Raw genomic sequence first — 95,587 nt, forward strand, 5'->3', positions numbered from 1 at the left:
CGGAGCCGTGGTTCGCAGGGTGTGGCGGCGGGCACCGGTCCGGCGGCCACCCCGGCGCGAACAGCCGCTCGGCTCACCGCCAGAAGCGGACCAGGTAGTCGCCGTAGGCCGCCCACAGCGACGGTACCCCGGACAGCTCGAACAGGTGGTCCACGATGCCGAAGAACACCGAGTTCAGCTGCGGAATCCACAGGATCGCGAGCAACAGCAGCAATCCGTACGGCTTGATCTGATCCAGCGAGCGCCGGGTCTGATAGCTCAGCGACGGCTCGAGGATCCCGTACCCGTCGGTGCCCGGCACCGGCAGCAGGTTCAGCAGGGTGGCCGTCACCTGCAGGAAGGCCAGGAAACTGAGCCCGAACCAGAAGGCGGCATGGCTGTGTGTGGATCCGAACAGCCGCACGATCACCAGCAGCACCACCGCCAGCGCCGCGTTGGAGGCCGGGCCGGCCGCGCTGATCATCCGTTTGGTGCGGTCGGAGAAGCTGCCGGACTGCAGGTAGACCGCGCCGCCGGGCAGCGCGAACCCGCCGAGCGCGATGAACAGGATGGGCAGCCCGATCGACAGCAGCGGATGGCTGTAGCGCAGCGGGTTGAGCGTCAGGTACCCGCGCATCTCCACCTCGCGGTCGCCGGCCCGCCAGGCGGTGTAGGCATGCCCGAACTCGTGCAGACACACGCTCACGATCCAGCCGAACACCACGAACACGAACACGCCGAGTTTGGCCAGGTTGGACGTGAGGTCGGCGTTCCACGCGACCACGCCGCCGGCGGCGGTCAGCGCCACCAGCAGCAGGAAGATCGGACTGGGCCGCACCGCGCCGGTGGCGCGTCTGGCCCCGAAGGTACTGCTCACGTGCTCGGACCCCCTCTGTACATCATCGAACCGGCAGGCTCATCGAACCGGCGGCCACCGCGTCATCGAACCAGCAGCCACGGCTCATTGTGCCGGTAGAACACCGAGCGTGGCACGGTGCGTTCGGCGACGATGCCGTCGCGGACCACCAGCGCACCGGGGGTGCCCAACTGCACCGCGCGCCCGGCGATCCAGCGCCGCTTGCGGAATCCGCGCTGCACCGCGGCGCGCACGCCGGGGAGTTCGAGGGTGGGCGAGATGTGCAGTGCCGCGACCTTGCCGGTGAACAACCGGACGTCGTCGACGTAGGCCTCGCCGGTCAGCTTGGCGCCGCCGGCCCCGGTCACGGCGGCCCGGCCGACCAGCACCGTGCCGGTGTCGTCGCGGATCAGCGGGGTCGGCGCGGCCTTGCCCTCCACCGCGCGCTTGGCTGCGGCGGATCCGGTGCCGGTCTCGTACGCGCGGGAGCCGTAGGTGCGATCCACCGGCACGTAGCCGATCTCCACGCTGAGTCGTTCCAGCCGCAGCAGGTGCGTGAGCACGGCGGCCAGTCCGGCGTCCTCACCGAGCACGATCAACCGGGGCTGACTGCCGTCCGCGCCCAGGATGGGCAGCAGTTCGTCGAGATCGGAGGTGTCCGGGATCGCGGAGGTCTGCGTGATCGGCAGCGGCGCGAGCGTGATCGGCACCGGCGCCCCGTTGCAGCGGAGAACGTGAGTACTCACCAGCGATACATCCCCTCGCCGACCGGCACCCCGCCGTCCATCCCCAACGGACCTGACAACACCATCGCCCTCGCTGCGCCGGGCGGACCCCGAGCAGTCCGCCGTTCGCAGTCACCATAGCCGCGACGTCCCGGATTCGCTGGTGTGAAACGACGAGCCGGGGTTGTGTCCTTTCGGCCCGACGAGGGAGCTGTGCGGTGCACGAACGGGCCGGTTTCGGCCATCCATTAGACTGTCCACCCGGCCACCGCCTCGGAAACGGCAGGTAGCTGCAGCATCCGCGATGTTGCGCGTCTAACCGTAGGAGACTCCACATGCCGGCAATCGTCCTGATCGGCGCCCAATGGGGCGACGAGGGTAAGGGCAAGGCTACCGACCTGCTCGGCGGTCGGGTCCAGTGGGTCGTCCGCTACCAGGGCGGCAACAATGCCGGGCACACCGTGGTGCTGCCCAACGGTGACAACTTCGCGCTGCATCTGATCCCGTCCGGCATCCTCACGCCCTCGGTGACCAATGTCATCGGCAACGGCGTGGTCGTGGACCCGGGCGTGCTGCTCGCCGAACTGTCCGGGCTGGAGGAGCGCGGCGTCGACACCGGCAAGCTGCTGCTGTCGGCCGACGCGCACCTGATCATGCCGTACCACGTGGCCATCGATAAGGTCACCGAGCGCTTCCTCGGCAACAAGAAGATCGGCACCACCGGCCGCGGCATCGGCCCCTGCTACCAGGACAAGGTGGCCCGCGTGGGCGTGCGGGTCGCCGATCTGCTGGACGAGAAGATCCTCACCCAGAAGGTCGAGGCCGCCCTGGAGTTCAAGAACCAGGTGCTGGTGAAGATCTACAACCGGCGCGCGCTGGACCCGCAGCAGGTGGTCGACGAGGTGCTGACCAAGGCCGAGGGCTTCGCGCACCGGATCAGCGACACCCGCCTGCTGCTCAACCAGGCGCTGGAACGCGACGAGACCGTCCTGCTGGAGGGCTCCCAGGGCACCCTGCTGGACGTCGACCACGGCACCTATCCGTATGTGACCTCCTCGAATCCGACCGCGGGCGGCGCCGCGGTGGGTTCCGGCATCGGCCCGAACCGGATCGGCACGGTGCTCGGCATCCTGAAGGCGTACACCACCCGCGTCGGCTCCGGCCCGTTCCCGACCGAATTGTTCGACGAGTCCGGTGCCTACCTCGCCAAGACCGGCGGCGAGGTCGGCGTGACCACCGGCCGTGCCCGCCGGACCGGCTGGTTCGACGCGGTCATCGCGCGCTACGCCACCCGGGTGAACGGCATCACCGACTACTTCCTCACCAAGCTGGACGTGCTGTCGAGCCTGGACCGGGTGCCGATCTGCGTCGCCTACGAGATCGATGGCGAGCGGGTCGAGCAGATGCCGACCACCCAGACCGAATTCCACCACGCCAAGCCGATCTACGAGGAGATGCCGGGCTGGTGGGAGGACATCTCCGGGGCGCGCAGTTTCGAGGAGTTGCCCGCCGCCGCCCGCGCCTACGTGCTGCGCCTGGAGGAGCTGTCCGGTGCGCGGATCTCCTGCATCGGCGTCGGTCCGGGCCGCGATCAGACCATTGTCCGGCACGACGTTCTGGCCTGATGGGCGGTGCCACATTTCGGCCGTCGCGCCGGTGCGACGCGAACCGCGCCGAGGTAACAATTCAGGCGCGAAATGTCGGACCGGCCTGGCACCATGGAGCCATGACTTCGCGGAGCGAGGATGCGCCGGCGTCGCATCCGCAGCCGCGGCGCGCCCGGCCACCCGCCGACCGCGCGATCGAGCCGACCGCGGCAGCGTGGGCGGAGCGAGCGAACATGGCCGAATCCGCGGTGCTGTCCCGGCATCTGCGGACGCTGTGGGGGATTCCGGGGGCCGAGTTGGCCGTGGTGGGCTGGCCTGCCACCCGTCGTGAACGGATCTTCGCGACCTGGGACTACTGGTGGCAGGCCCACCTGCTGGACTGCGTGATCGATGCCGCCAACCGGGAGGCCACCCCGGCCCGCACGCGGCGCATCGCGGCGATCGCGCACGGTCACCGGGTTCGCAACATCACCGGCTGGACCAACGACTACTACGACGACATGGCCTGGCTGGCCCTGGCGCTGGAGCGGGCCGACCGCACCCGCGGCCTCACCGACCTGCGCGGCGGGCTGGCCGCCCTGGAGAAGGAGATCGTCGAGGGCTGGCAGTCGCCGGCCGGGGCGATGCCGTGGCGTAAGGGCGCGGACTATTTCAACGCGCCCGCCAACGGTCCGGTGGGCATTCTGCTGGCCCGCCTCGGCCGACACGCCCGAGCGCGGGAGGTAGCCGATTGGCTGCACGAGACGCTGCGCGATCCGGAGACCGGGCTGATCCTCGACGGTATCCACCTGCCGTCGGGCGAGTTGGAGCGGCCGGTCTTCACCTACTGCCAGGGCACGGTGCTCGGCCTGGAAACCGAATTGGCCGTTCGCACCGGCGAATTCGAGCATGTCGACCGGGTACAGCAGTTGCTGTGCGCGGTCGAGGAGCATCTCACCGCCGATGCGGTGGTCACCGGCGGTGGTGGCGGCGACGGCGGCCTGTTCAACGGCATCCTGGCCCGGTACCTGGCCGTGGTCGCGGTGATGCTGCCGGGCGAGGGCGCCGCGCAGGTGGCCGCGCGGCGGACGGCGGCGCGGATCGTGACATGTTCGGCGCGCGCGGCCTGGGATCACCGCCTGGAGGTGGAGGGCGAGCCGCTGTTCGGCCACGACTGGTCCCGACCGGCTCGGATGCCCACCGGCACGTTCGGCGCGGGTTATGTCAGCGTGGGCGGATCGGTGGTGGCGTCCCGCAATCCGGAGCGTGACCTGTCGGTGCAACTGTCCGGCTGGCTGCTCATGGAGGCCGCCCACCTGGTCACCGCGGCAGGCTTCTGAACCTCGGTCCGTGTCCGGGTGCCGACCTGGCGGTCCCGGCTCAGCGGCTGCGCGGCGTGACCCGGACCGCGTTCATCGTTCCTGCGCGCGGAGCCGCCTACATCTCGGTCGCGCGTCTGGGCCGGTTGCCGACGGCGCGACCGGGAAGCGTGGCGGGCGGGCGGTAGTAGGTGGGCTCGACCGCACGCGGAAGCGGCACCGTATCCGGGGCCGACCGGTGGTAGGCGGGCCCGACGGCACGCGGAAGGGGCATCGTGTCGAGGGCCGCGGTCTCGTCGTGCGCCGCCTCGTCGATGTCGAAATCCACTGTCGGCCGGGCCATCTCGATCCGATACTGCCGGATCCCGACGGCGGTGCCCAGCACCAGGCCGAGCACGAGTGTTCCGCTCACGGCCGGCATCAGCCACGGCACCCGGTCCAGGTACCCGCCGGCGTAGAAACCCACCAGCAGCAGTACCGGCGCCCACAGCACCGCGCCGATCGTGCTGGCGACGGTGTAGCGGCGATGGTTCATCCGGGCCGCGCCGGCGACCAGCGGGCACAGCGTCCGCACCCACGGCACCCAGCGCGCGACCAGCACCGCGAGGAAACCGTGCCGATGCAGCAGGTCGGTCACCCGGCCCAGATTGCGCGCGTTGATGTAGCGCCCGTTCTTGCGGGCGATCAGGCGATGCCCGGCACGGTGCCCGACCAGATAGCCGATCTGATTACCGCCGATCGCCGACACCATGGTGCCGACCACCAGCCCCCACACCTGGATGTGACCGGATTCGTGCGAGGCCAGCACCACACCCGCGGTGAGCAGCATCGAATCACCGGGCAGGAACAGGCCGATGATGAAGGCGCACTCGAGGAAGACGAAGACCAGGACGACGGTCCACACGAGCGCCGGGCCGGCGGAATGCAGGGCGCCCGTGCCGACCAGCGCGTGGGATAGCGGAGCGGTGGGCAAGGCCGTCTCTCAGCGGGTGGGCTCGTCGACGTGCACGTCGGCACGGGCCGCGGCAGGAGCCGGGGTCGCGCCGCGGTTCAACAGCCGCTTGCCGATCGAAATGATGCCCGGCAGCACCGAGATCAGCACGATGAGCAGGAAGATCGCCTCGACATGGTCGCGGATGAAGGACACGTTGCCCAGGAAGTATCCGAGGATGGTGACGCCGCCGCCCCACAGCACGCCGCCGACGATGTCGAAGGTGACGAAGGTGCGGTAGTCCATCTTCGACACGCCGGCCAGCACCGGCATGAAGGTCCGGACGATCGGGACGAACCGGCCCAGGATGATCGTCTTCGGCCCGTGCTTCTCGAAGAACTCGTGCGTCTCGGTGACGTAGCTCTGCTTGAAGAAGCGCCCGTCCTCCCGCTGGAACAGGGCGGGACCGATCGACCGGCCGATCCAGTACCCGCTCTGGTCGCCCAGGAAGGCCACGATCGCGACCGCGGGCACGAGCAGCCAGATGGAGACCGGCGGATGCGCCGTCGCCGCGAGCAGGCCGCCGGTGAACAGCAGCGAATCGCCCGGCAGGATCGGGAACAGCAGACCGGTCTCGATGAAGACCATGATCAGGATCGCCGGCAGTACCGCATTCTTCAGCCAGGTCTCCGTCAGCAGATGCATCGGGTCCAGCAGCCCCTTGATACCGGAGCTGCTGGCGAGGACGTCGGAAACTGCCAGCAAGGTCACGGCCCCCACAGTACCGGTCGAACCCGAATAGCACCGAACGTCTCGGCAACCTCTCAGGGGCCCCGAGTCGGGTTCTCCGGTGCGGGGCGGGTTTCGCCGGAATCACACAGGATCTTAATCTGTGTGTCGACAGATTTTCCGCGCCGCATCCGGCGGCCGCACAGACGGAGGTCACTCGAGATGCCCATCGCGACTCCGGAGGTCTACGCCGAAATGCTCGGCCGGGCCAAAGAGAATTCCTTCGCCTTCCCCGCGATCAACTGCACGTCGTCGGAGACCATCAACGCCGCGATCCGCGGTTTCGCCGAGGCGGGCAGTGACGGCATCATCCAGTTCTCCACCGGCGGCGCCGAGTTCGGCTCGGGCCAGGGTGTGAAGGACATGGTCGTCGGCGCGGTCGCGCTGGCGGAGTTCGCGCACGTCATCGCGGCTCGGTACGACGTCACGATCGCGCTGCACACCGATCACTGCCCCAAGGACAAGCTGGACACCTTCGTCCGGCCGCTGCTGGCCATCTCCCAGGAGCGGGTCAGGTCCGGGCAGAACCCGCTGTTCCAGTCCCACATGTGGGACGGTTCCGCCGTGCCGATCGACGAGAATCTCGACATCGCGAAGGAACTGCTGAAGCAGGCCGCCGCCGCGAACATCATCCTCGAGGTCGAGATCGGCGTCGTCGGCGGCGAGGAGGACGGCGTCGAGGCGGAGATCAACGAGAAGCTGTACACCTCCTCGGACGACTTCGCGAAGACGATCGACGCGCTCGGCGCCGGGGAGAACGGCAAGTACCTGCTGGCCGCGACCTTCGGCAACGTGCACGGCGTGTACAAGCCGGGCAATGTGGTGCTCAAGCCCGAGGTGCTGGCCGAGGGCCAGCGGGTCGCCACCGCCAAGCTGGGCCTGCCGGAGGGCTCGAAGCCGTTCGACTTCGTGTTCCACGGCGGTTCGGGCTCGCTGAAGTCCGAGATCGACGCTTCGCTGCAGTACGGCGTGGTGAAGATGAACGTCGACACCGACACCCAGTACGCGTTCACCCGCCCGATCGCGGGCCACATGCTCGCCAACTACGACGGTGTGCTGAAGATCGACGGCGAGGTCGGCAACAAGAAGGTCTACGACCCGCGCAGCTACCTGAAGAAGGCCGAGACGTCGATGGCGCAGCGCGTGATCGAGGCGTGCAACGACCTGCGCTCGGCCGGGAAGTCGGTCAGCGCGTAGCGATCCGGTGTGCCGCCCGGCCGGATCCGGGGATCCGGCCGGGTCTTGCCGGGCGTGTCGGCCGACCACCGATGTGGTGCGCCCGGCGGCCCGGACTCCCCGGAAGCTTTCGCCCGAGCGGCAATTCGAGTGAGCCCGCGAACCGAACCTGATGAGGCGTCAACGTGTACGGCCAAGAACACGCCGGGACGGACCACCGTCCGTCGGTCGACGTGCGGATCCTCGGTCCCGTCCGGCTGCTGATCGACGGCGTGCCGCTGCCCGTGGGCGGGCCGAAGCCGCGGGCCCTGCTGGCCGCGCTCACGGTGAACCGGCGGCGCGCGGTGAATTCGCAGGCGCTCGGCGACATGGTGTGGAACGAGCAGCCGCCGGACGCCTACCAGGCCAGCCTGCAGGTGTTCGTCTCGAACATCCGGAAGGCGCTGCGGACCGCGGGCGTCGATCCGGCGGCGGTGCTGCGCACCGAATCGGCCGGATATCGGCTGGAGATCGCCGACGAGGACTGTGATCTGGGCCGTTTCGAGACCGCCCGGCGGGCGGGGACCGAGGCCGCCGACGCGGGCCGCCCCGAACGCGCGGCCAGGTTGTTCGCCGACGCGCTGGCACAGTGGAGCGGCGCCGCCCTCGACGATCTGCCCGGTCTGGTGTTCGCCGAACGCTTCGCCGTCGCGATGCACGAGGAGCGCCTGCTGGTCACCTCGGCCCGGATCGATGCCGACATCGCCTGCGGCCGGTCGGCCGCCGTGGTCGGCGAGCTGGTGGCCATGACCACCGCGCATCCGCTGCGGGAACCGTTGTGGGTGCAGCTGATCAGCGCCCTGTACCTGTCCGGCCGGCAGGCCGACGCGCTGGAGGCGTGCCGCCGGGTGCGCGCGGTACTCGCCGACGAGCTCGGCATCGATCCGGGCCCGGCCCTGCTGGAACTGGAACAGCGCGTGCTGCGCCAGCAGCCGCTGGACACCGAGGCCATCGCCCGCGCCGAACGCATGGCCAAGGCGATGACGGAGACCGTGACGGAACGCCCGCGGGCCCGGCGCGGCCGGTTGCGGCTGCCGGACGGGTCGATCGTGCCGATCGAATCCGGCGGCCTGAAGATCGGCCGGATGACCGACAACGATCTGGTGCTGGAGGATCCGAAGGTCAGCCGGTATCACGCGCAGATCCAGACCGCGCGAACCGGTTTGGTGATCCGTGATCTGCATTCGGCGAACGGCGTCTACGTCAACGACGAACCGATCGAGGAGGCCGGCGTGCTCGCTGACGGCGACGAACTGCTGATCGGCGGGACGGTTCTACGTTTCGAGGCACAGTCCTGACGAACCCGACCGGCGCGGCGTCCCCTTGCGAGCGCGCACCGGGCGCGGCATCGGGTAGTCCGGCGGATGCCGTCGCGCCCGGAACGACGCCCTGCTCAGTGCGCGCAGGCGACGCCGGTGCCCTGGGGATCCAGCAACACGCTGTAACCGGGCTGACCGGGATAGATCGGACCGCCACCGTCGGCCCAGACCTGCTCGCAGTTCAGGTAGTGCTTCTTGTCCTTGTCGCTGGTCTTACCGGGCCCGGGCACCAGCTGGCCACGCGGGCCGACCACCAGATTCGAGCCGTCGGCCCCGGAATTGCCGGAGGCGGCCGGGGCCGGGGTCGCCGTGGCGGCGCCACCGATGAGCAGGGCGGCGGCGACCGCGGGGAGTAATGCGCTGAGGAACGAAAGCTTCACGATGACAATCCTGTTCGGAGGTTGCCCTCCACTGTAGGGCGATTCCGCGGACCGGCGTGGGATGGCCCGATTGTGCTGTTCATCCCAGTAGAGTCTGCGTTCGGCGAAACGGTGTGGCGCACGGACTTCCGGGCCACACCCGGGAAACGCATTCCTCGAGGGGTTGGTTCAGTGTTCATTGCGCGGCTCGTCACGGGTCTCGTCACTCCGATCGCGCGGTCCGCCGCGGCTGCGGCGGACCGTCCTGTCCCGGCCCGGTCCGGCACTGCTTCACCTCCGTCCGCCACAGCGCAGGTCAGCCCACCCGCCGGTGCGGCACACCCCCGAACCGCCGCAGTGCGTGTCACCGGTCCCGTCGCGGAGCTTGACGCGAGGCCCGTGCCGAGGGTGCTCGCGCAGGTCGCGCCGTCACCTCGCGTAGGTGGCCGGCGGCCGGTGGCGACCACCGGCGTGCGTGCCGTGGCCTCCTCGGCGCGATTACTGGCGGTCGCCGCCGCCGCGCTGACCTGGGCCGCGGTGACCGCGGTACCCGCCGCAGCCGACAGCGAGAACGATTCCACCACAACGACTTCGGGCCTATCCGCGCCGGGCGTCGGCCCGTGCGCCGCCGATCCGGCGCCGGTGCACAATTCGCTGATCCCGAAGACGCTGGAGGTACCGGTGCCGTACCCGGTGCCGACGATCGATCCCGGGCCACCGAAACCGACCGTGCCGCAACGCATCCGGATGGACCTACCGTCGGATCCGTGCACGAACCCGTGCCCGGATCTCACCGACGTCCCGGAGCCGGAGAGCCTGCTGAGCAGGCTGGGACTACCCGAACTACGGATCAACCCGCAGCCGTTCTATTTCGCGATACCCGGCGGCCCGCCACCGCAGCCCGCGCAACCGGCCCCGCCGAACCTCCGGCCGCCGACCGATCCCGCACCGCGCGTGGCGGCCCGGCCCGCCCCGCACGTGAGCGACGTCCACGAGGTGGCCAAGGAGACCGGCGCCGATTCGATCAACCGCACCGACAAGCGCTGGCAGGTGTACGGCACCGACCTCGGCATCATGTGGGAGAGCGCCCCCGGCGAGATCGCGATGGCCTTCGGCGACACCGTCGGCCGCGGTTTCCACCCGCCCGGCGGCATGGGCGGCGACTGGCGCAGCAATCTGATCGCCTTCTCCAGCAACCGAGACCTCCAGCGCGGCATGGTGATCGACCGGATGGTCACCGACACCCGTTGCCACGCAGCCGAAGTGCTGGACAGCCGCAAGGCCGACAACATCGAGATCACCACCATCCCGACTTCCGGTTTCGCCCTGGGGAATCGGCAATACCTGAGCTACATGTCGATCCGTACCTGGAACAGCATCCCGGGCACCTTCTACACCAACTACGGCGGCATCGCCTACTCCGACGACCACGGCGAGACCTGGACCAAGGATCCGTACGCGCACTGGGACAACATCTTCGGTCTCGCGAATTTCCAAGTGGGCGCGATGGTTCCGCACGGTGACCACGTCTACCTGTTCGGCACCCCCAACACCCGCCTGGGTGCGGTCGGCCTGGCCCGGGTGCCCACGGATCAGATCCTGAATCCGACCGCCTACCAGTACTGGAGCAACGGCAGCTGGACCCCCGTCGGCGGCGCGGCGGCGGCCACCCCGATCGTGGACGCACCCGCCGGCGAACTGTCGGTGCGCTTCGACGCCTCGCGCGATGTGTGGCAGATGAGTTACCTCGACACCGGACAGGCCGCGATCGTGGTCCGTGAGTCGGACACCCCGCAGGGCGAATGGTCGGCGGGCGCCCCGACGGTGACCGTCGCCGACTTCCCGGAGCTCTACGGCGGTTTCATCCACCCGTGGTCCACCGGCTCCGACCTGTACTTCACCATCAGTACTTGGAGCGACTACAACGTCTACCTGATGCACGCCACCGTTCAGTAGCAGGGCGCCGGGGCCAGCGGTTCGGTGGTGTGCGGGGTGAGCGCCGCGAAGGCCGCGGCGATCCCCTTCACCGCCACCCGCAGGTCCGATTCCTCCTGGGTGAACGGGAGCCGGACGAAGCGCTCGAACGCGCCCTGCACCCCGAACCGCGGCCCCGCCGCCAGCAGCACCCCGTGATTCGGCGCGGTCGCGGCGAGCGCGGTGGACACCGGCGCGGGCAGTTGCACCCACAGCGACATGCCGCCCGAGCCGGGCACCACCCGCCAGTCCGGCAGCTCCTCGGCGAGCGCCGCCAGCAGCGCCGCGCGGCGGCCACGCAACTGCTCGCACCGCCGCGCGCGGATGACGTCGGCGCGTTCCAGCAGATGCACGGTGGCCAGCTGATCCATCACCGGCGTGCCGAGGTCGACCGTCGAACGGGTGCCCAGCAGTTTGGTGATCAGCGCCTGACCGGCCCGGACCCAGCCGACCCGCAGACCGCCCCAGAACGATTTGGACGCCGAGCCGATCGTCACGATCTCCGAACCCCGGGCGAACGCGGCGACCGGCGGCGGCGTCGCCCCATCGAGCTGCTGATCGACCATCGACTCGTCGATGATCACCGTCATCCGGGTCTCCCGCGCGATCGCGGCCAGCTCGGCACGCCCCTCGGCGTTCATCAACATCCCGGTGGGATTGTGGAAATCCGGCACCAGATACGCGGTACTCGCCGCGGTCTGCCGTGCCGCGCTGCGGATACCGTCCAGATCCCAAGCGGCGTCGGGATATTCGGGACACAGCGGCACCGGTACCGGCCGGGCCCCGACATCGCGGATCGCCTCGATGGCGTTGGGATAACTGGGATGGTCGATGAGCACCCGCTCGGCCGGCGCGGTCAGCACATTGAGCAACAGCCGCAGCCCGTGCTGCGCGCCGAGGGTGACCAGGATCTGGTCGGGCCCGGTGGGCAGACCGCGCTCGGTGTAGCGGCGCGCGATCGCCTCCCGCAGCGCCGGCACGCCCACCGGATCCATCCCGTGCGTGCCGAGGAAGATCGGAAGTCCTTGCAGCGCAGCGGCATACGCATCGCCCATCTCCGGCGGCGCGGACATCGCGGCATAGGTGAGATCGATGGCGGGTTGTTCGGCCGCATCCATCGACACCAGAATGCTCCGCGCCGGCTTGCTGCCGTCGTGCGTCACGGTGGGCGGCAGCGCGACCGTGCTGCGCGACCCCTGGCGGCTGATCAGGTACCCGTGCTCGCGCAACAAGGTGTACGCGGAGGTGACGGTGGTCCGGCTGACCTCGAGCGCGGCGGTCAGATCACGCTCGCTGGGCAGGGCCACCCCCAGCGGCGCCCGCCCGTCGTGGATGAGCAGCCGGATGCTCTCGGCGAGCGCCAGATAGGCGGGCCGGGAGGGCCGTCGCGCCCCCGCGGTGCGAGCGGAGCCGCCCTCGTCGTACCGCCAGCGACCGAGGTCGCGGGTCAAGGTCGCAGCGCTGATCACCCGATGTGCCATGCGGTCCAGTATCGGTCCGGTGGATCTTTTGTACAAGTCCACTTCCGGCGCACCCTGAGGCAATGATCAGCTCCCTCGCCGCCGCGGCCGTGGTCGCCCTGTACGCCTGGATCATCTACCGCTGCGCCCCCAAACCGGGCGAACGCAACCACAACCTGCTGGAACGCTATCGCCCGCACGCGCCGGCGGCCGACTGGTCGATCCCGCCGGACCATTACGACCGACTGCGGCAGTACGCCGACCTCCGCGCACTGCCGGCCAACGGTGAACAGTCCAGTCCCGACTGACTGGCCTGCTGTATGCGAGAAATGTCGGTGCCGCAGGGCACACTGGTCACATGGCCGAATCCGATGACGGTGCCCACGCCGCGGTGTTGTTCGATACACCGATCGGGGTCTGCGCCCTCGCGTGGACCGATCGGGGCATCGTGCGGTTCCGGTTACCGGAGTCCACCCCGGACGAGGCGACGATGCGCGCGAGATTCGCCCGCGCGCGGCTACGCGAGGCCGAGCCCACCGACCTGGCCCGCACCGTGATCGAGGCCGTCCGCCGGCACCTGACCGGCCGGTTCGACGATTTCCGCTGGATCCCCTTGGACCACACCGGCATTCCCGAATTCCACCGAGCGGTCTACCGGGTGACCAGATCGATCGACCCGGGCCACACCCTCGGCTACGGTCAGGTCGCCGCGCGCGCCGGACGGCCGCACGGCGCGCAGGCGGTCGGTCAGGCCATGGGCCGCAACCCGATTCCGCTGATCGTCCCCTGCCATCGCGTGCTGGCCGCCGACCACGCGCTGCACGGCTTCTCGGCCCCCGGCGGCCTCGAGACCAAACAGCGCCTGCTGGAGATCGAGCAGACCCCCGGCTTCGGCGAGCCCACGCTGTTCTGACCGGACTACGGCTGCTGCCCCTGGCTACCCGGATTGAGCGCGTTCTGCAGTCCCTGCACGACCTGATCGGGTACCGCATCGGGCATCTGGACATCGTTGCCACCGACCCGCACCGTGCGCGGCGCCGGCTCGGGCGAGGGCGCCGGGGTCGGGGTGCTCGGCCGCGGCCGGCTGTAACCCGGTGCGGGCGCCTCGGTCTGCGGCGAAGCCTGCCGCAGTTCCACCGGCTGATCCGAGTCCGGAGCGGGTGCGGGCGGCGGCGCGGCGTCCGCGGCCCCCGGCGCGGGCGCACTGGGTGTGGTCACACCCGGCTGCACCGGCCCCGGCGCGGAGTGCGCCGCGGCGGCGCAGGCGATCCCGACAACGACCGATCCCGAGGCCAGCGCGGCCCGAACTCCCGCCTTCACAAACCGAATTCGACGCGCCACGTCGAGACACCGCCTTGTCGAGATATGGTGTTGACCCTGTGGGCGACCCGATGGTTCACCCGTCTGCATCGTAGCCGCAGCCAAGGCCCCTAGCTATCCGGCCGAACGACTCCGGCGGAACTCCGGCGCTACCTACACTGCCCCAATGGATCTGCTGTTCTCGGCGATCGGTTTCCTGGTTTTCCTGGCGATGCTCCGGACGCTGTGGATGGCGTTGCGCGAATTGGCGAGTCATCGCTGAACGAACCGAGACCGTCAGCCGATCCACGATCTGCCGATCGGACAACGCCGCCGCGACCACCCGTCGATGCGCCCGGTCGGTTCGGTGAGCCGCCTCGCTGCACCGTGATCAAGCTTCTCCTCGCGTATTCCCTCGATCGGTCGAGATGAATTCGTATCGAAGCGCTTTCGAATATCCACCGAAACGAATCCGCGAAAAGTGAATATGCGCAAGGTATTTCGATTGCGCTGTTTGTAAATTTGTTGAGCTGTAGAGGTAGAGTCACCGACGCCTCCCGTCCCGAACGGGGGCGGCCCGAACCCATGGCCGCCCTCGTCAGGGAAAGGAGGTGAATGGGAGATGGTCGGTAAACACCGTAAGACGGTGGGTAAACACCGGAAAGGTGAGCCGGCGAACCGCGCAGCCCAGATCTTTGCAATCGCTGCAGCGGCCGCCGCACTCATCTACATGCTGATTCGTATCAAGCGGATCAGCTAACCCATTCCGGGCCGGGTGTCGTTCACAGCGGCACTCGGTCCGACGTCACATGGTGACGCTCGAAGTATACCCGGCACTCGCTCGATCGAGCGACTTTATCCAACAGGATGGTGCCGTACCGGAATTCAGTCCGCCCACACCTGTTCGATCGGCGTCGCCTCGCTCGGCGGCGGGGTGGGAATGCCGTTCGGGGTCCGGGAGAATCGCGGCGCCGGCGCGTGCTGCACGACGCCTTCGATTTCGATCAGGCTGCCGCGCGCGGTGAGGTGCTCGTTCTCCTCCGCCTCGGTGAAGGTGAGGATCGGGGTGACGCAGGCGTCGGTGCCCGCGAAGACCTCGGTCCATTCGTCACGGGTGCGGCTCTTGAACTTCTCCGTGAACAGTTTCTTCAGCTGGTCCTGGGACGCGGGGTCGAGTTGGTGGGGCAGGCCCTCGGGGTCGATCTCCAAGCCGCGCAACAGTTCCGCGTAGAACTGGCCCTCGATCGGGCCGACCGCCATATAGCCGCCGTCGGAGGTCTCATAGGTGTCGTAGAAGGACATGCCCGTGTCGAGCAGGTTGGTGCCGCGCTCGTCGGACCACAGGCCCATGCCGCGCATACCCCAGATCATGTGCGAAAGGGCAAGGGCGCCATCGACCATCGCGGCGTCGATCACCTGGCCGCGGCCGGACTTCGCGCGCTCGACCAGGGCCGCCAGGATGCCCGTCACCAGGAACATCGATCCACCGCCGAAGTCTCCCACCATGTTCAGCGGGGGCACGGGGCGTTCGCCCTTGCGGCCGATGGCATTCAGGACGCCGGTCAGCGAGATGTAGTTGATGTCGTGGCCCGCGCGGTCGGCCAGCGGGCCGAACTGGCCCCAGCCGGTCATCCGGCCGTACACCAGGCCGGGATTGCGCGCCTGGGTCGCCTCCGGGCCGAGGCCCATCCGCTCGGTGACACCGGGGCGGAAGCCCTCGATCAGCACATCGGCCTTGTCGATGAGTTTCAGTACCTTCTCGATCTCGGCCGGATCCTTCAGGTTGGCCTCGACGATGGTGCGGCCACGCCACTGCGGCCGGTCCATGACGCCCGGCAGCATCCCGGGGCGCTGGACCCGCACCACGTCGGCGCCCAGATCGCCCAGCAGCAGCGCCGCGTGCGGTCCGGGGCCGATCCCGGCCAGTTCGACAATCCTGATGCCCGCCAGCGGTCCCTGTTTCGCGGTGGATGGAGTGCTCACGACCTACCTCGGTTCGTCCTCGATGCCTACGTCCGGACCATAACGGACTATTGGCATCCGGACAACAAGCCGGCTCCACCGGCGGGGGACCGACGTTACGCGCCCGGCCGGGGGTCGCCGCCGCCGACTACTCGATGATCGGCAGCGGCCGGGTGTCGTCACCGGAGGGCAGATCGTCGCGGTGCAGGCGGAGGGTGGACGGGCCGGTGGTGGGCAGTGGTCGGGTGGTCGCGGCGTCGGTGTGGACCGCTTTCACCGGGAGGCCGTAGAAGGCGCGCGCGTTGTCGTCCAGGACCCGGTACATATCGGCGCCGATGGCGTCGGCGATCACGCCGATGTCCGAGTCGCGGAAGGCGCGGCCGGTGCGGATGCCGGGCAGGTCGGTGCCGAACATCAGGGCCTGCGGGTTGACCGCGTGGATGCGGCGCAGCGCGCGCGGCACGTTCATCGTCACCCGGCCGAAGCCGGACGCCTTCACCTTCGCGCCGCGATCGACGAGGTTCAGCAGGTACGGCAGGCATTCGTCGGACATGCCGAGATGGTCGACCGACAGCGCGGGCAGCTTGCTGATCACCGGTTGCAGCGAGCCCAGGGTGGAACCGTCGATATACAGCTCGACGTGCCAGCGGGCCAGGTCCCAGGCGCGGCGCGCCTGCTGGGTCAGGGTGACGATGTCACCGGCGGCCCGCTTGAGATTGAATCGCAGCGCCCGCACGCCGTGGCGGTGCAGTTCCAGGATCTGCTCGTCGGTGGTGTCGGGGTGCAGATTGGTCACCCCGACCCAGCCGGGACCGAGCTCGGTCAGGGCCGCCCGCAGGAAGCTCTGATCGGTGCCCTGGAACGAACCGCTGACCACCGCACCACCGTCGACGTCGAAGCGCGCCATCCGCTTTCGATAGTCGGCGATGGTGTAGGGCGGCGGCAGGTAGCCCTCGTTCTCGACCAACGGGAACCGTGGGTCGACGATGTGAAAATGGGCATCGAACACGTGATCAGCATGCCTCGAGACGGGGACGGATGGGGATCCGGACGGCTCGCCGGGCGGATGCCGGATGGCTACCGATATCCGGTGATCAGCGCTTGTGCGGTTCGCTCGCCGCGAGCATTTCGTCGCGCTCGACGACCTTCACCCGCTCGCGGCCCTGCGGTTCGCCGAGAGCCCGTTCGTGGGCGTCGAGGCGGTACCAGCCGGCCCAGGTGGTGAACGGGATGCCCTTGCTCTCCAGCCAGCCGGTGACGGCGTCGGGTTCCGGTTCCGGGGCGGGAGTGAATGTCGGGGCGTCGTCGAGCAGGCAGGCGATGGTCTCGTTGGCGTCGCCCTTGGTGTGGCCGATCAGGCCGACCGGGCCGCGCTTGATCCAGCCGGTGACGTAGGTGCCGGGCAGGTAGCGGCCGTCGCCGTCGGCGTGCTCGTCGGCGAGGACGCGCCCGGCCTCGTTGGGGACGGTACCGGCCTGCTCGTCGAACGGTAGTTGGGCGATGTTCTGCGACAGGTAGCCGACGGCCCGGTAGACCGCCTGCACGTCCCAGGTGTTGAACTCGCCGGTGCCCTTCACGTTGCCGGTGCCGTCGAGTGCGGTGCGCTCGGTGCGCAGGCCGGCGACCTTGCCGTGTTCGTCGCCCAGGATTTCGGCGGGGCTTTCGAAGAAGTGCAGGAACAGCTTGTGCGGGCGGGCGCCGACATCACGGATGGCCCACTGCTCGAGGGTGTTGCAGACCATGTCGGCCTGCTTCGAATGCCGGCGGGTGGCTTCCGAACCCTCGTCGTAGTCGATGTCCTCCGGATCGACGATGACCTCGATGTTGGGGGAGTGGTCCAGTTCCCGCAGTTCCAGCGGGGTGAACTTCGCCTGCGCGGGCCCGCGACGGCCGAAGACGTGGACCTCGAGGGCCTTGTTGGCGCGCAGGCCCGCGTAGACGTTCGGCGGGATCTCGGTCGGCAGCAGTTCGTCGCCGGTCTTGGCGAGCACGCGGGCCACGTCGAGGGCGACGTTGCCGACGCCGAGCACGGCGACCTTCTCGGCCTCCAGCGGCCAGGTCCGGGGCACGTCGGGGTGCCCGTCGTACCAGGAGACGAAGTCCGCGGCGCCGTACGAGCCGTCGAGGTCGATGCCCTGGATCGGCAGCGCGCGGTCGGCGTTGGCGCCGGTGGAGAAGATGACCGCGTCGTAGAACCGGCGCAGCTCCTCGAGGGTGATGTCGGTGCCGTAGTCGATATTGCCGAGCAGCCGGACCTGCGGCTTGTCGAGGACCTTGTGCAGAGCGGTGACGATGCCCTTGATCCGCGGATGATCCGGTGCGACACCGTAGCGGATCAGGCCGAACGGGGCCGGCATCCGCTCGTACAGGTCGATGCTCACCTCGGCATCGGACTTCATCAAGGCGTCGGCGGCGTAGATACCCGCCGGTCCGGCGCCCACGATGGCGATGCGCAACGGGCGATCCGCACTCTGTCGATCGGCGCTGTGTTCGGTCATTCTCAGGCGCACCCTCTGGTCGGAAACTCTGGTCTCAGCCGTCGCTACTTAGCTTAGGCTAAGTTGACGCTCGGGCGGGCTCCCCCCGGCGACCCCGACATCCCATCGATGCTGCATCGTTGCTGCAAGGATCCGGTTGGCGCCGCGGCGGCCGCCAGTTCCCGAAGATTCTATCGGTGACGGCTATCGCCTCCTTTCCCCCGCCCCCGGCGGGAAATGCCGGGCGTGACTCCCGACACAACAGGCGACCAGGGATGATCAGTGGCATGACCACCCCCGACGAGGAACCCGTCGTCATCGATCAGCGGGAAAAGACCCGGTCCGCACTGCCTTTCCTGGCGGCCTTCGCGGTCGCTCTCGTGGTGCTCGTGGCCGTGGTGGTCCTCAAGGCGACTCGGCCCGCCGAGAGAAACGTCACAGATTCCGACAAGATGGCCACCGCGGTGCGTCTCTATGCGGACGCCTGGAACTCCGCCGACCCGGCGAAGCTGGCCGCGGCGACCTGTGCCGGCTTCGATCCGGCCCGCTCGCCGCTCGCCGCCGTGGCGGGCAATCCGGCGCAGCCGGCGGCGGCCGGGAAGAAGATCGATCTCGTGCGGCTCGCCGACCCGAGCATCGACGGCGATCGCGGCAAGGTGACCGTGACCGAATCGGTCGACGGCAAGGAGACCACCGGCACCTGGGCGCTGACCCGCTCCGACGGGGTCTGGCGCGTCTGCGATTGAGGTCGCCGGAGTTTGACAGGCAACCCGATCACCGGGCAATCTCTTTGCAGGTCATGAGTGCCAGCGCCAAGCCCCGGCTCGCTGGTCGGCAACCCTCTTTCGCGGCGGGGTGCTCCGGGTGACGACCTGGCCGCGCACCGGCTCCCGGTGCGGCAAGTGCGGATTCTCGAGGAGGTTCGACAAGTGAGCTACGCAGGCGACATCACGCCGGTGCAGGCGTGGGAACTGTTGCGGGACAACCCGGATGCGGTGCTGGTGGATGTGCGCACCGAGGCCGAGTGGCGGTTCGTCGGGGTGCCCGACACCGCCCCGATCGACCGGCCGACGGCGCTGATCGAATGGGTCGATGTCGGGGGCGCGCGCAACGAGGCCTTCGTCGATCAGCTGAAGCAGGCCCTCGCCGGGCGGCCGGCGGGCAGCGATGCCCCGGTCGTCTTCCTCTGCCGGTCCGGGCAACGGTCGATCGGCGCGGCGACGGCGGCCACCGCGGCCGGATTCGCCCCCTCCTACAACGTGCTCGAGGGTTTCGAGGGCGCACTGGACGAGCGCGCCCATCGCGGCGGCGCCGGCTGGCGGGCCCACGGGCTGCCGTGGCGGCAGTCGTGATCGGCGCGGTGAGAACCGAAGGGAGACAGGCATGATCACCGGTGGCGCATTCGAGAAGCCACTGCCCTCGGGGGTGGGCCCCGCGACCCTGGGGGTTCGCGGGGGACTGCGGCGTTCCGGTTTCGAGGAGACCTCCGAGGCCCTGTATCTCTCGTCCGGATTCGTGTACGAGAGCGCCGAGGCGGCCGAGGCCGCGTTCACCGGCGACGTCGAGCACTTCGTCTACTCCCGCTACGGCAATCCGACGGTTGCGATGTTCGAGGAGCGGCTGCGGCTGCTCGAGGGCGCCGAGGCGTGTTTCGCCACCGCCAGCGGCATGTCGGCGGTGTTCACCGCGCTGGCCGCGCTGCTCGCGACCGGTGATCGGCTGGTGGCCGCCCGCAGCCTGTTCGGCTCCTGTTTCGTGGTGTGCAACGAGATCCTGCCGCGCTGGGGTGTGGAGACCGTCTTCGTCGACGGCGAGGATCTCGGGCAGTGGGAGCAGGCGCTGTCGGTGCCGACCACGGCGGTGTTCTTCGAGACCCCGTCCAACCCGATGCAGACCCTGGTGGACGTCCGCCGGGTGACCGAGCTGGCGCACGCCGCCGGCGCGAAGGTGGTGCTGGACAACGTCTTCGCCACGCCGCTGCTGCAGCGCAGCCTGCCGCTGGGCGCCGATGTGGTGGTGTACTCCGGTACGAAGCACATCGACGGTCAGGGCCGGGTGCTCGGCGGGGCGATCCTCGGTACGAAGGACTACATCGACGGCCCGGTGAAGAACCTGATGCGGCACACCGGTCCCGCCCTGAGCCCGTTCAACGCGTGGACGCTGCTCAAGGGCCTGGAGACCATGCCGCTGCGGGTGATGCAGTCGGCCACCTCGGCGCTGCGGATCGGGGAGTTCCTGGAACAGCATCCGGCGGTGTCCTGGACGAAATACCCGTTCCTGCAGTCGCATCCGCAGTACGACCTGGCCCGTAGTCAGATGAGCGGCGGCGGCACGGTCGTCACCTTCGAACTGGCGGCCAATGCGGACGAAGGCAAGAAGCGCGCCTTCGAGGTGCTCAATCGCCTTCGCATCGTGGACATCTCGAACAACCTCGGTGATTCCAAGACGCTGATCACCCACCCGGCGACCACCACGCACCGCGCGATGGGCCCGGAAGGCCGTGCGGCCGTGGGCATCACGGACGGCGTGCTGCGAATCTCGGTGGGCCTGGAGGACATCGACGATCTGCTCGGCGATCTCGACCACGCCCTGAGCTGAGCCGATCGACCGGAGTGGGGCGGCTCGGCGGCGAGCCGGGCCGCCCAGCCTGGAGGACGAGCCGATCGTGCTCCCGGCCTGCCCGGCCTGCCCGGCCTGCCCGGCCTGCTTGGCGCGTCGAACGCGGCGTCCGACGTCCGGCGGCCGAATTCCTCAGTCGGCGAACGGGTTCGAGGTGCGGCCCACCAGATCCGCCACCGAATCCAGTACCAGGGTCGGGCGGTAGGGGAACTGTTCGAACGAGGCGCGGGTGGAGATGCCGGACGTCACCAGGATCGTCCGCATGCCCGCCTCCAGGCCGGCGATCACATCGGTGTCCATCCGGTCGCCGATCATCACCGTGGACTGGGAATGAGCGCCGATGCGGCGCAACGCCGATCGCATCATCAGCGGATTCGGCTTGCCGACGTAGTACGGTTCGCGCCCGGTGGCCCGGGTGATCAGCGCCGCCACCGAACCGGTCGCGGGCAGCAGCCCCTCGCGCGACGGTCCGGTCGCGTCCGGATTGGTGGCGATGAAGCGGGCGCCGCGGTCGACCAGGCGGATGGCCGTGGTGATCGCCTCGAAGGAGTAGGTGCGGGTCTCGCCGAGCACCACGTAGTCCGGATCGCTGTCGGTCAGCACGTAGCCGATCTCGTGCAGCGCGGTGGTGAGGCCGGATTCGCCGACCACGTACGCGGTGCCGCCGGGCCGTTGGTCGTCGAGGAAGGTGGCGGTCGCCAGCGCGGAGGTCCAGATCGCCTCCTGTGGGATGTCGAGGCCGGAGTGCCGCAACCTGGCCTGCAGGTCGCGCGGGGTGCGGATCGAGTTGTTGGTGAGCACCAGGAACGGGATGCCGGCGGCCTGCAGTTCGGACAGGAACTTGTCGGCCCCCGGAATCGGATGGTCCTCGTGCACCAGCACGCCGTCCATGTCGGTCAGGTAGGACAGGATCGGTTCGTCGTCTGCCGTCACCGTTCAATTCTGGGCCCGCGGCGATGATCGCGCGCGGGCGGGGGTAGCGGGTCTCGGCGCGGCGTCGGCCGTCGCGGACGCGCTGCGTGGATCGTCGCGGACGCGCGGCGTCGGTGTCGCGGACGCGCGGCGTCGGTGTCTCGGACCGACCATCCGCGCATAACGGTCAGGTCGCTGGTTATGGTCGAGGTTGAACCCCGTGCGCGGCGGAATGCGGTGTGACACCGCGACGCTGCATCCGGGTGGGGTTGCGCCCCGCACAACGACATCGAACAGGAGTCCCGCGTGACTGAACTCAAGCTCGGCTACAAGGCGTCGGCGGAACAATTCGGCCCCCGGGAGCTCGTCGAGCTCGGTGTGGCCGCTGAGGAGCACGGTCTCGACAGCGCCACGGTCAGCGACCACTTCCAGCCGTGGCGGCACAACGGCGGGCACGCGCCCTTCTCGCTGGCCTGGATGACGGCGGTGGGCGAGCGGACGCAGCGGATCCAGCTGGGCACCTCGGTACTCACCCCGACCTTCCGGTACAACCCGGCGGTGATCGCGCAGGCGTTCGCCACCATGGGCTGCCTCTACCCGGAGCGCATCATGCTGGGCGTCGGCACCGGTGAGGCGCTCAACGAGATCGCGACCGGGTACAAGGGCGACTGGCCGGAGTTCAAGGAGCGGTTCGCCCGGCTGCGGGAATCCGTCGACCTGATGCGGGCGCTGTGGACCGGTGACCGGGTCGACTTCGACGGCGAGTACTACCACACCGTCGGCGCCTCGATCTACGACGTCCCGAAGGACGGCATCCCGATCTACGTCGCCGCCGGCGGTCCGCTGGTGGCGAAGTACGCCGGTCGTGCCGGCGACGGATTCATCTGCACCTCGGGCAAGGGCATGGACCTGTACACCGAGAAGCTGATGCCGGGTGTCCAGGAGGGCGCGGCGAAGGCCGGTCGCACCCTCGACGACATCGACCGGATGATCGAGATCAAGATCTCCTACGACACCGATCCCGATCTGGCGCTGGAGAACACGCGCTTCTGGGCGCCGCTGTCGCTGACCCCCGAGCAGAAGCACAGCATCACCGACCCGATCGAGATGGAGGCCGCGGCCGACGCGCTGCCGATCGAGCAGATCGCCAAGCGGTGGATCGTCGCCAGCGATCCGGATCAGACGGTCGATTTGATCAAGCCGTACGTGGACGCGGGCCTCAACCACCTGGTGTTCCACGCCCCCGGCCACGACCAGCGCCGCTTCCTGGACCTGTTCGCCCGCGACCTCGCCCCGCGGCTGCGCAACCTGTAGCCGCCGACGGTTGGGCAGCCGGTGGCCTCTGGCGGTCGCGCAACCTGTGGCCGCTGGGGGCTGCGCGACCTGTGCCCGCTGGCGGTTGCGCGACCTTGGTACCGCGGCGGCGCAACCCCTGGTTGCGCCGCCGCTATGTGATCGGAGGCGCGCCGCGCTGCGGCTCGACCCGTTGCGATCCTCCCGCCGGCCCGGTTGCCCGCCGGATGGGCTCGCGTCAGAGCTGTCGCAGCGCGAACATCCGCATGGTGCGGTCGGTGCGCCCGCGGTAGGCGTCGTAGGCGTCGCTGATTTCGATGAAGCGGTCGAAGACCTCCTCGCGCTCGGTCTCGTCGGTGACGGGATCGGCGTGGACCGCGAGGTAGTCCCCGGAAATCGTGACGGTCGCGATCGGATAGGACAGCAGGTTCGCGGTCCAGTCGGGGTGCCGATCGCCGCCGAAATTGCTGCCGACCACGTAGAGCACATCGCCGTCGTGCACGAACAACAGCGGGGTGGTGTGCTGCTGTCCCGAGTTGCGGCCGGTGGTGGTGAGCAGCAGGATCGGCGCGCCGATCGGACCCAGCAGGGTGTAGCGTCCGGCGCTGCGCTCCAGCACTTTCCGGTCGAGCGGGGTGAGGACCCGAATGGCCGCGGACCCGGCCTTGGTCGCCGCGATCGGACTCGCCAGCCGGGCCAGCACATTCGTACGCGAGCCCCACGTCCGGTCGGGAAATTGTCCTGCCATGTGCACCGATCCTAGCGCCACCTCCGGACCCGGCTCACATCAGCGTCCGGCGGCCGCCTTCGCCTCGGCGATGAATTCGTATGCGGCACGCCAATTTCCGTCCGGGGGCAGGACCAGGACGCGCTCGGCGCCGAGTTCGGCCAGGGCGGCGAGCCGGTCGGCGAGCGCGGTGACGGTGTCCGGCGCTACCTGCATCACGGTCAGGCCGGGCGCCGGGCGGCCGCGTTCCGCGGCCAGTTCGGCCAGCCGGTCCCGGGCGGCGGTCAGTTCGGCGTCGGAGTTGCCGAGCGAGATCCAGCCGTCGCCGTAGGTCGCGGTGCGGCGAAGCGCGCGAGTTCCGTTGCCCGCGATCAGGATCGGCGGCACGGTGGCGCCGGGGGACAGGGCCGCGACGGTGCCGTCGGGCAGGGTGGTGGTCCGGCCGGCGATCAGGTCGGGCAGCAGTCGCAGCGCCTCGTCGGTGCGGTCACCACGGTCGGCGAAGGAGACTCCGGCCGCCCGCCAGCCGATGTCACCGTGCGCGGGATTGCCGGTGCCGACGCCCAGCCGCAGCCGGTCGCCGGACACGTGCTGCAGGCCGGCGGCCTGCTTGGCGGCCCAGGCCACCGGGCGCAGGGCCGCGAGCAGCACGCGGTACCCGATGCCGATCCGCTCGGTGACCGCGGCGGCCGCCGCGAGCGCCACAGTGCTGTCCAGGATCGGGGCGGTCGGGAGCAGATGATCGGCTACCCAGATCGAATCGAGTCCCGCCGTCTCGGCGAACCGCGCGGCGGCGGGAATATCGCCCAGGACGGGCCGGGCCGGGTCGGGGCTCGAGGTGGGCAGGAAGGTGCCGATTTCCGGGAGGCCGGAGCTGGATGCCATTGCAATCCTGTCGCAGATGGTTTCGTTGCATACGATTTGTATGCGTACGAATAATATGTTTGTGCAATCGATATGGCAATCCCGCGCGCCGTCCACGATGATCATTAAGCTCGGGCGCATGGCCGACCGCGCACCGTCCACTGTGTACATCGCCTCGCTCGAGGGCGACACCGGCAAATCGACGGTGGCGCTGGGTGTCCTGCAACTCCTGTCCGCCACCACGCCCCGGGTCGGGGTGTTCCGGCCCATCACGCGTTCGGCGCACGAACCGGACTACATCGTCGAACTGCTGCTCGAGTACAGCACCGCCGATATCGGGTACGAACAGGCCGTCGGCGTCTCCTACGAGCAGATGCACGCCGATCCGGACGCCGCGATCGGCGAGATCGTCGCCCGGTTCCACGCGGTCGCCGATCAGTGCGACGCGGTGGTCGTGGTCGGCACCGACTACACCGATGTCGCCGCCCCCAGCGAACTCCGCTACAACGCGCGCATCGCCGCGAACCTCGGCGCGCCGATCCTGCTGGTGCTGCGCGGTTCCGGCCGCAGCCCGGCCGAGATCGAACAGGTCGCCGAGCTGTGCCGGGGCGAACTCGCGGCCGAGCACGCCCACCTGTCGGCCGTCGTGGTCAACCGGTGCGCTCCGAAGCGGCTCGACGACGTGGCCGCCGCGGTGGCCCCGATCGGCGTCCCGGTCTGGACCCTGCCCGAGGTGCCGCTGCTGACCGCGCCGACGATGGCCGAGCTGTGCCGGGCGATCGACGGCACCCTCTACTCCGGCGATCCCGAACTGCTGCAACGGGAGGCGCTGAGCGTCATGGTCGGCGGCATGACCGCCGAGCACATCCTGGAACGGCTGACCGACTCGGTGGCCGTCATCGTCCCCGGCGACCGGTCCGACGCGCTGCTCGCGCTGGTGAACGCCCATGAGGCGGAAGGCTTTCCGTCGCTGGCCGGGATCATCATGAACGGCGGCCTGGCGCCCGATCCGGCGATCGCGCGGCTGATCCGGGGGCTGAGACCGAAACTGCCGATCCTCGAGACCGAACTCGGCACCTACGACACCGCCGCCGCGGCCGCCCGCACCCGCGGCCGGGTGTCGCTGTCCAGCGTCCGCAAGGTCGACACCGCGCTGGCGCTGATGGAAGAACGGGTGGACGGCCGGAAACTGGTGGAGCTCATCGCCGTTCCCGTACAGTCCGCGGTCACCACGCCGCAGATGTTCGAATACCGGCTGGTGGAATGGGCGCGGGCGGACCGGCGCCGGATCGTGCTGCCGGAGGGCGACGACGATCGGATCCTGCGGGCGGCCGGGCGGGTGCTGCAGCGCGGCATCGCCGATCTGCTGATCCTCGGCGACGAGGCCGCCGTCCGGGGCCGGGCCGCCGAACTCGGCGTCGACATCGCGGCCGCCTCGGTCCTGGACCCGCGCACCTCGGAGCTGCGCGAACGGTTCGCCGAGGAGTACACGAAACTGCGCGAGCACAAGGGCATGACGCCGGACCGGGCCCGCGAGATCGTCGCGGACATCTCCTTCTTCGGCACCATGATGGTGCAGGACGGGCTGGCCGACGGCATGGTGTCCGGGGCCGCGCACACCACCGCGCACACCATCCGGCCGGCGTTGCAGATCATCAAGACCCAGCCCGGGGTGTCGACGGTGTCCAGCGTGTTCCTGATGTGCCTGGCCGATCGGGTACTCGCCTACGGCGACTGCGCGGTGGTGCCGGATCCCACCGACACCCAGCTCGCCGACATCGCGATCTCGTCCGCGCACACCGCCGCCCGGTTCGGCATCGAGCCGCGGGTCGCGATGTTGTCCTACTCCACCGGCGACTCGGGTAGCGGCGCCGATGTCGACCGGGTGCGCAGCGCGACCCGGCTGGTGCACGAGCGGGCCCCGGAACTGCTGGTGGAGGGCCCGATCCAGTACGACGCCGCGATCGACCCGGTCGTCGCCCGGCAGAAGTTACCGGATTCCCAGGTGGCCGGGCACGCCACGGTCTTCGTGTTCCCGGATCTGAACACCGGCAACAACACCTACAAAGCGGTGCAGCGCAGCGCCGGGGCGGTGGCGGTCGGGCCGGTGCTGCAGGGCCTGCGCAAACCCGTCAACGATCTCTCCCGTGGCGCACTGGTCACCGATATCGTGAACACCATCGCCATCACCGCCATCCAGGCCGGATCGGAGCAGCTGGTATGAATGCGGCGCAGGACGTCCGACCCGGCGCCGCGCACTGCGTGCTGGTGATCAACACCGGCTCGTCCTCGATCAAATATCAGCTGCTGGAACCGGATTCGGCCGACGTGCGCGCGTCCGGCCAAGTGTCGCGGATCGGCGAGCCGGTCGGCGACGACACCGTCACCATCGAACACCACGGCGCCCACGGCACCTCGGAGCACCGCGGCGCGATCCCGGACCACGGCACCGGGTTACGGCTGGCGTTCGAGCTGTTCGCCCGCGACGGAACGGATCTCGTGACCGCCGGGCTGCGCGCCGTCGGCCACCGCGTCGTGCACGGCGGGGAGATCTTCTACCGGCCGACCGTCATCACCGACGCGGTGGTCGCGACCATCGACGAACTGTCCACCCTGGCGCCCCTGCACAATCCACCGAACGTCGCCGGTATCCGGTACGCCCGCGCGCTGCTGCCGGACGTCCCGCAGGTGGCCGTCTTCGACACCGCGTTCTTCCACGGCCTGCCGGACGCGGCCAAGACCTACGCCATCGACGCGCATATCGCAGCCGCTCACGGTATCCGGCGCTACGGCTTCCACGGCACCTCGCACGAGTACGTGTCCGGCCGGGTGGCCGAGGTACTCGGCCGCGACCCGGCCGCGCTGCGCCAGATCGTGCTGCATCTGGGCAACGGCGCCTCGGCGTCGGCGATCCGCGGCGGCCGCGCGGTGGACACCAGCATGGGACTGACCCCGCTGGAGGGACTGGTGATGGGCACCCGGTCCGGCGACATCGATCCGGGGATCATCGCGCATCTGGCCCGCACCGCCGATATGGACGTCGAGGCCAGTTACGAGATGCTGAACCGGAATTCGGGCCTGGAGGGGCTGGCCGGGGTGAACGACTTCCGGGCGCTGCAGGCCGCGATCGAGGCCGGCGACCGCCGCGCGCGACTGGCCTACGACGTCTACGTGCACCGGCTGCGCCGCTACATCGGCGCCTATCTGATTGAACTCGGTGGCGCCGACGCCATCACCTTCACCGCCGGCGTCGGCGAGAACAGTCCCGCCCTGCGCGCGGACGCACTGCGCGGGCTCGAAAGCTTCGGCATCGCCGTCGATTCCCTGCGCAACACCGCGAAGAGCCGTGCCGCCCGGCTCATCTCGCCCGAGGGCGCCGCGGTGTCGGTGCTCGTGGTCCCCACCGACGAGGAGCTGGCGATCGCCCGTGCGGCGGCCGTGCTGGTGGGTTGAATCAGAACCAGGACTTGGCGCGCGTCAGATTCGCCAGGTCGACCAGCGCGTAGCGATGGGCTCGGATCGGCGCGGAGCGGGCCAGCTCGCGCAGTCCGGCCTCGGTGCTCTGCCGGATACCGCGCTCGGTGAAGGGTGCGCCGAACAGGGTGGCGTTGGCCTCGCGTGGGGTCCGGCCCGCCTGTAGCCAGGCCAGGGCGGCGCCGAGCACCAGCAGCCGCATCTGACCGGCGCGTGGTTCGCCGGTGGGCAGCGCGCGGATCCGGGCGGCGGCCACCCGCAGCGTGTACTCGTCCATCTCGGCCGGAGCCGCCCCGGCGAGCATCATCAGCACTCCGGTCATCCGTGCCTCGGTGTAGTGCCGGGAGGCGAGCGGAACCTCGTCGAGCGCGGCCACCCCCTCCGCGACCCGGTTGGCCGCGGCCAGCCGCCGGGCCAGGCCGAAGGCGGCGCTGATGATGCCGCGATCGGTGCGCCGGACGGTGGCGTAATACTTCTCGGCGATCTCGCCCCACCGCTCGGGCTGCTCCGGATCCCCGTGCAGCAGAACGAGTTCGGCGGTCGCGGCGAGTGCCAGCCGGGGCGCGATCTCGCCGGGCAGCGCGCCGAGGACCTCGTCGAAACGGGCGTAGGCGCCCTCGTAGTCCTGCTCCAGCAGGTCCGCCACACCGCGATACCAGGCCACCCGCCAGTCGCCGGAATCCAAGCGGCTCAACAGCTCCCGGGCGAGCGTCGGCCGATCCAGGGCGAGTTCGATGCGGGCCTCGGCGAGCGTGCTCTCGGTGGCGAAGGTGCTCGGCACCCCGCCGGGCAGATCCGCGGATCGCCGGCGCGCGATCCGCACCGCGTCCAGCGCCTGCTCCGGCTCCGGATGGGCGGTGCCGGCCAGCAGCGCCGCCGACGGATCGGATCCGTCGAGCAGCGGCACCGGCAGCGCGGCCGCGACCTCGTGCCTGCCCAGCGTGGTTTCGCGCGCGATGCCGTCCCGGTAGGAGTCGGTCTGCCCGACCAGCTCCAGGGTGCCGAAGCTGCTGCGCATCGGGCTGAATACGGTGGACAGCTGGGGATGTTCGACCCCGGTGTCGGCGGCCAGCACCTCGCGCAGCACCCCCTCCAACTGGCCGGCCATCGCCCGCGCGGACGGGAAGCGGCGCTTCGGATCCGGGTCGGTGGCCCGCAGCAGCAGCCGGCGGAAGAACTCGTACCGGGCCAGCGTCGGCTCGTCGGCCGGATCGGGCAGCCCCTCCAGATAACGGCCCTTGTCGGCGGGCAGATCGATCGTCAGGGCCGCCAGCGTGCGGCCCGCGGTGTAGATGTCCGTCGCCACCGTGGGCCCGGTTCGCGAGATCTCCGGCGCCTGAAATCCTCTGGTGCCGTACAGATTTCCGTACGATTCGAACGGCGAGGTGGCGCCCAGGTCGATCAGCTTCACCTGGTCCTCGGTGACCATGATGTTGTCCGGCTTGAGGTCGTTGTACGCCAGTCCCAGCGAATGCAGATAGTCCAGCGCGGGCAGGATCTCCAGCAGGTAGGCGATCGCCTGCGCGACCGGCATCCGCTCCGGTTTCCGGTACCCGTCGAGCAGTTCGCGTAGCGAGCGGCCGCCCACGTATTCCATGACCAGATAACCGATCACGGCCCCCTCGGGATTGGGGTACTCGACGAAGTTGTAGATCTTGACGATGCTGGGATGGGCCAGCTCCGCCAGGTACCGGCGCTCGGCCACGGCGACCGCCTGCGCGGCCGTGTCACCACTGTGCAGCAGCCCCTTGAGCACCACCCAGCGGTTGTCGACGTTGCGATCGATGGCCAGGTAGATCCACCCCAGCCCGCCGTGCGCAATACACCCCTGCACCTCGTACTGGTTCGCGACCATATCGCCGGGTCGCAGATAGGGCCGGAAATCGTAAGGCGCGCCGCAGGTCCCGCACACGCCGACACCGGCGGCGGGATGGTCGGCGGTGGCCCGCCCGACGGGTTTGCCGCAGCGCCAGCAGAATCGGCGCCGCTCCGCCACGCTCGGTTCGGTCAGGACGGCACTCGGCGGATCCACCGGCGGCACGACCGGGATCTCCACCATGCCCGCACCCAACCGCAACATGGTCGGCCGCGACCGCGTGACCCAGCCGCGCCCCGACCCGAGGCCGCCCGAATCCGTCTGTGGCGCAGCACGACCCGATGTCGTCGCCGGTCCGGTGTCGACAGGCCCAGGACCGCGCCCGGTGTCGGCGTGCCCGGCCCGGGTCGCGGGCAATCCGGCACTGTCCGTACCGGACTCGCCCCCACCCTCCCGCCGGGATGCCACCCCCGTCGGCGGCAGCGCCGCCGCAGTGCCCTCCGCGGCGGCGTGCTGCGCCGCCGCCGGCCTGTCGGCTGTCCCGGTGTCGGCTGCCGGTGCGGTGGCCCGAGCGGGTTCGGTGGGTGGTTGCCCGGTGGAGGCGGGTTCCGGTGTGGGCGAGCCGGTTTCCCGGTCGCGGTATCCCGCCTCGGTGGCGGGCAGCTCCGGTTCGGGGGTGGGCCGGTCGTCCGGCCGGTTGGGGGGCATGTGTCTCAGTCCCGGTAGGTGGGTGTCGGCGGGCCGGGGGAGGGGCCGAGGGAGGCGAGCCAGCGCTGGTACAGCCGCTCCCAGGTGCCGTCGATCCGGATCCGTTCCAGCGTGTGGTTCACGAATCGCACCAGATCGTCGGCGCCCGAGGGGATTCCGACGCCGTACGGCTCATCGCTGAGAGTGCCGCCGACCATCCGGGTGAACGGGTCCTGCACCGCCAGGCCGGCCAGCAGCACGTTGTCGGTGGTCACCGCGTCGACCTGACCCTGTTGCAGGACCACCAGGCAGTCGGACAGGGTGGGCACGCTGAGCATCGTGGCGGCGGGCTGTTCGCGGTGCATCCGGTCTATCGAGGTGGTGCCCTCCACGACGCAGACCCGCTTGCCCGCCAGCTCGGCGAGTCCGGTGATCCGGGACGGCCGCAGCGCCAGGATCCGCTGATGCGCCAGCAGGTAGGGCGACGAGAAGCTGGCGTAGCGGCGGCGTTCACAGGTGATGGTCATGGTCTTCACCACCACGTCGACGGTGTGCTGTCGCAGCGCGGACTCCCGGTCGCCGGCGCCGAGGATCCGGAATTCGATCCGGTCGGTGCTGCCGAACAGGTCGCGCGCGATCTCCCGCGCGATGTCGACGTCGAAACCCGCGAGTGCGCCGGTCAGCGGATCCCGGAAACTGAACAGATTGCTGCCGATGTCCAGTCCCACCACCAGCCGACCGCGAGTGCGGATGGTGGTCAGGGTGGGCCCGGAGACGTCGGTGCTGGGCCGCAGGCTCGCGGTGACGTCCCCGCACCGCTGCGGCGGCGCGGCGGGCGCCCGGCTCTGTTCCGATCGCGCGCGGGCCGGCAACGGCGGTTCGACATAGCTGTCGGTCCGGGTCGGCGGCATGACCTCCGGCTCCGCGCGGCATCCGCCGGCCAGCGCCGCCGCGACCAGCAGGACCGGCAGGACCGCGCGACGGCCCGGCCTCACCGGTACTCCCGCAGCCGCGGCCACAACCCGATCACGATCAGTGCCGCGGCCAGCGTGGTCGACGCCGCCGCGCCCGCCGCCAGCAGGTTCAAAGCGCGCGCGGCATCGGCGATCCCGGACCGCAGCGCCTGCCGGGTATGGCCGATCCCGCTGGTCAGCGCCCGGTCCAGGTCGTCCACCTCGGCGGCGGCCTCGTCGGGTCCCGGGCCGATCGCGACGGAACTGGCACCGGGGAAGTCGCCGCGGGCGAGCGCGTCGGTCATCCGCTGATGCGACTCCAGCCATCGCTGCAGATGGGTGCGGGCCGCGGCGACATCCTCGCGCGCGGGGGCGTCGGCCGGATATTCGCTCAATATGGTGCTCAGGCGCGAGGTCGTCTCGTCGAAGATGCGGTCCTCGTCGCCACCGGCGTCGCGGCGCAGCAACTTCAGGGTCTCCGCCGACCGGGCCTGCTGGCTGAGGATGTGACCGATCGTGAGCGTCTCGGTCGGTACCGCGCCGTCGTCGCGGGCCCGGGTGGCGGTGGCGGCCGAGATCGTCCCCGCCGCCACGATCCAGGCCAGCAGCATCACCAGCACGATGGTCGCGGGCAACAGGCCCGGATTGAGAATCCGCCGGGTGCGCCGGGCCAGGAACACCTGCGCGCCGACCAGCGCCGACACCGTCAGCACGGGCAGCGCGATCGCCCCCCACGGCGGCCGTACCAGCCGGTACTGCGCGTCCGCGATCGCGGACGCGCGATGCTCCTGCAGCTGCTGGGCCATCGGCAGCAGCGTGGACTGCATCATGTTGGAGGCCTCACCGAAGTATGCCGTGCCGACCGGATGCCCCTGCCGGTTGTTCGCCCGCGCGGTCTCGATCAACCCGGTGTAGACCGGCAACTCGGTCGCGATCCCGAGGAGCAACTGGGCATCCGGATCCTCGGTACCGGCATCGAGGGTCCGGTTCGACTGCACGACCAGTTCCACCGCGGCCTCACCGATCGACTGGTTGTACCGGTCCCGCATCTGCTGGGGCTCCAGGCCGCCGGAGATGAAGGAGGTGCCGGCCGCGGCATCGGCCGTCGACAACGCCGAGTACAGGTGCTGTGCCGAGTTGGCATCGGGTTCGGTGCTGTCGAGCACGTTCTGCAGGGTGTGCCGGCGATTGTCGACCGCGGTCGCGATCAGGATGCCGGTGGTCATGCACAACACCAGCAGCACCAGTCCGGCCGCGATCAGCTTGGCCGGCGAGGAACGAAGCAGGTCGCGCAGGTCGGTCGCGCCGAACTGCTGCCGGACGGCGACGGCCTCCTCCAGGAACGACCGGGACCGCGGCATCGCGCCGTCCGGCTCCGGCCGGTCGCCGTCGCGCCGGCGTCCCGGCATCACCGGCCCGTCCCCGGCCCGTGCGCACGAGTGCCCGGGATCGCCCGCACACCCGAGATCGGGCGTCCGCTCAGCTTATTGTGGTCGTATCGACACCGTCCGCGGACGGCCCGGCCCGCCGGCGCCGGCCGGTGCGCGGAGGGAGCCGATATCGGTGGCAAGGATGGGACGGGACGAGCATGCGTGGTGACGGGGACGGTTTCCTGTTCAGTCCGGATGGAAGCCGGCAATGGGGCCTGTATGGGGCTGCTGGATTGTTGCTGAGGGCGCCACGAGCGCCTCGGATGGGCGGCGGAGCCATGGTATTGCTGCAACACCGCGCACCCTGGAGCCACCAGGGTGGCACCTGGGCACTGCCCGGCGGAGCCCGTGACAGCCATGAGTCCAGTGTGCACGCTGCTGTTCGGGAGGCCGAAGAGGAGGCCGGTATCACTCCGGCGGCGGTTCGCGTCCGGGGCAGCCGGGTGACTGCGAGCGCACCCTCCGGCTGGACTTACACCACCGTGGTAGCCGATGTAGCCGAACAATTGCCAACTGTCATCAACATCGAGAGCGCCGATATGGCCTGGGTGCCCGAGGAGGAGGTCGCCGACCGTCCCCTGCACCCGGGGTTCGCGGCCGCGTGGCCGACCCTGCGCGCCGAATCGGCCCGCCTGAACCTCACCGGCCTACCCGATCCCGACGCGGTGGCCGCCGCCCTGCCCCGCACGATCGATCTCGCCGACCGGGGCTTCCTCTGGCTGCACGCCGAGGGTGACGACAGCCGCCAGGCCCGGATCGGCACCGCCGACCCCGCCACGACCGACGAACTCCTGCTGACGCTCGATCAGCTGCTGGCGCCCCCGCCGAATTAGCGGCCCGCTGTGCCGCACTCGCCCGCCGGTGGGAGTGACGCGCGATCCGCGCCGGCGGAAACCGTTCCAGCTCGGGTCGCAGCTCCGGCCAGCACCGGACCTCGAGGCGGCGGCGCGGCCTCAGCGTCCGGCCGGCAGATTGGCGAGCAGCCGCTCCTTGAGCACGCGCGCGGCGGCCTCGGGATCGGCGGCGGCCGTGATCGCGCGCACGACCACGATGCGGGTGGCCCCCGCGTCGAGCACCTCCGGCAGGTTGTCGGCATCGACGCCGCCGATGGCGAACCACGGCCGCACCGGCTCGCTGCCGGCGGTGTCCCGGACCAGATCCAGCCCGGCGGCGGAGCGCCCCGGCTTGGTCGGGGTGGCCCAGACCGGCCCGGTGCAGAAGTAGTCGATGTGTTCCTCGAGGGCGGCCTGTCCGGCCTGCGCGCGGTCGTGGGTGGACCGCCCGAGCACCACATCCGGCCCGAGGATCCGGCGCGCGTACCAGGGCGGCAGATCGTCCTGCCCCAGATGCAGCACATCGGCGCCCGCGGCCAGCGCGATATCGGCGCGATCGTTGACCGCGAACAGTGCGCCGTGCCGGCGAGCGGCCGCCTTCAACTCGGCCAGCGCGCCGAGTTCCGCACGGGCCTCGAGCGGCCCGAACTCGGCCTCTCCCCGTGAACCCTTGTCGCGGAGCTGGATGATGTCCACCCCGCCGGCGAGCGCCGCCTCGGCGAAATCGGCCAGGTCGCCGGTGTCGCGCCGGGCATCCGTGCACAGATAGAGCCTGGCCGTGGCCAGACGCTCGCGAGGGGTGGGGGCGCGGTTGGGGAGGGACGGCTGCACGCCCTCGACCGTAACCGCGCTACCGTAAGGAGTCGAAACTTGGTGGGTATCCCCGCTGCGATGGCGGCCGCGCGGAGGTACCCGACGTCCCTGTCCGTGAATCCGGCGTGGCCGGTGGCGAGAGCCATCGCCCCGCACGGATCGGCGTGGGGACCGAGACGAGGTGTGGAAGGTTATGCGAACTCTGGCCGTCGTGGGCGGGGGTGTCATCGGCTCCGCGGTGGCGTGGCGGGCCGCCGAGGCCGGCTGGTCGGTCACCGTCTTCGATCCCGCCCCCGGAACCGGTTCCTCCTGGGTCGCCGGTGGCATGCTGGCCCCCCTGTCCGAGGGCTGGCCGGGCGAGACCGAGGCCCTCCGGTTCGGCGCGGCCTCCCTGTCCCGCTGGCCGGCCTTCGCCCAGGCACTGCACCGGACCACCGGCATCGACGTCCTCGTGGCCACCGCCACCCTGACCGTAGCCCTGGACGCCGCCGACGCCGCCGACCTCCGCACGATCGCCGAGTTCGCCGGAACCCAGGGCCACCCCATGCGACTCCTGGACCGCGCAGATGTGCGAAACACGGAATCGGCCCTGGCCCGCACCGTCCGAGCCGGCCTCCTGGCCCCGGAACCCGCCGCGGACAACCGCCTCCTCCTGCAGGCCCTGGCCGACGCGGGCGCCGCGACCGGCGTACGAGTGCGCCCCGAACCAGTGACCACCCTCGACGACCTGAACCACGACCACGTGGTCCTGTCCCCCGGCGCGGCGGCGGCAACCCTGTGGCCCCAACTCCCGATCCGTCCCGTCAAAGGCGAGATCCTCCGCCTCCGCCACCGCCCCGGCACCCCCCCGCCCCCCGCTCACGTGGTCCGAGCCCGAGTACACGGCCGCTCCCTCTACCTGGTCCCCCGAGCGAACGGCCTGGTGGTCGGCGCCACCCAGTACGAGGCCGGTTTCGACACCACGGTCACCGTGGCCGGAGTCCGCGACCTGATCGCCGACGCCGAAGCGGTCCTCCCCGGCATCGGCGAATACGAACTGGCGGAGGCCGCCGCGGGCTCCCGTCCCACCACCCCCGACAACCTCCCGCTGATCGGCCCCCTCACCGACCGCGTGATCGTGGCCGCCGGCCACGGCCGCAACGGCATCCTGGGCGTCCCGCTCACCGCGGACGCAGTCCTGGCCCTGCTGGCGGGCGACACCCTCCCCGAGGCGAAAGCCGCAGACCCCCACCGTTTTCCGCAGATATCAGGAGGTACCCGATGACGGCGACCCCGACACCCGTCGGCGTGACCGTGAACGGCGAGGACCACATGTTCGCCGAGCCGATCACCGTCCGAGAACTGCTGGAGCGACTCGACCTGCCGGATCGCGGGATAGCGATAGCCGTCGACGGCGTGGTCTTCCCGAAGTCCCGCTGGGACGAGCAACTCGGCCGCGGCTGGGAGATCGAGGTCCTGACGGCGGTGCAGGGTGGTTAGCACCGAACAGGCGACCGAACCCCTCCGAATCGCCGACCGCACCTTCGGCTCCCGCCTGATCATGGGCACCGGCGGCGCGGAGAACCTGGCCGTCCTGGAGGAAGCGCTCCTGGCCTCCGGCACCGAACTGACCACGGTGGCGATGCGCCGAGTGGACGCGGTAGGCGGCACCGGCGTCCTGGACCTGTTGCGCCGCTTGCACATAGCCCCCCTCCCCAACACCGCAGGCTGCCGAACCGCCGAAGAGGCCGTCCTCACAGCACAACTGGCCCGAGAAGCCCTGGAAACCCACTGGGTAAAGCTGGAGGTAGTCGCCGACGACCGAACCCTGCTCCCCGATGCCATCGAATTGGTAAGCGCCGCAGAACAACTGGTGGACGAAGGCTTCACCGTCCTCCCCTACACCACCGACGACCCCGCCCTGGCCCGCCGCCTGGAAGACGTAGGCTGCGCCGCAGTGATGCCCCTGGGCTCCCCCATAGGAACCGGCCTGGGCATAAGCAACCCCCACAACATAGAGATGATCGTGGCGACAGCAACGGTCCCGGTGATCCTCGACGCCGGCATAGGCACCGCCAGCGACGCCGCCCTCGCCATGGAATTGGGCTGCTCCGCAGTCCTGTTGGCCACCGCCGTAACCCGAGCCCGCGACCCCCGCCGCATGGCCGCAGCCATGGCAGCAGCAGTAGAGGCGGGCCACCTGGCCCGCCGAGCCGGCCGAATCCCGAAACGCTTCTGGGCCCAAGCCTCCTCCCCCGCCCGCTAGCCCCCGCCACACCCCCAGCAACCGATATCCCGGCGACCAAGGTGCACAGATCTGCCGACACACCCGGCCGATCTGCCCATCCCAAAGCTCACCCGCCACCCAGCCCGCACAGCCGCCCGCGATCACACCGACACCCCACCGCTACCCGCCTTCCGACAACCCCTCCGCCGAGTCCCGAACAGCCCCAACCATTTCACCGCTGTCCACACACCCGCCCCCGGCAAGCCCTAGGCTACTGACCGACCGAGCCCCCGAGAGATCGCGTCCGACCATGCCGCTGATCCCTGTGCAGCGAAAGGGTATACCCGAGGTGTTTTCGGCCCGCCTCGATTCTGGACTGACGGAGCGAGGGAGCGCAGCGACTGAGCGGAGGAGGGAAGAATCGAGGCCCGAAGGGCCGAAAACCCGCCGGAGCGAAGCGGAGGCCAAAAACACAGCCCCCACCAAAACGAAAACCCGAACATCGAGTCAGGAGCGAAGGGGAAGCGAGCGAACGTGATCGAAGTTGTAGGCCTGACAAAGAAATTCGGTCAGACAACAGCCGTCGACAACCTGACCTTCACGGTCCAGCCAGGCCAGGTAACCGGCTTCCTGGGCCCGAACGGCGCAGGCAAAACCACCACCATGAGAACCATCCTGGCCCTGGACACCCCCACCCAAGGCCAAGCCCTCATCCAAGGTAAACCGTACAGCGCCCTCAAACACCCCCTGAGCACAGTAGGCGCCCTCCTGGACGCGAAATGGGTCCACCCCAACAGATCCGCCCGCTCCCACCTACGCTGGCTGGCAGCCTCCAACAATATTCCCCCCACCCGCGTAGACGAGGTCCTCCGCATGGTCGGCCTGACCGAAGTAGCGGGCAAACCCGCAGGCGGCTTCTCCCTGGGCATGTCCCAGCGACTGGGCCTGGCAGGCGCCCTACTCGGCGACCCCCCCGTCCTCCTCTTCGACGAACCCCTGAACGGTCTGGACCCCGAGGGTATCCACTGGATGCGCCGCTTCATGCAGGCCCTGGCCGCGGAAGGCCGCACGATCCTGGTCTCCAGCCACCTCCTCTCGGAGATGGAACACACCGCCGAACGCCTGATAGTGATCGGCCAGGGCAGACTGATAGCCGACACCAGCACCCAGGATTTCATCGAGCGCTCCTCGGAATCCACTGTGCGAGTACGCAGCCCGCACCTGGAAAAATTCAGGACAATCCTGTCCGAAAAGTACACGGTCCGAGCCGAAGCCGACGCAATTCTGATAACCGGCGCCACCGCCGAGGCCATCGGCGAACTGGCCGCCGAACACAGCATCACCCTGTACGAGCTTGCCCCGCAACGAGCTTCACTGGAGGAGGCCTTCATGCGGATGACCGGCGGCACGGTCCAGTATCACGCCTCATCCTTCACCTCGGTCATGGGAGGCGCACTGTGACAAGCATTCTCACCGCGGAGCGCATCAAACTCACCTCGACCCGCTCCCCGCTGTGGTGCGCGATCCTGATGGTGGTGACCGCCCTGGGCCTGACCGCCCTGTTCGGCCTCCTGGCCAATTTCGCGTTCCGCACCTACACGACCAACGCGACTCACGGCCACGTCGACGCCGAGCCGCCCTATCTGCACAACGACGCGGCCGTACTCGGAATCATGGGCGCCCCCCCGATCTTCCCCGGGTTCGGCTACATCCTGGTGATGATCGTCGCCGCCCTGGCAGTCACCAGCGAATACCGCTTCGGCACGATCAAGGCCACCTTCCTGGCCACCCCGAACCGCGCACTGGTCCTCACCGCGAAGGCCGCGGTGGTAGCGCTGGGCGCCGCCGTACTGTCCGCACTCCTGGCCTTCGTCAGTCTCGGGATCCTGCTCGCGATCGTCGACCACGAACCCGCCCGCGACCTCGGCCTGGGCCATGATCTCCGAGTGTTCTACGGCGTGCCGATCTTCGTGGCCCTGGTCGTGTTCCTGTCGGTGGCGGTGGGCACACTGCTGCGCCAGTCGGCCGGCGCGATCTCCCTGCTGATCGTCTGGCCACTCCTGCTGGAGCCGATCGTGCAGGCTTTCGGCACCTGGGGCCGCCGGGTCGAGGTGTTCATGCCGTTCGAGAATGCCCTGCGATTCCTGGGTCTCGCCGACCGGAATCTGCCGTGGCACTGGAACCAGTGGTGGTGCCTCGTCTATTTCGCCGCATTCGTCGCAATAGTCTGGGCCGCAGCGATGTACGTGGTCCGCCGGCGTGACGCATGACACGGCGGTGATCTCGAACCGGAAACCGCGAGGTTAACTCTGGCCGTGCGCCTCGATTCGGCACCGACCCGTCGGTAACGTCGACGAGTACCAACACTCGTCCATCGGCGGACCCACTGCTGTGCCCGCTCCGTCCGATAGAGAGGTGGTGGCATGACGACCATCGACCGGGCGACCCCGCCCTCCCTGCTGGGATACCCTCGAGGCGTGAGCGAGACACCCGCCGACGCCCCTGAGCCCTCGGACGTCGTGATACCGCTCACGCCCGCCGACCCCGAGGCCGAAGCCGCACTGCCCGAGAACCTTTCGCCCCCCGAAGCGTCGGGCACGACCACCGTCGCCCCGGAGCCGAACAGCGCCGACCCCGAGTCGGCCACCGCCGCCCCGGAAACGGCCGGCCGCCCGAAACGCCCGGTCCGCCTGGGCGCCGGCCAGTTGTCGGCCCTGATGTCGGCGGCCACCCAGCTGTCCGCGGCCAATCAACGCCCCGGTGTGATCGGCGCCATCCGCAAGGCGCGCGAAAGCCTGCCCGGCGATCCGGCCTTCGGCGATCCGCTGTCGGTCTCCGGCCCCGGCGGCCCGCGCGCGGTCGCCCGCGCCGCCGACCGCCTGACGGGCGACACCCCGAGCGCGGCCCGCGAGATCGGCCTCGGCGCCCTCCAGGTCTGGCAGGCGATGCTCGAACGAACCGGTCGCGGCCGCGGCACCCGCCCGATCACCGTCCTGTTCACCGATCTCGTCGCCTTCTCCCGCTGGTCGCTGACCGCCGGCGACGAAACCACCCTGATCCTGCTGCGCGAGGTGGCGAAGGCCATCGAACCGCCCATCGTGGAGCGCGGCGGCCAGGTGGTGAAGCGGATGGGCGACGGCGTGATGGCGGTGTTCGCCTCGCCGGACCGGGCCGTGGACGCGGTGGTGACGGCTCGCCGGAACCTCGCCCGGGTTCGGGTCCAGGGCTACCGCCCGCAGATGCGAGCCGGCCTGCACACCGGCACCCCGCGCGAGATCGGCGGCGACTGGCTCGGTGTCGACGTGACGGTCGCGGCCCGCGTGATGGAGGCCGGCGGCAACGGCAACACCATGCTGTCCTCGGCGACGCTGGAGGCACTGCAACCGGAAACCCTGGAACGCCTCGGTCTGGCCGTGAAGCCGTACCGTCGAAGCATTTTCGCCGCCCCACTGTCCGGCGTACCGGAGGATCTGCGCATCTACCGGCTGGACGGGACGCACGAGGACCGATAGTCCGCCGCACAGCCGGCTCACCGTCGCTCGTGGCCCGGACATGTTGCGCGGCAACCTGACTCGGGCGGCGCGTCGAGCACTTCACGCGGCCGAGCGTGGCAGTCCACCCGGCCGGGCGCGCCGCACGCGGTGCTTCCGTCAGCCGCGCTGCACCCGACGCAGGGCCTCGATCACGCTCACCAGGTGCGCTTGGGCGGCCAGGCGCGCGGCCTCGGGATCGTGCCCGCACACGGCGTCGATGATCGCCAGATGTTCCGGCAGCGACACCGACGGCCGCCCCGGTTGCAGCGCGAGCCGGAACTGGTGCCGGACCAGTTGCGCGCGCAGCCGCTCCAGCACGCGCGCGGCGGTACCCTGCCCGCTGATCTCGCGGATCCGGCGATGCAACCGCTGGTTGAGTTCGGAGTATCCGGTGAGGTCGCCCGCCGCGACGGCGGTACGCATGGCCTGCCCGAGTTCCCGCAGCTCGCCGGCCTGTTCCGGGCCGATCCGCTCGGCCGCCTTCGCGGCGCACAGCGCCTCCAGCGCCATCCGCACCTCGTAGATCTCGACGGCCTCGTCCAGCGATACCGCCCGCACCCGAGCGCCACGGTTCGCGACGCGCTCCACCAGCCCCTCGTTGGTGAGTTCCAGCAGCGCGGCCCGTACCGCCGCGCGCCCGGCGTCGAACCGCTCGGACAGATCCGCCTCGACCAGCCGCTGATCGGCGACGAACTCGCCGCGCAGGATCGTCTCCCGAATGGCGTCGACCAGACTCTCATGGCTGGTCTGCGGGGTCGCCGCCCGAACCGATGTTGCCGGATCCACAGTCATCCTGCCGCCCGTGTGCTCGCCGATGGTGGTGCCGGGCCGCCGGGGCCCGCTCCGCGATGGTAGCGCCGGGCCGCGGCCCGGCGCCGTTGCGACGTCAGCCTTGCGTCAGCCAGATGACACCGCCGACTGCGGCGAGCACCGCGCAGGCGCCGAGTGCGACGGCGAGCGGCCGTGTGGTCTTCCACAGCGTGTAGGTGCCGCCGAGCAGGAAGCCGGCCAGGGCGATGAGCAGCAGGGCGATCACGGAGTGGGACACGCCGCCATTCTGCCCGGCCGGTCGCGGCCGCGACGCCGAGGCCCCCATCAGGCAATACCGCGAATAAAAATCACGCAGGCTTGCTTTTTTAGGGGGAGAATGTGAGGCTGGTCGAGCGTGGCGGCGAGGCCGCGCGAGCGGACTAGGGAAGGCGTGCTGATGAGCGATGCGGCCGTCGAAGGGGCGTCGCCCCCGGCAGCGGTGCCGACCCCGGCGGGGGAGGTGCTCCGGATCGGCAACTGTTCCGGTTTCTACGGCGATCGCTTCGCGGCGATGCGGGAGATGCTCACCGGTGGGCCGCTGGACGTGCTCACCGGCGACTACCTCGCCGAGCTGACGATGCTGATCCTGGGCCGCGACCGCATGAAGGACGCCTCCCTCGGCTACGCGAAGACCTTCGTCCGGCAGCTGGAACAGTGCCTGGCGCTGGCGCTGGAGCGCGGCGTGCGGATCGTGACCAACGCCGGCGGCCTGAACCCGGCCGGCCTGGCGCAGCGGATCCGCGAGGTCGCCGCGGCGGCCGGGCTGGAGGTGCGGGTCGCGCACGTCGAGGGCGACGACCTGCTGCCGCGGGCCGCGGAACTGGGCCTCGGTGCCCCGCTCACCGCCAACGCCTATCTCGGCGCCTGGGGTATCGCCGAATGTCTCACCGCCGGAGCCGATGTGGTGGTCACCGGCCGGGTCACCGACGCCTCGCTGGTCGTCGGTCCTGCCGCCGCCCACTTCGGCTGGGGCCGTGCGGATTTCGACGCGCTCGCCGGCGCGGTGGTGGCCGGGCACGTGATCGAGTGCGGAACCCAGGCCACCGGCGGCAATTTCGCGTTCTTCACCGAGGTCGCCGACCTCGGCCGCCCCGGCTTCCCCATCGCGGAACTGCGACCCGACGGCAGCTCCGTGATCACCAAACATCCGGGCTCCGGCGGCACGGTCACCGTCGATACCGTCGCGGCCCAGCTGATGTACGAGATCCAGGGCGCGCGCTACGCCGGCCCGGACGTCACCACCCGGCTCGACAGCGTCCACCTGACCCGACAGGGCCCGGATCGCGTGCTGATCAGCGGCGTCACCGGCGAGGCCCCGCCGCCGCGGCTGAAGGTGTCGCTCAACACCCTCGGCGGCTTCCGCAACGAGATGACCTTCGTCCTCACCGGACTCGACATCGAGGCGAAAGCGCAACTGGCGCAACGGCAACTGGAGTCCGAACTGCCGGCCCGCCCCGCCGAACTGGAATGGACGCTCAGCCGCCTGGACCGTCCCGACGCCGACACCGAGGAGCGGGCCAGCGCGCTGCTGCGCTGCGTCGCGCGCGATCCGGATCCGAAGGTGGTCGGCCGCAAGTTCTCCAATACCGCGGTCGAATTGGCGCTGGGCAGCTACCCCGGCTGCACCCTCACCTCGCCTCCCGGTGACGGCTCGCCCTACGGGGTGTTCACCGCCGGTTACGTCGACGCCGCCGAGGTGCCGCACACCGCGGTCCTGCCGGACGGCTCCCGCATCCCGATCGCCCCGGCGGCGGCCACTCTGGAGCTCGCCGAGGTCGCCGAACCCGCGCTGCCGCAACCACTTCCGCCCGGACCCACGCGGCGGGCGCCACTGGGCGCGATCGCGCTGGCGCGCAGCGGCGACAAGGGCGGCAACGCCAACATCGGCGTCTGGGTACGCACCGACGAGCAGTGGCGCTGGCTGGTGCACGCGCTCACCGTCGACGAGGTGCGGGTGCTGCTGCCGGAGGCCGCGAAACTGCCGATCACCCGGCACGTCCTGCCGGAACTGCGGGCCCTGAACTTCGTGATCGAGGGCCTGCTCGGACAGGGCGTCGCCTACAACGCCCGGTTCGATCCCCAGGCCAAGGGCCTCGGTGAATGGCTGCGCTCGCGGCACGTGGACGTGCCGACCGGCCTGCTCGGCACCGGACGGGAGCGGTCATGACCGTGTGGGACACCCCCGAACGGCGCGAGTTGCGCGCCACGGTACGAGGTTTCGTCGAACGCGAGATCCTCCCCGACCTGGACGACTGGGAGCGCGCCGGTGCCATCCCGCGCGAAGTGCACCGCGCGGCGGGCGAACTCGGCCTGCTCGGCATCGGCTTCCCGGAATCCGCCGGCGGTTCCGGCGGCGACCCGATCGACGCCACGGTGGTGTGCGAGGAGATGCACTACGCCGGTGTCTCCGGCGGCCTGTGGGCCTCGCTGTTCACCTGCGGCATCGCGGTCCCGCACCTGATCCGCGCCGGCGATCCGGATCAGATCGAGCGGTGGGTGCGGCCGACGCTGGCGGGCGAGAAGATCGGCTCGCTGGCCATCACCGAGCCCGGTGGCGGTTCCGACGTCGGCCACCTCACCACCAGCGCGGTGCGCGACGGCGACCACTTCGTCGTGAACGGCGCCAAGACCTTCATCACCTCCGGCACCCGCGCCGATTTCGTGGTCACCGCGGTGCGCACCGGCGGTCCGGGCGCGGCCGGGGTGTCGTTACTGGTGGTGGAGGCGGGCACGCCGGGTTTCACGGTCGGCCGCAAGCTGGAGAAGATGGGCTGGCTGGCCTCCGACACCGCGGAACTGTCCTATGTGGACGTCCGGGTGCCCGCCGCCAACCTGGTCGGGCCGGAGAACAGCGGATTCGCCCAGATAGCAACGGCTTTCGTCAGCGAGCGGGTGGGACTGGCCGCCCAGGCCTACGCCCAGGCGCAGCGCTGCCTCGACCTGACCGCGCGCTGGTGCCGCGAGCGCGTGACCTTCGGCCGCCCCCTGATCGCCCGGCAATCGGTGCAGAACACGCTGGCCGAGATGGCCCGCCGCGTCGACGTCGCCCGGGTCTACACCCGGCACGTGGCCGAACGCGCCGCCGCCGGCGAGACCGATCTGATCGCCGAGGTCTGCTTCGCCAAGAACACCGCGGTGGAGGCGGGTGAATGGGTCGCCAACCAGGCCGTACAACTGTTCGGCGGCCTCGGATACATGCGCGAGTCCGAGGTGGAGCGGCAGTACCGCGACATGCGCATCCTCGGCATCGGCGGTGGGACGACGGAGATTCTGACCGCCCTGGCGGCAAAACGATTGGGGTTCACGGTATGAGCGTTCAGGGCCGGAGGCGGCAGCGAAGCGTTACCACGGAGGCCCCAGTTCATACCGAAAAGGAGCTGCTGTGAGCATCTTGCGGACATCGGTCGACCCGGCGTCGGCCGGCTACGACGCGGCGGCGACGGCCATGCAGGCCAAGCTGACCGAGATCGAGGGCGAATTCGCCAAGGCCGTCGCCGGTGGCGGCGCGGACAAGCTCGCGCGGCACCGCAAGCGCGGCAAGCTGACCGCCCGCGAGCGGATCGAGCTGCTGCTCGACGAGGATTCGCCGTTCCTGGAGCTGTGCCCGCTCGCGGCCTGGGGCAGCGAATTCCAGGTGGGCGCCAGCGTGATCGCCGGTATCGGCATCGTGGAGGGCGTCGAGTGCATGGTGATCGCCTCCGACCCGACCGTGCGCGGCGGCACCACGAACCCATGGTCCCTGCGGAAGACGCTGCGCTGCAACGATATCGCCCTGGAGAACCGGCTGCCGATCATCGGCCTGGTGGAATCCGGTGGCGCGGATCTGCCCACCCAGAAGGAGGTCTTCGTGCCGGGCGGCCGCGGCTTCCGCGACCTCACCCGCGCCTCGGCGGCCGGAATCCCCACCATCGCACTGGTTTTCGGTAACTCGACGGCCGGCGGCGCCTACATCCCCGGCATGTCCGACTACACGGTGATGATCAAGGACCGCTCCAAGGTGTTCCTCGGTGGCCCGCCGCTGGTGAAGATGGCCACCGGTGAGGAGTCCGACGACGAATCCCTCGGCGGCGCCGAGATGCACGCCCGCACATCCGGTCTGGCCGACTATCTGGCGGCCGACGAGCAGGACGCGATCCGGCTCGGCCGCTCCATCGTGCGCCGGCTGAACTGGCGCAAGGCCGGCCCCGCGCCGCGGGCGCAGATCCGCGAGCCGCGCTACGACCAGGAGGAACTGCTCGGCATCGTGCCCGGCGATCTGAAGATCCCGTTCGATCCGCGGGAGGTGATCGGCCGCGTCGTCGACGATTCCGATTTCGACGAGTTCAAACCGCTCTACGGGTCCAGCCTGGTCACCGGCTGGGCGGAGCTGCACGGCTATCCGGTCGGCATCCTGGCGAACGCGCGGGGTGTGCTGTTCTCGGAGGAGGCACAGAAGGCCGCCCAGTTCATCCAGCTGGCCAACCGGTCGAACACGCCACTGCTGTTCCTGCACAACACCACCGGCTACATGGTCGGCAAGGAGTACGAGCAGAAGGGCATCATCAAGCACGGCGCGATGATGATCAACGCGGTGTCCAACTCCAAGGTGCCGCACATCTCGGTGCTGATGGGCGCCTCCTACGGCGCCGGGCACTACGGCATGTGCGGCCGCGCCTACGATCCACGCTTCGTGTTCGCCTGGCCCAGCGCGAAATCCGCCGTGATGGGCGGAGCCCAGCTGGCGGGCGTGATCTCGATCGTCGGCCGGGCCGCCAACGAGGCGCGCGGCATCCCGTTCGACGAGGCCGCCGACGCGCAGCTGCGCGCCGCGATCGAGGCGCAGATCGAGGCCGAATCGCTGCCGATGTTCATGTCGGGCCGCCTCTACGACGATGGCGTCATCGACCCGCGCGATACCCGCACGGTATTGGGAATGGCGTTGTCCGCCATCCACAATGCCCCGATCGAGGGCGCCGCAGGCTTCGGCGTCTTCCGGATGTGAGGCCCCCGATGAGCGAGTCCGAAAGCGCGGCAACGATTTCCGGCGCGGCGACGATCACGTCCGTCCTGGTCGCCAATCGCGGCGAGATCGCCCGGCGAGTCTTCGCCACCTGCCGCCGGATGGGCTTGGGCACCGTGGCGGTGTACTCCGACGCCGATGCCGCGTCCCCGCACGTCGCCGAGGCCGACGCCGCGATCCGGCTACCCGGCAACACCCCCGCCGAGACCTACCTGCGCGGTGACCTGATCGTCGCGGCCGCCCTTGCCGCAGGTGCCGACGCCATCCACCCCGGCTACGGATTCCTGTCCGAGAACGCCGAATTCGCTCGCTCGGTGCTCGACGCCGGGCTGGTGTGGATCGGGCCGCCGGTGGCCGCGATCGAGCAGATGGGCTCCAAGGTGGAGTCCAAGAAGATGATGGACGCCGCCGGTGTCCCGGTGCTTCGCGAACTGGATCCGGCCGAGGTCACCGCGGCCGAACTGCCCGTGCTGATCAAGGCATCCGCTGGTGGTGGTGGCCGCGGCATGCGCGTGGTCCGCGAACTCGCGGAACTGCCCGCCCAGCTGGAAGCCGCGCGGCGCGAAGCGGAATCCGCCTTCGGCGACCCCACCGTCTTCTGCGAGCGTTACCTCGAGACCGGCCGCCACATCGAGGTACAGGTGATGGCCGACGCCCACGGCACCGTCTGGGCCGTCGGCGAGCGCGAATGCTCCATCCAGCGCAGGCACCAGAAAGTGGTGGAGGAGGCTCCTTCCCCACTGGTGGAGCGGATCGACGGCGCACGCGATTCGGGTTCGCGCACATCGAGCGGGCAGAGCGCGGGCGAGCGCGGTCGGCCGACCATGCGGGAGCGGCTGTTCCATGCCGCGCGGCTCGCCACCGAGGCGATCGGCTACCGCGGCGCGGGCACCGTCGAATTCCTCGCCGACGAGCAGGGCGACTTCTTCTTCCTGGAGATGAACACCCGTCTGCAGGTGGAGCATCCGGTCACCGAATGCACCACCGGCCTGGACCTGGTCCGGACCCAGATCCGGGTGGCGCAGGGTCATCGGCTGCCCGCCGAGCCGCCGCCGCTGCGCGGGCATTCGATCGAGGTGCGCCTGTACGCGGAGGATCCGGCGCAGGACTGGCAGCCGCAGAGCGGCTCCGTCCACCACATCGACTTCGGCCCGGGGACAACCGAGTTCGCCGTGCTGTCCGAGGCCGGTGTGCGCGTCGACTCGGGGGTCGTCCCCGGCTCGGTGGTCGGCGTGCACTACGACCCGATGCTGGCGAAGGTCATCTCCTACGCCGACACCCGCGACGAGGCCGCGCATCTGCTAGCGACCACGTTGCGGCGGGCCCGGATCCACGGCCTGGTCACCAATCGCGATCTGCTGGTGCGGGTGCTGCGGCATCCGGCCTTCCTCGCGGGGGACACCGACACCGCCTTCTTCGCCACGCACGGCCTGGAAACGCTTGCGGCGCCGCTGGTCTCGGAGTCCGGCGAGGCGCTGTCGGCCGTGGCGGCCGCCCTCGCCGACGCGGCCGCCAACCGCGCCGCCGCCGGTATCGGCGGCGGATTGCCCAGCGGCTGGCGCAATCTCCCGTCCGATCCGCAGCGCAAGTCCTACGAGAGCCGCACCACCGGCACCCACGAGATCCGGTACCGCTTCACCCGCACGGATGTCGCGGTGGACGGGCACGAGGGCCTGACCGCGGCCGAGGTCACCCCGGCGTCGGTCACCCTGCTGGTCCCCGGCGACCGCGGTCCCGTGCGCCGCCGGTTCGAGGTGGCCCGCTACGGCGACGCGATCGCGGTGGACTCGCCGCTGGGCCCGGTCGCGCTGCGCCGCGTGCCCCGCTTCACGGACCCCGCCGACCAGGTGGCGGCCGGATCGCTGCTGGCGCCCATGCCCGGCACCGTGATTCGGCTCGGCGCCGAACCGGGCAGCACGGTCGTGAAGGGTCAGCCGCTGCTGTGGCTGGAGGCGATGAAGATGGAGCACACCATCGCCGCCCCCGCCGACGGCGTGCTCACCGAACTGAACGTGATCGTGGGACAGCAGGTCGAGGTCGGCGCCGTGCTGGCCGTCGTCAGCGATGATTCCGACACCACCACCGAAACGCAGGAGTAGCGCGATGAGCTTCCTCGAGACCGATGAACAGAAACAGCTGCGCGCCGCCGTCACCGGGCTCGCCACCAAGTACAACTACCGCGACTACGCCGCCGCGAAATCCCGCGCCAACCAGCCGTTGGACGAATTGTGGTCGGCGGCGGGCGAACTCGGCTTCATCGGAGTGAACCTGCCGGAGGAATACGGCGGTGGCGGGGCCGGCATCTACGAACTGGCGCTGGTGCAGGAGGAGCTGTCGGCCCAGGGCAGCGGCCTGCTGCTGCTGGTGGTGTCCCCGGCCATCTGCGGCACCATCATCGCCAAGTACGGCACCGACGAGCAGAAGCGATCGTGGCTGCCGCGCATCGCCGACGGCAGCGCGAAGATGGCCTTCGGCATCACCGAACCCGACGCCGGATCCAACTCGCACCAGATCACCACCACCGCGCGCCGCGACGGTGACGACTGGATCCTCAACGGCCGCAAGGTGTTCATCTCCGGAGTGGACCAGGCGGCGGCGGTGCTGATCGTCGCCCGCACGGAGGACGCGAAGACCGGCAAGCTGCAGCCGGCGCTGTTCATCGTGCCCACCGACACCCCCGGATTCGAGAAGACCCGGCAGGAGATGGACATCATCGAGCCGGACAACCAGTTCACGCTGTTCCTCGACGATGTCCGGGTGCCCGGCACCGCGCTGGTCGGTCGCGAGGACGCGGCCCTGGCCCAGCTGTTCGCGGGCCTCAACCCGGAGCGGATCATGGGCGCCGCCATGGCGATCGGCATCGGCCGGTACGCGCTGGACCGGGCAGTCGAGTACGCCCGGGAACGACAGGTGTGGAAGTCGCCGATCGGTGCGCACCAGGGCATCGCGCATCCGCTGGCCCAGGTGAAGATCGAACTGGAACTGGCCAAGGTGATGATGCAGAAGGCCGCCGTGCTCTACGACGCGGGCGACGACTTCGGCGCCGCCGAGGCCGCGAACATGGCGAAATACGCTGCGGCGGAAGCCAGTATCAAGGCACTGGACCAGGCCATCCAGACCCACGGCGGCTCCGGCCTGACCCGGGACGTCGGCCTGGCCGCGATGCTCGCCGCCGCGCGGATCGCCCGGGTGGCCCCGGTCAGCCGCGAGATGATCCTCAACTTCGTCGCCCAGCACTCGCTGGGCCTGCCCCGGTCCTACTAGGAGCGCGCGATGAGCGAAACCGACAGCGGCGCAACGCCGGTCGTGCGCTACGAGGTGCGGGACGGATTCGCCGAACTGACCCTGGATTCCCCGCGCAACCGCAACGCGCTGTCGTCGCGGCTGGTGACCGAGCTGCTCGACGGGCTGGCGCGGGCCGGTGCCGACCCGGCGGTGCGCGGGGTGGTGCTGACCCACACCGGCAACACCTTCTGCGCCGGCGCGGATCTGAAGGAGGCGCTGGACGCCGATCCGGCGGCGGCCGCCGACGTGCGCACCCGCTGGGGCGTGGCGATCCTGCGCGCGGTCCTGGAACTGCCGAAACCCGTTGTCGCGCAGGTGAACGGCCACGTGCGCGCGGGCGGCATGGGTATCGTCGCCGCCTGCGACATCGTGGTCGCGGGCCCGGACAGCACCTTCGCGCTCACCGAGGCGCGACTGGGCCTGGCGCCGTTCGTCATCTCGCTGACCCTGCTGCCGCGGCTGACCCCGCGCGCGGCGGCCCGGTACTTCCAGACCGGCGAGACCTTCGACGCCGCCGCCGCCGAACGGGCCGGCCTGATCACGATCGCCGCGGCCGATCCCGCCGCCGAGGTGGCGGCGCTGCGGGCGCAGCTGCGGCTGTCCGCACCGCAGGGCCTCGCCGAGAGCAAGCGGCTCGTCACCGCGCCGCTGCTGGCCGAATTCGACAGGTCGGCCGACGAACTGGCGAAACGGTCCGGCGCCTGCTTCGGCACCCCGGACGTGATCGAGGGTATGACGGCCTTCCTGCAGCGCCGTCCCCCGAACTGGGCAGAATAGTTCGCCATGGTCGCGCCCCGGGAACCCCACGAACCCAAACAGGACCGCAGCCGGGCCACCCGGCAGCGGCTGCTGGAGGCGACCATCGACTGCCTGGCCGAGCTGGGCTGGGCGGCGGCGACCGTCGCCGTGGTCGCCGAACGGGCCGGGGTGTCGCGGGGCGCGGCGCAGCATCACTTCCCGACCCGGGAGGACCTCATCACCGCGGCGCTCGAGTACATGTTCGACACCCGCACGATGCAGTCCCGGACCGAATCGGCGATGCTGAGCGCGATCGCCGAGGGCGCCGACCGCACCCGGGCGGTGGTGATCTCGCTGGTCGAGTCGTACACCAGCACGATTTTCAAAGCGGCCCTTCAGGTGTGGACGCACGCCGCCGCCGACCCGGCGCTGCGGGAGCGCATCGTGCCGCTGGAGGCGCACTTCGGCCGGGTCTCGCACCGGATGGCGGTCGAGGCGCTCGGCGTCGACGACTCCGACCCGGTCACCCATCACCTGGTCCAGGCCACCCTGGACATGGCGCGCGGGCTCGGCCTCGCCGACGTCCTGACCGACGATTCCGCCCGCCGCAAGACCATCGTCGCGCAGTGGGCCGCCACGCTGCACGAGGCGCTACAGGGCCGGCCCGGCCGTTGACCGAGTGACCCTGATTACCCGATTTGGTTCCCCGGGGGCCCGGCCGTTAAGCTGGCCGGGCGGTTCATGGTCCCGTCGTCTAGCGGCCTAGGACGCCGCCCTCTCAAGGCGGTAGCGCGGGTTCAAATCCCGTCGGGACTACTCACACAGGGCTTTTCGAGCCCTGCACCGCATTCCGGAAGACCCAGCGCAGCCCGATGAATCGGGTCAGGGTCGCCACCAGGTTGGCCGCCACCAGCACGAACAGTTCCAGATGTACGTCGGCGTCCGGTGCCCAGCGGTGCAGCGTGAACAGCGAGCCACTGGTCACCACCCAGGCGAACACGAACAGCAGCAGGCCCTGGAAGTGCTGCGACACCAGCCGCGAGGAACCCCGCACCCCGAACGTGAACGCGCGATTGGCGGCGGTATTGCCGACCGCCGTGATCAGCAGCGCCAGGAAGTTCGCGATCTGCGCGCCGAGCAACGCCTGGAACAGCACATACAGCAGCGCGTAGGCGACCGTCGAGACCACGCCGATGATGCCGAATCGCACCAGTTGCCCGACCATGCCCAGCGGCACCCCGTCGACCAGCGGCTCCCGCCCGATCGCCGCGCGTAACTCGTTGATGGGCAGTGTGCCCGTGGTCAGCCCCCGGCCGACCCGCCACACGCCGAGCAGATCCTTGCGCGCGGTATCGACGATATCCACCCGCGAATCCGGATCATCGATCCAATCCACCGGCACCTCGTGGATCCGCAACCCCGACCGCTCCGCCAGCACCAGCAACTCCGTATCGAAGAACCACTCCCCGTCCTCCACCAACGGCAACAACTTCCGCGCCACCTCCGCCCGCATCGCCTTGAACCCGCACTGCGCATCCGAGAACCGCGCCCGCAACGACGCCTTCAGAATCAGGTTGTAACACCGCGAAATCAACTCCCGCTTCGGCCCCCGCACCACCCGCGACGACCGCGACAACCGCGTCCCGATCGCCAGATCCGAATGCCCCGACACCAACGGCGCCACCAACGGCAGCAACGCGTTCAGATCCGTCGACAGATCCACATCCATATACGCCACCACCTGCGCATCCGACGCCTCCCACACCGCACGCAACGCCCGCCCCCGGCCCTTACGATCCAGATGCACCACCCGCACCCCGTCGAGCTCCACCGCCAGCCGCCGGGCCACTTCCAGGGTGGCGTCGGTCGACGCGTTGTCGGCGATCGTGATCCGGGCCGTGAAGGGGAACCCGCCACGTAGGTGGGCGTGCAACCGCCGCACACAGTCGTCCAGCGTGTGTTCCTCGTTGTAGACGGGGATCACCACGTCCAGGACCGGAATCCGCACCGGCTCGGGCGTGGTGGTGGCCTGCACCGCTGTGGCTGTGTCGGTCATGCCACCTACGTTCGATCGTGTGACTGAACCAGCGCTGCGGCAGAGCTGGGAGTTTCCTGGGAAACGTGCTGGTCACCACGCCGAAACGGTCCCAGCTGCGCGGGTGTGCCGTGCGCGTGCTACCCGATCACGACACGTGCTGTCGCGCAGTCGGATCCGTGTGCAGCCGCCACAGCGGCGACACCGGCCCGTGCCCCGCGCCGAGGTCGTACGAGGCCTTCAGGCAGTGGGTGGTCCACTCCTTCGCGAAGGCCACCGCGTCCGGCACCTCGTACCCGTGCGCGAGCGCGCAGGCCGTGGCCGCGGCGAGGGTGTCGCCGCCGCCGTGGTCGTTGCGGGTCTCGATGCGCGACGCCGACAGTTCGTGGAAATGCTCACCGTCGTAGAGCAGATCGGTGCTGAAATCCGAGGTGCGCAGGTGACCGCCCTTGACGATCGCCCAGCGCGGGCCCAGCGCGTGCAGCGCCACGGCCGCGTCGCGCGCGGAGATATCGTCGGTGACCTCGATGCCGGTGAGCAGGCGCACCTCGTCCAGATTCGGCGTGATCACCGTCGCCAGCGGAATCAGCGTGTGCCGCAACGCATCCAGTGCCTCGGCGTGCAGCAGCGGATCGCCGTGCATCGAGGCCGCGACCGGATCCACCACCAGCGGGACGTGCCCGGCCTGCCCGATGCCCAGCTCCCGGCAGACGCCGGCCACCGCCTCGATGATCGCCGTCGAGGCCAGCATGCCCGTCTTCGCCGCGCCGATGCCGATATCGCTGACCACCGAGCGCACCTGCCCGGCCACCGTCTCCGGCGGGATCTCGTGAAAACCGCTCACGCCGACCGTGTTCTGCACGGTCACGGCGGCCACCGCGACGCAGGCATGCACCCCCAGCAGCGCCATCGTGCGGGAGTCGGCCTGAATTCCGGCGCCCCCACCGGAATCGGTCCCGGCGATGGTGAGTACACGGACCGGGGTCTGTCCGTCGGGCGTCAGCGGCAACAATTTCACGGTACGACCCTAGCGATCAGCTCCGCGCCGGGAGCCGGGTCGGTGGTAACCGGACGCGGGGGCCGTCCGGTCGGGCCGGACGGTCGCGGCCGGACCCCGGGGGTGGCGTACGGCCCGGACCCGGGCAACGGTTGCGTGACGTCCTCCGGACGCGCGGCCCGGCCGCCGTCGCGCCGGGCTAGCGTCACCGGCATGGAGATCCTCGCGTTCGGCGTGCAGGCCGACGAGCAGCCGCTGCTGGTCGCCGCGTTCGGCGATCGGCACCGGGTCCACAGCCTGACCGAATTCCTGACCGCCGACACCGCCCCGCTCGCGGCGGGCCACGAAGTGATCAGCACCGGGGTGAACGCCCGCCTCGACGCCACAGCGCTGGGGATCCTCGCCGCCGGCGGCACCCGGATGATCGCGCAGCGGTCCACCGGCTTCAACAACATCGACCTCGGCGCCGCCGCCGAACTCGGCTTCACCGTCGCCCGCGTCTCCTACTACTCGCCGTATTCCGTCGCGGAATTCGCCTGGACCCTCGCGACGGCGGTCAACCGGCGGCTCGTGCGCGCGGTCAACCGCAGCCGGGAATTCGACTTCCGGCTGGACGGCCTGATCGGCCGCGACGTCCACGGCAGTGTGGTGGGCGTCGTCGGCACCGGGAAGATCGGCGCCGCCTTCGCCCGGATCGGTCATGGGTTCGGCGCCCGGCTGCTGGGCTGGGACGTCGCCGAGAACCCGTTCTGCCGGGACGAACTCGGCATGGAGTACGTGGCGCTGGACCGGCTGCTCACCGAATCCGACTGGGTGTCGCTGCACGTGCCGCTGGTCGCGGACACCCATCACCTGATCGACGCGACCGCGCTGAGCCGGATGCGCGACGACGCGATCCTGGTCAACTCCAGTCGCGGCGGGCTGGTCGACGCGAACGCGCTGGTGGAAACGCTGCGGGCGGGCCGGCTGCGCGGGGTGGGCCTGGACGTGTACGAGGAGGAGACGGGCCTGTTCTTCACCGACCGATCCCTGGCGGGGATCGCCGACGACACCCTCGCCCGCCTGATGACCTTCCCGAACGTCCTGGTCACCTCGCATCAGGCGTATTTCACCGCGACCGCGGTCGGCCAGATCGTCGCGACCACGGCCGCGAACGTCGAGGACTATCTGGCCGGGCGCCGATCCGCGAACACCCTGGTCCCCGCCGCGAGCTGAACGCGACGCGGCGATTCAGCCCAGGTCACCGAAGAATTCGCGGATGTCGCCGACGAGGACATCGGGCGCCTCGTGCGCGGCGTAGTGCCCGGCGGCGTCGTTCGCGCCCCCGGCAGCGATGCCGGTGTCGTAGAAGTTCCAGCGGACCAGTCCGGCGTGGTCCCGCTCGGCGAAGCGCCGGATCGACCGGAAATCGCCCGCGAACATGGCGAGAGCGGTCGGCGCGGTGGTCGGTCCCTGCGGATGTTCGGTGGTGTGCGCATCCTCGTAGTAGAAGCGGATCGCCGAGCCCGCGGTGCCGGTGAGCCAGTAGATCGCGACGTTGCCGATCACGAATTCCGGGTCCAGTGATTCGCCGAACAGCTGGGCGTTCCAGCCCAGCAGGCCGGCCGGGGAATCCGCCAGCGCGTACGCCAGTGTCTGCGGCTGCTGGCTGTGCAGGGTGTTGAACGCCATCTTGTTGTCCAGGAACCATTGCAGATGCGCCAGCGCCTCGTGATCCTCGGCCGGCAGACCCTCGAACTCGGCCGGATCGCCGGAGGGGAACGAGAACAGCTGGGTGACATGCACACCGATCACCCGCTCCGGCGCCAGCCGGCCGATCTCGGGGGAGACCATCGAACCGCCGTCGTTGCCGATCGCGCCGAAACGCCGGTAACCGAGCCGGTCCATCAACTCCAGCCACGCCCGGGCGGTGCGGTACCGGTTCCAGCCGGTGCTGCGGGTCGGGCCCGAGAATCCGAAGCCGGGCAGCGACGGGAGAACCACGTGGAAGGCCGGCGCGGCCGGGTCCGCCGGCTCGGTCAGCGCCGTGACGACGTCCAGGTACTCCAGGATCGAGCCCGGCCAGCCGTGCGTGAGGATCACCGGGGTCGCGTCCGCCCGGCTCGACCGGACGTGCAGGAAGTGGATGTCCTCGCCGTCGATCTCGGTGGTGAACTGCGGGTGCTCGTTCAGCCGCGATTCCGTTGCCCGCCAGTCGAATTCCTCCAGCCAGTACTTCGCCAGCCCGCGTACCCGGTCGCCGGGGACGCCGTACCCGTCGCCGACGCCCGGCAGCTCGTCGGGCCACAGCGTCCGGCGGAGCCGGTCGGCCAGGTCGTCGAGGCGGGACTGCGGGATGTCGATGCGGAAAGGGTGGATCGCGGTCATCGTCTTCTCGTTTTGGAACGGAATACTTTGTTCTGTTTCGACCATAACAGAACGGATCATTCCGTTTCAACCGTTAGACTGGGACCCATGTCCGAGACTGCGAAACCCCCGGTCCGCAAGGGTCTGCCCGGCCGCAGGGCCGAGGCCGCCCGCAACGACGGGATCATCCTGGCCGCGGCGCGCGAGGTCTTCCTCGCCGATCCGGGCGCGCCGATCGCCGCGGTCGCCGAGCGCGCCGGCGTCGGCATCGGCGCGCTCTATCGCCGCTATGCCTCGAAAGAAGTCCTGCTGCGCACTCTCTGTCTCGACGGGCTGCGCCGCTACAACACGGAAGCCGAAGCGGCCCTGAACAATCCGGACGACTGGCAGGCGCTGGTGGAATTCCTGTACCGGGTGGTGGACGCCGACGTGCACTCGCTGACGGTCCGGCTCGCCGGAACCTTCACGCCCAGCGATGAATTCGCACCGGAGGTACGCCGCTCGGGCGAGCTGAACGAGCGGATCCTCTCCCGCGCAAAGCAATCCGGCCGCTTGCGCGAGGGCGTCACGATCGCCGACCTGGGGCTGATCCTGGAGTCGTGCGCCGCCGTGAACCTGCCCGACGCCGAGCGGACCTCGGTCCTGCGGCACCGGGTGCTGGCGCTGGTGATCGACGGGCTCGCCACCACGGGCGAATTACCCGGTCCGCCACCACAACCGGGGGAGTTCGCCCATCGGTGGCGCGCTGCGAGCCGTACCTGAGAGACGTGTAACCGGTCGCGGTCCTCAGGCTCGGGTCGCCGGGCCGGTTCCGTCCGCCGAGGTCGATCGCCCGGCCGGGAGCCGTCCGCCGGGTCGGTACCTTCCGCCGGGTCAGGCGGCTTGGGGGTCCGTCCGCCGGGGCGGCCGGCCGGGAGCCGTCCGCCAGGGGGCGGGCAGCTGGGCCGGACCTTCCGCCGGGGTCAGGCGCCTGGGCGCGGGTCCCTTCCGCCCGGGGCAGTGGAGAGGGCCGCCGTGCCCGTCCCAGGGCGGAAGCCGGGGCCTGGCGGCGGCCCCGGCTTCCGCGGTGGGACGGGCACTCGCGGAGCATTCGCGCAGCCGCTGTCGTGAGGCGAAGTGACTGCGCCGCAGTGCGTTCCGGCGACGATCAGGAAACGACCGGCAGGTACACCTTGCCACCGGCTTCCGCGAATTCCGCGGACTTCTCCGACATTCCGGCGTCCAGCGCCTGTTCGCCGGTGAGCCCGTGCTTCTCGGCGTACTCCCGGACATCCGCGGAGATGCGCATGGAACAGAACTTCGGCCCGCACATGGAACAGAAGTGCGCGGTCTTGGCCGGTTCGGCGGGCAGGGTCTCGTCGTGGAAGTCGCGGGCGGTGTCGGGGTCCAGCGACAGCGCGAACTGGTCGCGCCACCGGAACTCGAAGCGCGCCTTGGACAGTGCGTCGTCGCGGTCCTGCGCCAGCGGGTGGCCCTTGGCCAGATCGGCGGCGTGCGCGGCGATCTTGTAGGTGATCACGCCGGTCTTCACGTCGTCGCGATCGGGCAGGCCCAGATGCTCCTTCGGCGTCACGTAGCACAACATCGCGGTACCGGCCTGCGCGATGATCGACGCGCCGATGGCCGAGGTGATGTGGTCGTAGCCGGGGGCGATATCGGTCGCCAGCGGGCCGAGCGTGTAGAACGGCGCCTCCTCGCACCATTCCTCCTCGAGCCGGACGTTCTCCACGATCTTGTGCATCGGCACGTGACCGGGACCCTCGATCATCACCTGTACGCCGTGCGATTTCGCGATCCCGGTCAGCTCGCCCAGGGTCCGCAGCTCGGCGAACTGCGCCTCGTCGTTGGCGTCGGCGATCGAACCGGGCCGCAAACCGTCGCCGAGGGAGAACGTGACGTCGTAACGCGCCAGGATCTCGCACAGCTCGTCGAAATTCGTGTACAGGAACGATTCGGTGTGATGGGCCAGGCACCAGGCCGCCATGATCGACCCGCCACGCGAGACGATGCCGGTGACCCGCTTCGCGGTCAGCGGCACGTAGCGCAGCAGCACGCCCGCGTGCACGGTCATGTAGTCCACACCCTGCTCGCACTGCTCGATCACGGTGTCGCGGTACGACTCCCAGCTCAGCTTCGTCGGATCGCCGCCGACCTTCTCCAGGGCCTGATAGATCGGCACGGTGCCGACCGGGACCGGCGAATTGCGCAGGATCCACTCGCGGGTCTCGTGGATGTTGCGGCCGGTCGACAGGTCCATGATGGTGTCCGCACCCCAGCGGGTGGCCCACACCATCTTCTCCACCTCCTCGCCGATCGAGGAGGTGACGGCGGAATTGCCGATGTTCGCGTTGATCTTCACGGCGAACTTCTTGCCGATGATCATCGGCTCGGATTCGGGATGGCGATGGTTCGCCGGAACGACCGCGCGACCCGCGGCCACCTCCGCGCGCACCAGCTCGGGCGACACGCCCTCGCGCTCGGCGATATAGCGCATCTCGGTGGTGACGATGCCCGCTCGCGCCCAGGCCAGCTGCGTCCGCGGGCCGGGGACATCCGGTTTCGCCCAGGAATCCCGGAGTTTCGGCAACCCGGCCTCGACGTCGATGACCGCGGTGTGGTCGGTGTACGGACCGGAGGTGTCGTACACGTCGAAGTGGTCGCCTGTGCTCAATCCGATCCGCCGCACGGGAATGCGCAAGGCGGTGCCGTCGGCTTCGATCTCCCGATAGTGCTTGACGCTGCCCTGGATGGGACCGGTGGTGACGGAGTCCACCCGGTCGGCCGCGACACGATTCGATGACATTCGAAATCCTCCCTACGCCGGCATTACCCGGTCAGGTTCGTACGGTCGACGGCCCTGATCCGCCCGTAGATGGGCTAGCCGTCCTCTCAGCCCGCTGGTGCGAGCCCCCGTTGGCAGATATGCGGTTGTGGTCGTACCCGGGGGTACGACCACCGACGATACCCGGCCGCCCTCGCGCGCCGCGACCGATTCGGATCCCCGATGCGGCCGCCGACCGGCGGTACCCTGTCGGGCACTGCGGGCTGTCCGGGAAAACACGAGCGAAGGCGGCGGAGATGTCAGCTGGCGACGAGTGGGGTGTGGTCTTTCCGGAGGTGGACGGTTCCCGGTCCTCCACCGCGACCGGTGCGGCGATCCTGGCGGCGGCGGTGCGGCGCTGGGACCCGTATCAGGCCGATCGGATCGCGGCGGCGGGCAGCTGGCGCACGGAGTACATCGATCACTACGTCGCGGTCACCGCCGCCGGTGCGCGCGGCGGGGCCCCGGTGCTCGGCATCGCCGCCGACGGCCTGGCCGCGATGCGCCGGATGTTGCACCACCGCAACGCATCCGATGAGGTGCCACTGGACGAATTGGCCTGGTCGGACGAGCTCACCGCCAAAGTCGTGACGGTGCACGGCGAATCGCGCCCGTCCCGGGAACTGTCGGTGCCGTATCGGGGAACTCGGCTGTCCGGAGGCGCGCTGCGGCATCGGCTGTACCGGTGGCGGGATCTGGGCGTGGTGGAACCCGATTTCGTCGCCGCGCTGGAGCGGGTGATCGACGACCCGTCGCTGCTGGCGCTGCCGGGCCGGCAGCTCGTGCTGATCGGCGCGGGCGCGGAGATGGGCCCGCTGGAGCCGTTGAGCGAATGGGGCGCGGACGTGCTCGCCCTGGATGTGCCGGTGCCCGCGGTGGCCGATCGGATCGCCGGTATCGCCCGTCGCGGCGCGGGTTCGGTGACTGTGCCGCAACGGGATTCGGACGGGGTGGCCGGGCTGGACGTCGCCGTGGCGGTCCGCGAGGCCGGTGCCTGGATCCAGGCGGCCGCCGCCGGCGACCGGCAGTTGGTGCTGGGTATGTACGGCTATGCCGACGGCCCGCGGCATGTCGCCGTGACCGCGGCCGCAGATCTGCTCGCCACCCGGCTGCTGCGGCAGCGTCCCGGCACCGCGCTGGCCTATCTCGGCACGCCGACCGATGCCTACCTGGTGCCCGGCTCGATCGTCGACGGGGTGCGGCGGACGCCGGGACGGCTGGCGGCCGTCACCTGCGACGGGCTGCGCACGGTCAGCCGGGGCCGGGTCGGCCGGCGTGCGTACGCGGTCACCCACGCCGGGCCGGGCGGCTCGCGCTGGGGCGTCGCCGACATGCTGCTGCCGATGCAGGGCCCGAACTACGCGCTGGCCAAGCGGTTGCAACGCTGGCGGGCGCTGACCGCCGCCGCGGCCGGCCATCCGGTCTCGTTCAACGTCGCCCCGGCCGCCTGGACCCGCTCGGTGACGAAGAACCCGGTATTCGAGACCGCCTACTCCGGCGCCGAATTCTTCGGGGTTCAGGTCTTCCCGGCCGACACCGCGCGCTACCTGATGGCCGCGAAGCTGGTCGCGGACCTCGCCGCGCCGGTACCCGACCGCGACGGTCAGCCGGAGGCGCTGCTGTACGCGGACGCCGCGCACGGCGGTTTCTGGCGGCAGCCGTACGACCCGAAATCGGTGCTGCCGATCGTCGCCCTGCTCGGCGTCGGCGCCCGCACCACCCGAGCGGTGCGAAACCGATTCGGGCGCAACTGATCCGGGGACATTCGGCCCGGTGCGGCCGGAAGCCGGTCGCGGGAGCGCGGCCCCGGCCGGGCGTCTGCGCGGACGCTTGTGGCCCGCGCGCCCGACGCCTGCGCGCCCGACGCCCGACGCCCAACGTCCGCGTGCCCGACGGCCGACGTCCGCGTGCCGGGCGCCCGCGAGCCGGGGCCCGCGCCGCACCGCCGGATCAGGCGTGCCGCAGCGCGCGGTACACCGCGGTGCCCACCAGCGCGCCCAATTCCGTTGTGTTCCACTCGTTGTCGCCGGCGAGCAGGGTGCGGACGGCGCCCTCGCCGGCGGACACCCACAGTTCGACCAGGGCGGGCAGTTTGCGCTCGGCGTCGGCGGTGCCCCAGGCGCGCAGCGTGGGCCGCAGCCGCCGGGTGCAGCGCTCGATCGCCAGCCGGCGGCCCCGGCCGAACGAGCCCGCGACGGCCGGATCCGGGTTGCCGTACAACAGTTTCCAGGTGTCGGGCCGCGCCGACACGGTGTCCAGCAGCGCGCGGAACCCCTCGACGAACACCGTCTCGTCGGCCTCCACCCGGCGCCGCGGCAGCGCGTCGGTGATACCGCGCGCGAGATACCGTTCCTCGCGCTGGATCAGCGCGTCGATCAACTCCACCCGATCGGCGAAACAGGCGTACACCACGGGCCGGGTGACGCGCATCCGTTCCGCGACGGCGGCGATGGTCACCGCCGCGATCCCCTCGGACACCGCGATCTGCAGCGCGGTGTCGAGCACGTGCGGGCGCCGGCGTTCCGGGCCCAGATGTTGTGCTCGTGCCCGCGGTCGTGCCACCGCGTCCGAACCCGTGCCGGCCATGGGCCAGACGATAGCAGCGGCCGCCTGCCGACACGCCCGGCCGGGCGGCAAGAGCGATGGCGGCAATATTTGGCAAATATTGGATAACCGCAGGTAGGCAGTGTTGTTTCTTACGGTTGCGTAGCCCTGCGCGGATGCGGCAACCTCACGAAGGGGACGCCACGAGGCGACATCACCGGGACGGCGAGGAGAGCGACGTGGGGCACTACAAGGCGAACCTGCGCGACATCGAGTTCAATCTGTTCGAGATGCACGGGGTCGGGGAGGCCCTGGACTCCGGCCGGTACGGCGATCTCGACACCGCGACCGTGCGCAGCATGCTGGCGGAGGTGCTGCGGCTCGCGGAGGGCCCGATCGCCGAATCCTTCGTCGACGCCGACCGCAATCCGGTCCAGTTCGACGCGGCCGGCCACACCATCATCGTGCCGGATTCCATGCGCAAGACGGTGTCCGCCGTGAACGAGGCGGGCTGGTCGGCGCTGGGCATGCCGGCGGAGATGGGTGGTGTGGACGTGCCGCCACCGGTGGTGTGGGCGGTGCAGGAGATGATCGTCGCCGCGCACAACGCCGCGAGCTTCTTCAACATGGGCCCGTCCCTGCATGCGGTGCTGTACCACGAGGGCACCCCGGAGCAGCAGCGCTGGGCCACCCACGCGTGGGAGAACCGTTGGGGCGGAACGATGGTGCTCACCGAGCCGGACGCCGGTTCCGACGTCGGCGCCGGCCGCACCAGGGCGATCGAACAGCCCGACGGCACGTGGCACCTCGAGGGCGTCAAGCGCTTCATCTCCGGCGGCGACGTCGGCGACACCGCCGACAACATCCTGCATCTGGTGCTGGCCCGCCCCGAGGGCGCGCGGCCGGGCACCAAGGGTCTATCGATGTTCGTGGTGCCGAAGGTGCTGTTCGACACCGAGACCATGGAACTCGGCGAGCGCAACGGCGTCTACGTCACCAACCTCGAGCACAAGATGGGCATCAAATCCTCGCCCACCTGCGAATTGACCTTCGGCGCAACGCATCCGGCGGTCGGCTACCTCGTCGGCGGGGTGCACGACGGGATCGCGCAGATGTTCGAGGTGATCGAGGGAGCCCGGATGATGGTGGGCGTGCTCTCGGCCGGCACGCTGTCCAGTGGTTACCTGAATGCCTTGGAGTACGCCAAGATTCGCGTGCAGGGTGCGGACCTGACCCGGATGACGGACAAGACCGCGCCGCGGGTCACCATCAGCCACCACCCGGACGTGCGGCGCAGCCTGATGTTGCAGAAGGCGTATGCCGAGGGCATCCGGGCGCTGTACATGTACACCTCGGTCTATCAGGACGACGCGCTGGCCGCGGCGAATTTCGGCGCGGACGCCGAAACCGCCGCGCACGTCAACGATCTGCTGCTGCCCATCGTCAAGGGCGTCGGCTCCGAGCGCGCCTACGAGGCCCTCACCGAGACGCTGCAGACCTACGGCGGCAGCGGCTATCTCCAGGACTATCCGATCGAGCAGTACATCCGGGACGTGAAGATCGACTCGCTGTACGAGGGCACCACCGCGATCCAGGCCCAGGACTTCTTCTTCCGCAAGATCATTCGCGACAACGGCCGATCGCTGGCGCATGTGGCGGGGCTGATCCGGCAGTTCGCCGAGACGCCGATCGAGGGACTGAAGACGGAACAGGCGCTGCTGAGCGCGGCGCTCGCCGACGTCCAGGCCATGGTCTCCGTGCTGACCAAGTATCTGGTGCTCTCGCAGCAGGAACCGGAGGAGATCTACAAGGTCGGGCTGGGCTCGGTGCGTTTCCTGCACGCCGCCGGCGATCTCGTCATCGGCTGGCGACTGCTGGAACAGGCGAAGGTGGCGCTGGCCGCGCCGGCCCGGCGGCCCGGCGCGAAGGACGAGTCGTTCTACACCGGAAAGGCCGCTGTCGCTTCGTGGTTCGCCAAGAACCGGTTGCCCTTGCTCACCGGCGTCCGGGCGGTGCTGGAGACCATCGACTGCGACATCATGCGATTGGACGAGGACGCGTTCTGACCGTTGCGGCGGTGTTGCCCCGGTAGTTCCGGCGACGTTCCGACAGAAGACTTTTCCACTCTGGTGTAAAGACGGCCGCTGGCGGTACAACTAGGACATGGTCTACCCGGTGGCCTTCGGCTGGATTCAAACGCTGCTCATCGCGATGGTGGTTGCGGCACTCGCATTGTTCGTATTCGGATTCGTCCGCATGCGCAAGGTCGGCCGGGGCGCCCTCGCCCGGCACGGCTCGGGCGGCATCGTCCTGATCGTGCTCGCCGCGGTGATCCTGTGGGGCACCACCCTGCTCCAGACCTACCTCGGCCTGACCGGCGAGGTGAAGGCCGCGCACGTGGTGGCGGCCCCGGTCGCCGGGACGCCGCACAGCCTGGACGTGGAGCTCACGCTGTTCGGCGACCGCGGTCACGCCGACCAGCACCAGAAGTACCGCATCGAGGGCGACATGTGGGTCCTGCAGGCCGACATCGTCGAATTGCAGCACTGGGTCAACACCATGGGCTTCCACTCCGGCTACCAGGTGACCCGCCTGTTCGGTGAGCGGCTCGACGGGGTCGCGGTGAAACAGAACCAGACCTTCGTCGGCGGCAGCGACCAGAACTTCTTCGAGGACATGCAGCAGCACTCCTGGTACACCAAGCCGTTCGTGCGCTCGGCCTACGGCAACGCCGTCATCGCCACCACCGGCAGTTGGGACGTGTACATCTCGCAGGACGCGATCAAGACCCGTCCGGCCTGAATTCGGCCACCACCGGCGCGTGATCGCTGGCGCCCTTACCCTTTCGCTCCTCGCGATCGACCGACGCGTCGGTCACCCGGGCGGCCAGCGCCGGGGAGGCGAGGACGAAGTCGATGCGCATGCCCTCCTTGCGGGGAAACCGCAGCTGGGTGTAGTCCCAGTAGGTGTAGACGCCCGGACCGGGCGCGAACGGGCGCATCACATCGGTGAAGCCGGTCTCGACGACGGCGTCGAAGGCATTCCGTTCCGCAACGGACACATGCGTTTTCCCGGCGAAGAAGGCCGGTGACCAGACGTCGTCGTCGGTGGGCGCGATGTTCCAGTCACCGACGAGCGCGATCTGCGCGCCCGGATCCGCCGCCAGCCAGCGCTCGCCCGTTTCCTGTAGAGCCGCAAGCCATTCCAGCTTGTAGTCGTAGTGCGGATCGCCGACTGCGCGGCCGTTGGGCACGTACAGGCTCCACACCCGCACCCCGCCGCAGGTGGCGCCGATCGCACGGGCCTCGACGACCGGAGCGCTCAGCAGCGAATCGGCCGCGTCCTTGTCGAATCCGGGCTGTCCCGGGAAGCCGATCTCGATGTCGTCCAGGCCGATCCGGGAGGCGATCGCCACCCCGTTCCACTGGCTGAGCCCGACGTGCGCGACCTCGTATCCGGCCTCGGCGAAACGCTCGGCCGGGAACTGGTCGTCGCGGCACTTGGTCTCCTGGATCGCCAGCACGTCGATGTCGGCGCGATCCAGCCAGCCGACGACCCGATCCAGCCGGGACCGAATCGAATTCACGTTCCAGGTTGCCAACCGCATCAGCAGTGACCCGCCTTCTCTCGGCTCACGGAGGTGTCGGTGCAGCGTAGCGATAGCCGTGATGGTCCAGGAAACCCATGTCGCGGTACATCTCCAGGGCCGGCTCGTTGGCGGCGCCGACCTGGACGTAGGCGTGGGTGGCGCCGTGCTTGCGCCCCCACCGCAGCAGTTCCGCGCAGACCAGCGTGCCCAGGCCCTGCCGGCGGTGCGGTGCCGCGACCGCGATGCAGGTCAGGCCCACCCAGCGGCGGCCGTCCGGCGCGGTGGTCACCGCGCCGCGGCCGATCGCCAGCGGATTCGGCAGGCCCAGCGACGCGAAGCCGACGACGCCGTCGCGCACCGCGGTGAGCACCGCCTCGTCCGGTTCCGGCGGGGCCACGTCGACGGCGTCCTCACCCGAGAAGCGGCGCAGGTCCAGCCATTCCGGTGTCGGCACCGGGTCCACTCGTACCATCGCCGGGCCCTGCGGCAGCACCACGTTGTCGATGTCGACGCCGAGGACCCGGGTCTCGCCCCAGACGTGCCAGTGCGGCGGCACCGGCGCCAGCCGGTCCGGCAGGCGCAGCCGCAGCGGCAGGCTGTGCCCGGAGTACCAGAGGTCCAGCCGCAGCAGGACGTTCGGGTCCAGTTCCGCCGCGGGGGCGCCGGTGGTCGGATCACCGAGCGGCACAGCCGAATTGGCGCGACCGGTGTAGCCGTGACCGGCGGCCGCCAGCCAGCCGTCGACGAACTCGTGCTCCAGGCCGGGCCAGCCGTCGGCGGCCGCGGCCTCCAGCGCGCGGATCTCCGCGACCCGGATCGGCCTGGGGCCCAAGGGTTTCAACGCCACGATCCGGTCGGTCTCGATGCTGATCACGGTGTCGTCGGCGGTGCGCACGGTCGGCGGATCCCACGCCACCAGCACGCCGATCACGTCCGTGAACCGATGGGACTCCCCAGCGGGCAGGCGGTAGCGGATCACCACCCGGTGCCCGATCGGATTCTGCTCGAACATCGGATCGCCGGAGAACTCAGTCGTCATGTCCGAACGGATCCGGCACCGTGCCCGGCACCCAGCTCAAACCCGGTTGCCCCCAGCCGTTGCGCTTGATCGCCTTCTTCGCCGCCCGGGCGTTGCGGCCGATCAGCACGTCCACGTAGAGATGGCCGTCGAGGTGACCGACCTCGTGCTGCAGCATGCGCGCGAAGAATCCGTGGCCCTCGATCGACACCTCCGCGCCGGTCTCGTCGGTGCCGGTGACCCGGGCCCAGTCCGCGCGGCCGGTGGGGAACTGCTCGCCGGGTACCGACAGGCAGCCCTCCTCGTCGTCGTCCGGATCGGGCATGGTCTCCGGGATCTCCGAGGTCTCCAGCACCGGATTGACCACCGCGCCGCGCCGCCGGGTCGTCGCGCCGTCGGCGCCGGGATCCGGGCAGTCGTAGACGAACAGCCGCGGCGACTTCTCGTCCTCGTGTTCGATGACGACCTGGTTACCGGCCAGGCCCACGCCGTTGGCGGCGTCCATGGTGTCGTACATGTCCGCGATCAGCTGGGCCAATTCCTCCGGTGTCGCGGTGACCGTGTGGGTCGGGGAGTGCAGCACCGGGTCGCCGACGATGCGGATCGGGAGAATCGCCATAAGCGTCCACTCTACTGAGGAGCGTTTCCGGGGCCGAATCTGCCGGAGCACGGCGGAGCCCGCCCGAGCGGAAGCGGTACCGCGCCGGACCGCGTCGAACCGCCGTGGACACGCCGCAGCGGATCCGGGTACGCGCGCGTTTGTGTTTCAATGGGCGGCAACGTATCGGTCTGGTTTCTACGGCGAGGGAGCGATATGGAAGGCGCAGCGGCCCGGAATCTGTCCGCACCGATGGAAGATGCCGCAGATTCCGTTCCGGCCTCCTCCGAGGTCACTGCGGCATCCGAGGCGGACGGCGCCGGCGGTCTCAGCCGGCACGAACTCGACATCCTCGCCTTCGAGCGCAAATGGTGGAAGTACGCCGGCGCCAAGGAGGAGGCCATCCGCGAGCTGTTCGGGCTGTCCGCCACCCGCTATTACCAGGTACTCAACGCCGTGGTCGATCGGCCGGAGGCGCTCGAGGCCGACCCCATGCTGGTCAAACGGCTGCGCCGGTTGCGGACCAGCCGCCAGAAGGCCCGGGCGGCCCGCAAGCTCGGCTTCCAGGTGTGATGCGGGCATCGGGACATGGTCGCTACTAGGGTTGAGCCGGTGAGCACCCCGAATCCGCCGTCCGGTGGACCGCCGCTGCGCGCGCTCGCGATGGTTCTGATCGCCGTGGCCATCGTGTTCGCCGGTCTCGGCGCGATGTCGTTGTCCAAGTCCGAGTCCTCGGGTTCGCAGACGACGGTCGCGCAGGCTCCCACCACGACCGTCCCGGTCTCGCGCCCGGCGGTGCCCGCGGCCACGTCCGCGCCGGCGGTGACATCCACCACAACCACCGAGTCGTCCGCGGCCGCCGAGGCCCCCGCCGCGCCGACGACCACCACCGCGGCCCCCGCCGCACCCCCGCCGCCCGCGAATCCCGCTGGGCCGGTGGACAAGTCGGTTCCGGTCCGAGTGCTCAACAACAGCACCATCGCGGGCCTGGCCGCGAAGACCGGCACCCAGTTGAGTTCCGGCGGCTGGAATGTCACCGAGACGGGCAACTATCCCGAGGGAGTGGTGTCCCGCACGACCGTCTACTACGGCACCTCGCCGCAGGAGAAGGCGGCGGCGCAGGCCATCGCGGCCGAGCTGGGGGTGGCGGCCGAGCCTCGGTTCGCCGGGCTGGCCGACTCGCCCCCGGGCGTGATCGTGATCGTCACCGGCAACTGAAACGCTCGTCGCGGGGTACCCGGGCGGTACCGGACAGTGGCGTCACAGGCAAGCGAGCCCCTGCGCGAGGTGCGTAACGGCTCTGGCATCATCTTGTCCGGTAACGAATCCGATAGGCAGCTCACCTCGTAAACTCGGTACTCGTAAAGGAGTTCCCCGATGGCCCCGTCCACAACTCGTCGCCCCTCCTGGTGGACTGTGACCCCGGTGCTGGCGGTCGCGGTGCTCGGCCTCGCGGCCTGCTCCAACAGCCAGGAGTCGAGTGACGTCAAGGGCACCACGCCCCCGGTGTGGACCGGCGCCGCGGCGCCGAGCGGCTCCGCGGCGGCCACGGGTGCGCAGGGCGGCGAGCACGCCGCCAACCCGGGCGATTCGCTGAAGGCCGACCTGAAGGACGCCGGTGGCGCCTCGGTCGGCACCGTCGCGATCGTCAAGTCGGGCAACCACCTCGAGCTCACCATCGATGCGCATGGTCTCAAGCAGGGCTTCCACGGCCTGCACTTCCATTCGGTCGGCAAGTGCGAGGCCAACTCCGTCGCCCCGACCGGTGGCCCGGCCGGCGACTTCCTCTCCGCCGGTGGGCATCTGCAGCTCGGCGACACGATGACCAAGCCGGCCAGCGGCGACCTGACCTCGCTGGAGGTGCGGCAGGACGGCAGCGCCCACCTGGTCACCACCACCGATGCCGTCACCCTGGACGATGTGAAGGGCAAGGCCGTCATCGTCCACGCCGGTGCGGACAATTTCGGTAACATCCCCGGCCGGTACACCCAGGCCGGTGGCGCCACCGGACCGGACGCGGAGACCATGGCCACCGGCGACGCGGGTGCCCGCGTGGCCTGCGGCGTCGTCGGGTAACAGGGGAGAGCATGGGCGGGGCAGGCCATCACGCGGTTCACTGGAAAAGCTCGCCTCGGCCGACTCTGGGCGTCGAATGGGAGATCGCGCTCGTCGACAAGCGCACGCGCGATCTGTCCAACACCGCCGCAGCGGTTTTCGACGAGGTCGGTGATCTGCGCGCCGGCGACGGCCGGCCGCAGGTGACAAAAGAGTTGCTGCGCAACACCGTCGAGATCGTCACCGGTATCCACGACACCGTCGCGGAGGTCGCCGACGATCTGTCCGGCACCATGGACGCGGTCCGGCGGGCGGCGGATCCGCTCGGCGTCGACTTGTTCTGTGCCGGAACGCATCCGTTCGCGCAGTGGTCCACCCAGGTGCTCACCCGCTCGCCGCACTACGACGAACTGATCGAGCGCACCCAGTGGTGGGGCCGGCAGATGCTGATCTGGGGCGTGCACGTGCATGTGGGAGTCTCGCACCCGGACAAGGTTTTTCCGATCCTGAACCATCTGCTGCTGTCCTATCCGCATCTGCTCGCGCTGTCGGCCTCGTCGCCGATGTGGTCCGGGATCGACACCGGATACGCCAGCAATCGCGCGCTGATGTTCCAGCAGTTGCCGACCGCCGGATTGCCGTTCCAGTTCGAGAACTGGCCGCAGTTCGAGTCGTATGTGCGCGACCAGATGAAGACCGGGGTGTTCGAACAGCTCGGCGGCATGCACTGGGACATCCGGCCGGCGCCGAAATGGGGCACCATCGAGGTTCGGGTGTGCGACGGAATGCCCACGCGCGCAGAGCTTTCGGCGCTCGTGGCGCTGATCCACTGCCTGGTCGTGGACATCGATGCGCGGGTCACCGCCGGTGAGACATTGCCCACTATTCCGCCGTGGCATGTCCAGGAGAACAAGTGGCGGGCGGCCCGCTACGGACTGGACGCGATCATCATCACCGACCGGGACAGCAACGAGCGGCTCGTCACCGACGATCTGACCGATCTGCTCAACCGGCTGGAGCCCACCGCGAAGTTGCTCGGCTGCGAGCGAGAACTGGCGTCGGTCGCCGAAATCCCGCAGCGTGGCGCCTCCTACCAGCGGCAACGCCGGGTCGCGGCGGCCACCCAGGGCGATCTGGTCGCCGTCGTCGATGCTCTGGTGCGCGAACTGGAAGCCTGAACCACACCCGCGTGGGCGCCCGGTCCGGATTCCGGCCGGATCGCGATCGGGTGCGTTTCGTGACGCGCGGTGAGGTTGTCGTTGCCGTACGGTGGCCGGTGATTCAGTCGCCCAGGGGGGTGACGTTCATCGTATGTTTACTATTGTCGGGTGCTTCTCGACGACACTCGCTCCGACCTCGGTGGTGTGGCTCGCGGTGGTCGACCCCGGATGCCGTCGAGGCAAGTGCTGGTGGTCGCCGCGATCGCGGCCGTGCCCCTACTCCTGCTCGTTCTGCAATTCGTGGCGTCCCGCCGCGGTTTCGAGGGGCCACTGCAGAGCCTCTGGTCGGATTACGCGGGCACCCCCGCGTCGGTGTCCGTGCCGTGGGCCGGTCTCGCGCTGGCGCTGATCGGATTGTCCTGGCGGCGGCGCTTTCTCACGCTCGGCGCGGCGGTCGCCCTGGACGCGGCGTACGCGATCGTCCGGGTGCTGCTCGGCGGTCCGCTGACCTTCGGCAACGGCCCGGTGCTGGCCCTGACCGGCTTGGCGCTGGTGGCCTGGCTCGGCTGGGAGGGCAGGGACAAGAGCAACGCCCTGCACGCCGCCGCCCTCGGCGCGTTGCTGATCCTCGCCACCAAGGTCGGCGACGTCTGGCTGCACGTCACCGTGTGGGCCGGGCCGCGGGTGCTGGATCGCTATGTGGTGCTGGCCGATCACGCCTTCGGCGAACCGTCCTGGCTGATGGGCCGCGTCGTCGCGGCGCTCGGGCCGCAGGTCTTCGCGGTACTGCACTGGGTGTACATCGAGCTGCCGGTGGCCGCGATGGTGGTCGCGGTCTGGCAGCTGCGCCACGTGGTCCGGCGCGGCGTCTGGCCGGACCACTATCTGGTGCGCACGTTCCTGACCCTCGGTCTGGTCGGCCCGATCGTCTACGTCCTGTTCCCGGTGGTGGGTCCGGTCTTCGCCTTCGGGCCGGACGGCCACGGCCTGCAACTCGGCGACTACTGGCCGCACGCGGTGCCGCCCCTGGATCACGCTCCGGCCCCGCTGTCGTTCGACGCCTACACGCCGCGCAACTGCATGCCCTCGATGCACACGGCGTGGGTGACCTCGCTGTTCCTGCACTCCCGGCGCGACACCGACGATGCGCCGGCGCCGCGGTGGCTGCGCTGGGGCGGCGTCTTCTGGCTGGTGTGCACGCTGACGGCGACCCTCGGCTTCGGCTATCACTACGGCAGCGATCTGGTCGCCGGATTCGTGTTGTGCCTCACCGTCGAATCCGCGCTGCGCGCGCCCGGCCGCGGCTGGGATCGCATCCGCGTCGCGCTGGTCGGCGCCGGGGTGACGCTGCTCGCGGGGCTGCTGCTGTCCTATCGGTTCCTGGCGGTGTGGATGTCGCAGCACGCGTTGCCCGCCGGGCTCATCGCGGTCGGTCTGGTCGCGGCCTACGCCTGGGCGTTCCACGCGACCTGGTTCGCCCGGTCCCGTCAGACCGAACCGCCGCTGCCGGTCGCTCCCGCACCCGCCGGGTAGCCGGAACCCTTGTGCGCGAGGGTCATTCGAGTTCCTCGTCGCCGAGTTCGTTGACCAGCAGCAGGCCGTCGCGGTGGCGCTGTTCGCGATAGGCGGTGCGGCCCACCAGATGTGCGATCGCCGGCGCGGTGACCACCGTGAACAGGCCGACCAGCAGCAGCACCCAGACGCTGCGGTGGCCGTGCACCTGGATCGCGGTGCCGGCCAAAATCAGAACCAGCCCCACCACCTGAGGTTTGGTGGCCGCGTGCATGCGGGAGAGCGTGTCCGGGAAGCGGATCATCGCCAGCGCCGCGGTGAACGCCAGCGCCGCGCCCGACACGATCAGGGTGCCCGCCACCCAGTGCGCGGCGGTGTGCAGCCAGGGCGCGGTGGTCGACAGCCAGGCCGTCATCGGTCGTCCCGGACCCGGAAACGGGTGACGGCCGCCGAACCGAGGAAGCCGACCAGCATCAGCGCGGCGATGGCGGGCAGCACCATGGTGTCCTCGCTGTAGGCGGCCCAGACCGCCAGCGCACCGGCCGCGATCGCCATCAGCGAGTCGATGCCGACGATGCGGTCCAGCGTGTTCGGGCCCGCCAGGATGCGGTACGCGGTGAGCAGGGCCGCGGCGGCCAGCAGCACCCCCGCGACGATCGTGGCTACGGTCATGGTTGCTCCTCCCGGCTGCCGGCGTCCGGCCGCTCGAAACTGTCGATCAGCAGCCGCTCCAGCCGCCGGGTGTCGCGGTAGAACTTTTCCACCGCCGCGTCGCTGCCCACGTTCAGGACGTGCACCCAGACGGTGGGATCGGTCCGATCGATCTCCAGCACCATGGTGCCGGGGATCAGGTTCAGCACGTCCGCGCACAGCACCAGCACCAGGTCCGAGCGGATGGCCAGCCGCACCCGCAGCACTCCCGACGTCGGCGCACCGGCCGGCCGGATCGCGAACCAGGCGACCTGCAGACTGGATTCCAGCGCGTAATACGTTCCGGCGACCAGTAATTCGAGCAGCGGCCGCAGGCGCACCCGGCCGGTGACGGACACCCGCGGCAGCGGCAGCGCCAGCATGACCACCGCGCCGAGCACCAGCCCGGCGAGCAGGTTGCCGACGCTGATGTCGCCCCACAGCGCGGTGTAGACGATGGCCAGCCAGACCAGCACCCCGATCCGCACCACGGTCTCCCGGCTCATCGGTCACCTCCGGAGCGCCACGAATCCGCCGGTCCCAGCACGGTGTTCAGATAGTCGGCACGATGACCGAGGTCGGTAGCGGCGCGCCCGGCGATGTCGAGGATCGGGCCCGCGAACACGGTGAGGCCGATCCCGACGGCGATCAGCGCGGCGGTCGGCAGCAGCATCAGGCGCGGGATGCGGCCCGGATCGCGCCGGTCGGCGAACAGCACGTCGGTGGACTCGTCGATCAGCGCCGACGGTGCGGCGTCGGCGAACTCACCCTCCGGGGCCTGGGTGCGGGGCCGCCAGAACGCCTTGCTCCACACCCGGGCCATCGCGTACAGCGTCAGCAGGCTGGTCAGCACCGACCCGGCCACCAGCACCCAGGCCAGCACGCTGCCGTCGGCGGCGCCGGCCTCCAGCAGCACGGTCTTGCCGATGAACCCCGAGAAGGGCGGTATGCCACTGAGATTCAGCGCCGGGATGCCGAACAGCAGGGCCAGCAGCGGACTCGCGGCCAGCAGCCCGCCGAGCCGCTCCAGCGAGGCCGATCCGGCCTGCCGCTCGATCAGTCCGACCACCAGGAACAGCGTGGTCTGCACCAGAATGTGGTGGGCCACGTAGTAGACGGTGCCGGTCAGGCCCGCGACGGTGTTGAGTCCCACGCCGAACATCAGATATCCGATGTGGCTGACCAGTGTGAACGACAGCAACCGCTTGATATCGCTCTGCGCGACCGCCCCCAGGATGCCGATCAGCATGGTCAGCAGGCCGCCGATCAACAGCACCCGGTCGAAGCCGGCGGTGGGGAACAGCAGCGTGTGCATCCGGATGATCGCGTACACGCCGACCTTCGTGAGCAGGCCGGCGAACACCGCAGTGACCGGGGCCGGCGCGGTCGGATACGAGTCCGGCAGCCAGTTCGACAGCGGGAACACCGCCGCCTTGATGCCGAAGGCCACCAGCAGCACCGCGTAGACGGCGCTGCGCACCCCGCTCGGTACGTCGCCGAGCCGGGTGGCCATGTGCGCCAGGTTCAGCGTGCCGGTCGCCGCGTACGCCAGCGCGATGCCGGTGAGGAAGACCAGCGACGACAGCATCGACACCATCGTGTAGGACACCCCGGCCCGCACCCGGTCCGCGCTGGCGCCGAGGGTCAGCAGCACGAACGACGCGGTCAGCAGCACCTCGAAGCCGACGAACATGTTGAACAGATCCCCGGCCAGGAAGGCGATCGACACGCCGGCGCTCAGGACGAGGTAGGTGGGCTGGAAGATCGAGGTCGGCTGGCGTTCGGCGCCGTCGCTGATGCCCTGTCCGACGGCGTACATGAGCACCGCCAGCAGCACGATCGCCGACACCAGCAGCATCGCCGCGGACAGGCGATCCACCACCAGGGTGATACCGATCGGGGTGCGCCAGCTGCCGATCTGCAGGGCGGACATCCCGTAGTGGTCGGCCAGCCACAGCAGAAGGCCGTCGATCGCCACCACCGCGCTCAGGGCGGCCACCGAGATCGTTTGCTGCAGCCGCGGTTTGCGCCCGGCGATGAGCGTCCCGGCCGCGGTGAGCAGCGGGATCAGCACCGGCAGCGGCGTCAGGATCGGTGCCAGCGCGGGGGAGGGGGTCACGTCTCGCGATCCCCCTCCCGCTGCGCGGCGACCCGCAGATCCTCGGGATCGTTCTCGACGGTTTCGGTGGTGGTCAGCCGGTAGGACCGGTAGGCCAGCGCCAGGACGAACGCCGCCACGCCCATGGTGATCACGATCGCGGTCAGCACCATCGCCTGGGCGAGCGGGTCGGCGGTGTCCTGATGGACGCGGTCGTGCTCGCCGAGGATCGGGGCGCGGCCGTCCGGGCCGCCGACGGTCACGATGAGCAGGTTCACGGCGTTGCCGAACAGGATCATCCCGAGCAGCATCTTCGAGACCGCGCGTTCCAGCACCAGATACACGCCGCACGCGACGAGCACCCCGATGAGGATCAGCAGGGTCAGATTCGCGGTCATCGCACCTCCTGCCCGCGACCGGGCGCGTTCGCCTCGCTGTCGAGGCCCGCGCCGAGACTGCGCAGCACGTCCAGGACCAGTCCGACCACGATCAGGTAGACGCCGAGGTCGAACAGCATCGCGGTGACCAATTTCACCGCGCCGATCAGCGGGAGCGTCACCTGGATGATCGCCGAGGACAGCGGCGGCGCCCCGAGGAACATGGAACCCGTCGCGGTCCCGGCGGCGAACACCAGTCCGGTGCCCAGCAGTTGCCCGGCGTCCAGCGGCAGCGCCTCGCCCAGTTCGTAGCGGCCGCCGGCGAGATACCGCAGGACCAGGGCCAATCCGGCGGTCAGCCCGCCCGCGAAGCCACCGCCCGGCGCGTTGTGACCGGCGAAGAAGAAGTAGGCCGACATCGCCATGATCGTCGGGAACACCAGTCGGGTGGTGATCGCCAGCACCATCGAGCGTTCGCGGGCGGGCAGCAGCGAGGCGGCGGTCAGCCAGTCCGGCGCGGCCGGATCCGGGGCGTAGCCGGGCGCGTCGGCCACCCGCGGGGCGAGTCCGAAACGGCGGCTGCGGAACACCAGCGAGGCCACCCCGGTGGCCGCGACCACCAGCACCGAGATCTCGCCGAGGGTGTCCCAGCCGCGGGCGTCCACCAGCAGCACGTTGACCGCGTTCTTGCCGCCGCCGAATTGGTAGGCGGCCATGGGGATCCGGCGCCAGATCGGTTCGGCCGTACGCGCCGCGGTGGCGAACGCGCCCAGCACCGCGACCACCGTGCCGACCACGATCGCGAGCCCGGCCCGGCGGAACCGTAGCGCCGCGGTGCGGCCGGGCTCCACCTCCGCCGGGAATTTGCGCAGCACCAGCACGAAGATCACGAGAACCAGTGTCTCGACCAGGAATTGGGTCAGCGCCAGGTCGGGGGCGCCGTGCAGGGCGAAGATCACACCCGAGCCGTAGCCGGTGACCCCGACCAGCAACACCGCGGCCAGCCGGTTCCGCATCACCGTGGCGCCGATCGCCATCGCCGCCATGATCAGCCCGATCACCGGCTGGGCCGGAGAGTCCCACCAGCGCAACGAGACCCGGGCCCGGGCGCCGAACAGCAGCATGACCGTCGGCAGCACGGCGAGGGTGGTCAGGATCAGCGCCTGGTTCAGTGGCAGCGAACCGCGTTGCGTCGCACCGGTCATCCGCAGCGACAGGGTGTCCATCGTGGCGAGGACGCGATCGTAGACTCGGTCCGCGTTGCCCAGCCGCGGATTCGCGGATTCACCGAAGCGGTCCCGGATTTCGAACAACACCATGCCGCAGGCGATCACGACCATGGACAACGCCAGCGCGTGCCCCCAGCCGTGCCACAGCGCGAGGTGCTCCGGCTCGGCGCCGGGCAGGGTCTGCGCGTACGGCCGCAGCAGCCCATCCAGCCAGGGCGCCCCCAGCCCCGCCGCCAGGCTGAGCACCGCCGCGATCCCGGGGGGCAGCAACAACATCGGGCCCGGCCGGTGCCAACGTTGTTCGGGCGCGGGTAGTTTCGCCGATTCGGGTTTGGTTCCGAAAGCGCCCCACAGGAATCGGAGGCTGTAGCCCACGGTGAGCATGGAACCGATCACCACGCCGAGGGTGAGCAGCCCGCGTACGGGTGCGGACAGGTTGTCGGCGGTGAGCAGGGCCGCCAGCGCGCTCTCCTTGCCGACGAAGCCCAGCAGCGGCGGGATGCCCGCCATGCTCAGCGCGGCCAGGATGGCGATCACGCACAGCGCCGGTGCGCGCCGGCCCAGGCCGGACAGCCGGCGCAGATCGCGGGTCCCGGCGCCGTGGTCGATGATGCCGACCACCATGAACAGCGCGGATTTGAACAACGCGTGCGCCACGATCATGGTCACGCCCGCCAGCGCCGCCGCGGGGGTGCCGACACCCAGCAGCACCATGAGAAAGCCGAGCTGGCTCACGGTGCCGAAGGCCAGTACCAGCTTCAGATCGGTCACCTGTAGCGCGCGCAGGCCCGCCAGGATCATCGACAGCAGGCCCAGGCACAGCACGATCGGATGCCAGGGCGCGCTCCCGGCGAATCCCGGTGCGAGCCGCGCCACCAGGTAGACGCCGGCCTTCACCATCGCCGCCGCGTGCAGGTAGGCGCTGACCGGTGTGGGTGCGACCATCGCGCCGGGCAGCCAGAAGTGCAGCGGGACGATCGCCGATTTGCTCAGCGCGCCGACGAGGATCAGTACCAGCGCGATCGCGGTCCACCAGTCGTGCGGCCGCACCCGGATCAGCACGTCCGAGAGCAGATAACTGCCGTAGTGCTCGCCCACCATGACGATGCCCACCAGCATCGCCAGCCCGCCCGCGGCGGTGACGAGCAGCGCCTGCATCGCGGCCCGGCGGTCCGGCCCCTGTTCGGAATGGTGTCCCACCAGCAGGAACGACAGAACGGTGGTGACCTCCCAGAAGGTGTACAGCAGCAACATGTTGTCGCTCACGACGAGGCCGAACATCGCCCCGGCGAAGGCCACCAGATAGCCCGCGAAGATGCCCAGCCGCTGCGCGTCGTCGTCGTCGAAGTAGCGGGCGCAGTAGATCAGGATCAGCGCGCCGATGCCGAGCACCAGCGCCGACATGATCGAGGCCAGCACGTCGAAACGCAGATCCAGATCCATGTGCATGGCCGGTGCCCAGCCGATCGCGATCCGCTGCCCGTCGTTCCAGTGCGTGGCCACCCAGGCCAGCCCGCTCAGCGGGGCCAGCGCCAGCACGTAGAAGGCGCGCCGGCCCAGCACACGCACGCACGGCAGCGCGACGACAGCGGCCGCGGCATGGGCGAGCAGGATCGCGAGCAAACATCACTCCGTCGGGTCGGCGGCGGGGTGGGCGCTGTCGATCCTACGTGCCGCCAGGGTGTTTCGAGCCCGGCGACGGTATGGCGTCGACCATGTTCGCGCGGCCCGGCGCATGGCCGCTGGAGGGGCTATAGGCCTGCAACCTCGCCCGCCCTCAGCGGCCTGTGGATTTGGGCCGATGACCCGCTCGGGCCTCGACCTCGGACGTGTCGGCCGCCACGGGCGGCGGTCCGTACACGACCGGCTCCCGCCAGTGCCGCAGCGCCAGCAGGCCCGCGGCACAGCCGACCGTGATCGCCAGTGCCGTCCAGTCCGGTGCCGGCGAGTCGATGTTCGGCGCGGGCAGGATGTGCCAGTGGTTGCCGCCGATGACGGTCCCGGAGGTGACGTCGCCGCGATCGATGTGGTCGCGCACCGCCAGTACCACCGACGGCAGCAGCACGATGGTCACGCCGAGCACACGGGTGGGGTTGTAGCGCGGGGACGCGCTGCCGAAGGCGTAGCCGACGACCAGCGCCAGCAGGACACCCGACACCGCGGTGCCGATCGGGGTCTGGCTGTGTTCCGTGGCGGCGGTGTAGACGGCCAGCGCGGCGAGCAGGACCAGGGCCGTCATCGGGCCCGGTCTGCGGAAGCCGAGGATCAGGCCCGCCCCGATGACGGCGATCAGCGGCCACACCGACCAGGCCGGGAAGGACGGTGGCTGGATCGCGCTGTCGACCGCGATGGCGGCGATCGCCAGCAGCACCATGATGCCGTCCCGGCGCGGCAACAGCATGGCCGCGACGAATCCGGAGAGCACGGTCGCCACCACGCTCAGGGCGATGGCGGCCACGCTGTCGGCGTGCCGGGCCAGCCACTCGGAGACCATCAGTGTCACCCCGACGAACAGCACGCCCGCGATGACCGGCGAGAGCGGTAGTTCGACCGTGCGCCGCTCGAGTCCCTGCCGATGACGGTTGACGATCGTGCCGATCACCACCAGTACCAGGGTCACCGTGATCAGCCACAACGGAATCGAGTCGACGGCGGGCCAGCCGCTGTGCGGAGTGGCGGGCAGGTCGATCTGGGCGACCGAGGGGACCGATCCGGCGGCCCCGACGACCACGCTGCCCAGCGCGCCGAGCGTCCACCCGAACACCTGTAGTCGCCCGTGCAGCACGGCCGTCGCGATGCCGCCGAGCAGAATGCCGCCCGCCACCGAGTCCAGGAAGTTGACCGTGGACAGTGATCCGGTCGGATTGCCGAAGTGACCGATCAGATGGTTCAGGAACAGGATCGCGATCCCGCACGAGGCCGCGCCCCAGGCCGCCAGGCCGTGGTTGATCGTGGTGGCGAACACCGCGACGATCAGCGCGATGAGACAACCCGCGGCGATCGATCGGGGCAGGCTGTAGGCCAGCAGATCGAGCTCGACAGCGGTCGCGCCGGTGGTCCACGGGAAGTCGATAGGCAGCAGCAGCGACATTCCAGCAACCATCATGGCCAGGAAGGCCGTGACCATCTCGAAGATGCTGCGATTGGTCGCCACGACCTGAAAATACCCCAAAAACGGACAGGGTGGGACCAACTGGCCGGATAACCGTATAGCCGCATTTCAGATCACGCGAAGGCCACGATAGCAAACTTGTAGCTACATGTAGTCGCGGGGCCATGCCTCGGGATCGTCGATACCGGCGCGGCGATCCGCGTACCGGCGCAGCGCCGCCACCTGCTGTTCGTCCAGCGACGGCCGGACCGCGGCCCGGGCGGCGGCCATATCGGCGACGGTGATGTCGGCGGCGTCGACGTCGCGCCGCATCGCCGCCAGCGCGGCCTCCCGCAACAGCGCCGAACAGTCGGCGGCCGAATAGCCGTGCAGATCGGCGGCCAGCACGGTCAGATCGATGTCGGGGGACAGCGGCACCGACCTGGCCGCGGTCTTCAGCACCGCGGCGCGCGCGGTGGCGTCCGGCGGCGGCACGAAGACCAGCCGTTCCAGCCGACCGGGCCGCAGCAAGGCCGGATCGATCAACTCCGGCCGATTGGTCGCGCCCAGCACCACGACTTCCCGCAGCGGCTGCACCCCGTCGAGCTCGGTCAGCAGCGCCGCCACCACCCGGTCGCCGACGCCGGAATCGCTGCTCTGGCCGCGCCGCGGCGCCAGCGCGTCCACCTCGTCGAGGAAGATCAGCGAGGGCGCCGAGTCCCGGGCCCGCTGGAACAGTTCGCGCACGGCCCGTTCCGACGAACCGACCCACTTGTCCATCAGTTCGGCGCCCTTGACCGCGTGCACGCTCAGCTGCCCGCTCCCGGCCAGCGCGCGGACCAGGAAGGTCTTGCCACAGCCCGGCGGCCCGTACAACAGCACGCCGCGCGGCGGATCGATCCCGAGGCGGGCGAACGAGTCCGGATGCTGCAGCGGCCACAGCACCGCCTCGGTGAGCGCCTGCTTCGTCTCGGTCATGTCGCCGACGTCGTCGAGGCCGAGGCCGCCGGTGGACAACTCCTCGGTGCCCGACCGCGACAGCGGCCGGATCACCTCCAGCGCACCCAGCAGATCGGCCAGGGTGAGCACCGGATCGGTGTGCTCGCGGTCGGCCCGCGACGCCGCGCGCAGGGCCGCCTCCCGGCACAGCGCCGCCAGATCCGACACCACGAAACCCGGTGTGCGGGCGGCGACCTCGTCCAGGGGCGCGTTGTCGGTGGGCACTTTGCGCAGCAGTTGCTGCAGCAGCTGTTTGCGTACCGTCGCGGTCGGCAGGGTCAGCGCCACCTCGCGATCGCACAGCTCCGGCGCGCGCAACCGGCTGTCGGCGCCGGCCGGATGCGAGGTGGTGGCCAGGAAGGCGACTCCGGCCGTCGCGACCGCCGCCCGCAGCTGATCCAGGATGAGGGCCGCCACCGGTTCCGGGTCGGCGGGCAGCAGCGCGTCGATATCGGTGATCAGCAGCACCCCGCCGGAACCCGAGCAGACCTCCGACACCGCGAGCCCGACCTCCCGCAGCCGGGTTCCCGCGTCGGTGGCGCCCACGGTCGGGCCGTCCAGTTCGACGATGCGGCGCGGCGAGGCCACCGCTCGCGCCAGCGTCGCCTTGCCGCCGCCGGCCGGTCCGGTGATCAACGCGCCCAGATGTGGTGGCGCGCCGAGGGTTTTCAGCAGATCGGGCTTGTCCAGGGCCAGGCTCAGCCATTCCGACAGCTTCGCCGCCTGCGCGCGCACGCCCGTCAACTCCGCGATCGGGACCACCGACGGCCGCTCCCGCACCCGCATCCGGGTGCCCGGCACCGGCTCGGCCGCATCCGGTTCCCGCATGCTGCGCACCTCCGGCGCGCGATGCGTCTCCGGCACGCCCGCACCCCACACCACCGCGCTGTTCGGCTGCACGCTGACCGGCCCGTGCGCCGGATCGGTCGCGGTGATCGTGAGCAGTTCCGAGGTCCAGGCGATGCCGAAGGTCCGCGACAGCGCCTGACTGGCGGCCGCGGTACTGGTTCCCGGCCCGAGATCGCGCGGCAGCAGCGACACCGCGTCGCCGACGGTGACCACCTTGCCCAGCAGCGCCTGCCGCAGCGTCGACTCGGCGATCGCCCGGGTGGCCTGCGCCGACCCGGTCACCGACAACTGCCGGGCCCCGTACACGGTCGCCGGCGCGACCACCACGGTCGCGTCCTCCCGCACACCCGCGTTGGACAGCGTCACATCGTCGAGCAGGATCACCCCGGTCGGCGTGTCCGCCGGCGCCACCCCCGCCACCGCGGCGGTCCGCCGCGATCCGACGAGCGCGATCCCGTCCCACTCGCGCAGCCCCAGCGCGGCCAGCACCTCCGGATGCACCCGGACCACCCCCCGCCGGGCATCCGCAGCCGAATGGTTCAACCGGGCAGTCAGCGACAGTTCGGGCACGAGCCCCATTCTGCCCGTACGGCACCGCGCGCTGCCGCCCCGCTGTCGCAAGTCATCCGCGGGGAGCGGTCGGCCGCGACCGCGCGGCGTGGCCGGGTCGGCTCAGCGGCGTCCGCCGGGCCGCCGCAGTCGTAACCGCGCCGAGGAGTAGTCGAGGACGGCCGGGCGGCGGCGGGACGCCCGGCGCTGGGCCCGGCGCTCGGCGGGCTTGTGATGCCAGGTCTCCGGGCGGGCGGCGACCCAGCGCTGCGAGCGCCACGCGAACGGGATGTGCACGATGTACAGCCCGACCAGCACCATCAGCAGGATCAGTGGATAGGTGATCAGCGCGGCGGCCCCCAGCGCGACCAGGACCAGCAGCAACGCCGCGGCCTGCGGCGCCACCGACACCGACTTCATCGCCAGGGTCGGGATCGTGCTGACCGCCAGCAGCGCCGCGAACACCGTCCAGGCCGAGGACACCGGAAAGTTTGTCCACCAGCCCGCGCCGAACTGCTCGTGCAGCGCCACCGGCAGCAGCGAGATCAGCGCGGCGGCCGGGGCGGGCACACCCACGAAGTAGTCCCGCTCCCAGTCCGGCCGGGTGTCGTCGTCCATCAGGGTGTTGAACCGGGCGAGGCGCAGCACGATGCTGACCGCGTAGATCAGCGCGATGATCCAGCCCGCGCTCTCCTGTCGCAGCAGCGTCACGTACAGCACCAGCGCGGGCGCGACGCCGAAGGAGATGGCGTCCGAGAGCGAGTCGAGTTCGGCGCCGATCTTGGTGGTCGCCGACAACATGCGGGCCAGGCGGCCGTCGAGGGTGTCCAGCACGGCCGCGGCGCCGATCATCGCCAGCGCGCCGCCGAGCGCGTTGTCCAGGGCGAACTTCACCGCGGACAGGCCCGCGCAGAGCGCGAGGATCGTCACGACGCTGGGCAGGAGCAGGACTGTGCGGCGCCGGCCATTGCCGATCGCGGTTTTGCCGATCATGACGCCAGTTCGGCCAGCACCGTCTCCCCGCCGACCGTGCGCTGACCGGGTTCGACCAGCAGCGTCGTCCCGGCCGGAAAGTAGGTGTCGACCCGGGAACCGAAGCGGATCAGGCCGTACGTGTCCCCGATGGTCAGCCGATCACCGGTCCGGGCGTCGCACACGATGCGGCGCGCCAGCAGACCGGCGATCTGCACCACGGTGACCAGCTGCCCGGCTTCGGTCTCCAGCAGCATGGTGTTGCGCTCGTTCACCGAACTGGCCTCGGGCAGATCCGCCGAGCGGAACTGGCCGGGCCGATAGGCGACCTCCCGCACGATGCCCGACACCGGGGTGCGCTGAACGTGCACGTCCAGCACCGACAGGAAGATGCTGACCCGCGGCAGCGGCTGCTCACCGAGGTCCACCTCGGCGGGCGGGACCGCGGTGTCGACCAGCGCGATCTGCCCGTCGGCCGGGGCCACCACCACATTCGCCCGATTGGGCGGGACCCGGTCCGGGTGGCGGAAGAAGGCCGCGGTGGCCGCGGCGGTCACCAGTCCGGCCCGGCGCAGCCACTTCCGGCGGCCCGCGAGCGCCGCGACCGCCAGCGGGCCCGCCACGAACGGCAGGCCGGCGGGGTGCAGCGGCGGAATCGCATCCCGGACCAGGTCGGCGACATGGCCGAGTCCGGTGCGTTCGGGAGTGCCGGGCGGGGTGGGTCGGCGGGCCACAGGCTCCTCTTTCGTGCTGGGGGTAATCGCGTTCACACCTTACGGGACCGAGCTCGGCCGGGACCCGGTTGTGTACCCGTGCCCGCGTACGTTCCGCCGGTCGGAGCGGGGACACCGGTGGAACCCGGCCACCGCGGCTCCGGCCGGGCGAAGCGGCGGTATCGGCCGGCGCACACTGGTCCTATCGGTCGTTCGGTAAGAACATGTACCGGCGACCGATTTGCCGGTAATATGAGGTGGCCTCATGTCTGCGGCATTCGCGGTGGACGATGCAGTGCGTGTCCATTCGGTGTGATGTCGGCCCGGTGCGACGCCGATCTCGTTCGGCGTCGGTGCGGTGCCGCGGCGCGAGTCCGATGAAGAAATGTTCCATGCGCGGGTGCGGCCGCGGATCGTGGCGACACCTGCCGAGGTGTACCTAGGAGACGCACGATGGCTGCTCGACTCGCGCACATCACGGGTTCCGAACACACCGCTCTACTGGGGCTGGGCGTCTACCGCCCGCAGCGGATCGTCACCAACGACGAGGTCGCCGGGCCGATCGACTCCAGCGACGAATGGATACGCACCCGCTCCGGCATCCACACCCGGCGGTTCGCCACCGGTTCGGAAACCGTGGTCACCATGAGCACGGAGGCGGCGCGCGGCGCGCTGCGATCCGCGCGGATCGAGGCCGAGCAGATCGACTGTGTCGTCCTGGCGACCTCGACGTGGCCGCTGCTCACGCCCGCCGCGGCGCCACAGGTCGCCACCGCGCTCGGCATGGGCCACCCGCCCGCCTTCGACCTGTCCGCCGGCTGTGCCGGGTTCTGTCACGGCCTGGCGGTGGCCTCGGATCTGATCAAGGGCGGCACCGCCCGGCACGTGCTGGTGATCGGTGTGGAGTTGCTGTCGGCGACGGTCAATCCCGCCGATCGCGCGACCGCGTTCCTGTTCGGTGACGGCGCCGGCGCAGTGGTCGTCGGCCCGGCGAGCGAGCCCGGCATCGGCCCGACCGTCTGGGGTTCCGACGGCACTCAGCACCACGCCATCCGGCAGGACAAGAACTGGGTCGAGTTCTTCGCCGAGTTCGACGAGCGCGGCGCGGAGGCCGTACGACCCTGGCTCGCGATGGAGGGCACGGCGGTATTCCGTTGGGCCGCACACTCTTTGAAGCAGGTCTGTCTGGACGCCATCGGCGCCGCCGGACTGCGGCCGGGCGACCTCGAGGCGATGATCCCGCATCAGGCCAACGGCCGCATCATCGAGATCATGGCCCGGGAGCTGGATCTGTCGCCGAGTTGCGCCCTCGCCGGCGACATCGAGGAGGCGGGCAACACCTCCGCCGCGTCGATCCCGCTGGCGATGGAGGCGCTGCTGCGCAAGGGCGACGCGAAACCCGGCGCCGACGCGCTGCTGGTCGCGTTCGGCGCCGGACTGTCCTGGGCCGCGCAGGTGGTGAAACTACCGAACTGGCAGTGACACCGGAACCGTTGCGGCCGTTGGCAACTCAGCGTTCCACGACGGTCTTGATGCGTTCCAGCGTCTCGTTCATGCCGCGCACCAGCTCGGCCTCGAACTTCTGCTCGCCGCCGAGGAACGAATTGATCAGCATGCGAACCGGTTTGCGCACCCCGTTGGGGACGTCGCGGCGCTCGATCAGCCGGGTGCCGGTCTCGATCGGCTCCAGCGTGTAGCTCCACACCACGCCGTTCTCGAGCATCCGGAACGCGAACGCCTGGTTGGGCACGTACCGGACGATGCGAGAGGTGGTGGGGTAGACGTATTTGCCCTCGACGCGATTGAGGTTGATCGTCCAGGTCCCCGCGCCCGGCGAGCCGAGTGGGATCATGCGTTTGGTGGTCGGACTGAACTCCGGCATCCGCTTCGGATCCGAGATGACCCGCCAGACCTGTTCCGGCGATGCGGAAATGTCGACGGTGGCTTCGAGAGTATTCGGCAACGCTGACTCCGAGAGATGTGACGTCAAGTACCACACAGCGTACCGGCGGGTCGCCGCCGCGGAAGGGCCGGGCAGATGTCACCTCGTTGAAAATCAACTGCATCACAGTCTGCGGCCAGAGGTACCCGAGCACGTAATGCGCGACGGACAATTATCTGTAGACAAGCGGCAGGCAACGAAGCATCCGACCCGAGCTATTTCATTCCAGACGTGAGGTGATCGGCCGTGAAGCTGCGCTTTCTCCTCAACCGCCGGCAGGCGGAATCCCTACCGCTCCTACCGCTCTCCGAAGATGCCGGACGGCGTCCGGGTCAGTGGACGCGGCAGGCGCGCGCAGAACGGGAGGAACGACTGGAACGTCTGCTGACGCCCACCGAACGTGACCTCGTCGAACACCACGACCTGTGAACCCCTTCGAGCGTGTCCCGGCGCCGGTGGAAAATCCGCTGGTAGAGAACCCGGCTCGTCACCGGCGCCGGTGACCTCCATACTTTGGACGTGACTTCACCAGCTGCTGCCAGACCCGCGATCCTGAGCGTCGACGACGATCCCGGCGTCTCCCGCGCTGTCGTCCGCGACCTGCGCCGCCGCTACGGCGAGGATTATCGGATCATCCGCGCGGAGTCCGGCGCCTCGGCGCTCGACGCCCTGCGCGAGATGAAGCTGCGTGGTCAGCCGGTGGCCGTCCTGATCGCCGATTTCCGGATGCCGGGAATGGACGGCATCGAATTCCTGGAACAGGCGATGGATCTGCATCCGTATGCCCGGCGGGTTCTGCTCACCGCCTACGCCGACACCAGCGCGGCGATCAATGCGATCAATGTCGTCGATCTGGACCACTATCTGCTCAAGCCGTGGGATCCGCCGGAGGAGAAGCTGTATCCGGTGATCGACGCATTGCTCGAATCCTGGCGCGGTGACGAACGCCGGCCGGTGCTCGAGACCAAGGTGATCGGCCACCGCTGGTCCGCGCGCTGCTCCGAGGTACGGGAGTTCTTGGCGCGCAACCAATTACCGTATCGCTGGTATCTGGCCGACGAGCCGGAGGGCGAGCGCCTGCTCGCGGCGGCGGGCGCCGAGCCCGACCAGTGTCCGGTCGTCATCGACGCCACCGGCCGCGCCCTGATCACCCCCAGCGACAGCGAACTGGCCGGCAGCGTCGGCCTCAGCACCGCCCCGGCCGGCGACTTCTACGACCTGATCGTGGTCGGCGGCGGCCCGGCCGGACTCGGCGCCGCGGTCTACGGCGCCTCCGAGGGCCTGCGCACCGTCCTGGTCGAGCGCACCGCCACCGGCGGCCAGGCCGGGCAGAGCTCCCGCATCGAGAACTACCTGGGCTTCCCCGACGGCTTGTCCGGCGCGCAACTCGCCGACCGCGCGCGGCGGCAGGCGGTCAAGTTCGGCGCCGAGTTGATCACCGCGCGCGAGGTGACCGGGCTCGAGGCCTGTGGTTCGGCCCGCGTGGTGCGCTTCGGCGACGGCAGTTCCATCGCCGCGCATTCGGTACTCATCGCCACCGGGGTCAACTACCGGCACCATCCCGCGCCGGGTGTGGACGATTTCACCGGCCGGGGCGTGTACTACGGCTCGGCCATGACCGAGGCGGCGGACTGCGCCGACCGCGACGTCTACATCGTCGGCGGCGCCAACTCCGCCGGTCAGGCGGCGGTGTTCCTGTCCCGCAACGCGCGCACGGTGCACATCCTGGTGCGGTCCACCTCGCTCGAGCAGTCCATGTCGCACTACCTGGTCCAGCAGATCGAGCAGATCCCGAACATCGTGGTGCACCCCTGCACCGAGGTGGTGTCGGCCGAAGGCCGCGACCATCTGGAGCGGATGGTGCTGCGCAACAACGCCACGGGCGGTGAGGAGAAGGTCGAGGCGGAGCGGCTGTTCCTGTTCATCGGCGCGGCCCCCGAAACCGACTGGCTGGACGGTTTGATCATTCGGGACGAGTATGGATACGTGCTGGCGGGTCCGGATCTGATGGTCGACGGCGCGCGGCCGGCCGGCTGGGAACTGCCGCGACCGCCGGGTCACCTGGAGACCAGCGTCCCGGGTGTGTTCGTCGCCGGTGATGTGCGCTCGGAGTCGGCGAAGCGGGTCGCGTCCGCCGTCGGCGAGGGTGCCATGGCGGTGATGCTCGTCCATCGGTATCTGGCGAAGCAGTAGCAGGTAGGAGGAAACGGACATGGGCACGCGGTTGGTGTGCGACCCGGACGAATTGCGGTCGCTGTTCCTGTTCGAGAAGCTCGACCACGACCAGCTGGCCTGGCTGTGCCGGGACGGCCGGGTCGAGGAGTTCGAACCCGGCCTGGTCTTCCGGGAGGGCGAGCCGGCCGAGAACTTCTATGTGCTGTTGTCCGGCGAGGTCGTGCTCACCCGGCTGTCCGCCGGCGAGGAGATCGAGCTGGTCCGCACCGCCCACCGCGGCTCCTACGGCGGCGCGTGGACGGCCTACCTGGGGGATCGGGCCGAGACCACCTACACGGGCTCTTTCTACGTCACCGAGCCGTCCAGATTCTTCGTCGTCGACGCGGCCACCTTCTCGCAGATGATGCACGAGTGGTTCCCGATGGCGGTGCACCTGCTCGAGGGCCTGTTCTTCGGTAACCGCAATTCCAACGAGATCATCGGCCAGCGGGAGCGGCTGCTCGCGCTCGGCCAGCTGTCGGCGGGACTCACGCACGAGCTGAACAATCCGGCCGCCGCCGCGGTCCGGGCCACCGGTTCGCTGCGGGAGCGGGTGGCCGGCATGCGCAGCAAGCTGAAGATGATGGCGCGCGGCAAGTTCGACTCGAACACGCTCGAGGCCCTGGTTCAGCTCCAGGAGGAGGCGGCTGCGCAGGTCGGCAAGGCCCCGGTGCTCACGCCGCTGGAGGCCGCCGACCGGGAGGACGAACTCGGCGGCTGGCTCGAGGACCACGACATCGGCGGCGGCTGGGACATCGCCCCGAACTTCGTGCAGGCCGGATTCGACATCGACTGGCTGGAGAAGGTCGCCGCGACCCTGGAGGGCTGCGACAGCGGCACCGTGGAGGGCGCGATCCGCTGGTTGAACTACACGGTCGAGACCGAGTTGCTGATGAACGAGATCACCGATTCGACCATCCGGATCTCCTCGCTGGTGAACGCGGCCAAGCAGTACTCCCAGATGGATCGTGCCCCGTTCCAGGTGGTCGACATCCACGAACTGCTCGACAGCACGCTGGTGATGCTGGCCCGCAAGATCGGGGACGGCGTCGAGGTGGTCAAGGAATACGACCGCACGCTGCCGCCGGTGCCCTGCTACGCGGCGGAGCTGAATCAGGTGTGGACGAACCTGATCGACAACGCGGTGGCCGCGATGTCCGGCCACGGAACCCTCACCGTCCGCACATATCGCGAGAACGACTGCGCGGCAGTGGAAATCTGCGACACTGGTGCCGGCGTCCCACCGGAGCTGCGACATCGCATCTTCGAACCGTTCTTCACCACGAAACCGGTCGGCGAGGGAACCGGTCTCGGCCTGGACATCTCGTTCCGGATCGTGGCCAAGAAGCACGGTGGCGACATTCGGGTCGAGTCGGTCCCCGGCGATACCCGGTTCGTCGTCCGGCTGCCCTTGGAGCAGGCGGAACCCGAACCGGCACAGCCGATTACCGGAAGTGAGTGATATGCAGAACATCGAGGGCATCGACCCGGCGGTCCCGCCCAGCGGCACCGGCTGTGTGGAATGCGAACAGGCCCAGGGCTGGTGGGTGCATCTGCGCCGCTGCGCCCAGTGCGGTCACATCGGTTGCTGCGACACGTCACCGGCCCAGCACGCCACGAGACATGCCGCGGAGACCGGCCATCGGTTCGTCCGCAGCTTCGAGCCGGGCGAGCAGTGGTTCTGGGACTACCAGGCCAACGAGATGTTCGACGAAGGTCCGAAACTGGCTCCGCCGCAACATCATCCACGTGAGCAGACGGTTCCCGGCCCGCGCGAGCGGGTGCCGGCGGACTGGCGCGACCACGTGCACTGAAACCCGGGCCGCACCACCCCGCCCCGGCGCGCCGGGTACGCTGCCAGCGCGCCGGGTACTTCCGGTGCATGTCGACCGTAGCGGGGAATGAATCGGTGATGAGAACGATCGCGGTACTCGCCGTCGTGGCGGGTACGTTGACGCTCGCCGGATGCGGTGGGAAGGACACGGCCACCGACGCGAACGGATTGCGGCAGAAGGTTTCCACCAGCAGCGTCGCGACCTCGGCGCCGAAGAGTCCCGCGCCGGTGGCATCTCCGCCCCCCGCTTCCGAAACGCCTACCGCCACAGCGACTTCCGCCGCCGCGAGCACCGCCCCGGTCGCCACCGGGACGCTCGGCCCCGCCTCGCGTACCCCGTGTAGTCAGTTCAAGACCCTGGACGTCGACGCGGAGCGGACCCTGATGAACCAGGTGCTGGCCGAGAATCCGGGGTCGAAGTTCGAAGGCAGCCCGAACGTCGCCCTGGGCACCGCGAAGCTGGTCTGCCTGTCGGCCAGCCGCGCCGACACCCCCGTCGCGGTGGCGATCGGCATCGCCGCCGGTTAGTTCTCGTCGCGAGCCCGGATCCCGGCCGGATTCGTAGCGCAATGATCGTCAACCAAGCGTTGACGAATTGGCTCGAGTCAACCTATCGTTGACGCATGACAGACAATCTCCGACTCGACGACCTGATCGAGGGAATCAAGCGGGCCCGCCCCGACAACGCGCTGGAACAGCTCTCGGACGCGGTCGTGGTGGCGGGCCATCTGGGCGAGGTCGCCGACCATCTGATCGGCCACTTCGTCGATCAGGCCCGGCGCTCCGGCGCCTCCTGGACCGATATCGGCAGCAGCATGGGCGTGAGCAAGCAGGCCGCCCAGAAACGGTTCGTCCCCAAGGAATCGAGTAATCCGGCGGCGATGGACCCGAATGCCGGCTTCGCGCGGTTCACCTCGCGGGCCCGGCATGTCGTGGTGGCCTCCATGGAAGAGGCGCAGGCCGCCGGCAACGCCGAGATCACGCCGGAGCACCTCGTGCTCGGCCTGCTCAGCGAGCCCGAGTCGCTGGCGGCGGTGGTCATCGTCGGCAAGGGCGTCGGACTCGACGCCGTCCGCCGGGTCGCCACCGCGGCGCTACCCCCCGCGGCCGGCGAGGTGCCCGCCCTCGTCCCGTACAACGGCGCCGCGCGCAAGGCCCTGGAACTGACCTTCCGTGAAGCACTTCGCTTGGGGCACAACTACATCGGCACCGAGCACATCCTGCTGGCACTGCTCGAACTGGAGGACGGCAACGGCGTGCTGTCCGGCCTGGGACTGAACAAGCCCGACATCGAACGAGACGTGGCCGCGCTCCTCGCCTCGGTGACCGGCGCCCCCGAACAGCCCCCCACTCCCTCCGCCTGAGGGCACCGACCACCCCGGCCCCGGCTCGTGTGCCGACCTCCGAACGGAGGTCAGTGCCGGTGCGCCACGGCGAACACCCGGCGGAACGGCATCCAGGTGCCACCGTCGGGCTGCTGCGGATAGGCGGCACGCAGCAGGGCGCCGAGTTCCCCGGTGAACCGGTTCCATTCGGCATCGTCGAGCGCGTCCCGCACCGGCCGCAGCGCGGTGCCGGTGACCCAGGTCAGCACCGGGTCGTCCCCGGAGAGGCGCTGGACATAGGTGGTCTCCCAGGCGTCCACCGCGAGCCCGGCCGCGGCGAACAACGCCGCGTACTCGGTCGGCTCGAGGACGCTGCGGGCTTCGAGGATCCCGGTGGCCGCCAACCGGTCCTTCCAGTGCGGCCGCCCGGCCACCTCACGGATACTGCTGTGCGAGGGCGCGTCGAAGTTCCCCGGCACCTGCAACGCCAGCCAGGCGCCGGCGGGCAGCTCCGCCGACCAGCGCCGCAGCAGATCGGGATGCCCGGGCACCCATTGCAGCACCGCGTTGGTGACGACCACGTCGGTATCGGCCTCGGGCTGCCAGTCCCGCACATCGAGCAGGGTCGCGTGCACACCGCGCGCCCGGGCCGCCGCCACCATCTCGGGGGAGGAATCCGACGCCTCGACGATCGCCTCGGGCCAGCGCTGTGCCAGCGCGCCGGTGAGATGCCCGGGTCCGCAACCGAGGTCCACGACACGCCGTGGGCGTTCTGCGCCGATCCGATTCAGCAATTCGAAAAAGGGGCGGGAACGATGATCGTCGAAGGTCAGATACTGCTGTGGATCCCACATCGGCGGCTCCCGTCGCGTCATGCACCAAACCGTACGTACGTACTGTATTAGCCATATGCCGCTCCCGCAAGGGCGATATGGATACCATGTAGCTATGGCGGATGACCGGGATTCCGACATGATTGCCGGAGAATCGCGCGGTGACCTGCTGCATGCGTTGACCTATGTGTCCACGGAGTCCGGTCCCGACGGTAGCTACATAGTGAACGGAGACCTCCCCCCGGAGGTCGCTCCGCCGTTCATCCGCGCCATCATGCGCATAGAAGCAGAGCTACTGCTGCACGACGCCGAGCAGGTCACCATAGACCGCGGCGAACCGCGCACCCCCGAAGAGCGCCGAGCAGACGCCTTCCTAGCCCTGGCCCTACGGGTAACCGACACCTGAGCTGACCCCGGCACTCCGGGCAAACCCGGCACCTGAGCCCGATGCTCCGGCAGCAACCGGCACCTGGCCGGCGCTCCAAGTGCAGACCCCTGAGCCGTTCGCGGCCCGTCTCGATCCTGGACTGACGGAGCGAGGGAGCGCAGCGACTGAGCGGAGGAGGGAAGGATCGAGACTCAGGGGCCGCGAACCCGCCGAAGCGAAGCGAAGGCCATCAACACAGCCTTGCACTCGGTATCGGCGAGTGCTAAAAATGGATCTGGCACTCCCGTCATGTGAGTGCTAGGTCGGGACGGTGAGACCGGGTACCACGACACCCCCGGTCGTCCGTCGCGGGCACCGAACCTGGCCAGCGTCAATGGAGCGATCCAACCCTGCGGTCGCTCTGTGTGTCAGCCATATACGTGGAGGATCTCAACAACGCCATGGCCAAGACAATTGCGTACGACGAAGAGGCCCGTCGCGGTCTCGAGCGGGGCCTCAACAGCCTCGCCGATGCTGTCAAGGTGACGCTCGGCCCCAAGGGTCGCAACGTCGTCCTGGAGAAGAAGTGGGGCGCCCCCACGATCACCAACGATGGTGTGTCCATCGCCAAGGAGATCGAGCTCGAGGACCCGTACGAGAAGATCGGCGCCGAGCTGGTCAAAGAGGTCGCCAAGAAGACGGACGACGTCGCGGGCGACGGCACCACCACGGCGACCGTGCTGGCGCAGGCGCTGGTGCGTGAGGGTCTGCGCAACGTCGCGGCCGGCGCGAACCCGCTGGGTCTGAAGCGCGGCATCGAGAAGGCCGTCGAGGCGGTCACCGGCCGCCTGCTGGCTTCCGCCAAGGAGGTCGAGACCAAGGAGCAGATCGCCGCCACCGCCGCGATCTCCGCCGGCGACTCGTCCATCGGTGAGCTGATCGCCGAGGCCATGGACAAGGTCGGCAAGGAAGGCGTCATCACCGTCGAGGAGAGCAACACCTTCGGTCTCCAGCTGGAGCTGACCGAGGGCATGCGCTTCGACAAGGGCTACATCTCCGGTTACTTCGTGACCGACCCGGAGCGTCAGGAAGCGGTCCTCGAGGATCCGTACATCCTGCTGGTCGGCTCGAAGATCTCGACCGTCAAGGATCTGTTGCCGCTGCTGGAGAAGGTCATCCAGGCCGGCAAGGTGCTCCTGATCATCGCCGAGGACGTCGAGGGCGAGGCCCTGTCGACCCTGGTCGTGAACAAGATCCGCGGCACCTTCAAGTCCATCGCCGTCAAGGCGCCGGGCTTCGGCGACCGCCGCAAGGCGCAGCTGGCCGACATCGCCATCCTGACCGGCGGCGAGGTCATCAGCGAAGAGGTCGGTCTCTCCCTGGAGACCGCCGGCCTGGAGCTGCTGGGCCAGGCCCGCAAGGTGGTCGTGACCAAGGACGAGACCACCATCGTGGACGGCGCCGGCGATGCCGAGGCCATCCAGGGCCGCGTGGCGCAGATCCGCACCGAGATCGAGAACTCGGACTCGGACTACGACCGTGAGAAGCTGCAGGAGCGCCTGGCCAAGCTGGCCGGCGGTGTCGCGGTGATCAAGGCCGGCGCCGCCACCGAGGTGGAGCTCAAGGAGCGCAAGCACCGCATCGAAGACGCGGTCCGCAACGCCAAGGCCGCTGTCGAGGAGGGCATCGTCCCCGGTGGTGGCGTGGCCCTGCTGCAGGCCGCCCCGGCTCTGGACGAGCTGTCGCTGACCGGCGACGAGGCCACCGGTGCGAACATCGTTCGCGTCGCCCTGGCCGCGCCGCTGAAGCAGATCGCCTTCAACGCGGGCCTGGAGCCCGGCGTGGTGGCCGAGAAGGTCTCGAACCTGCCGTCCGGCTCCGGCCTCAACGCCGAGACCGGCGTCTACGAGGACCTGCTGGCGGCCGGCGTGGCCGACCCGGTGAAGGTGACCCGTTCCGCGCTGCAGAACGCGGCGTCGATCGCGGCCCTGTTCCTCACCACCGAGGCAGTCGTCGCCGACAAGCCGGAGAAGACGGCCGCCCCGGCCGGCGATCCGACCGGCGGCATGGGTGGCATGGACTTCTGAGTCCCGCCTCCCGGCACCGTTTCGACCGCGAAGCCGGTCCGCCCGTCTGGGTGGGCCGGCTTCCGGCATTCGGGGGGACCAGGATCCCGGACAATTAAGGAGCCCCAGGTCGCATACATAAAGCAGAGGCGGCCTGGGGCGTACAGGAGACAAGATAGCATCTCGCCTGTGACCGCTGTCGTGACGACCGTCTCTGTTCGAGAAAGCCTGCTATCGCTGTTGACGGCTGAGCGCCTTGCGCCGTATCTCCACGAAGCTGACGGCGACACGGATCTGGCGATCGAGCTCTACTCGTGGAACACAGCGATCGCGGCCGCCAGTATGGAGGTCGTTGCCTATATCGAAGTCATTCTGCGTAATGCGGTCGATCGCGAACTCGCGAAGTACGCCGACGAAGAACGGCGGAAGTTTCCGTGGTTCATGCTCCCCATGGTCACAGGGGCATCGCACGATGCCATCACCAAGGAGATCGAGATCACTCGCGCAAGACTTCGAGGGATCAGCGCTGATCGAGACTCACGTGACCAGATCATTGCCGGCCTCTCGTTCGGATTCTGGACCGAACTGTTCGGATCGAAGCACGAGGAGTTGTGGCGCTCCGCACTGAGCGCTGCCCTGCCTGGAACACCGAACGGTCGGCGGAAGAACGTCACCGCCAAACTGGAGCGCTTGCGACTCTTTCGAAACCGGCTTGCTCACCACGATTCTCTGCTTGCCCAAGATGTTCTGTTCCAGCTGGACGAGATGCTCACCCTGGTCGAGTGGATCAGTCCGGACGCCCGGGCCTGGCTCGCTGGCCGTGAGCGTGTGAGTGGTCTGTACAACGAGCGCCCAGTCACGCCCATCGACACACTGGTCGTCCCGACTGTCGAGGCATGGCGGCTGTACCTGAACCATGGTGTCTACATCTGCCCACCCGGACGCAACTTTCGTCCCACCGACTACCTGGCCTTCTACGCAGAGCGTGAGATCAAGCCCGTGGTGGCCCGCATCCTGTACCACCGCGACAACGTGGAGTGGACAGTCGCGGAATCGCTTCGACTGTCGAACCTCGTCGGCGACATCCACCGGAACGATCGGAAGATCGCGACCGCGATAGCTGCCAGTCGATCCGAGGGGTGGACGGCTGGCAGATATCAGATTTTCCTGCTGAGCAGAACCGGGCACCCGGCGCACATCGAGCTCAAAGCGGCTGTGCGGCATCTGCAAACCGGTCGGGGTTCCTCCTATGTGCGCCGACACCGTTACGTCTCTCACCACAGACTTCAGTCGGCGAGGACTACTGCGGACCTGACTCCGGTGCTCGGACTGGACTGATCTCCGAACCCGCCCGATCCGAAACCCTACCCCGAGCCGCTTACTCTCTACGGAACCCGCCTTATGCCAACCGATTTGGAACTTGTCGGTGGGTTCGCGATGATAAGCAGTTGGCCTCGCATCGGGGTCACGGGAATGGGAGAAGAACATGTTTGTGCCGGGGAAGACGATCGCGGGTCTGGCGCTGGGCGCGGCGGCTGTCGCACTGACGGCCACGGCCGGGCCCGCCGCGGCGGACGACGGACACCTCTACGGTGCCTTCGCCGTCTCGACGGAGAATCCGGAGGACGCGTACATCATCGGCGGCGCCCGGAACTACGGCAGCCAGGAAGAGGCCGACGCGGCGGCACTGGGACAGTGCCACTACTCCAACTGCTGGGTGGTTCTGCGGTACGTGGACGGGTGTGGCGCGATCTCGGCGCGCGACGGCCGGGTGCTCGGCGCGCTGGGATCGTCGAAGCGGGACGCGGAGAACGCGGCGATGGGGCTTTTCGGGCCGCCGCGGCCGGCGACGCTGAGCTCCGACGGCAGCTCGACGGAACTGCTCGACTCGGCGTGCACCGGTGCCGGTCCGCGCTGAATTGCCGAGTGTCGCTTTCGAAGCCGATTCGTTCCGGTGCGGGCGGATCGGCTTCGCTCATTTTGGCCGGATGACCAGGCGATTTGACATCGAAAGTGGTTCGCACGTAACTTAATCCAGGTCAGAGCGACACGGACGCCGACCCGGAGCCGAGAGGCCAGGGACACGAGGCCGGACGATGAGCGCCTGACAGGATCACACGGCTCGACTGGGACCCCGATTTGGATCGGGATCGCGGGGTGGGCTAAGCTGGGAAAGTTGCCTTACCGAGATTCACCGGATCTTCCCGGTGGACTGGTTTGTGCGTGTGTTCTTTGAGAACTCAATAGTGTGTCGATGAATGTCAGTGCCAAATTTTTTGGTCCCGATTTCTCATACCCCCGTGTGAGGGTCGGGCATTTAGTCAGCTTTTTGAGCTGGCGTTGTTTTTGTCGGGTTTTCGGACTCTGGCCTTTGAAAGTTTTTTTGATTCGCCCTTTTGGGGGTGTTTCGAGAGTCTTCAACGGAGAGTTTGATCCTGGCTCAGGACGAACGCTGGCGGCGTGCTTAACACATGCAAGTCGAGCGGTAAGGCCTTCGGGTACACGAGCGGCGAACGGGTGAG

General features: G+C 69.7%; 86 protein-coding genes, 1 tRNA gene, 1 rRNA gene, 1 pseudogene and 1 riboswitch. Of the genes and pseudogenes, 50 read left to right on the forward strand and 39 right to left on the reverse strand.

Annotated elements, in window-relative coordinates; all coding sequences use genetic code 11:
- Positions 1–73 precede the first annotated feature (73 nt).
- Both NRB56_RS33040 and NRB56_RS33045 read right to left on the reverse strand, forming a co-directional pair.
- On the reverse strand, positions 74–856 hold the full coding sequence (locus tag NRB56_RS33040) for a site-2 protease family protein (RefSeq protein ID WP_319943886.1): 783 nt from the start codon (positions 854–856) through the stop codon (positions 74–76).
- A 62-nt stretch (positions 857–918) separates the two neighbouring features.
- Positions 919–1,581, reverse strand: a complete 663-nt coding sequence (locus NRB56_RS33045; RefSeq protein WP_319943887.1) for a hypothetical protein — start codon at positions 1,579–1,581, stop codon at positions 919–921.
- A gap of 314 nt (positions 1,582–1,895) precedes the next feature.
- On the opposite strand from NRB56_RS33045, the gene NRB56_RS33050 reads away from it, so the two are divergent.
- Together NRB56_RS33050 and NRB56_RS33055 are read left to right on the forward strand one after the other, a co-directional pair.
- Positions 1,896–3,185: an adenylosuccinate synthase gene (locus tag NRB56_RS33050; protein WP_153348287.1), complete on the forward strand. Its 1,290-nt coding sequence runs from the start codon at positions 1,896–1,898 to the stop codon at positions 3,183–3,185.
- A 215-nt stretch (positions 3,186–3,400) separates the two neighbouring features.
- Entirely contained in the window at positions 3,401–4,486 is a 1,086-nt protein-coding gene (locus NRB56_RS33055; RefSeq protein WP_153348366.1) for a glycoside hydrolase family 76 protein, read from the forward strand.
- Positions 4,487–4,760: 274 nt separating this feature from the next.
- Here NRB56_RS33055 and NRB56_RS33060 read toward each other — a convergent pair.
- Positions 4,761–5,411, reverse strand: a pseudogene (locus NRB56_RS33060) (DedA family protein); the annotation flags it as partial.
- Between the two features lie 36 nt (positions 5,412–5,447).
- Positions 5,448–6,101 carry a DedA family protein gene (locus NRB56_RS33065; protein ID WP_227838542.1) on the reverse strand — a complete coding sequence of 218 codons (654 nt, stop codon included), beginning with the start codon at positions 6,099–6,101 and terminating at the stop codon, positions 5,448–5,450.
- Between the two features lie 246 nt (positions 6,102–6,347).
- Here NRB56_RS33065 and fbaA point away from each other — a divergent pair, with 246 nt between their 5' ends.
- Together fbaA and NRB56_RS33075 are read left to right on the forward strand one after the other, a co-directional pair.
- Positions 6,348–7,382 (forward strand): class II fructose-bisphosphate aldolase, encoded by a 1,035-nt coding sequence (gene fbaA / locus NRB56_RS33070; protein WP_153348289.1) that lies wholly within the window; start codon positions 6,348–6,350, stop codon positions 7,380–7,382.
- Positions 7,383–7,546: 164 nt separating this feature from the next.
- The gene (locus NRB56_RS33075) at positions 7,547–8,698 is read left to right on the forward strand and encodes a BTAD domain-containing putative transcriptional regulator (RefSeq protein WP_319943888.1); all 1,152 of its coding nucleotides are present in this window, start codon (positions 7,547–7,549) and stop codon (positions 8,696–8,698) included.
- Between the two features lie 95 nt (positions 8,699–8,793).
- Here NRB56_RS33075 and NRB56_RS40335 read toward each other — a convergent pair whose 3' ends face one another.
- Positions 8,794–9,099 (reverse strand): excalibur calcium-binding domain-containing protein, encoded by a 306-nt coding sequence (locus NRB56_RS40335; protein WP_319943889.1) that lies wholly within the window; start codon positions 9,097–9,099, stop codon positions 8,794–8,796.
- A gap of 435 nt (positions 9,100–9,534) precedes the next feature.
- On the opposite strand from NRB56_RS40335, the gene NRB56_RS33085 reads away from it, so the two are divergent.
- Positions 9,535–11,034 carry a DUF4185 domain-containing protein gene (locus NRB56_RS33085; protein WP_406603559.1) on the forward strand — a complete coding sequence of 500 codons (1,500 nt, stop codon included), beginning with the start codon at positions 9,535–9,537 and terminating at the stop codon, positions 11,032–11,034.
- On the opposite strand, the gene yczR is transcribed toward NRB56_RS33085, so the two are convergent.
- Positions 11,028–12,533 (reverse strand): MocR-like transcription factor YczR, encoded by a 1,506-nt coding sequence (gene yczR, locus NRB56_RS33090; RefSeq protein ID WP_153348290.1) that lies wholly within the window; start codon positions 12,531–12,533, stop codon positions 11,028–11,030. The genes NRB56_RS33085 and yczR overlap by 7 nt on opposite strands.
- 62 nt (positions 12,534–12,595) lie before the next feature.
- Between yczR and NRB56_RS33095 the strand changes: the two genes are divergently transcribed.
- Both NRB56_RS33095 and NRB56_RS33100 read left to right on the forward strand, forming a co-directional pair.
- A complete protein-coding gene (locus NRB56_RS33095) occupies positions 12,596–12,820 on the forward strand; it encodes a hypothetical protein (protein WP_153348291.1) in 225 nt (74 codons plus the stop codon).
- A 50-nt stretch (positions 12,821–12,870) separates the two neighbouring features.
- Positions 12,871–13,425, forward strand: coding sequence for a methylated-DNA--[protein]-cysteine S-methyltransferase (locus NRB56_RS33100; RefSeq protein ID WP_153348292.1), 555 nt, complete (start codon positions 12,871–12,873; stop codon positions 13,423–13,425).
- 5 nt (positions 13,426–13,430) lie between these two features.
- Here NRB56_RS33100 and NRB56_RS33105 read toward each other — a convergent pair whose 3' ends face one another.
- The 4 genes from NRB56_RS33105 to NRB56_RS33120 form a co-directional block, all read right to left on the reverse strand.
- Positions 13,431–13,832 (reverse strand): hypothetical protein, encoded by a 402-nt coding sequence (locus NRB56_RS33105; RefSeq protein ID WP_153348293.1) that lies wholly within the window; start codon positions 13,830–13,832, stop codon positions 13,431–13,433.
- A gap of 864 nt (positions 13,833–14,696) precedes the next feature.
- Positions 14,697–15,794, reverse strand: coding sequence for a CaiB/BaiF CoA transferase family protein (locus NRB56_RS33110; RefSeq protein ID WP_319943890.1), 1,098 nt, complete (start codon positions 15,792–15,794; stop codon positions 14,697–14,699).
- A 127-nt stretch (positions 15,795–15,921) separates the two neighbouring features.
- The gene (locus NRB56_RS33115; RefSeq protein WP_319943891.1) at positions 15,922–16,782 is read right to left on the reverse strand and encodes an amidohydrolase family protein; all 861 of its coding nucleotides are present in this window, start codon (positions 16,780–16,782) and stop codon (positions 15,922–15,924) included.
- A gap of 85 nt (positions 16,783–16,867) precedes the next feature.
- On the reverse strand, positions 16,868–18,271 hold the full coding sequence (locus tag NRB56_RS33120; protein ID WP_153348294.1) for an FAD-dependent oxidoreductase: 1,404 nt from the start codon (positions 18,269–18,271) through the stop codon (positions 16,868–16,870).
- Between the two features lie 266 nt (positions 18,272–18,537).
- On the opposite strand from NRB56_RS33120, the gene NRB56_RS33125 reads away from it, so the two are divergent.
- From NRB56_RS33125 to NRB56_RS33135, 3 genes are all read left to right on the forward strand, one after another.
- On the forward strand, positions 18,538–18,996 hold the full coding sequence (locus NRB56_RS33125) for an Rv0361 family membrane protein (RefSeq protein WP_153348295.1): 459 nt from the start codon (positions 18,538–18,540) through the stop codon (positions 18,994–18,996).
- 49 nt (positions 18,997–19,045) lie between these two features.
- Positions 19,046–19,161: riboswitch (SAM riboswitch) on the forward strand.
- Between the two features lie 18 nt (positions 19,162–19,179).
- Entirely contained in the window at positions 19,180–19,602 is a 423-nt protein-coding gene (locus NRB56_RS33130; RefSeq protein ID WP_319943892.1) for a rhodanese-like domain-containing protein, read from the forward strand.
- A 31-nt stretch (positions 19,603–19,633) separates the two neighbouring features.
- Positions 19,634–20,848, forward strand: a complete 1,215-nt coding sequence (locus NRB56_RS33135; protein WP_153348297.1) for an O-succinylhomoserine sulfhydrylase — start codon at positions 19,634–19,636, stop codon at positions 20,846–20,848.
- 153 nt (positions 20,849–21,001) lie between these two features.
- Here the strand turns inward: NRB56_RS33135 and NRB56_RS33140 are convergent, their stop codons facing one another.
- On the reverse strand, positions 21,002–21,760 hold the full coding sequence (locus NRB56_RS33140) for an HAD-IIA family hydrolase (protein WP_153348373.1): 759 nt from the start codon (positions 21,758–21,760) through the stop codon (positions 21,002–21,004).
- A 327-nt stretch (positions 21,761–22,087) separates the two neighbouring features.
- Here NRB56_RS33140 and fgd point away from each other — a divergent pair, with 327 nt between their 5' ends.
- Positions 22,088–23,095: a glucose-6-phosphate dehydrogenase (coenzyme-F420) gene (gene fgd / locus NRB56_RS33145; RefSeq protein ID WP_319943894.1), complete on the forward strand. Its 1,008-nt coding sequence runs from the start codon at positions 22,088–22,090 to the stop codon at positions 23,093–23,095.
- Between the two features lie 217 nt (positions 23,096–23,312).
- On the opposite strand, the gene NRB56_RS33150 is transcribed toward fgd, so the two are convergent.
- Complete coding sequence (locus tag NRB56_RS33150) at positions 23,313–23,822, reverse strand: nitroreductase/quinone reductase family protein (protein ID WP_153348298.1); 510 nt, start codon at positions 23,820–23,822, stop codon at positions 23,313–23,315.
- Between the two features lie 39 nt (positions 23,823–23,861).
- Positions 23,862–24,686, reverse strand: a complete 825-nt coding sequence (locus tag NRB56_RS33155) for an LLM class flavin-dependent oxidoreductase (protein ID WP_153348299.1) — start codon at positions 24,684–24,686, stop codon at positions 23,862–23,864.
- Positions 24,687–24,804: 118 nt separating this feature from the next.
- Here NRB56_RS33155 and pta point away from each other — a divergent pair, with 118 nt between their 5' ends.
- Positions 24,805–26,889, forward strand: coding sequence for a phosphate acetyltransferase (gene pta, locus NRB56_RS33160; protein ID WP_153348300.1), 2,085 nt, complete (start codon positions 24,805–24,807; stop codon positions 26,887–26,889).
- Positions 26,886–28,118, forward strand: coding sequence for an acetate kinase (locus NRB56_RS33165; RefSeq protein ID WP_153348301.1), 1,233 nt, complete (start codon positions 26,886–26,888; stop codon positions 28,116–28,118). Before pta ends, NRB56_RS33165 begins: the two co-directional genes overlap by 4 nt.
- A gap of 1 nt (position 28,119) precedes the next feature.
- Here NRB56_RS33165 and NRB56_RS33170 read toward each other — a convergent pair whose 3' ends face one another.
- Genes NRB56_RS33170 through NRB56_RS33180 form a run of 3 tightly spaced genes read right to left on the reverse strand, consistent with a single transcriptional unit; the run spans position 28,120 to position 33,004 of the window.
- Positions 28,120–30,663, reverse strand: coding sequence for a serine/threonine-protein kinase (locus NRB56_RS33170; protein WP_194291082.1), 2,544 nt, complete (start codon positions 30,661–30,663; stop codon positions 28,120–28,122).
- A 5-nt stretch (positions 30,664–30,668) separates the two neighbouring features.
- Entirely contained in the window at positions 30,669–31,637 is a 969-nt protein-coding gene (locus tag NRB56_RS33175) for a glutamate ABC transporter substrate-binding protein (RefSeq protein ID WP_319943895.1), read from the reverse strand.
- Complete coding sequence (locus tag NRB56_RS33180) at positions 31,634–33,004, reverse strand: hypothetical protein (protein ID WP_153348302.1); 1,371 nt, start codon at positions 33,002–33,004, stop codon at positions 31,634–31,636. Before NRB56_RS33180 ends, NRB56_RS33175 begins: the two co-directional genes overlap by 4 nt.
- A 299-nt stretch (positions 33,005–33,303) precedes the next feature.
- On the opposite strand from NRB56_RS33180, the gene NRB56_RS33185 reads away from it, so the two are divergent.
- A complete protein-coding gene (locus NRB56_RS33185; RefSeq protein WP_406603560.1) occupies positions 33,304–33,858 on the forward strand; it encodes an NUDIX domain-containing protein in 555 nt (184 codons plus the stop codon).
- A gap of 120 nt (positions 33,859–33,978) precedes the next feature.
- On the opposite strand, the gene thiE is transcribed toward NRB56_RS33185, so the two are convergent.
- On the reverse strand, positions 33,979–34,689 hold the full coding sequence (gene thiE / locus NRB56_RS33190; protein WP_319943896.1) for a thiamine phosphate synthase: 711 nt from the start codon (positions 34,687–34,689) through the stop codon (positions 33,979–33,981).
- Between the two features lie 175 nt (positions 34,690–34,864).
- On the opposite strand from thiE, the gene thiO reads away from it, so the two are divergent.
- The 6 genes from thiO to NRB56_RS33220 all read left to right on the forward strand — a co-directional run bounded on the left by thiO (position 34,865) and on the right by NRB56_RS33220 (position 40,389).
- The gene (gene thiO, locus NRB56_RS33195; RefSeq protein ID WP_153348304.1) at positions 34,865–35,935 is read left to right on the forward strand and encodes a glycine oxidase ThiO; all 1,071 of its coding nucleotides are present in this window, start codon (positions 34,865–34,867) and stop codon (positions 35,933–35,935) included.
- Positions 35,932–36,150, forward strand: a complete 219-nt coding sequence (gene thiS / locus NRB56_RS33200) for a sulfur carrier protein ThiS (RefSeq protein WP_153348305.1) — start codon at positions 35,932–35,934, stop codon at positions 36,148–36,150. Before thiO ends, thiS begins: the two co-directional genes overlap by 4 nt.
- Positions 36,143–36,916 (forward strand): thiazole synthase, encoded by a 774-nt coding sequence (thiG, locus tag NRB56_RS33205; protein ID WP_406603561.1) that lies wholly within the window; start codon positions 36,143–36,145, stop codon positions 36,914–36,916. Before thiS ends, thiG begins: the two co-directional genes overlap by 8 nt.
- 495 nt (positions 36,917–37,411) lie before the next feature.
- The gene (locus NRB56_RS33210) at positions 37,412–38,338 is read left to right on the forward strand and encodes an ATP-binding cassette domain-containing protein (protein WP_319943897.1); all 927 of its coding nucleotides are present in this window, start codon (positions 37,412–37,414) and stop codon (positions 38,336–38,338) included.
- Positions 38,335–39,147, forward strand: coding sequence for an ABC transporter permease (locus tag NRB56_RS33215; protein ID WP_319943898.1), 813 nt, complete (start codon positions 38,335–38,337; stop codon positions 39,145–39,147). The genes NRB56_RS33210 and NRB56_RS33215 overlap by 4 nt, the downstream gene beginning before the upstream one ends.
- 207 nt (positions 39,148–39,354) lie before the next feature.
- Positions 39,355–40,389, forward strand: coding sequence for an adenylate/guanylate cyclase domain-containing protein (locus NRB56_RS33220; protein ID WP_406603562.1), 1,035 nt, complete (start codon positions 39,355–39,357; stop codon positions 40,387–40,389).
- A 138-nt stretch (positions 40,390–40,527) separates the two neighbouring features.
- On the opposite strand, the gene NRB56_RS33225 is transcribed toward NRB56_RS33220, so the two are convergent.
- Positions 40,528–41,202 carry a GntR family transcriptional regulator gene (locus NRB56_RS33225; RefSeq protein ID WP_153348306.1) on the reverse strand — a complete coding sequence of 225 codons (675 nt, stop codon included), beginning with the start codon at positions 41,200–41,202 and terminating at the stop codon, positions 40,528–40,530.
- A 94-nt stretch (positions 41,203–41,296) separates the two neighbouring features.
- Complete coding sequence (locus tag NRB56_RS33230) at positions 41,297–41,458, reverse strand: hypothetical protein (RefSeq protein WP_227838547.1); 162 nt, start codon at positions 41,456–41,458, stop codon at positions 41,297–41,299.
- A 159-nt stretch (positions 41,459–41,617) separates the two neighbouring features.
- On the opposite strand from NRB56_RS33230, the gene NRB56_RS33235 reads away from it, so the two are divergent.
- The 8 genes from NRB56_RS33235 (at position 41,618) to NRB56_RS33270 (ending at position 51,058) form a co-directional block, all read left to right on the forward strand.
- Positions 41,618–43,387, forward strand: coding sequence for an acyclic terpene utilization AtuA family protein (locus tag NRB56_RS33235; RefSeq protein ID WP_153348308.1), 1,770 nt, complete (start codon positions 41,618–41,620; stop codon positions 43,385–43,387).
- Complete coding sequence (locus NRB56_RS33240) at positions 43,384–44,532, forward strand: acyl-CoA dehydrogenase family protein (protein WP_153348309.1); 1,149 nt, start codon at positions 43,384–43,386, stop codon at positions 44,530–44,532. Before NRB56_RS33235 ends, NRB56_RS33240 begins: the two co-directional genes overlap by 4 nt.
- A gap of 70 nt (positions 44,533–44,602) precedes the next feature.
- The gene (locus NRB56_RS33245) at positions 44,603–46,201 is read left to right on the forward strand and encodes an acyl-CoA carboxylase subunit beta (RefSeq protein ID WP_319943899.1); all 1,599 of its coding nucleotides are present in this window, start codon (positions 44,603–44,605) and stop codon (positions 46,199–46,201) included.
- A gap of 8 nt (positions 46,202–46,209) precedes the next feature.
- Entirely contained in the window at positions 46,210–48,318 is a 2,109-nt protein-coding gene (locus tag NRB56_RS33250) for an ATP-binding protein (RefSeq protein ID WP_153348310.1), read from the forward strand.
- 4 nt (positions 48,319–48,322) lie between these two features.
- Positions 48,323–49,483, forward strand: coding sequence for an acyl-CoA dehydrogenase family protein (locus tag NRB56_RS33255; protein WP_153348311.1), 1,161 nt, complete (start codon positions 48,323–48,325; stop codon positions 49,481–49,483).
- A 9-nt stretch (positions 49,484–49,492) separates the two neighbouring features.
- On the forward strand, positions 49,493–50,281 hold the full coding sequence (locus NRB56_RS33260; protein ID WP_153348312.1) for an enoyl-CoA hydratase family protein: 789 nt from the start codon (positions 49,493–49,495) through the stop codon (positions 50,279–50,281).
- A gap of 6 nt (positions 50,282–50,287) precedes the next feature.
- Positions 50,288–50,917, forward strand: a complete 630-nt coding sequence (locus NRB56_RS33265; RefSeq protein ID WP_153348313.1) for a TetR/AcrR family transcriptional regulator — start codon at positions 50,288–50,290, stop codon at positions 50,915–50,917.
- A gap of 68 nt (positions 50,918–50,985) precedes the next feature.
- Positions 50,986–51,058: transfer RNA gene (locus tag NRB56_RS33270), tRNA-Glu, on the forward strand.
- Between the two features lies 1 nt (position 51,059).
- Here the strand turns inward: NRB56_RS33270 and NRB56_RS33275 are convergent.
- Together NRB56_RS33275 and thiD are read right to left on the reverse strand one after the other, a co-directional pair.
- Positions 51,060–52,298, reverse strand: a complete 1,239-nt coding sequence (locus tag NRB56_RS33275; protein WP_153348314.1) for a bifunctional glycosyltransferase family 2/GtrA family protein — start codon at positions 52,296–52,298, stop codon at positions 51,060–51,062.
- Between the two features lie 127 nt (positions 52,299–52,425).
- Complete coding sequence (gene thiD, locus NRB56_RS33280) at positions 52,426–53,295, reverse strand: bifunctional hydroxymethylpyrimidine kinase/phosphomethylpyrimidine kinase (RefSeq protein ID WP_319943900.1); 870 nt, start codon at positions 53,293–53,295, stop codon at positions 52,426–52,428.
- A 192-nt stretch (positions 53,296–53,487) separates the two neighbouring features.
- On the opposite strand from thiD, the gene NRB56_RS33285 reads away from it, so the two are divergent.
- The gene (locus NRB56_RS33285; RefSeq protein ID WP_153348315.1) at positions 53,488–54,489 is read left to right on the forward strand and encodes an NAD(P)-dependent oxidoreductase; all 1,002 of its coding nucleotides are present in this window, start codon (positions 53,488–53,490) and stop codon (positions 54,487–54,489) included.
- Between the two features lie 15 nt (positions 54,490–54,504).
- On the opposite strand, the gene NRB56_RS33290 is transcribed toward NRB56_RS33285, so the two are convergent.
- Positions 54,505–55,641 (reverse strand): epoxide hydrolase family protein, encoded by a 1,137-nt coding sequence (locus NRB56_RS33290; protein WP_227838534.1) that lies wholly within the window; start codon positions 55,639–55,641, stop codon positions 54,505–54,507.
- Positions 55,642–55,728: 87 nt separating this feature from the next.
- On the opposite strand from NRB56_RS33290, the gene NRB56_RS33295 reads away from it, so the two are divergent.
- The gene (locus NRB56_RS33295) at positions 55,729–56,382 is read left to right on the forward strand and encodes a TetR/AcrR family transcriptional regulator (RefSeq protein ID WP_153348317.1); all 654 of its coding nucleotides are present in this window, start codon (positions 55,729–55,731) and stop codon (positions 56,380–56,382) included.
- Positions 56,383–56,767: 385 nt separating this feature from the next.
- Here the strand turns inward: NRB56_RS33295 and thiC are convergent, their stop codons facing one another.
- The gene (thiC, locus tag NRB56_RS33300; protein ID WP_153348318.1) at positions 56,768–58,423 is read right to left on the reverse strand and encodes a phosphomethylpyrimidine synthase ThiC; all 1,656 of its coding nucleotides are present in this window, start codon (positions 58,421–58,423) and stop codon (positions 56,768–56,770) included.
- Between the two features lie 275 nt (positions 58,424–58,698).
- Here thiC and NRB56_RS33305 point away from each other — a divergent pair, with 275 nt between their 5' ends.
- Positions 58,699–60,195, forward strand: coding sequence for a hypothetical protein (locus NRB56_RS33305; protein WP_153348319.1), 1,497 nt, complete (start codon positions 58,699–58,701; stop codon positions 60,193–60,195).
- A gap of 196 nt (positions 60,196–60,391) precedes the next feature.
- Here the strand turns inward: NRB56_RS33305 and NRB56_RS33310 are convergent, their stop codons facing one another.
- Positions 60,392–61,027, reverse strand: coding sequence for a TetR family transcriptional regulator (locus NRB56_RS33310; RefSeq protein ID WP_153348320.1), 636 nt, complete (start codon positions 61,025–61,027; stop codon positions 60,392–60,394).
- 197 nt (positions 61,028–61,224) lie between these two features.
- Between NRB56_RS33310 and NRB56_RS33315 the strand changes: the two genes are divergently transcribed.
- Positions 61,225–63,051: an acyl-CoA dehydrogenase gene (locus NRB56_RS33315; RefSeq protein WP_319943901.1), complete on the forward strand. Its 1,827-nt coding sequence runs from the start codon at positions 61,225–61,227 to the stop codon at positions 63,049–63,051.
- A gap of 97 nt (positions 63,052–63,148) precedes the next feature.
- A complete protein-coding gene (locus NRB56_RS33320) occupies positions 63,149–63,787 on the forward strand; it encodes a hypothetical protein (RefSeq protein WP_153348321.1) in 639 nt (212 codons plus the stop codon).
- Here NRB56_RS33320 and NRB56_RS33325 read toward each other — a convergent pair.
- Genes NRB56_RS33325 through NRB56_RS33335 form a run of 3 tightly spaced genes read right to left on the reverse strand, consistent with a single transcriptional unit; the run spans position 63,768 to position 66,211 of the window.
- The gene (locus NRB56_RS33325) at positions 63,768–64,592 is read right to left on the reverse strand and encodes an exodeoxyribonuclease III (RefSeq protein WP_153348322.1); all 825 of its coding nucleotides are present in this window, start codon (positions 64,590–64,592) and stop codon (positions 63,768–63,770) included. The genes NRB56_RS33320 and NRB56_RS33325 overlap by 20 nt on opposite strands.
- Positions 64,593–64,617: 25 nt before the next feature.
- Positions 64,618–65,613, reverse strand: coding sequence for an N-acetylglutamate synthase, CG3035 family (locus NRB56_RS33330; RefSeq protein WP_153348323.1), 996 nt, complete (start codon positions 65,611–65,613; stop codon positions 64,618–64,620).
- Positions 65,603–66,211: a peptide deformylase gene (locus NRB56_RS33335; protein ID WP_153348324.1), complete on the reverse strand. Its 609-nt coding sequence runs from the start codon at positions 66,209–66,211 to the stop codon at positions 65,603–65,605. Before NRB56_RS33335 ends, NRB56_RS33330 begins: the two co-directional genes overlap by 11 nt.
- A 195-nt stretch (positions 66,212–66,406) precedes the next feature.
- On the opposite strand from NRB56_RS33335, the gene NRB56_RS33340 reads away from it, so the two are divergent.
- The 5 genes from NRB56_RS33340 to NRB56_RS33360 all read left to right on the forward strand — a co-directional run bounded on the left by NRB56_RS33340 (position 66,407) and on the right by NRB56_RS33360 (position 70,938).
- On the forward strand, positions 66,407–66,763 hold the full coding sequence (locus NRB56_RS33340) for a DUF3263 domain-containing protein (protein ID WP_153348325.1): 357 nt from the start codon (positions 66,407–66,409) through the stop codon (positions 66,761–66,763).
- 39 nt (positions 66,764–66,802) lie between these two features.
- Positions 66,803–67,408 (forward strand): LytR C-terminal domain-containing protein, encoded by a 606-nt coding sequence (locus NRB56_RS33345; protein WP_319943902.1) that lies wholly within the window; start codon positions 66,803–66,805, stop codon positions 67,406–67,408.
- Positions 67,409–67,567: 159 nt separating this feature from the next.
- On the forward strand, positions 67,568–68,266 hold the full coding sequence (gene sodC / locus NRB56_RS33350; RefSeq protein WP_153348327.1) for a superoxide dismutase[Cu-Zn]: 699 nt from the start codon (positions 67,568–67,570) through the stop codon (positions 68,264–68,266).
- Between the two features lie 11 nt (positions 68,267–68,277).
- Positions 68,278–69,423 carry a glutamate--cysteine ligase gene (locus NRB56_RS33355; RefSeq protein WP_153348328.1) on the forward strand — a complete coding sequence of 382 codons (1,146 nt, stop codon included), beginning with the start codon at positions 68,278–68,280 and terminating at the stop codon, positions 69,421–69,423.
- Between the two features lie 210 nt (positions 69,424–69,633).
- Positions 69,634–70,938, forward strand: a complete 1,305-nt coding sequence (locus tag NRB56_RS33360; RefSeq protein WP_153348329.1) for a phosphatase PAP2 family protein — start codon at positions 69,634–69,636, stop codon at positions 70,936–70,938.
- Positions 70,939–70,960: 22 nt separating this feature from the next.
- Here NRB56_RS33360 and mnhG read toward each other — a convergent pair whose 3' ends face one another.
- The 10 genes from mnhG to NRB56_RS33410 all read right to left on the reverse strand — a co-directional run bounded on the left by mnhG (position 70,961) and on the right by NRB56_RS33410 (position 82,505).
- Positions 70,961–71,332: a monovalent cation/H(+) antiporter subunit G gene (gene mnhG, locus NRB56_RS33365; protein ID WP_153348330.1), complete on the reverse strand. Its 372-nt coding sequence runs from the start codon at positions 71,330–71,332 to the stop codon at positions 70,961–70,963.
- Positions 71,329–71,589: a monovalent cation/H+ antiporter complex subunit F gene (locus NRB56_RS33370; protein ID WP_153348331.1), complete on the reverse strand. Its 261-nt coding sequence runs from the start codon at positions 71,587–71,589 to the stop codon at positions 71,329–71,331. The genes mnhG and NRB56_RS33370 overlap by 4 nt, the downstream gene beginning before the upstream one ends.
- Positions 71,586–72,113 (reverse strand): Na+/H+ antiporter subunit E, encoded by a 528-nt coding sequence (locus NRB56_RS33375; RefSeq protein WP_153348332.1) that lies wholly within the window; start codon positions 72,111–72,113, stop codon positions 71,586–71,588. Before NRB56_RS33375 ends, NRB56_RS33370 begins: the two co-directional genes overlap by 4 nt.
- Positions 72,110–73,726 carry a Na+/H+ antiporter subunit D gene (locus NRB56_RS33380; protein ID WP_319943903.1) on the reverse strand — a complete coding sequence of 539 codons (1,617 nt, stop codon included), beginning with the start codon at positions 73,724–73,726 and terminating at the stop codon, positions 72,110–72,112. The genes NRB56_RS33375 and NRB56_RS33380 overlap by 4 nt, the downstream gene beginning before the upstream one ends.
- Complete coding sequence (locus NRB56_RS33385) at positions 73,723–74,103, reverse strand: Na(+)/H(+) antiporter subunit C (RefSeq protein ID WP_153348333.1); 381 nt, start codon at positions 74,101–74,103, stop codon at positions 73,723–73,725. Before NRB56_RS33385 ends, NRB56_RS33380 begins: the two co-directional genes overlap by 4 nt.
- Positions 74,100–76,934: a Na+/H+ antiporter subunit A gene (locus NRB56_RS33390; protein ID WP_153348334.1), complete on the reverse strand. Its 2,835-nt coding sequence runs from the start codon at positions 76,932–76,934 to the stop codon at positions 74,100–74,102. The genes NRB56_RS33385 and NRB56_RS33390 overlap by 4 nt, the downstream gene beginning before the upstream one ends.
- 154 nt (positions 76,935–77,088) lie before the next feature.
- A complete protein-coding gene (locus NRB56_RS33395; protein WP_153348335.1) occupies positions 77,089–78,465 on the reverse strand; it encodes a hypothetical protein in 1,377 nt (458 codons plus the stop codon).
- 102 nt (positions 78,466–78,567) lie between these two features.
- Positions 78,568–80,820 (reverse strand): AAA family ATPase, encoded by a 2,253-nt coding sequence (locus NRB56_RS33400; protein WP_319943904.1) that lies wholly within the window; start codon positions 80,818–80,820, stop codon positions 78,568–78,570.
- A gap of 102 nt (positions 80,821–80,922) precedes the next feature.
- Complete coding sequence (locus tag NRB56_RS33405; RefSeq protein ID WP_153348337.1) at positions 80,923–81,792, reverse strand: CDP-alcohol phosphatidyltransferase family protein; 870 nt, start codon at positions 81,790–81,792, stop codon at positions 80,923–80,925.
- Positions 81,789–82,505, reverse strand: coding sequence for a phosphatidylserine decarboxylase (locus NRB56_RS33410; protein WP_319943905.1), 717 nt, complete (start codon positions 82,503–82,505; stop codon positions 81,789–81,791). The genes NRB56_RS33405 and NRB56_RS33410 overlap by 4 nt, the downstream gene beginning before the upstream one ends.
- Before the next feature lie 432 nt (positions 82,506–82,937).
- Between NRB56_RS33410 and NRB56_RS33415 the strand changes: the two genes are divergently transcribed.
- Positions 82,938–83,966: a beta-ketoacyl-ACP synthase III gene (locus NRB56_RS33415; RefSeq protein WP_153348338.1), complete on the forward strand. Its 1,029-nt coding sequence runs from the start codon at positions 82,938–82,940 to the stop codon at positions 83,964–83,966.
- A gap of 28 nt (positions 83,967–83,994) precedes the next feature.
- Here NRB56_RS33415 and NRB56_RS33420 read toward each other — a convergent pair whose 3' ends face one another.
- Positions 83,995–84,447 (reverse strand): SRPBCC family protein, encoded by a 453-nt coding sequence (locus NRB56_RS33420; RefSeq protein WP_153348339.1) that lies wholly within the window; start codon positions 84,445–84,447, stop codon positions 83,995–83,997.
- Between the two features lie 225 nt (positions 84,448–84,672).
- On the opposite strand from NRB56_RS33420, the gene NRB56_RS33425 reads away from it, so the two are divergent.
- The 6 genes from NRB56_RS33425 to NRB56_RS33450 all read left to right on the forward strand — a co-directional run bounded on the left by NRB56_RS33425 (position 84,673) and on the right by NRB56_RS33450 (position 89,838).
- A complete protein-coding gene (locus NRB56_RS33425) occupies positions 84,673–84,855 on the forward strand; it encodes a hypothetical protein (RefSeq protein ID WP_153348340.1) in 183 nt (60 codons plus the stop codon).
- Positions 84,856–84,945: 90 nt separating this feature from the next.
- Complete coding sequence (locus NRB56_RS33430) at positions 84,946–86,619, forward strand: FAD-dependent oxidoreductase (RefSeq protein WP_319943906.1); 1,674 nt, start codon at positions 84,946–84,948, stop codon at positions 86,617–86,619.
- A 19-nt stretch (positions 86,620–86,638) separates the two neighbouring features.
- Complete coding sequence (locus NRB56_RS33435) at positions 86,639–88,102, forward strand: ATP-binding protein (RefSeq protein WP_153348342.1); 1,464 nt, start codon at positions 86,639–86,641, stop codon at positions 88,100–88,102.
- A gap of 1 nt (position 88,103) precedes the next feature.
- Positions 88,104–88,454, forward strand: coding sequence for a UBP-type zinc finger domain-containing protein (locus NRB56_RS33440; RefSeq protein ID WP_153348385.1), 351 nt, complete (start codon positions 88,104–88,106; stop codon positions 88,452–88,454).
- 98 nt (positions 88,455–88,552) lie between these two features.
- Positions 88,553–89,002 carry a hypothetical protein gene (locus NRB56_RS33445; protein ID WP_153348343.1) on the forward strand — a complete coding sequence of 150 codons (450 nt, stop codon included), beginning with the start codon at positions 88,553–88,555 and terminating at the stop codon, positions 89,000–89,002.
- A gap of 95 nt (positions 89,003–89,097) precedes the next feature.
- Entirely contained in the window at positions 89,098–89,838 is a 741-nt protein-coding gene (locus NRB56_RS33450; RefSeq protein WP_153348344.1) for a Clp protease N-terminal domain-containing protein, read from the forward strand.
- A gap of 50 nt (positions 89,839–89,888) precedes the next feature.
- Here the strand turns inward: NRB56_RS33450 and NRB56_RS33455 are convergent, their stop codons facing one another.
- A complete protein-coding gene (locus NRB56_RS33455) occupies positions 89,889–90,653 on the reverse strand; it encodes a trans-aconitate 2-methyltransferase (protein WP_153348386.1) in 765 nt (254 codons plus the stop codon).
- A 94-nt stretch (positions 90,654–90,747) separates the two neighbouring features.
- Between NRB56_RS33455 and NRB56_RS33460 the strand changes: the two genes are divergently transcribed.
- From NRB56_RS33460 to NRB56_RS33480, 5 genes are all read left to right on the forward strand, one after another.
- A complete protein-coding gene (locus NRB56_RS33460) occupies positions 90,748–91,038 on the forward strand; it encodes a DUF222 domain-containing protein (RefSeq protein WP_019932438.1) in 291 nt (96 codons plus the stop codon).
- A gap of 422 nt (positions 91,039–91,460) precedes the next feature.
- Positions 91,461–93,086: a chaperonin GroEL gene (gene groL / locus NRB56_RS33465; protein ID WP_153348345.1), complete on the forward strand. Its 1,626-nt coding sequence runs from the start codon at positions 91,461–91,463 to the stop codon at positions 93,084–93,086.
- Between the two features lie 168 nt (positions 93,087–93,254).
- A complete protein-coding gene (locus NRB56_RS33470) occupies positions 93,255–94,403 on the forward strand; it encodes a hypothetical protein (protein ID WP_227838535.1) in 1,149 nt (382 codons plus the stop codon).
- Positions 94,404–94,551: 148 nt separating this feature from the next.
- On the forward strand, positions 94,552–94,983 hold the full coding sequence (locus NRB56_RS33475; protein ID WP_153348346.1) for a DUF4189 domain-containing protein: 432 nt from the start codon (positions 94,552–94,554) through the stop codon (positions 94,981–94,983).
- Between the two features lie 499 nt (positions 94,984–95,482).
- A 16S ribosomal RNA gene (locus NRB56_RS33480) occupies positions 95,483–95,587 on the forward strand; the annotation flags it as partial.

This window comes from Nocardia aurantia (assembly GCF_009604425.1).
Classification (GTDB): Bacteria; Actinomycetota; Actinomycetes; order Mycobacteriales; family Mycobacteriaceae; genus Nocardia; species Nocardia aurantia.

What these genes read in the sequence shown, in the direction of transcription:
- NRB56_RS33050 (WP_153348287.1), top strand. Translation starts at nt 1,896, where the DNA reads ATGCCGGCAATCGTCCTGATCGGCGCCCAATGGGGCGACGAGGGTAAG.
- NRB56_RS33055 (WP_153348366.1), top strand. Translation starts at nt 3,401, where the DNA reads ATGGCCGAATCCGCGGTGCTGTCCCGGCATCTGCGGACGCTGTGGGGG.
- NRB56_RS33065 (WP_227838542.1), bottom strand. Translation starts at nt 6,101, where the DNA reads ATGCATCTGCTGACGGAGACCTGGCTGAAGAATGCGGTACTGCCGGCG.
- fbaA (WP_153348289.1), top strand. Translation starts at nt 6,348, where the DNA reads ATGCCCATCGCGACTCCGGAGGTCTACGCCGAAATGCTCGGCCGGGCC.
- yczR (WP_153348290.1), bottom strand. Translation starts at nt 12,533, where the DNA reads ATGGCACATCGGGTGATCAGCGCTGCGACCTTGACCCGCGACCTCGGT.
- NRB56_RS33095 (WP_153348291.1), top strand. Translation starts at nt 12,596, where the DNA reads ATGATCAGCTCCCTCGCCGCCGCGGCCGTGGTCGCCCTGTACGCCTGG.
- NRB56_RS33100 (WP_153348292.1), top strand. Translation starts at nt 12,871, where the DNA reads ATGGCCGAATCCGATGACGGTGCCCACGCCGCGGTGTTGTTCGATACA.
- NRB56_RS33120 (WP_153348294.1), bottom strand. Translation starts at nt 18,271, where the DNA reads ATGACCGAACACAGCGCCGATCGACAGAGTGCGGATCGCCCGTTGCGC.
- NRB56_RS33125 (WP_153348295.1), top strand. Translation starts at nt 18,538, where the DNA reads ATGACCACCCCCGACGAGGAACCCGTCGTCATCGATCAGCGGGAAAAG.
- NRB56_RS33135 (WP_153348297.1), top strand. Translation starts at nt 19,634, where the DNA reads ATGATCACCGGTGGCGCATTCGAGAAGCCACTGCCCTCGGGGGTGGGC.
- NRB56_RS33140 (WP_153348373.1), bottom strand. Translation starts at nt 21,760, where the DNA reads ATGGACGGCGTGCTGGTGCACGAGGACCATCCGATTCCGGGGGCCGAC.
- NRB56_RS33150 (WP_153348298.1), bottom strand. Translation starts at nt 23,822, where the DNA reads ATGGCAGGACAATTTCCCGACCGGACGTGGGGCTCGCGTACGAATGTG.
- NRB56_RS33155 (WP_153348299.1), bottom strand. Translation starts at nt 24,686, where the DNA reads ATGGCATCCAGCTCCGGCCTCCCGGAAATCGGCACCTTCCTGCCCACC.
- pta (WP_153348300.1), top strand. Translation starts at nt 24,805, where the DNA reads ATGGCCGACCGCGCACCGTCCACTGTGTACATCGCCTCGCTCGAGGGC.
- NRB56_RS33165 (WP_153348301.1), top strand. Translation starts at nt 26,886, where the DNA reads ATGAATGCGGCGCAGGACGTCCGACCCGGCGCCGCGCACTGCGTGCTG.
- NRB56_RS33170 (WP_194291082.1), bottom strand. Translation starts at nt 30,663, where the DNA reads ATGCCCCCCAACCGGCCGGACGACCGGCCCACCCCCGAACCGGAGCTG.
- NRB56_RS33180 (WP_153348302.1), bottom strand. Translation starts at nt 33,004, where the DNA reads ATGCCGGGACGCCGGCGCGACGGCGACCGGCCGGAGCCGGACGGCGCG.
- NRB56_RS33185 (WP_406603560.1), top strand. Translation starts at nt 33,304, where the DNA reads ATGGTATTGCTGCAACACCGCGCACCCTGGAGCCACCAGGGTGGCACC.
- thiO (WP_153348304.1), top strand. Translation starts at nt 34,865, where the DNA reads ATGCGAACTCTGGCCGTCGTGGGCGGGGGTGTCATCGGCTCCGCGGTG.
- thiS (WP_153348305.1), top strand. Translation starts at nt 35,932, where the DNA reads ATGACGGCGACCCCGACACCCGTCGGCGTGACCGTGAACGGCGAGGAC.
- NRB56_RS33225 (WP_153348306.1), bottom strand. Translation starts at nt 41,202, where the DNA reads ATGACTGTGGATCCGGCAACATCGGTTCGGGCGGCGACCCCGCAGACC.
- NRB56_RS33235 (WP_153348308.1), top strand. Translation starts at nt 41,618, where the DNA reads ATGAGCGATGCGGCCGTCGAAGGGGCGTCGCCCCCGGCAGCGGTGCCG.
- NRB56_RS33240 (WP_153348309.1), top strand. Translation starts at nt 43,384, where the DNA reads ATGACCGTGTGGGACACCCCCGAACGGCGCGAGTTGCGCGCCACGGTA.
- NRB56_RS33250 (WP_153348310.1), top strand. Translation starts at nt 46,210, where the DNA reads ATGAGCGAGTCCGAAAGCGCGGCAACGATTTCCGGCGCGGCGACGATC.
- NRB56_RS33255 (WP_153348311.1), top strand. Translation starts at nt 48,323, where the DNA reads ATGAGCTTCCTCGAGACCGATGAACAGAAACAGCTGCGCGCCGCCGTC.
- NRB56_RS33260 (WP_153348312.1), top strand. Translation starts at nt 49,493, where the DNA reads ATGAGCGAAACCGACAGCGGCGCAACGCCGGTCGTGCGCTACGAGGTG.
- NRB56_RS33265 (WP_153348313.1), top strand. Translation starts at nt 50,288, where the DNA reads ATGGTCGCGCCCCGGGAACCCCACGAACCCAAACAGGACCGCAGCCGG.
- NRB56_RS33275 (WP_153348314.1), bottom strand. Translation starts at nt 52,298, where the DNA reads ATGACCGACACAGCCACAGCGGTGCAGGCCACCACCACGCCCGAGCCG.
- NRB56_RS33285 (WP_153348315.1), top strand. Translation starts at nt 53,488, where the DNA reads ATGGAGATCCTCGCGTTCGGCGTGCAGGCCGACGAGCAGCCGCTGCTG.
- NRB56_RS33290 (WP_227838534.1), bottom strand. Translation starts at nt 55,641, where the DNA reads ATGACCGCGATCCACCCTTTCCGCATCGACATCCCGCAGTCCCGCCTC.
- NRB56_RS33295 (WP_153348317.1), top strand. Translation starts at nt 55,729, where the DNA reads ATGTCCGAGACTGCGAAACCCCCGGTCCGCAAGGGTCTGCCCGGCCGC.
- thiC (WP_153348318.1), bottom strand. Translation starts at nt 58,423, where the DNA reads ATGTCATCGAATCGTGTCGCGGCCGACCGGGTGGACTCCGTCACCACC.
- NRB56_RS33305 (WP_153348319.1), top strand. Translation starts at nt 58,699, where the DNA reads ATGTCAGCTGGCGACGAGTGGGGTGTGGTCTTTCCGGAGGTGGACGGT.
- NRB56_RS33310 (WP_153348320.1), bottom strand. Translation starts at nt 61,027, where the DNA reads ATGGCCGGCACGGGTTCGGACGCGGTGGCACGACCGCGGGCACGAGCA.
- NRB56_RS33320 (WP_153348321.1), top strand. Translation starts at nt 63,149, where the DNA reads ATGGTCTACCCGGTGGCCTTCGGCTGGATTCAAACGCTGCTCATCGCG.
- NRB56_RS33325 (WP_153348322.1), bottom strand. Translation starts at nt 64,592, where the DNA reads ATGCGGTTGGCAACCTGGAACGTGAATTCGATTCGGTCCCGGCTGGAT.
- NRB56_RS33330 (WP_153348323.1), bottom strand. Translation starts at nt 65,613, where the DNA reads ATGACGACTGAGTTCTCCGGCGATCCGATGTTCGAGCAGAATCCGATC.
- NRB56_RS33335 (WP_153348324.1), bottom strand. Translation starts at nt 66,211, where the DNA reads ATGGCGATTCTCCCGATCCGCATCGTCGGCGACCCGGTGCTGCACTCC.
- NRB56_RS33340 (WP_153348325.1), top strand. Translation starts at nt 66,407, where the DNA reads ATGGAAGGCGCAGCGGCCCGGAATCTGTCCGCACCGATGGAAGATGCC.
- sodC (WP_153348327.1), top strand. Translation starts at nt 67,568, where the DNA reads ATGGCCCCGTCCACAACTCGTCGCCCCTCCTGGTGGACTGTGACCCCG.
- NRB56_RS33355 (WP_153348328.1), top strand. Translation starts at nt 68,278, where the DNA reads ATGGGCGGGGCAGGCCATCACGCGGTTCACTGGAAAAGCTCGCCTCGG.
- NRB56_RS33360 (WP_153348329.1), top strand. Translation starts at nt 69,634, where the DNA reads ATGCCGTCGAGGCAAGTGCTGGTGGTCGCCGCGATCGCGGCCGTGCCC.
- mnhG (WP_153348330.1), bottom strand. Translation starts at nt 71,332, where the DNA reads ATGACGGCCTGGCTGTCGACCACCGCGCCCTGGCTGCACACCGCCGCG.
- NRB56_RS33370 (WP_153348331.1), bottom strand. Translation starts at nt 71,589, where the DNA reads ATGACCGTAGCCACGATCGTCGCGGGGGTGCTGCTGGCCGCCGCGGCC.
- NRB56_RS33375 (WP_153348332.1), bottom strand. Translation starts at nt 72,113, where the DNA reads ATGAGCCGGGAGACCGTGGTGCGGATCGGGGTGCTGGTCTGGCTGGCC.
- NRB56_RS33385 (WP_153348333.1), bottom strand. Translation starts at nt 74,103, where the DNA reads ATGACCGCGAATCTGACCCTGCTGATCCTCATCGGGGTGCTCGTCGCG.
- NRB56_RS33405 (WP_153348337.1), bottom strand. Translation starts at nt 81,792, where the DNA reads ATGATCGGCAAAACCGCGATCGGCAATGGCCGGCGCCGCACAGTCCTG.
- NRB56_RS33415 (WP_153348338.1), top strand. Translation starts at nt 82,938, where the DNA reads ATGGCTGCTCGACTCGCGCACATCACGGGTTCCGAACACACCGCTCTA.
- NRB56_RS33435 (WP_153348342.1), top strand. Translation starts at nt 86,639, where the DNA reads ATGGGCACGCGGTTGGTGTGCGACCCGGACGAATTGCGGTCGCTGTTC.
- NRB56_RS33440 (WP_153348385.1), top strand. Translation starts at nt 88,104, where the DNA reads ATGCAGAACATCGAGGGCATCGACCCGGCGGTCCCGCCCAGCGGCACC.
- NRB56_RS33445 (WP_153348343.1), top strand. Translation starts at nt 88,553, where the DNA reads ATGAGAACGATCGCGGTACTCGCCGTCGTGGCGGGTACGTTGACGCTC.
- NRB56_RS33450 (WP_153348344.1), top strand. Translation starts at nt 89,098, where the DNA reads ATGACAGACAATCTCCGACTCGACGACCTGATCGAGGGAATCAAGCGG.
- NRB56_RS33455 (WP_153348386.1), bottom strand. Translation starts at nt 90,653, where the DNA reads ATGTGGGATCCACAGCAGTATCTGACCTTCGACGATCATCGTTCCCGC.
- NRB56_RS33460 (WP_019932438.1), top strand. Translation starts at nt 90,748, where the DNA reads ATGGCGGATGACCGGGATTCCGACATGATTGCCGGAGAATCGCGCGGT.
- groL (WP_153348345.1), top strand. Translation starts at nt 91,461, where the DNA reads ATGGCCAAGACAATTGCGTACGACGAAGAGGCCCGTCGCGGTCTCGAG.
- NRB56_RS33475 (WP_153348346.1), top strand. Translation starts at nt 94,552, where the DNA reads ATGTTTGTGCCGGGGAAGACGATCGCGGGTCTGGCGCTGGGCGCGGCG.